Origin of the sequence: Pseudomonas atagonensis (assembly GCF_011369485.1) — a bacterium.
Taxonomy (GTDB): domain Bacteria; phylum Pseudomonadota; class Gammaproteobacteria; order Pseudomonadales; family Pseudomonadaceae; genus Aquipseudomonas; species Aquipseudomonas atagonensis.
In genome coordinates this window covers 56,618-171,960 of the sequence record NZ_VXCA01000017.1, presented here as the reverse complement: position 1 = coordinate 171,960, position 115,343 = coordinate 56,618, and the positions used below count along the sequence as shown (strand labels likewise).

The window sequence follows — 115,343 nt, the reverse complement described above, 5'->3', positions numbered from 1 at the left end:
TGCTCAAACTTTGGCCGTTCATGACCCGCGTGGTGCAACTGGCCGGCGTGGCGTTTCTGCTGTTCATGGCCTGGAAACTGGCCAGTGATGACGGGCAATTGAATACCGGCGGAACCGGCCGTGCGCCCTCGATGTTGTACGGCGCGGTCATGCAGTGGCTCAACCCCAAAGCCTGGCTGGCCTGCGTGGCGGGGATGGGCGCATTTGTCGCCGATGGCGAGGCGCGACTGGTCTGGCAGTTTGCGGCGGTGTATCTGGTGATCTGTTATCTGTCGGTGGGTTGCTGGGTGTATGCCGGGACGTTCTTGCGCGGTTATCTCGGCAATCCGGCGGGGATGCGATGGTTCAACCGGATGATGGCGTTGTTGCTGGCGATGAGTGCGGGGTATCTGTTGCTGCCGTAAGCGTGGCGAGCCATGGGTTTAAAGGTGATTAAGGATGCTTCCGACAATCCACAATACCTTGCGCCATTGCCTACGCATCCACCAGAATCCGCCGTTTCCGGCTCGATGATAAATAAGCGACCGGTCTCGCAGCCCGCAATCTCTGGACGCACAACATACTCAAGTTTTATAGCGGCTGTACGTGGGAGACCTTCGGGTCTGCCGGTTCTAGAGCGCGTATAGCGGGCACCTCTTCGTATCGCAGAGCTGGCGGTGAATCGGGCGCTGGACAAGCTGGAGGTGGCGGCTGAGCCCCGTGTCTGATTGATAAAACCGAAACGGCCCCATTCCGGGGCCGTTTTTGTGTCTGCTGGAAAAATGTTCGTCGACGACCATTCGTCTGTAAACCACGCTCACCTGTCAGATCTGACAGGTGACGACGTTCTCCTTTCGCGGTGTCATGAACCTCGCCCCGAAGATGGCTTCTCACCGTACGCCAGGAGAGCAACATGAGCATCAACGTCAATTCGACACAAATCAACGCCTTGCTCCAGCTATATCCGATGGCCATTCCCGGCGCAGAAGAAAACCTGCAACCGCCAGGGGCCTACCATCTCGGCATTCCCGAAAGCATTCATTCGCCATCCACCAAACTCTTTATGGTGATCGACCCGATCACGTTGTTTTCCACTCTTTTTGCAGCAGGTGACTCCGTAAGGCTGTGGGTCAACGGCCAGGCGACATCCGTGATCAAGCCGATCAAGCCAGGCGAAGAGAACGACCGCATTTTTATGGAGTTACCTTGGGGAGGGTTGAAGGATGGTCGCAATACGCTGTACTACGAAGTCACCCGGGTCAGCGGTAGTAAAGATAAATCCGATCCGATACTGAACGTGCTGTTCAACAACCCGGCCTCCGGTATCACGGTCAGCCATCCGGCCAGCATCGGCCCGGGGCAGCCGGCCACGATCACCCTCACGCGCAGCTATCCACGCGAATATGACGTGGTAAAGCTGACCGTGGGGACGTGGAGTAAAACCATTGCCTACGTCCATCCTGCCAACCCGATCACCTACACCCTGACGACTGCAGACCTTCAGCAGATCGGTGACGGCACCCATCCGGTGAGCGCCACGGTGGTCGATCAGCTGAGCAACCGCAAATTGTCGCCGACGACTTCAATCTCCATCACCGCCAATCAGAAAGTGTATAACCCGCCAATCATCGTACAGGGGGAACCGGACAAAATTCTCGACGTGACAGCACTGAACGGCAAAAACGCCACGATTCACGGCCAGATATGGACGGGAATCGAGGTGGGGCAGCAGGTGTGGCTGAAACTGACCGGGCAGAAACCAGACGGCTCAACCGTCACCTTGCGGATCTGGAATGGCGGTGCCAGTCAGGTCAATGCGACCTGGGTCCGCCAGGGCTTCTGGCCAAAACCGCTGCCGGCCAGTTTCCTGTCCCAATTGGCCGATGGCTTCGGTTTGTTGATGGAGTTCTGGGTATCGGAAGACAAGAGCAACAACTTTGCGACGGCGACCAAGTTTGCGGATCAGGTGTACATGATCAAGGCTGTGCAACAGGTGTTGAATCCCCCGATCATCCTAGAGGCCGAGGCAAACAAAAAAGTGCTGGACGTAACGCTGCTGAATGGCAAAAACGCAACACTGCATGCACTGACCTGGAGTGGCATGGTGGATGGCCAACCATGCTGGCTGAAGTTGCTGGGGTTCAAGGTTGACGGTAGCGCGCATGACCTGCAACTCTGGAACGGTTTGCCAGCGAGAACCAATCCGACGTGGATCAGCTCCGGCAAATATGTGCAGAACGTGCTCAACAGCTATCTGGCGCAACTGGCTGACGGTAAGTCGTTGACGGTGCAGTTCTGGGTGTCGATGGACAAGAGCAACGACTTTGCGACGGCGACGAAGTTTCCGGATCAGGTGTATACCGTCAGCCGGCGGGTGCTCCACCGGCCCATTATTCTGGACGCAGAGGCCAATGGCGGGGTGCTGGACGTCGCAGCATTGGCAGGAAAAGACGCAACGCTTCATGCGCTGACCTGGAGCGGCATGGTAGCTGGCCAGCCATGTTGGCTGAAATTGCTGGGGTTCAAGACCGACGGCAGCGCGCATGACCTGCAACTCTGGAACGGCCTGCCGGCGCAGACTAATCCGACCTGGATCAGTCAGGGCAAATATGTGCAGAACGTGCTTAATAGCTATCTGGCGCAACTGGGTGACCGTAAGTCGTTGACGGTGCAATTCTGGGTGTCGGAGGACAAGAGCAACAACTTTGCGACAGCGACGAAGTTTCCGGATCAGGTGTACACGGTCAAGGCTGTGGCGCTCATCGCGCCGACCATCGGCAGCGTGAACGAGAACACCGCCACCGGTAAGCTTGTTGCGAAAGGAGGGTCGACCACGGCGAACACGCTGGTGATCAGCGGCAAGCTGAGCCCTGACCAGCGGGGTGAGTTGTACGATGGCAGCGGCGCGACCGCGAAGCCGTTGGGTAAGGTGACCGCCAACGCGGCGGGCAACTATTCGATCACCATCACGGTCGCGAAGGGCGCCCACCGGTTCTACATTCAGTCGCTGTATCACCCCGGGACTGTGTACTCCAATGTCTGGACCCTGACCGTTGTTGCTCGATTGGTGATCGATCAAACACTGATGGTGTTGAATGCCGTGAAGTTTATCCAGAGATACGGCTGGTCCTCTAAGGAAGTACCAGGCAATACAGCTGCACGAACGCCGACGGAAGGAATCCCTCCATACTTCTATCAATCCGACAATTCAGCAGTGGCTTCGGTTACATCGGGTGGAAAGGTGAGTGGCCTTAAGTCGGGATCGGCCAATATTCAGGTTAGCGACCAATCAGGTGAAAAGGTTTCATATCCCGTGCAGGTATCCAATGTGTTCGAGCTTATCCAGACCCGTCCTGTTTTCCCAGGAAAAGAAGGTAATGTTGCGGCACAAGAATGGGTAAAAAACCAGGGAGGGGTTACTCCTGCCGTTAACATACTGACTCTTCCAAACCTTGAAGCCAACTTCACCCATGTTTTGCGAGACGTGTTTGGGAATATTGACGTTGAAAATGGAGGCATATATATGGTCAGCTACGGAATCCCGATCACGCTTGGGTTTGGCTGGCAAATAGGCTTCTACTCATTAATCGACGATTTATATAGCTCTTTAGGATGGTCAAATCAATTCACTCTCGGTGCGATCGCAGTGGTGCCCAAATGACTTTATCCGCAGCAATGCGGGCCGTTTTTCTTCACCCCCGATACTGGCCCGGTGTTGCCGCCAGATGCTGTTTGAATGCCCGCTGAAAATGCGCCTGATCGGCAAACCCTGCCTCCAGCGCCACATCCGCAATCAACTGGCCGCCCCTTAACCGTTCGCGGGCGAACTGAATGCGCTGGTTGACCAAAAACGCATGGGGCGTCATGCCGAAGTGTTGTTTGAACGCGCGAATCAGGTAGGACGGTGACAGCTCGGCAGCCGCGCAGATGTCGTCGAGGCTGAGCAGGTCGGTACATTGCTGACGGATGAAGTCGGCGGCGCGTTCGAGTTTGAAGTTCGGTTCGCGCAGCGGAGGTTCGATTGGGTTCAGGCGCAGTTGCAGGTCGCTGAAAAACTCCACCGCTGCACTTTGTTTGCGCAGCACGTCTTGCTGATCGTCGACCAGTACGGCGTACAACGTATTCAAGTCGCGAAACAGGCGAGCATCCTTCAAGTGCGTATCGGAAAACCGCCGAAACTCAAGTTCCGCACTGAACCCCAACTGATGCTGCAAATCCGTCAGCCACGGCGTTTCCACATACAACATCAAATACGACCACGGCTGATCATCGATCGGGTTGCACGCGTGCACGTCCCCCGGATTCATCAGCACCACCGTGCCGGCCGCCACTTCGAACGAGGATTGTTCATGCACATAAGTGCTGCGCCCGGCGGTAATCGCTCCAATGGAAAAATGCGCGTGGGAATGCCGCGAGTAGCAGACCTCACGCCCATCGGCGATGGCCCGCGCTTCGATAAAGGGCAGGGCGTCGTCGCGCCAGAAGCGCGGAGCTTGTTCGGGGTTCTTGGCGGCAGCGTGTTTCATTGTTGTGGTTCTCGGCAGGCCAGAGCCCGAGTGTATTAGCTCTGCCCGGCAAACGCCCGCTCCAGTTCGGCAATGTCGAGTTTTTTCATCCCGAACATGGCCTGCATCGCCCGTTGCGCCTTGGTCTGGTCAGGGTCGGTCATCATGTGCATGAACGCCACCGGTACGATCTGCCACGATACGCCGAACTTGTCCTTGAGCCAGCCGCACTGTTGCGCCTCGACCGGGCCACCGGCCGAGAGGTTGCCCCAGAAGTGGTCGACCTCTTCCTGGTTCTGGCAATTGACCTGAAATGAAATGGCTTCGCTGAACTTGAACATCGGCCCGCCATTGAGGCCGGTGAAGGTCTGGCCGTCGAGTTCGAAGCTGACGGTCATGACCGCACCTTCCGGCTTACCGTGAAATTCCTGACCGACCTTGCTGTAGTGGGTCAGGCCGGTGATTTTCGAGTGATCGAAGATCGTGCAGTAAAACTTCGCGGCCGCTTCCGCTTGATCGTCGAACCACAGGCAGGGTGTGAGTTTCTGAAAGCGTTGCATGACAGTTGTCCTCGGCAGGTTAGACAGTCTGGAATAACAGCGTAGTCAGTCCTTGGTCGTCTGGCGGAGCCGTAGATCGACAAGTGGCTGCCAATCAGAAATCCCAGCGCGTGGTCAGCTGCAGGCTGCGCGGTTCGCCATAGAAACCGGTGCCGAAGTTGCCCAGCCCGGTGTAGTAGGTCTTGTCGAGCAGGTTTTTGATGTTGAGCGTGCTGCTCACATGCTCGTTGAAGCGATAACGCGCCATCGCGTCGACCAGGTAGTAACTGTCCTGAGTGATGCGCACGTTCTGCCCGGCCGCGGGTTGAAAGACGTCGCCAAAAAACGCGCTCTGCCAACTGACGCCGCCGCCCAGCGTCAGGTTTTCCCAGGAACCGGGCAGACGATAGGTGGTGAACAGGCGGATCAATTGCTCCGGTGCGGTGGTTTTCAGGATCGAGGCGTAGACCGGATCGCCCTTGGCGTCGCGGGTGTGGTTGTAGGCGTAGCCGGCAGAGAGGTTCCAGCCTTCGGCGACTTCGCCGGCCAGTTCGAACTCGAACCCTTTGGTGGTCGCACCTTGCACGGCGCGGTACACCGCTTGATTGTCGAAACCGCTGACTTGCTCGGCGACGTTGTCCTGCTCGATGCGAAACACGGCAAAACCGGCGTTGAGCCGACCGTCGAAGTACTCGGCCTTGATCCCCGCTTCATAACTGTCGCCCTGCACCGGGTCGAGTACCTGACGCGTGGCGTCCTTGCTCAACTGCGGTTGGTAAATACGCGTGTAACTGCTGTACAGAGAGTAGCTGTCGTTGAGGTCGTAGACGATGCCCGCGTACGGCGTGACCACGCCGGTCTGGCGATAGCCGTCGCGAACATCGGCGGTGCCCGGGTCGTTGTAGTCGAGGTGATCGCTGGCGGTGAACTGGCTGACTCGCCCACCAAGAATCAACGCCAGATCGTCGCTGGCCTTCAGGCGCGTCGAGACGTACGCGCCCGTCTGCCTTTGGCGGATAGCATCGTGGCCGACTGGCGGGATATCGGGTTTGGCGAACTCGCCGCGCCAGTCGAAAATGCTGCCGGCCAATGGCGGGTAGACCGAACCGTAGACCGGGTTGTCCTGCCGGGTGTTCATCGACATGAAACCGGCCATCAACTGGTGCTCGCGCCCGAACAGATTGAACGGGCCATTGAGGTGCAGATCGAGGTTGTCTTGCACCTCGTCACCCTTGAATTTGCCCATGTACAGAAACATTCCGTCGCCCGTCAGCGGATCCGGATTGCCGCCGCTGGCGGAGCCGAGCAGGGTGTCGTGCTCGCGGTGTTTGCGGTCGTAGCTGAGTTTCAGCGTCCAGTCATTTGGCAATTGCCGGGCGAGGGCGACGAACAGCGTCTGGTTGCTGAAGTCGCGGCGACTCCAGTCCGTGGCCGGGTTGAACGAGCGGGAAAAACTGGTCCGTGAGCCGTCGCTGTAAAACATCGGGAAACCGGTCCAGCTCGCGCCGCGCGAGCGGGTGTTCTGCTGGTCGAAACCGAGGGTCAGCAACGTCTGCGGCGTCAGGTCGGCTTCGACGATGACGTAGGCGATGTCTTTGCTGTTCAGGTAGTGATCGGCGTGGGCGCTGCGCTGTTGATGAACGCCGACGAAGCGTGCGCGCAGATTGCCGCTCGCGGTCAGCGGCCCGGCGACGTCTGCTTCGCTGCGGTAGTTGTCCCACGAACCGACGCCAGCGCTGAGCGCAGCCTGAAAGGCTGGCGTCGGGCGTTTGCGGATCAGGTTGACGGTGGCGGACGGATCGCCGGAGCCGGTCATCAGGCCGCTGGCGCCTTTGATGATTTCGATGCGGTCGAACGTGGCCATGTCGGTGCTGGTGGTGCCGTAATCGTAGACACCGTCGTAATCGGTGTTGACCCCGTCGTACTGGAAATTGGTGATCGGCGCGCCGCGACTGGAAAACTCCCAGCGTTCACTGTCGTAGTTCTGCACGCTGATGCCGGGCGCACGGCGCAGGATATCGGCGATCCCGGTGGCGCCCTGATCGTCGAGTTGCTGGCGGGTGATCACGGTCACCGATTGCGGGGTTTCGCGCAGGGACAGCGGCAGGCCGGTGGCCGAAGATGTCTGGCCGGTGGTGTAGGCGTGAGTGTCTTCGGTAATGGCGCCGAGGGTTTTGCCGGAGATGGTGGTGGCGTCCAGTTGCAGCGAACCGGCACTGTTGGCGCTGCGCAGGACATAACCGCCGCCGCTTTGCGGTTGGGCTTGCAGGCCGCTGTCCTTGAGCAGGATCTGCAGCGCTTGTCCGGGGGTGTAATTGCCCCTCAGGCCTGGGCTGCGCTTGTCGGCGGCGAGGTCGTTGTGGCCGGCGAGGAATACGCCACTCTGTTCGGCAAAACGGTTGAGCACCTCGACCAATGAACCGGGCGCGAGCGAATAGGCGTGCGTTTGTGCATTCACTGCATCCGCCCGCGCAACCGGTGCGCACAGCCCCGGCAAGGCAGACGCCAGAGCCAGGGCAAAACGGGTACAGGCGAGGGTGGAGCGCAACATGGAGTTCCCGGAGGCGGTCAACGAAGTGAGGGCGGCTTAGGGTTAACCGAATGAACAAAGCAAAAGGGAACCGTGAGGCGAAATAAATCAGCCACGCGGGCCGACGCTGACCCACCAGTCGAAGGTCTTGTCGACGCGGATCGGCAGCGCCGCTTCCAGCAGGCGCAGCGCCTGATCGGTGTCCCTGAGCGGGAACGAACCCATGACCGGCACTTGCGCCACCTCTGGATCGCAATGCAGGTGCCCCGGGCGGTAGCGGCCGAGTTCTTCAATCAGCTCGCCCAGAGGCAGGTTGTCCGCCAGCAACAGGCCCTGACGCCAGGCCTCACGCGATGGGCTGGCGGCGGTCGCGATGCCCAATCGACTGCCACTGAAAGCCAGTTGCTGCCCGGCCTGCACCACTTGGGTCTGGCCCTGCAGGTTGCGCACTTCGACCGCGCCCTGATAGACATTCAACAAGGTGTTGCGGTCGTTCTGGCACACGCTGAAGCGCGTGCCCAACGCGCGCATCTGGCCCTGTTCGGTGGCCACGACAAAACGGCGCGTGGCGTCTTTGGCGGTGTCGATCAACACTTCGCCGGCGCGCAATTGCAGCAACCGTTGCGTGGCGTCAAAACGCACGTTCAGGGCGCTGAGCGCGTTGAGCCAGATCCGGCTGCCGTCGCTGAGGGTGGTTTCGCGGGTTTCCCCGGTGCCGGTCGACAGGTCGGCGCTGAGGCGTTTGACCAGGGGCGAGCCGCGCCACACTGCCAGACCGCTCAGCCCGGTCGCCGCGAGAATCAGCAAGCCTTTGAGCGACTGTCGACGACTGAACGACGCGCGCGCCGTGTTGCGCAGGGTGTGGCTGATGGCGTGGCTTTCGTTATCGTTCTGCAGTGGCGCGAAGCGTTGGCCGACCCGTTCGACATAACGCCACGCGTCCTGATGTTCGGGACTTTGTGCCAGCCATGCCTGCCAACTCAGGCGTTCGTGCTCGGCGACCTGTTCGTCGTGCAGTTGCACATACCATTGCGCGGCTTGTTCGAGACTGGCGTGGCTGAGGCTGTGGGCAGGCTTATTCAATCAGCAGGCCATCGAGTTCAGCTTCAAGGATCGCGCAATGCATCAAGGCCTGCGCCAGGTACTTTTTGACCATTCGCTCGCTGACACCCAGTTCTTCGGCGATCAGTCTGTAAGGCATACCGTGCAACTGCGCGAGGATGAACGCATCGCTGACCCGCTGCGGCAGACGCTGCAACATCGCATCTACTTCGTGCAGGGTTTCGATGATGATCGCCTGTTGTTCCAGCGACGGTTGCGCGGCCGGTGGACGGCTGGCGAGGGTTTCCAGCCAGGTCTGCTCAAGTTGCCGGCGTCGCCAGTGATCAACGCACAAGCCCCGGGCAATGGTCGCCAGATACGAGCGCTCATGGACTTCGCCGTTGAACGTCTGCGGCCGTTTCAGCACGCGGATGAAGGTGTCGTGTGCGAGGTCGGCGGCATCCATTGCGTTACTCAGCCGCCGGCGCAATAGCTCGTGCAGCCAGCGGTGATGGCTGAGGTAGAGATTTTGCACGAGAGAGGCGTCGGCGACCGTCATCAGAGCAAGCGTCCAGAGCGACCGTTACGGGTCTAAATAAGAATGGGTCGCGATTAAACCAAAAGGCACGAAGGTGCGCAAATGATATTGGTTTGCTTTTAGGGGTGAGGTGTCGCTGGGCTGCTGAACATTCAGCCCTGCGGCGCTAACGTCGCTCGGCGATCATCAGCAAAGATTGCGGCACGGCGCTTTGCGGGTGTTGCGGCTCCTGCAGGCTGGTCAGCCGAAACCCGGCCATGTCCAGCGCATTCAACCAGCTCGACAAGGTGCGGAAATACCACGGCATCGGCTGCCACTGGCCGGCGATTCCGGCGAAGGTTTCTTCGCGCCAGCCATCCTGATAATCGCCGGCCGCCACCGCCCAAGGGTGCAGCGTCTGAATCACCAGCGCACCGCCTGGGGCCAGCAAGGCGTTCATCGCCGCCATCAGCGGAATGATGTCCTGATGCAGCAGCGAGAAATTGGCGCAGATCAGCGCGTAGTCGCGACCGATGTCCACCTGCGCTTCGGCCAGCGCCGCATAACTCGCCACGTGCACCTGTGAAGTGCCAGCGGTTCGCGCGGCGTCGATCAGCGTCGCGTCGCCATCGACGCCCACTGCCTCAATACCCCGCTCGGCCAACGCCCTCAGCAACCAGCCTTCGCCACAGCCGAGGTCGAGCACGCGTTCAGGTTGACGGCCCATAATCGCCAGCAGAATGGCCTGATCGGTAACTTGTCGACGGCTTTCGATGGCGCCGCTGCGGATCGCTTCGATCCACGCCTGGGCGTTGTCGTGCCAGCTCTGCAACAGCGTTGATTCGGGGGCGCTCATGGTGATTCCGCTGCGATGAAGGAAGGGCAAGGCAAGCATAGCGCTTCAATCACCGGGGTCGCGACTAGCGGGGCTGCACCGCTTGATCTTCGGCAACCGCCGGCACGATGACGCGAATCCGGTCGCGGCCGCCCCGTTTGGACTCGTACAACGCTGCGTCGCCTTGCTCGATCAACGCGGTCAGATTAGCCGGCGCCTGCTCGAACAGCGTGGCGCCGATGCTCAATGTCACCGCCGCCGGGGTGACGAAAGTGCGCGCGGCGTACTGGTGAAACTGCTCGCGCAACGTGCTGCCCAACTCGACGACCCGCTCGTGCGAAGCATTGCCCAGCAGAACCACGAACTCATCACCCCCCAGTCGGGCGGCCAGCGCACCTTGCGGCAGCTCGGCGCGAATCATTTCACTCAAGGCGATCAGCAAGCGGTCGCCGGCAGTGTGGCCATGAAGGTCGTTGACCAGTTTGAAGTTGTCGATGTCGATCAGCAGCAGGGCGCCGGGGCGGGCACTGGAAACGTCGATAAACAAACGCGGCGCACGTACTTCCAGAGCGCGGCGATTGTACAGCGCCGTCAGCGGGTCGCGGGCGGCCAGTCGGGCGATCTGCTGTTCGCGGCGGTAGCGTTCGGTGCCGGTCATCGACAACGCGATCAACATGATCGCCATCGCGCCCTCGACCAGCGAAATCTGAATGATTTCGCCACGCAGCGCCGCCAGATCGATCAATGTGCCCGGAACCACCGCAGTCATGGCCTTGGCGAAATAGAACAGCCCATGGATCAGCAACACGTAACGCAACTGCACGGCGCCCACGCTCAGTGATTTGCCGTGCGGTCGCAGCAACAGACTGGCGCGCAGCATCAGCAACGCCACCAGCAGCGAGTTGGCCATCAGCATGATCTTCGACCAGGACGGGTCTTCCGGAAGCAACAACAGCGCCAGCCAGATCATGAAAATCAGGTACCAGCCACGCGACAGGCGGGTTTGCGTGAAGCGAGCGACCCCCAGCAGAAACAACCAGTGTGCGACCACCAGCAAACCGTTGGCGAACCAGATACCGATCAACGGAAAACCCTGTGCGCGCAACAAGGCCAGCGTCGAGCCGACGGTGATCGTCGCGAAACCGGCACTCCAGAACAGCAGTGAAGGCTCTCGAATGCTGCGCCACTCCACCGCCAGATAAAGCGCGGCTGCAGCGGCGAGGGCGACCGAAAGGGTCAGCAGGGTCAAAGGGTCGAGCGCCATGAAACGAACTAGCCTGTTAATTAACGGAAATGGCCGCGATTGTAAGCGTTCGGCGCAGCGGCTGCTATTTTCACTCAGCGGATTTTCATGGGATGCGGAGGTGTGACGTGGACGAGAAATACAGCGGCGGTTGCCTGTGCGGCGACGTGCGCATCGAGGCAACGGGGCGGCCGTACCGCATCGGCCTGTGCCATTGCATGGATTGCCGCAAACACCATGGCGCGCTGTTTCACGGCTCGGCAATATTTCCCGAAAACGCCGTCAAGGTCAGCGGCACAACCGGCGAGTACAACGGACGACACTTTTGCCCACGCTGCGGCTCACCGGTATTCGCCCGCAGCGGTGACGAAGTCGAAGTGAATCTGGGCTCGCTGGATGCGCCGGACCAGCTAAAACCCACATACGAACTCTGGACCGTGCGCCGCGAATCGTGGCTGCCGGCGTTTGAATCGCTGCGCCGCTTCGAGCGTGACCGTGACAAGAGCGGGCGTTCCGAGGATTAGCGGAAGGAAACGCCCGCCGTTTTCACCCGCGAATAAACGCCAGCAAGTCAGCATTGATCGTCGGTGCTTCCGTCGTCGGCATCCCGTGGGGGAAGCCCGGATACGACTTCAACGTGCCATTGGGCAGTAACTTCGCCGACAGTGGCCCCGAGTTTGCGTACGGCACAATCTGGTCATCTTCGCCGTGCATCACCAGCACCGGCACGGTGACTTTTTTCAGGTCTTCGGTGAAATCGGTCTGGGAAAACGCCACGATCCCGTCGTAATGCGCCTTGGCCCCGCCGATCATGCCCTGGCGCCACCAGTTGGCGATGATGCCTTCCGAAGGCTTGGCGCCGGGCCGGTTGTAGCCATAGAACGGGCCGGTCGGGATGTCGCGGTAAAACTGGGCGCGATTCGCCGCCAGTTGCGCCTGAAAATCATCGAACACCGACTTTGGCAAGCCACCGGGATTGCTTGCGGTCTGGACCATCAGTGGCGGCACGGCGCTGATCAATACGCCTTTGGCTACGTTGCCCTGACCGTGGCGGGCGATGTAATGAATGACTTCACCGCCGCCGGTGGAGTGGCCGACATGCACGACGTTTTTCACCCCGAGGTGCTTGACCACGGCCAGCACGTCGTCGGCGTAGTGATCCATGTCGTGCCCGTCCCCGACCTGGCTCGAGCGCCCGTGCCCGCGGCGGTCATGGGCAATCACGCGAAAACCGTTGGCGAGGAAGAACAGCATCTGCGCGTCCCAGTCGTCCGAGCTGAGCGGCCAGCCGTGGTGAAAGTGGATCACCGGGGCGTCTTTCGGCCCCCAGTCCTTGTAGAAAATCTCGACGCCGTCCTGGGTGGTGACAAATCCCATGTTCGCTACTCCTGACCAATAGGGTGGATAACCCGCGAAGGCGTTCGCGGAGCGGTTTCGCTTATGACGAGTGCGCGCGGCTCGCAGGCTTGCGAGCCGTTATCAACTGTAGGATTAAAGTCGACATCTGCATGACCGGTGGTCGCAACGTCTGGCCCCGGGCGCAAATTACGCTTAGCTGAAAGGGATAAGCCGAGGCGCGCGCAGGCTTGTATGGCCGCAGTGACGCCCCTTCAGAACACCGTGAGTCTGAGGAAATCCCCGATGCTGACCTTGAACATCAATGGCAAGGATCAGGAGCTCGATGTCCCGGCGGACATGCCGTTGCTCTGGGTCCTGCGCGACGTCGCGCATTTGACCGGTACCAAATTCGGCTGCGGCATGGCCCAGTGCGGCGCCTGCACCGTGCATGTCGATGGCGCGCCGTTACGCGCCTGTATCACCCCGGCCACGGCGGTGGCTCACGGGCAGAAAATACTCACCATCGAAGGCCTCTCCAGCGACGGCTCGCACCCGGTGCAGCAGGCCTGGGCCGAACTCGACGTGGTGCAGTGCGGTTACTGCCAGTCCGGGCAGATCATGTCGGCCGCTGCCTTGTTGGCGAAAATCCCCAAACCCACCGACAGCGATATCGATCAGGCGCTCTCCGGCAACATCTGCCGCTGCGGCACTTATCCAAGAATCCGCGCAGCGGTCAAACGCGCGGCCGAGATCGGTTAAGCCCGACGGGAGAGAGACCATGAACAGTCCGGTATCGCGTCGCGGGTTTCTCAAGGGCAGCGCCGTGTTTGGCGGCGGTCTGGTGGTGGCGTTTGTGGTGCCCGGTGCCCACCGCTTTGCACTGGCGGCGGACAATGAAGGCAAGGTCTTTGCGCCGAATGCGTTTTTACGGATTGCGGCGGACAACAGCGTCACCGTGCTCCTCGGCCATTCCGAAATGGGGCAGGGCATCTGGACCGGCCTGACCATGCTGATCGCCGAAGAACTCGACGCCGACTGGTCGAAAATCCGCGTCGAACACTCGCCGGCTTCGGCCACCGATTACGGCATGCCGGCCTTCGGCGGGATGCAGATCACTGGCGGCTCGACCTCGACGTGGATGGAGTTCGACCGCTATCGACTGGCGGGTGCGACCGCGCGACAAATGCTGATCGAGGCGGCGGCCAAGCGATTCGACGTGGCGCCGTCGGCGATTCGCACGGAATCCGGCGTGGTCATCGCCGGCGATAAACGCGCGACCTACGGCGAACTGGCGGACGCCGCCGGGCAATTGCCGGTGCCGGATCCCAAGTCGATCAGCTTCAAGCAAGCCAAAGACTGGAAAATCATTGGTAAGCCGACCAGACGCCTCGATACCCCGGAGAAAATCACCGGCCGCGCCAAATTCGGCATGGACGTGCAGTTCGACGGCTTGATGACCGCAATGGTCGCGCGCGCGCCAGTGTTCGGCGCCAGCGTCAAATCCTTCGAGGGTGCTGAGGCGCTGGCGGTGCCCGGCGTGCACAAGGTGCTGCAGGTGCCGACGGGTGTGGCAGTGATTGCCGAACATTACTGGGCGGCGAAACTGGGACGGGATGCGCTGAAGGTCGATTGGGATCTGGGCCCGCATGCCGATCTGAGCAGCGAAAAACTGCTGGAAAGTTTCCGCAAACTGGCGGCGACGCCGGGTACGTCCGCCACGCAGGCCGGGGATGCCAAGGGCAATTTCGGCAAAGCGGCGAAGAAGATCGACGTCGAATACAGCGTGCCGTATCTGGCTCACGCGCCGATGGAACCGCTCAACTGCACGGTGAAAATCAGCGCAGAGAAGTGCGAAATCTGGACCGGCACGCAGTTTCAGACACTGGATCAAATGGTCGCCGGCAAGATCACCGGTCTGAAACCGGAACAGGTCGAGATTCACACCGAATTTCTCGGCGGTGGTTTTGGCCGCCGCGCCAACCCGACGTCGGACTTTGTCGCCGAAGCGGTGCAAGTGGCGAAAGCCGCGGGCATGCCGGTGAAAACCGTGTGGTCGCGGGAGGATGACATCCGTGGCGGCTATTACCGCTCGATGTTCCTGCATCAGGCGCGGATTGGCCTCGGTGCCGATGGCTTGCCGTCGAGCTGGCAGCATGTGCTGGTGGGGCAGTCGATCATGGCCGGCACCATGCTTGAGGCGACGATGGTCAAGAACGGCATCGACGCGACCTCGGTCGAGGGCGTGGCCGACAGCCCTTACGTTAAAGGCCTGGCGCATCATCAGGTCGACCTGCATTCGCCGCAGACCGGCATCAACGTGCTGTGGCTGCGCTCGGTGGGGCACAGCCACACCGCGTTTGTCATGGAGTCGCTGATCGATGAAATGGCCATGGCGGCGGGCAAGGATCCGGTGGAATACCGACGAACGCTGCTCAAGGATCATGCGCGGCATCTCGGCGTCCTCAATCTGGCGGTGGAGAAGGCCAACTGGACAGCGCCGCTGCCGGACGGTCATGCGCTGGGCGTGGCCGTGCACGAATCGTTCGGCAGTTATGTGGCGCAGGTCGCCGAGGTGTCCCAGGACAATCTGGCGATTCGCGTGCATCGGGTAGTATGCGCGGTGGACTGCGGAATTGCGGTCAACCCGCAGAGCATCGCGGCGCAGATGGAATCGTGCATCACCTTCGGTCTGGGCATGGCGTTGCACAGCAAACTGACGCTCAAGGACGGGCATGTCGTGCAGTCCAATTACCACGATTATCAGGTGTTGCGGCTCAACGAAATGCCGCTGGTTGAAGTGCATATCGTGCCGAGCAGCGACAAACCCGGCGGCATCGGCGAGGCCGGTGTGCCGCCGACCGCGCCGGCGGTGGCCAACGCGGTGTTTGCCCTGACCGGGCAACGCCTGCGTGAGTTGCCGCTGCAATTGTCGGGGGTGTGAGATGAAACGACATCTGCTGTTGGGGACGGTGATTCTGCTTGGGCTAGGCGGCTATGCCTCGGACCTGTTTGCCGATGATCAGGAAGCCTTGAAGGCCTTCGGCACGATTCAAAAAGTCTTTCAAAGCCCGCGCTGTCAGAACTGCCATATTCCCGGGGATTCGCCGCTGCAGTTTGACGCCGGCATCCCTCACGCGATGAACGTGGTGCGCGGCATGGACGGCAAAGGTGCCGCCGGTTTGCCGTGCGCCACCTGCCACGCCGAAAGCAATCCGCCGGCCAGTTACGGCCCTCATGCGCCACCGGGGGCGCCGCACTGGAGCCTGCCGCCCGCCGCGCACAAAATGGCCTGGATCGGCCTGCCGCCGGACAAACTCTGCGCGATGATCAAGGATCGTTCGAGCAACGGTGACCGCGACTTCGCCGCGCTGATCAAACACGTCAGCGACGACAAACTGGTGCTGTGGGGCTGGAACCCCGGGGCAGGGCGCGCGCCGGTACCGGTTCCGCACGATATATTTGTCGCGCAATTCAAACTCTGGGCCGATGCCGGTGGGCCGTGCCCGGTGACTGGCGGTTGAGAACATGAAGCATCACCAAATCGGGTCTACGCTAAGGTTCATTGCTGCCAATGGAGTGTGCGAATGCTGGTGCCAGGAAAACCCGCCAATGAAACTGTGCGAATACAAGTGCTGCAGGGTCTTGACCTCCTCGATTCAGCCCCCGAAGAGCGTTTCGACCGACTGACGCGTCTGGCCAAACGCCTGTTCAATGTGCCGATCGCGCTGGTGACGCTGGTCGACAAGGATCGACAGTGGTTCAAGTCTTGCGTGGGCCTGGACGCTACTGAAACTCCGCGAGACGTGTCCTTCTGCGGCCACGCGATACTTCAAGACGAACTGTTGCTGGTGCGTGATGCCCGCGAGGACGAACGCTTTCACGACAATCCCTTGGTGACCGGCGCCCCGAACATTCGCTTCTACGCCGGTTATCCGCTGACCGTGCCCAACGGCAACAAAATGGGCACGTTATGCCTGATCGACACAAAACCCCGCGATCTTGACGAAGAAGAGCGCGCACTCTTGCGTGATCTCGCGGAAATGGCCGAGCAAGAGTTGACAGCGGTGCAAATGGCGAGCATGGACGAGCTGACGCTGCTGTCCAACCGTCGCGGCTTCAAGCAACTGGCCCAGCACGCACTGGACGCCTGTGCGCGACTGGAGAAACCGGCGACGCTGCTGTTTTTCGACCTCAACGACTTCAAGCAGATCAACGACCTCTACGGCCATGCCGAAGGCGACAGTGCGCTGAAAACCTTTGCTGATGTGCTGCGCATCGCCTTTCGCGAGAGCGATGTGGTCGGGCGCCTGGGCGGTGATGAGTTTGTCGCGCTGCTGACCGGGTCGAGCCACATCGAAACCACGGCGATCATGGCGCGGCTCAAGGAAATTCTCGAAGAACGCAATGCCACGTTGCACCGGGGCTATGCGATTCGATTCAGCGTCGGCCAGATTGAATACGATTCGAAACGCCATGAGACCGTAGATCGCCTGCTGGCGGATGCGGACGGGGCGATGTATGCGCATAAGCAGGAATTGAAGCGCTGTCAGTGAGAGCCTCTTTGCTGGCATATCCAAATGTCGGGTTTACCACCAATCTCTGTGGGAGCGGGCTTGCTCGCGAAGGCGTCCGGTCTGACAGCCTCAATGTTGAATGTGCCGGCCTATTCGCGAGCAAGCCCGCTCCCACAGAAACAGTGGGCAATAAAAAACCCGCCAATTGGCGGGTTTTTTATCGGCTAAGCGAAGATCACTCTTCGATGTTGCCCATGGCGGTGGTGTTGAAACCGCCGTCCACGTACATGATTTCACCGCTGATGCCCGACGCCAGGTCGGAGCACAGGAAGGCGCCGGCGTTGCCGACTTCGTCGATGGTGACGTTGCGACGCAGCGGAGTTTGCGCTTCGTTGGCGGCCAGCATCTTGCGGAAGTTCTTGATGCCCGAGGCTGCCAGAGTGCGGATCGGGCCAGCCGATACGCAGTTGACGCGGGTGCCGTCCGGGCCCAGGGAGCCGGCCAGGTAACGCACGCCAGCTTCCAGCGAAGCCTTGGCCATGCCCATGACGTTGTAGTTAGGCATGGTGCGCTCGGCGCCCAGGTACGACAGGGTCAGCAGGCTGCCGTTGCGGCCTTTCATCATTTCGCGGCCGGCTTTGGCCAGGGCCACGAAGCTGTAGGCGCTGATGTCGTGAGCGATGCGGAAACCGTCACGGGTGGTGGCTTCGGTGAAGTCGCCGTCCAGTTGGTCGCCCGGGGCGAAACCAACGGAGTGGACGATGCAGTCCAGGCCGTCCCACTTCTTGCTCAGCGCTTCGAAGACCTTGGCGATTTCTTCATCGCTGGCCACGTCGCACGGGAAGCACAGCTCAGGGCTCGAACCCCAGCCTTGGGCGAATTCTTCAACACGACCTTTCAGTTTGTCGTTCTGATAAGTGAAGGCAAGCTCAGCGCCCTCGCGATGCATGGCGGCAGCGATGCCGGATGCGATGGACAGCTTGCTGGCGACACCGACGATCAGTACGCGCTTACCGGCGAGAAAACCCATGTGTTGCTCCTCTTTCAGGTTATTGCGCAGTGGCTGGTGCCAAAAAAGCGGCTTCCAGCAACTGCTGTGTATACGGATGTTTAGGGGCGGCAAAGATTTCTTGCGCGTCTCCCTGTTCGACCACTTGGCCATGCTTGACCACCATCAACTGGTGGCTCAGCGCTTTAACAACAGCCAAATCATGGCTGATGAACAAATACGTCAGGTTGTACTTGGCTTGCAGTGAACGCAACAGCTCCACCACTTGCCGCTGCACCGTGCGGTCGAGCGCCGACGTCGGCTCGTCCAGCAGGATCAGCGCCGGTTTCAGCACCAAAGCCCGGGCAATGGCGATTCGTTGCCGTTGCCCACCGGAAAATTCGTGGGGGTAGCGGTGCCGGGTTTCCGGATCCAGACCTACCTCCTTCAATGCCGCAATAATCGCCGCTTCCTGTTCGGCCGCGGTGCCCATCTTGTGAATCCGCAGGCCTTCGCCAACGATATCGCTGACGCACATGCGCGGGCTCAGGCTGCCAAACGGATCCTGAAACACCACCTGCATCTCCCGACGCAACGGGCGAACCTCGTTCTGCGTCAGGCAGTCTAGCTGCTTGCCTTCAAAGCGGATCGCGCCTTTGCTGCCGATCAGCCGCAAAATCGCCAGACCCAGCGTGGATTTACCGGAACCGCTTTCCCCCACAATCCCCAGAGTCTGACCCTGAGGCAGGCTGAAATTGATGCCGTCCACTGCCTTGACGTGATCCACCGTGCGTTTGAGCAGGCCTTTCTTGATCGGGAACCAGACTTTCAGGTTCTCGACTTCGAGCAGCGGCGCCCCGATTTTATTGGTCGCCGGGCCTCCGCTGGGCTCCGCGCCGAGCAATTCCCGAGTGTACGGATGCTGCGGCGAACGGAACAGCTCTGCGCACGATGCCTGTTCGACGATGCAACCGCGCTGCATGACACATACGCGATGCGCAATTCTTCGCACCAGGTTCAAATCGTGACTGATCAGTAACAGCGACATGCCCAATCTGGCCTGCAATTCCTTGAGCAAATCGAGGATTTTCAGCTGAACGGTCACATCCAGAGCGGTGGTTGGCTCGTCGGCAATCAACAGTTCCGGCTCGTTGGCCAGGGCCATGGCGATCATCACCCGCTGACGCTGGCCGCCGGACAATTCGTGGGGCAGGGCCTTGAGGCGCTTGTGCGGCTCGGGGATGCCGACCATCTCCAGCAGCTCCAGCGTGCGTTTGGTCGCGACTTTGCCGGTCAGGCCTTTGTGGATGCCGAGGACTTCGTTGATCTGCTTCTCGATCGAGTGCAGCGGATTAAGCGAGGTCATCGGCTCCTGAAAAATCATCGCGATGCGGTTGCCGCGAATATGGCGAATGGTTTTTTCGCTCAGCCCCAGCAGGTTCTGCCCGGCGTAATTGATGATGCCGGCCGGGTGACGGGCCATCGGGTAAGGCAGCAGGCGCAGGATCGAGTGCGCCGTCACCGATTTGCCCGAGCCGGATTCGCCGACCAGCGCCAGGGTTTCGCCACGCTTGATGTCGAAACTCACGCCTTCCACGACCCGGTGCACGCGCTCGCCGAAACCGAACTCGACGGCGAGGTCGCGCACTTCGATCAGATTGTCCTGATTCATTTCACTTCCTCGGGTCGAAGGCATCGCGAGCGGACTCGCCGATAAACACCAGCAAACTCAACATCAGCGCCAGCACGGCAAACGCGCTCATGCCCAGCCACGGCGCTTGCAGGTTGGATTTGCCCTGGGCGACCAGTTCACCCAGCGACGGACTGCCGGCCGGCAAGCCGAAACCGAGGAAGTCCAGCGCGGTGAGGGTGCCGATGGCGCCGGTGAGGATGAACGGCATGAAGGTCATGGTCGAGACCATCGCGTTGGGCAAGATATGGCGGAACATGATCGCGCCGTTCTGCATGCCCAGCGCCCTTGCTGCGCGCACGTATTCAAGGTTGCGGCCACGCAGGAACTCGGCGCGCACCACGTCGACCAGGCTCATCCACGAGAACAGCAGCATGATCCCCAGCAGCCACCAGAAATTCGGCTGAACAAAACTGGCGAGAATGATCAGCAGGTAAAGCACCGGCAAACCCGACCAGATCTCCAGAAAACGCTGCCCGGCCAGATCGACCCAGCCGCCATAGAAACCCTGCAGCGCGCCGGCAATCACGCCGATGATTGAACTCAGCACGGTCAGCGTCAGTGCGAACAACACCGAGATGCGGAAGCCATAAATCACCCGCGCCAGCACATCGCGGCCCTGATCGTCGGTACCCAGCAAGTTGTCCGCAGAAGGCGGTGCAGGGGCCGGGACTTTCAGGTCGTAGTTGATGCTCTGGTAGCTGTAGGGAATCGGTGCCCACAACACCCACGCATCCTTGGCCTTGAGCAGTTCGCGGATGTACGGGCTCTTGTAGTTGGCCTCCAGCGGGAATTCGCCGCCGAACGTGGTTTCCGGGTAACGCTTGATCGCCGGGAAGTACCAGTTGTTGTCGTAGTGCACCACCAGCGGCTTGTCGTTGGCGATCAGTTCGGCGCCAAGGCTTGCGCCGAACAGGATCAGAAACAGCCACAGCGACCACCAGCCACGCTTGTTGGCCTTGAACAGTTCGAAGCGGCGGCGGTTGAGAGGGGACAGGTTCATCTCAATGCTCCCGGCTTTCGAAGTCGATACGCGGATCGACCAGGGTGTAGGTGAGGTCGCCGATCAGTTTCACCACCAGCCCCAACAGCGTGAAGATAAACAGGGTGCCGAACACCACCGGGTAATCGCGGTTGATCGCCGCTTCGAAACTCATCAGGCCGAGGCCGTCGAGGGAGAAGATCACCTCCACCAGCAACGAGCCGGTGAAGAAGATCCCGATAAACGCCGACGGGAACCCGGCGATCACCAGCAGCATGGCGTTGCGGAACACATGACCATAGAGCACGCGGTGACGGGTCAGACCCTTGGCCTTGGCGGTGACCACGTACTGCTTGTTGATCTCGTCGAGGAAGCTGTTTTTGGTCAGCAAAGTCATGGTCGCGAAGTTGCCGATCACCAGCGCTGTCACCGGTAGCGCCAGGTGCCAGAAGTAATCGAGAATCTTGCCGCCCAGGCTCAACTCATCGAAGTTGTTCGACGTCAGCCCGCGTAGAGGAAACCAGTCCAGATAACTGCCGCCGGCAAACACCACGATCAGCAGGATTGCAAAGAGGAACGCCGGGATCGCGTAACCGACGATGATCGCCGAACTGGTCCAGACGTCGAAGTGGCTGCCGTGGCGCGTAGCCTTGGCGATCCCCAGCGGGATCGACACCAGGTACATGATCAACGTGCTCCACAGCCCCAGCGAGATCGACACCGGCATCTTTTCCTTGATCAGGTCGATGACCTTGGCGTCACGGAAAAAGCTGTCACCAAAATCCAGCGTGGCGTAGTTCTTGACCATGATCCACAGGCGTTCCGGGGCCGACTTGTCGAACCCGTACATGTGCTCGATTTCCTTGATCAGCGCCGGGTCGAGGCCTTGCGCACCGCGATAGGCGGAACCGGCCACCGAGACCTCGGCACCGCCACCGGCGATGCGGCTGGTGGCGCCTTCGAAGCCTTCGAGCTTGGCGATCATCTGCTCCACCGGGCCGCCGGGCGCGGCTTGAATGATCACGAAGTTGATCAGCAAAATGCCGAACAGGGTCGGAATGATCAGCAACAGTCGTCGAAAAATGTACGCCAGCATCTGATTACTCCGTGCCCGCAGGGTCGGCTTGCAGTTGGGTTTCGACTTCTACCGCCGGTTTCGCATCGGGTTTGACCCACCAGGTGTTAATGCCGATGTCGTACTTGGGGGAGACTTTCGGGTGGCCGATGTGGTTCCAGTACGCCACGCGCCAGGTCTTGATGTGCCAGTTGGGGATCACGTAATAACCCCATTGCAGCACACGATCCAGCGCACGGGCGTGGGCCACCAGACTTTTGCGCGAGTCGGCGTTGATCAGGTTCTCGACCAGTTGATCGACGGTCGCATCCTTCAGACCCATGGTGTTGCGACTGCTCGGCTTGTCGGCGGCGGCGCTCATCCAGTATTCGCGTTGTTCGTTACCCGGCGAGTTGGACTGCGGGAAACTGCCGACCACCATGTCGAAGTCCCGCGACCGCACACGGTTGATGTACTGCGAGACGTCGACGCGACGGATCACCAGATCGATACCGAGGTCGCTGAGGTTGCGCTTGAACGGCAGCAGCACGCGTTCGAATTCGGTCTGTGCCAGCAGGAATTCGATGACCACCGGTTTGCCGCTGGCATCGGCCATTTTGTCGTCGACGATCTTCCAGCCGGCCTCTTGCAGCAACTGATAGGCCTCGCGCTGCTGCGTGCGGATCATCCCGCTGGCATCGGTTTTCGGGTTCTCGAACGCTTCGCTGAACACCTGCGCCGGCAGCTTGCTGCGGAACGGGTCGAGGATCGCCACTTGATCGGCATCCGGCAGGCCGGTGGCGGCCATTTCCGAGTTTTCGAAGTAACTGCGGGTGCGCGCATAAGCGCCGTTGAACAGTTGCTTGTTGGTCCATTCGAAGTCGAACAACAGGCCGAGAGCCTGCCGTACGCGCACGTCCTGGAACACTGGGCGGCGCAGGTTGAAGACGAAGCCCTGCATGCCGGTCGGGTTGCTGTTGGCGATCTGTTCCTTGATCAGCCGGCCTTCGGTCACGGCGGGCACGTTGTAAGCGTTGGCCCAGTTCTTCGCGGCCATCTCCAGCCAGTAATCGAACTGCCCGGCCTTCAGCGCTTCGAGGGCGACGGTGTTGTCGCGGTAATAATCGGTGGTCATCACGTCGAAGTTGTAAAAGCCGCGATTGACCGGCAGATCCTTGCCCCAGTAGTCCTTGACCCGCTCGTAACGCACCGAACGGCCGGCCTTGACTTCGGCGACCTTGTACGGGCCACTGCCGAGCGGGATTTCCAGATTGCCCTTGGCAAAATCGCGATCGGCCCACCAGTGTTTCGGCAGCACCGGCAACTGGCCGAGGATCAGCGGCAGCTCGCGGTTATTGGTGTGCTTGAACTTGAACAGCACCTTGAGCGGGTCTTCAGCGATGACTTCGGCGACATCGCTGTAGTAGCCGCGAAACAGTGGCGAGCCTTCTTTGGTCAGGGTGTTGAAACTGAACACCACGTCGTCGGCGCGCACCGGGTGACCATCGTGGAAACGCGCTTCGGGGCGCAGGTAGAAACGCACCCAGCTGTTGTCCGGGGCTTTTTCGATCTGGCGGGCGATCAGTCCGTATTCGGTAAACGGCTCGTCGAGGCTGTGCTTGGTCAGGGTGTCGTAGATCTGACCGATGTCCTCGGCCGGCACGCCTTTGCTGATGAACGGGTTGAGGCTGTCGAAACCGCCGAAACCGGCCTGACGGAACACGCCGCCCTTGGGCGCGTCGGGGTTCACGTAATCGAATTGCTTGAAATCGGCCGGGTATTTCGGTGGCTCGTTGTACAGGGTCACGGCGTGTTGCGGGGCGGCGCAGGCCAGCCCGGCGAACAGCAGACCGCTGGCCTGCACGAGCAGGGCGCGGATGGGGCTCATTGATCTTTCTCCGAAGATTTCAGCCACCACGCGCTCAGGCCCAATGTGTAGGGCGGCGTGGTGACGAAGGCCAACCGGTTGCGGTAGGCCAGACGGTGATAATTGAGGTACCAGTTGGGAATGCTGTAGTGCTGCCAGAGCAGCACGCGGTCGAGCGCCTTGCCGGCGGCGACCTGTTCATCGCGGGTTCTCGCGGCGAGCAATTGTTCGAGCAGGTGGTCAACCACCGGGTTGGCGATGCCCGCGTAATTCTTGCTGCCCTTGACCCCGACCTGACTGGAATGGAAGTACTGCCACTGCTCAAGGCCCGGGCTGAGGGTCTGGTTGAGCGTCATCAGGATCATGTCGAAGTCGAACTGATCGAGGCGCTGTTTGTATTGCGCGCGATCCACCGTGCGCAGGCGCGCATCGATGCCGATGCTGTTGAGGTTCTCGATGTACGGCTGGAGGATGCGCTCAAGGTTCGGATTAACCAGCAGCAGTTCGAAACTCAGCGGCTGCCCATTGGCGTTTTGCAGGCGTTGGCCGTTGAGCTTCCAGCCCGCTTCGGCGAGCAGCGCCAGGGCCTTGCGCATGGTGTCCCGAGGAATGCCGCGACCATCGGTTTGCGGCAGGGTGAACGGCTCGGTGAACAGCTTGGCCGCAAGCTGATCCTTGTACGGTTTGAGCATCAGCCATTCATGCCCGACCGGCAGCCCCGTCGCGGAAAACTCGCTGTTGGGATAATAACTGGTGGTGCGCTTGTAAGCGTCGCTGAACAGTGCGCGGTTGGTCCATTCGAAGTCGAACATCAGGCCCAGCGCTTCGCGGGTTTTCACGTCGGCAAACGTCGCGCGGCGAGTGTTCATGAACAGACCCTGGCTCTGGGTCGGGATCTGGTGCGGTATCTGTGCCTTGATCACGTCGCCACGGCGCACCGCCGGGAAGTTGTAGCCGTTGGCCCAGTTCTTCGCCTGATGCTCGATGTAGATGTCGAACTCGCCGGCCTTGAACGCTTCGAAGGCGACGTCGCTGTCGCGGTAGAACTCGACCTCCATGCGATCAAAGTTGTACTTGCCGCGATTGACCGGCAAGTCCTTGCCCCAGTAATCCTTGACCCGCTCGAAAATCAACTGCCGCCCCGGCGTCACCGAGGTAATGCGGTACGGCCCGCTGCCCAGCGGCGGTTCGAAGGTAGTGGCCTTGAAGTCGCGGTCTTTCCAGTAATGCTGCGGCAGCACCGGCAACTCACCGAGGCGCAGGATCAACAGCGGATTGCCTGAGCGCTTCATGACGAAGCGAATCCGCTGTTTGTTGAGAATGTCGACCCGCAGCACTTCCTGAAGGGCGGTGCGATATAGCGGATGGCCTTCCTTGAGCAGCAGCCGATAGGAGAACGCCACGTCGTAGGCGGTAATCGGCGTGCCGTCGTGAAAACGTGCCTCCGGGCGCAGGTTGAACACCACCCAGCTGCGATCTTCGCTGTATTCCACCGATTGCGCGATCAATCCGTAGCTCGACGCCGGCTCATCGCCCGACGGCGAGTACTGCCCGGTACCGACCATCAGCGGCTCGTTCAGCTCGTTGATGCCGTACTGGAGGAAATTCGGTGTGGTGACCGGGCTGGTGCCCTTGAACGTGTAAGGGTTGACCGTATCGAAGGTGCCAAATGCCATCACCCGCAACGTACCGCCCTTGGGCGCTTGCGGGTTGACCCAGTCGAAGTGGGTAAATCTGGCCGGGTACTTGAGCGTGCCGAACTGCGCATAACCGTGACTCTCGGTAATCGTCGCGCTTGCGGTTGAGCTCAAGGCCAGGCTGATCAGGAGCAGGAGGAGGGGACGCTTCAAGTCAGATCCGATCCAGGCGGCTTGGGCTTAGTGGGCCGTACAGTAACAGCTTGTCTGGACAGGAAAAAGATCGGGGGTTAATGCGCTGTTAATCGTTACTCGGTGCTTAGCTGATTTGCTTCCGTGGCGAGGGTATTTATCCCCGTTGGACTGCGTAGCAGTCCCTTCTTGGCCGAGAAGCGGGGCCGCTGCGCGCCCCAACGGGGATAAATCCCCTCGCCACAGGGTTGCGCCAGGCACAAAACAACCGGCAATAAAAAAGCCCCTGAAATTCAGGGGCTCTTCTGTCAGTGCGGCTGATAAACCGTGAGCATCTGCCCAGGCTTGAGTGCCTTGCCCGCACCCGGGTTCCAGCGCTTGAGATGTTGCATCTCGACGTTGAAACGCTTGGCCACCACGTAAAGGGTGTCGCCACGCTTGACCTTGTACTGGGTCTGCTGTTTTTCCTCGCTCTTGCCTTTGCTCTTGCTGTTGGCCGCGATCACGGTGTTGACCCGACCGCTACTGCGCGAAGGCGAACGCTTGGCGGTGTCTTGCATCACCAGGGTCTGGCCGACCTTGAGGTTCTTGCCGGTCAGCTTGTTCCAGCGTTGCAGATCCTTCACTTCGACCTTGTTGGCCTTGGCGATGGAGCCGAGGTTGTCGCCGCGCTTCACGCGGTAAGCTCGCTTGAGCTGCGCCACCTCGCTCGGGTTGGCGCCTTCGAACACCGGTTTCAGGGAGCGCGGGCTGATCAGTTCTTCCGGGCGCATGGTCTGCAGACTGGCCGTCAGCAGTTGCGCCTTCGACGTCGGCACCAGCAAATGCTGAGGGCCGTCGATGGTGGTGCGTTGCTTGAACGCCGGATTGAGCTGGAACAGTTCGTCTTCGTCGATGTTGGCCACCGCCGCCACCTTGGAAAGGTCCATGCGCTGGTTGATTTCGACGACCTGGAAGTACGGTTCGTTGGCGATCGGGTTGAGGTTCACACCGTAGGCTTCCGGCGCGAGTACCACTTGCGAGAGTGCCAGCAGCTTCGGCACGTACGCCTGGGTTTCCGCCGGCAGCGGCAGGTTCCAGTAATCGGTCGGCAGGCCAAGCTTTTCGTTGCGCTCGATGGCGCGGCTGACCGTGCCTTCGCCAGCGTTGTACGCCGCCAGAGCGAGCAGCCAGTCGCCGTTGAACATGTCATGCAGGCGAGTCAGGTAATCCATCGCTGCAGTGGTCGAGGCGGTGATGTCGCGACGGCCATCGTAGAAGCGGGTCTGGCGCAGATTGAAGTAACGCCCGGTGGAAGGAATGAATTGCCAGAGACCCACTGCGTCGGCCCGGGAATAGGCCATCGGGTTGTAGGCGCTTTCAATCACTGGCAGCAGGGCCAGTTCCAGCGGCATGTTGCGTTCTTCGAGGCGTTCGACGATGTAATGAATGTAGAGACTGCCGCGTTCACCGGCGTTCTCGAGGAAAGAGGGATTGCTGGCGAACCACAGGCGCTGTTGCTCGATGCGCGGGTTGACGCCGAGGCCTTCCTGCAGCTGGAAGCCCTGGCGCATGCGTTCCCAGATATCCTGGGGAACCTGTGGGCTGGGCTTCTCGGTCAGCCAGATCGGCTTCTGCTTGGCTCGCGCAGCAATGTTCGGCGTATGGGTCGCTTCAGTCTGCGGAGCATGGCTGGAACAGCCCGCCAGCGTGGCGGACACAGCCACCGCGATGGCTTGCGCCAGGCGGGTCAATGCGTCTGAATTGACGGACTTACGTATGGATGACGACATTGGCTGGAAGTAAGTTCCGGGCAAAAATGTCGGGCGATTCTAGAAAGCGCACCCCCTGCGGTCAACCATTCAGAATTTTTGTACCAGACAGTGAGTCACTTAGAACTTATCTTTCCAGGCCCGCAGGGCTGCAAAAACCTCACTCGGCGCCCGGTTTTGAGCGCCTGCCCGTTCGTCCACTTTTTGTTTAACTAATGTTTCACCCGTGCGCAAAAACGGATTGGTGAGCTTTTCCAGGGCCAATGTCGAGGGCAGGGTCATCACACCTCGTTCGCGTTTCTCGGTGACGTCTTTTAGACGGGCGGCGACATCCGGATTAGTCGGCTCGACCGCCGCGGCAAACTTCAGATTGCTCAGGGTGTATTCATGGGTGCAGTAGACCAGCGTGTCTTCCGGTAGCGCGGCGAGTCGGCTCAGCGAATGGTGCATTTGCTCCGGCGTACCTTCGAACAAACGCCCGCATCCGGCGGCGAACAGAGTGTCGCCGCAGAACAGCAAGCCATGATGGTAATAGGCAATGTGTCCCAGGGTGTGACCGGGCACCGCATAGACATCGAAGTCCCAGCCGAGCACGCTGACGTTGTCGTTGTCCTTGAGGGCCACGTCCCGCGCCGGGATGTTTTCGCTGGCGGGGCCATAGACTGTCGCACCGCTCGCGGCCTTCAAGCGTTCGACGCCGCCGACGTGGTCATGGTGGTGATGGGTGATCAGGATATCGCTCAACACCCACCCCGGGTGGGCAGCGAGCCACGCCTGCACGGGTGCGGCATCGCCCGGATCAACCACCGCGCAGCGCTGGGTACGGTGATCCTGTAACAACCAGATGTAGTTGTCGGTGAACGCGGGCAGGGCACTGATCTGTATCATCGTCGGAATTCGCCAAGCGGAAAACATTGGCGCATCTTAGTAGTTCCTGGCGCGTTGGAGAATGACATGACCGATAAAGCGTTCGCTCAGGCCGATCCTGACTGGCTGGCGTTGATCAGCGCCGCCCGTGAGTGGCTGTCGGGACCGCTCGGGCAGTTTCTGCTCGACGAAGAGCGGCGCATGCTCGAAGACGAGCTGGGCCGGTTCTTTGGCGGTTATTTGGTGCATTACGGACCCTCCGCCGAAACCCCGCCGGCGGCGCCGCAAGTGCAGCGTAATGTGCGCCTCGGTGCGCCGTTGCCCGGCGTCGAGATTGTCTGCGAAGAGCAGGCCTGGCCATTGAGCGAACACGCCGCCGACGTCGTGGTGATGCAGCACGGTCTGGATTTCTGCCTGTCGCCCCACGGTCTGCTGCGTGAAGCCGCGAGCAGCGTACGCCCCGGCGGGCATCTGCTGATTATCGGAATCAATCCCTGGAGCACCTGGGGGCTGCGCCATGTTTTCGCCCACGATGCCTTGCGTCAGGCCCGCTGTATCTCGCCGTCGCGGGTCGCCGACTGGCTCAACCTGCTGGGCTTTGCGCTGGAGAAACGCCGCTTCGGGTGCTATCGTCCGCCGCTCGCGTCGATCAAGTGGCAGGCTCGTCTGGCCGGTTGGGAACGCAAGGCCGGCGACTGGCAACTTTCAGGCGGCGGCTTCTATTTATTGGTGGCACGCAAGATTGTGGTCGGGCTGCGACCCTTGCGTCAGGAACGTCGCGAGCCGATGGGCAAGCTGATTCCGCTGCCGATGGCCAAGGTCAATCGCCGCCGCATCGAACCGTAAACCTTTTTTTATAGTGGCCGGACTTGCTCCGGCTGCGGCCATCGTCGATTCCGGATTGACGAGGCAACGCACATTTTCTGGATAGATTGGCATGAGCGAAAGCGTCGATAGCGTAGAACTGTTCACTGACGGCGCCTGCAAGGGCAACCCCGGCCCGGGCGGCTGGGGCGCCTTGCTGGTGTGCAAGGGCGTCGAAAAGGAACTGTGGGGCGGCGAGGCCAATACCACCAACAACCGCATGGAACTGCTCGGCGCCATCCGTGGCCTCGAAGCCTTGAAGCGCCCCTGCGAAGTGTTGCTGGTAACCGACTCGCAATACGTGATGAAGGGCATCAACGAGTGGATGGCCAACTGGAAAAAGCGCGGCTGGAAAACCGCCGCGAAGGAGCCGGTTAAAAACGCCGATCTGTGGAAAGAGCTGGATGAACAGGTCAACCGCCACAAGGTCACCTGGAAATGGGTACGCGGGCACATAGGCCACCACGGCAACGAGCGGGCTGACCAGTTGGCCAACCGTGGGGTGGATGAAGTGCGCGGTTACAAGCAGTCCTGATTTTTTCTGATGTATCGCGGTGCGGCCATTCGCGAGCAAGCCCGCTCCCACAGGAGATCTGCGTCATCCATAAATCCTGTGGGGCTTGCTCGCGAAGCATGATGGCGCGGACTCACAGAATCAAAATAGCCTCAGCCAACTGCTGATCACTGTAAGCACGATCCCCCAGCACTTGGCGAATCCGCAAAAAAGCCGCCTCCATTCGCACCCCGCGAATCTCCCCGCCACTCGCCACAAACGCCGCTGCATCATCCTTCGCCGCCAGCACAATCTTGTCGTCCTTGAACGATCCGCTCGTGCCTTTGCTCGAGCTGAGCGTCAGGCTCAGGGTGATATCGGTGCTGATGACGAAGCTTGTGGCACTTGCTTCAGTCGCCAGCAGAACAGTGGCTAGCATTAAAATCCGGGCAGTCTTCATGACGTGCTGTAGTCCGTGAGAAACAAGCCGCGCACGCTATCAACCTGGCCGTCGGCAAACTTTATGAAGATTGCTAATGATTGTTAAAAACTGCATGAGCGCCGATCACTCGGCGGTGCGCGCCGGTAGCTGCGAGCGTGTTAACATCCGCGTTTTTGCACGATTGACCCGTTGAGAGCTGAGCACTGATGGCCACCAGATCCGTTGTACTCGATACCGAAACCACCGGCATGCCGGTGACCGATGGTCACCGGATTATCGAAATCGGTTGTGTCGAACTGATCGGTCGGCGCCTGACTGGCCGGCACTTCCACGTTTATCTGCAACCGGATCGCGAGAGTGATGAAGGCGCCATCGGCGTCCACGGCATCACCAACGAATTCCTCGTCGGCAAACCGCGTTTTGCCGAAGTGGCCGATGAGTTCTTCGAATTCATCAAAGGCGCACAGCTGATCATCCATAACGCGGCGTTCGACGTTGGCTTCATCAACAACGAATTCGCCCTGATGGGCCAGCAGGATCGCGCCGACATCACGCAGCACTGCTCGATCCTCGACACCCTGATGATGGCCCGGGAACGTCACCCGGGGCAGCGCAACAGCCTCGATGCCTTGTGCAAACGTTATGGCGTCGACAACTCCGGCCGTGAACTGCACGGCGCCTTGCTCGACTCGGAGATTCTCGCCGACGTTTACTTGACCATGACTGGCGGCCAGACCAGCCTGTCGCTGGCGGGCAACGCTTCCGACGGTAATGGCACGGGCGAGGGCGCAGATAACTCGGCTACCGAAATCCGTCGTCTGCCGGCGGATCGCCAGCCTGCGCGAATCATTCGTGCCACCGAAGAAGAGCTGGCGGCGCATCAGGTACGCCTGGAAATCATCGCCAAGTCCGCCGGCGGCCCGGCACTGTGGACGCAGATTGCTGAAGCCGACGCTCAGGCTTGAGAGATTCCTCCCCACCAAATCAGTACACCCACGCGTGAAGCCAAGTGGCCACCCTCGCGCCTTTCGCTGCAACCCTCTACCCTGAGAGCATTGGCGGATGCGAATCCGCCGCCTCAGGACACTGAGCCCCATGTACAAAGATTTGAAGTTTCCGGTGTTGATCGTCCATCGCGACATCAAGGCCGACACGGTCGCCGGTGACCGTATCCGTGGCATCGCCCGGGAGTTGGAGCAGGAAGGTTTCAGTATCGTGTCGGCCACCGACTACGCCGAAGGGCGGTTGGTGGCATCGACCCATCATGGCCTCGCGTGCATGCTGATTGCCGCCGAGGACGCCAGCACGAATTCGCATCTGTTGCAGAACATGGCCGAACTGATCGGCCTGGCACGGGTGCGTGCGCCGGACTTGCCGATCTTTGCGCTGGGCGAGCAGGTCACACTGGAAAATGCTCCGGCGGATGCCATGGCCGAGCTTAATCAGTTGCGCGGCATTCTTTATCTGTTCGAAGACACCGTGCCGTTTCTTGCCCGGCAAGTGGCACGGGCGGCGCGCAAGTACCTGGATGGTTTGTTGCCACCGTTCTTCAAGGCACTGGTGCAACACACCGCCGACTCCAACTATTCCTGGCACACCCCCGGTCATGGCGGCGGTGTGGCCTATCACAAAAGCCCGGTGGGGCAGGCGTTTCACCAGTTCTTCGGGGAAAACACCCTGCGCTCGGACTTGTCGGTGTCGGTACCTGAACTCGGCTCGTTGCTCGATCACACCGGCCCCCTCGCCGAAGCCGAGGCGCGGGCCGCGCGCAACTTTGGCGCCGATCACACGTTCTTCGTAATCAATGGCACCTCGACCGCCAACAAGATCGTCTGGCATTCGATGGTCGCTCGCGATGATCTGGTGCTGGTGGATCGCAATTGCCACAAGTCGGTGTTGCACGCGATCATCATGACCGGCGCGATTCCGCTGTACCTGTGTCCGGAGCGTAATGAGCTGGGGATCATCGGCCCGATTCCGCTCAGCGAATTCAGCCGCGAGTCGATTCAGGCCAAGATCGATGCCAGTCCGTTGACCAAGGGCCGCGCTGCGAAAGTGAAACTCGCGGTAGTGACCAACTCGACCTACGACGGCCTCTGCTACAACGCCGAACTGATCAAGCAGAATCTCGGCAACAGCGTCGAGGTGCTGCATTTCGATGAGGCCTGGTACGCCTACGCGGCGTTCCATGAGTTTTTCGCCGGGCGCTACGGCATGGCCACTTCGCGCAGTGCCGACAGTCCGCTGGTGTTCACCACCCATTCCACGCACAAACTGCTCGCCGCGTTCAGTCAGGCCTCGATGATTCACGTGCAGGACGGCGGCGCGCGGCAGCTGGATCGTGACCGTTTCAACGAAGCGTTCATGATGCATATCTCGACGTCGCCGCAGTACAGCATCATCGCTTCGCTGGACGTCGCTTCGGCGATGATGGAAGGCCCGGCCGGGCGCTCGCTGTTGCAGGAAACCTTTGACGAAGCCCTGAGTTTCCGACGGGCGCTGGCCAATCTGCGCCAGCACATTGCGGCGGATGACTGGTGGTTCTCGATCTGGCAGCCGCCGGGTGTTGAAGGCATCGACCGCGTGCAGACCGAAGACTGGTTGTTGCAACCGGATGCCGACTGGCACGGTTTTGCCGATGTCGGCGATGACTATGTGCTGCTCGATCCGATCAAGGTCACGCTGGTGATGCCGGGGTTGAATGCCGGCGGCGCGCTGAGCGAGAAGGGCATCCCGGCCGCCGTGGTCAGCAAGTTCCTTTGGGAGCGCGGGCTGGTGGTGGAGAAAACCGGTCTGTATTCGTTTCTGGTGTTGTTTTCGATGGGCATCACCAAAGGCAAGTGGAGTACGCTGCTCACCGAGTTGCTGGAGTTCAAGCGCAGTTACGACGCCAACGTCAGTCTGGCGACGTGCCTGCCGTGTGTCGCGCAGGAGGACACCGCGCGTTATCGCAGCATGGGCCTGCGCGATCTGTGCGATCAATTGCATGCCTGTTACCGCAGCAATGCCACCGCCAAACACCTCAAACGCATGTACACCGTGCTGCCGGAAATCGCCATGAAACCCGCCCATGCCTACGATCATCTGGTGCGTGGCGAGGTCGAGGCGGTGCCCATTGATGAGCTGGAAGGCAGGATTGCCGCGGTGATGCTGGTGCCGTATCCGCCGGGAATTCCATTGATCATGCCCGGTGAGCGTTTTACCGAATCGACTCGTTCGATCATCGATTACCTGAAATTTGCCCGCACGTTCGATAGCAGCTTTCCCGGTTTTGTCGCCGATGTGCATGGACTGCAACATGAAGATGAAGGCAATGGACGGCTGTACACCGTCGATTGTGTCAAGGAATGAGGACTTTCCCGAGTATGCAACCGGTCATGAATCCGAAATACCCAGGGCTGTCGGTGCGTGTCGCCGACGATGGCTTTGCCGCTTATATCTGGGGCAGCGACTTCAGTTTCGAGGTCGCCGCGTATGGCGCCGCCATCATCGGCCAGCCGGTCGAGCAGTGGCGGGTGACGCCGATTGTGCCGTATCGCAAATGTTACGGGATCGATCCTGAAGAGTTCAGCAGCTTCCGCGATGCGCCGGACAGTGCGATTTTCATGGCGTACCTCGACGACGAACCCGTCGGCCATCTGGTGATCAGCACCAACTGGAACGGCTTTGCCCACATCGACGAACTGGCCGTGCACGCCCCCGCGCGGCGCCATGGCGTGGCCAAGTCGTTGCTGGATGTCGCGCAGTTCTGGAGCCGCAAGAAAAAATTGCCGGGCATCATGCTGGAAACCCAGAACAACAACCTCGGCGCCTGCCGGTTGTATGAGCGCTGCGGCTATGTCATTGGCGGCGTCGACCACATGCGCTATCGCGGCATTGATCCGAACACGGCTGAAGTGGCGCTGTTCTGGTATCGCGTGTTCGATAATCCGCTGGAAAACCCGGTTAGTTCGCCAGCATCGCCTCGGCTTGTTCCGTGATGATGCCCAGCAGTGTCTGAATCGCCGATGACGGCGCGGCGTGTTTGTAAGTCAAGGCGTAGAGGCTGATCGGCACCGCGGGTGACAGCGGGCACACGTCGAGACCGGCTGCGCGGGCACCGAGGGCGGTGAAGGGGTCGACGATGGCCAGACCTTCACCGGCCTCGACCATGCTGCGCATCATCTGATGGGTTTGCACGCGGGTCTGGATGCTTGGCGCGGGGCGCAGAGCCTGCAGCTTGTTTTCCAGCGCCGGGCTGAGCGGGTCATGACCTTCGAGGCCGACCATGGCCTGACCGGCGAGGTCTTGCAGGGAAATGTATTTCTGCTTCGGTTGCAGCCAGCCGTGCGGCGCTAGCAGTTGCAGCTTGCCCTGGGCCAGTGGCTGGCAGGTGATGTCGGGGTGTTCGGGATCGTGCAGGCTCAGGCCCAGATCACTCTCGCGCAGCAGCAGGCTGCGGACGATGTCCGGAGTCGGTAAACCGAGCAGGCGGCAAGGTGCGTCGGGCAGGCGTCGACGTAGCAGCGCGATGCTGTGGGGCAACAGGTGTTGTGCCAGCGGCGGGGTGCCGATGATGCGCAGGGGCGGGGCAAGGTATTGCTTGAGGCTGCTGGCCAGACGCTGCACCGGCTCCAGTGCTTCATAGACGTGAGCGATTTCGGCCTGCAAGGCGCGTGCTTCCGGCGTGGCCTGCAGACGCCCGCGAACGCTGGCGAACAGCATGAACCCCCACTGGCTTTCGGCTTCGCGCAAACGCTCTTCGACCTCGGCCACCGGCAACTGCAGCCATTCGGCGGCGGTGCCCAGGTGACCGGTCTGCAAAAGCGCCTGAATCACTTCGATATGACGTAAACGCATGCGTGAAGTCCATGTTCAGCAGGTGGGGTCAGTGGCTGAATCCTACCCCAAGTCTGCGCATATGACTTCTGCTCATAACGCAGGGTTATGAAGCAACGGTTGGCTCGGGTTCGCGAACCAGAGTAATGCCCGACTGAACCAGCAAAAACTCGTTGTCGCTGACCTTGTTGACGCGATCGCCAATGGCCAGTTTGTAGGTGGTGACAGGCTCCATGCCGGTGAGACCGTCTGCCGACGGGTTGGATTCCTGGAACTCATGCACGGAATAAACGCGGCCTTCCGCATCTCTTGCATGGAACTGACCGACGAGTACTGCTGCCATCTGCTTAGAACCTCTGGAGATAAAACGCTTGATTTGCGGCTTGGTAGACCTTCATCAGGCGCGGTAAGTTTTCCTACGGGAAAAAAATAATCAGGACGCGGGAAATTCCCTTGTCCGCTGGTGGAACGTTCGCCGGATCGTCTATAACTTCTGACTTCTCCCACGCACAGTCGAGAGTCTTCCCATGAGCAATGTCTACAACGTCGCTGTAGTCGTCGGCAGCCTGCGCAAAGCATCGATCAACCGTAAGGTCGCCCTGGCGCTGGCTGAGCTGGCACCGGCGAATCTCAAACTGAAGATTGTCGAAATTGGCGATCTGGCGCTTTATAACGAAGACATCGACGGTGATTCACCGCCGGCAGCCTACAGCACTTTCCGTCAAGACGTGGGCTCATCCGACGCGGTGCTGTTCGTCACGCCGGAATACAACCGGTCCGTGCCTGCGCCATTGAAGAATGCCATCGACGTTGGCTCGCGGCCTTATGGCAAAAGTGTCTGGAGCGGCAAACCGGGGGCGGTGATCAGTGTTTCGCCCGGCGCCATTGGCGGCTTCGGCGCCAACCAGCATTTGCGTCAGTCATTTGTATTTCTCAATGTGCCGTGCATGCAACAGCCTGAAGCTTATCTGGGCGGCGCGGGCTCGGCGTTTGATGAGGCGGGCAGACTGAGTGAAACGGTGAAACCTTTTCTGCAAAGTTTTATCAATGCTTACGGACAGTTCGTAGAGCAACACAAAAAATAATGTCTGACTGAAAAACCTTGTGGCGAGGGGATTTATCCCCGTCGGGTGGCGAAGCGACCCCCTGCGATCGACAGTCGTACCTGGACACAGGTCTGACGACTGCTGCGCAGCCGAGCGGGGATAAATCCCCTCGCCACAGGTAAGCTGCGTTTCCCTGAAAGTCTTCTTGAACAAGGTTGTTGTGAATGCTTGCTGCGTCACTGATTTTCCTGCTGACCATCACCCTTGTCATCTGGCAACCCAAAGGCCTCGGCGTTGGCTGGAGTGCAACGCTGGGCGCTGTGCTCGCGCTGATTTTCGGCGTGGTGCACTGGAGCGATATTCCGCTGGTCTGGCAGATCATCTGGAACGCGACGGGCACCTTCGTTGCGCTGATCATCATCAGTCTGCTGCTCGACGAAGCCGGGTTCTTCAACTGGGCCGCATTGCACGTCGCGCGGTGGGGGCGCGGTAGCGGGCGCAAGCTGTTTGCCTTCATGGTGCTGCTGGGGGCGCTGGTGTCGGCGCTGTTCGCCAATGATGGTGCGGCGTTGATCCTCACGCCGATTGTCATTTCGATGTTGCTGGCGCTGCGTTTCTCGCCCGCCGCGACGCTCGCGTTTGTCATGGGCGCAGGCTTTATTGCCGACACCGCGAGCCTGCCGCTGGTGGTGTCGAACCTGGTCAACATTGTCTCGGCGGACTTCTTTCACATTGGCTTCAATCGCTACGCAGCGGTGATGGTGCCGGTGAACTTCGTCAGTGTTGCGGCGACGCTGGGCATGTTGCTGTGGTTTTTTCGTCGTGATATTCCGGCTTCATACGATCCTGAGCAACTGGAGGATCCAGCAACCGCGATTCACGACACCGCCACGTTTTATGCCGGGTGGGCCGTGCTGGCGATTTTGTTGGTTGGCTGCTTTGCGCTGGAGCCGCTGGGGATTCCGATCAGTGCGATTTCCGCGGTGTGCGCGGCGCTGCTTCTGGGGATTGCCGCCCGGGGTCACAAGATTTCCACGCGCAAGGTGATGAAGGAAGCACCGTGGCAGATTGTGATTTTCTCGTTGGGTATGTATCTGGTGGTTTATGGCCTGCGCAATGCCGGGTTGACCGGGTATCTGGCGGGGTGGCTGGATGTGTTTGCCGGGTACGGCGTGTGGGGCGCGGCGTTCGGGACCGGGGTGCTGACGGCGTTGTTGTCGTCGATCATGAATAATTTGCCGACGGTGTTGATTGGTCTGCTGTCGATTGATGCGAGTCAGGCGAGCGGGGTGGTCAAGGAGGCGATGATCTATGCCAATGTGATCGGCAGCGACCTGGGACCGAAGATTACCCCGATTGGCAGTCTGGCGACCTTGCTGTGGCTGCATGTGCTGGAGCGCAAGGGGATAAGGATTGGCTGGGGGTACTACTTCAAGGTCGGGATTGTTTTGACCGTGCCGGTTTTGTTGGTGACGTTGGCGGGGTTGGCTTTGCGGTTGGGTCTTTAGCCGTTTCGCCTGGCGGCGACTTACTTTGGCAAACGCCGGAATGCCGGCCCAGCCCAAAGTAAGCAAAGGTCTTCACCCTGACGTACGGCCCTCGCCTGGGCTCGGGTTCCTTCGGTTGTGCTCCGTCCCCCTGTGGGAGGGGGCTTGCTCCCGAAGGCGTCGGTTCAGGCGCTTCGAACCTCAGGATTGCCCCGGTACATTCGGCCAAAAATCCGACACCAGGAACAAGCGCTCCGCTTCTTCCCATTCGCCCCTGGCATTTTCGATCAATCTCACCATCAGTTGCGCCGGCGCCAGCGGTTCCAGATCCTGCAGCCACTTCTGTAAATGTTCCGGCGTCCAGGTCTGATCCCCCGGGTATTGCGCGGGCGCTAGCCAGGCGTGGCGGGGCAGGGGTTGCCAGCGGCCGGCGGGACGTTGGGGCATGAAGGCTGGCCAGTCTTTCTGATGCAGCCAACTGCCGCGCAGGTGCTGCGGATGGGCGCCTGTCGGCGAGGCGGAACGGCCGGGCCATGGGTACAGCAGGTAGCCGCCCAGCCACAGGTGCGCATTGAAGGCTTCGATGTCCAGCGTTGCCAGCACGTCGCGGCTTTCCGGGCGGGCCGAGATCGGCAGTTGATGCTCGGCCAGGTGCGCCAGTTTTCGGTCCAGTCGATCGTGGCAGCCCGGACCCAGCCACTGCGCCGGATCGTGGCCATCGCCGTTCTGTGGGCCGAGGTAGAGTTTGATTGCCAGTTCCAGGTGGTGCACGCCGTCGCGGTCGCGCAGCAGCATGTCCAGTTCACCGAGGGTATGGCCTTCGCGGCGGATCGGCAGGTTCGCCGCGATCAGTTCGATGCCCGGCGCGTGCTCCACGACAAACTGCCACAGTCGCTCGTAATACAGACCCAGACGCCGGGTGCGCGCCTGGGAGAGCCAGTGCAGCAAGCCGTAACTGTCGCGGTCGAGTTGGCGCAGCCAGTGTTCCAGGCGCTCGGGATCATGCACCCAGTCGCTGCCGGCCAGCGGGTGGCGTTGCGGCCACGGGGTGCTGGCGAGCATCGGTGGGGCGAGGATCACCCACGCCAGATCGCGCACTTCGGGATGGCGTAACTGGTGGGGCAACTGCAGCAGGTCGGGAAATAGGATCATCTTGCGAGCATAGCCTTAAACACGAGCGCGCCCTTGAGGCTGAAAGGATTTTGTCTATCGCAGGCTTTCGCCCATAATCGTGCTTTTCGCGTTTTCGATTGTCCGCAGAGGTCCCATGGAGCAATTTCGTAATATCGGCATCATCGGTCGCCTGGGCAGTTCCCAGGTGCTGGATACCGTCCGCCGACTGAAACGGTTTCTGCTCGATCGTCACCTGCATGTGATCCTCGAAGACACCATTGCCGAAGTCCTTCCGGGCCACGGCCTGCAAACCTCGTCGCGCAAGATGCTCGGCGAAGTCTGCGACATGGTCATCGTCGTTGGCGGTGACGGCAGCCTGCTCGGTGCTGCCCGGGCGCTGGCCAAGCACAATATTCCGGTGCTGGGGATCAACCGGGGCAGCCTCGGTTTCCTCACTGACATTCGTCCGGATGAGCTGGAAGTCGAAGTCGCCAAGGTGCTCGACGGCCATTATCTGGTGGAAAACCGCTTCCTGTTGCAGGCTGAAGTTCGCCGCCACGGTGAAGCCATCGGCCAGGGCGATGCACTCAACGACGTCGTGCTGCACCCCGGCAAATCGACGCGGATGATCGAGTTCGAGCTGTACATCGACGGCCAGTTCGTCTGCAGTCAGAAGGCCGACGGCCTGATCGTTGCGACGCCGACCGGTTCCACCGCGTACGCGTTGTCGGCGGGCGGGCCGATCATGCATCCCAAGCTCGATGCCATTGTGATCGTGCCGATGTACCCCCATATGTTGTCCAGCAGGCCAATTGTGGTCGATGGCAACAGTGAGCTGAAAATCGTCGTGTCCAAAGATATGCAGATTTACCCGCAAGTCTCCTGCGACGGGCAGAACCACTTCACCTGCGCGCCGGGCGACACCATCACCGTCAGCAAGAAAGCACAGAAGCTGCGGCTGATTCACCCGCTCGACCACAACTACTACGAAGTCTGCCGGACCAAGCTCGGCTGGGGCAGCAAGTTGGGTGGTGGAGGCGACTGATGCTCGATCCCGCGCGCAGTTATGACTTGATTGGTGACGTGCACGGATGCGCCCTGACCCTGGAGCACTTGCTTGACCGGCTCGGTTATCACAAGCAGGGCGGGGTCTGGCGGCACCCATCGCGCATGGCCGTGTTTGTCGGCGACATCATCGACCGTGGCCCGCGGATTCGCGAGGCGCTGCACATCGTCCACGACATGGTCGAGGCCGGCCAGGCCTTGTGCATCATGGGCAACCACGAATTCAACGCCTTGGGCTGGAGCACGCCGGCGCTACCGGGCAGCGGCAAGCAGTTCGTCCGCGAACACACGCCGCGCCACGCGCGTCTGCTGCACGAAACCCTGACCCAGTTCGAAGACCATCCCGGCGACTGGCACGACTTCCAGCGCTGGTTCTACGACCTTCCACTGTTTGTCGATGCCGGACGTTTCCGGGTCGTGCATGCCTGCTGGGATGCCGGTCTGATCGAGCCGTTGCGTGCGCTGTTTCCGAATGGCTGTATCGACGAGCACTTCCTGCAATCGTCCGCCGTCCCGGGCAGTTTTGCCTGCACGGTGTTTGACCGCTTGCTGCGCGGCACCGACATGCGCCTGCCGGATGGTTTGACCATGACCAGCGGCGACGGTCTGGTGCGTTCGTTCTTCCGCACCAAGTTCTGGGAAGATGATCCGCAGACCTACGGCGACATCGTCTTTCAGCCCGATGCCTTGCCTGAGCCGGTGGCGCAAAAACCACTGACCTCCAGTGAGAAAAACAACCTGCTGCGCTACGGCGTCGACGAGCCTTTGCTGTTCGTCGGCCACTACTGGCGCAGCGGCAAACCGGCGCCGATCCGTCCGAACCTCGCGTGTCTGGATTACAGCGCGGTGCTCTACGGCAAACTGGTGGCCTATCGTCTGGATCAGGAAACGCGTCTGGATCCGCATAAATTTGTCTGGGTCGATGTCGAGCGGCCGGAGGTACTGCAATGAGTTCGGTCGCGGTTTTGCGTCTGCCGCTGGCGGCGGATCTGAGCGGTTTCGTCAAACTGCTGCAACGCATGCAAGTGCCACATCGCGTCAGCGAAGAGGCCGGTGAACAGGTGTTGTGGGTGCCCTCGGAGATCAGCGACGACGTGCGCTCGCTGTACGAGCGCTTTCCCGCCGGTGATCCCGATCAGCAACTGGACATACCGGTCGCGCAGCCCCTAAAGCGCCCGAGTTTCGCCGAACAGCTGAAATACGCCAAAGCCACCGGGTTTATTCTATTGCTGTGCCTGATCGTCGCCGGCCTGACCTTTCTCGGCGACAACCTCGAAACCCTGCGCTGGCTGACCTTTCTCGACTTCCGGGTGATCGGCGACTACATCCACTTCACGCCGCTGGAAGACAGCCTTGCGGCAGGGCAGTGGTGGCGGCTGGTCACGCCGATGCTGATCCACTTTGGCATCCTGCACCTGGCCATGAACGGCATGTGGTACTGGGAACTGGGGCGGCGCATCGAGTCGCGTCAGGGCAGTATCAATCTGATCGGTCTGACCTTGCTGTTCAGCCTCGTTTCCAACTACGCACAGTTCGCCTGGAGCGGCCCGACCCTGTTTGGCGGCTTGTCCGGCGTGCTTTACGGTCTGCTTGGGCACTGCTGGATATTCCAGTTGCTGGCGCCAAACCCGGCTTATCGCCTGCCGCGTGGCGTGCTGGTGATGATGCTGGTGTGGTTGCTGGTGTGCATGTCCGGCCTGATCTCGATGATCGGTTTCGGCCAGATCGCCAACGCCGCCCACGTCGGCGGGTTACTCATCGGATGCTTCACCGGTTTGTTGGGTGGTTTGTATAACCGCCGTAAACTGGCCGCCTAAAATTTTCAGTGAATAAAGAGCACGGAGACCCTGATGTCCTCTTTTAACGAAATGATCAAGAACATCACCCCGGACATCTACGAGAGCCTGAAACTGGCCGTGGAAATCGGCAAATGGTCCGACGGTGGCAAACTCACCGCCGAGCAGCGTGAATTGTCGTTGCAGGCGATGATCGCCTGGGAAATCCAGAACCTGCCTGAAGAACAGCGCACCGGTTACATGGGCCCGCAAGAATGTGCGTCGAAGTCGATCGAAGTGCCGAACATCCTGTTCAAGTCGGATGCCATCCATTGATCGAGATTGGCCGCGGTGCAATCAGCAAAATGTCGGCGCACCTGGACGGGCCGAACGTGCAGTACGCGTTTCGTCTGGATGACGTCGAGGTGCCGGTCAATCCATTGATCGGCACCACGGTGCGTCTGGAATACCTGGGGGCGATTCACTGCACCCATTGCGGGCGTAAGACCAAAACCAGTTTCAGCCAGGGTTATTGCTACCCGTGCATGACCAAACTGGCGCAGTGCGATATCTGCATCATGAGCCCGGAACGCTGCCACTTTGAGGCCGGAACCTGCCGGGATCCGGTGTGGGGCGAGCAGTTCTGCATGACCGACCACGTGGTTTACCTGGCCAACTCGTCGGGGATCAAGGTTGGCATCACCCGTGCTACGCAATTGCCGACTCGCTGGCTCGATCAGGGCGCGAGTCAGGCGTTGCCGATCATGCGCGTTTCGACACGGCAGCAGTCGGGCTTCGTTGAAGACCTGTTCCGCAGTCAGGTGGCCGACAAGACCAACTGGCGTGCACTGCTTAAGGGCGATGCGGTGGCCGTCGATCTGGCGCAGGTGCGCGATCAGTTGTTTGAAAGCTGCGCCGAAGGCCTGCAGGGCTTGCAACAGCGATTTGGCCTACAGGCAATTCAGACAATTCGCGACGTGGAACCGCTGGAAATCCGCTATCCCGTCGAGCAATACCCGGCCAAAATCGTCAGTTTCAATCTGGACAAAAACCCGATTGCCGAAGGCACGCTGCTGGGGATCAAGGGCCAATATCTGATCTTCGACACCGGCGTGATCAACATTCGCAAGTACACGGCTTATCAGCTCGCCGTGCATCAATAAGGACTCCAGCATGCGTACCGAACAACCGAAGATGATTTACCTGAAGGACTATCAGGCGCCCGAGTACCTGATCGACGAAACACACCTGACCTTCGAGTTGTTCGAGGATCACAGCCTGGTGCACGCGCAGTTGGTGATGCGCCGCAACCCGTCCCGTGGCCCGGGCCTGCCGCCGCTGGTGCTCGACGGCCAGCAGCTGGAATTGCTCTCCGTGACCCTGGCAGACCAGGAACTGAGCGCCGACGATTACCAACTGACCGAGAATCACCTGACCCTGCAACCGGCCAGCGAAACCTTCACGGTCGACACCAGCGTCAGGATCCATCCGGAAACCAACACCGCGCTGGAAGGCCTGTACAAGTCCGGCACGATGTTTTGCACCCAGTGCGAGGCTGAAGGCTTTCGCAAGATCACCTATTACCTTGACCGTCCGGACGTGATGAGCAAGTTCACCACCACCGTGGTCGCCGAACAGCACAGCTACCCGGTGCTGCTCTCCAACGGCAACCCGATCGCTAGCGGCCCGGGTGAAGACGGTCGGCACTGGGCGACCTGGGAAGACCCGTTCATGAAACCGGCGTACCTGTTCGCGCTGGTGGCCGGTGACTTGTGGTGCGTTGAAGACAGCTTCACCACCATGACCAACCGCAACGTCGCGCTGCGCATTTACGTCGAGCCGGAAAACATCGACAAGTGCCAGCACGCAATGAACAGCCTGAAGAAGTCGATGCGCTGGGACGAAGAGGTCTACGGTCGCGAGTACGATCTGGACATCTTCATGATCGTCGCCGTCAACGACTTCAACATGGGCGCGATGGAGAACAAGGGCCTCAACATCTTCAACTCCAGCGCCGTACTGGCCCGCGCCGAAACCGCCACCGACGCCGCGCATCAACGCGTTGAAGCGATCGTCGCTCACGAATACTTCCACAACTGGTCGGGCAACCGCGTGACCTGCCGTGACTGGTTCCAGTTGTCGCTGAAAGAAGGCTTCACGGTGTTCCGCGACGCCGGGTTCTCCTCGGACATGAACTCGGCCACGGTCAAGCGCATTCAGGACGTGGCGTACCTGCGTACCCACCAGTTCGCCGAAGATGCCGGTCCCATGGCCCACGCGGTGCGCCCGGACAGCTTCATCGAAATTTCCAACTTCTACACCCTGACCGTCTACGAAAAGGGTTCGGAAGTGGTCGGTATGATCCACACCTTGCTGGGCGCCGAAGGCTTCCGCAAGGGCAGCGACCTTTACTTCGAACGCCACGATGGTCAGGCAGTGACCTGTGACGATTTCATCAAGGCGATGGAAGATGCCAACGGCGTTGACTTGACCCAGTTCAAGCGCTGGTACAGCCAGGCCGGCACGCCACGTCTGGCGGTGAGCGAGTCTTACGACGCTGAGGCGAAAACCTACAGCCTGACCTTCCGCCAGAGCTGCCCGGAAACCCCGGACAAAGTTGAAAAGTTGCCGTTCGTGATCCCGGTCGAACTGGGCCTGCTGGACAGCAACGGCAACGAAATTGCCCTGCGCCTGGCCGGTGAGGCCTCGGCTCAAGGCAATACCCGCGTCATCTCGGTGACTGAAGCCGAGCAGACTTTCACTTTCGTGGATGTCACAGAGCAGCCGCTGCCTTCACTACTGCGCGGCTTCTCGGCACCGGTAAAACTGAGCTTCCCGTACAACCGCGATCAACTGATGTTCCTGATGCAGCACGACAGCGACGGCTTCAACCGCTGGGATGCCGGTCAGCAACTGTCGGTGCAGGTGCTGCAAGAACTGATCGCCCAGCAGCAGAAGGGCGAGAGTCTGGTGCTCGATCCGCGGCTGATTTCGGCGCTGAAAACAGTGCTGTCCGATGAGTCGCTGGATCAGGCCATGGTTGCCGAAATGCTGTCGCTGCCGGGCGAGGCGTACCTCACCGAAATCAGTGAAGTGGCGGACGTCGACGCCATCCATATCGCTCGCGAGTTCGCCCGCAAACAGTTGGCGGATAACCTGTTCGAAGCGCTGTGGCTGCGTTATCAGGCCAACCGCGACCTGTCGAAGCAGACCCCGTACGTGGCCGAAGCCGAACATTTCGCCCGTCGTGCGCTGCAAAACATTGCGCTCTCGTACCTGATGCTCAGTGGCAAGCCGCAAGTGTTGGCGGCGGCACTGGAGCAATTCGAGACGGCCGACAACATGACTGAACGCCTGACCGCACTGGCGGTGTTGGTCAACTCGCCGTTCGAAGAGCAGAAAGCACTGGCGCTGGCGAGTTTCGCCGAGCACTTCAAGGACAATCCGCTGGTCATGGATCAGTGGTTCAGCGTCCAGGCCGGCAGCACCTTGCCGGGCGGTCTGGCACGGGTGAAGGCGCTGATGCAGCACCCGGCGTTCAACATCAAGAACCCGAACAAGGTGCGTGCGCTGGTCGGTGCGTTTGCCGGGCAGAACCTGATCAACTTCCACGCGGCGGATGGCTCCGGCTATCGCTTCCTCGCGGATCTGGTGATCGAACTGAACGGCTTCAACCCGCAAATCGCTTCGCGCCAATTGGCGCCGCTGACGCGCTGGCGCAAATACGACGACGCTCGTCAGGCGTTGATGAAAGGCGAGCTGGAGCGGATTCTGGCGTCGGGGCAGTTGTCCAGCGATGTGTATGAAGTCGTTAGCAAGAGCCTGGCTTGACGCATAACTGAATGTGGGAGCGGGCTTGCTCGCGAAGGCGGTATATCAGACACAGAGAAGTCGACTGATACACCGCCTTCGCGAGCAAGCCCGCTCCCACAGTTGTTTTGCGTTACTTCAAATCAAACCGATCAAGGTTCATCACTTTCGTCCACGCCGCCACGAAATCCTTAACGAACTGCTCCTTGGCATCCGAACTGGCATACACCTCAGCCAGCGCCCGCAGTATGGCGTTGGAACCGAACACCAGATCAACCCGGGTCGCCGTCCATTTCACGTTGCCGCTCTTGCGGTCCCGTCCCTCGAACTCATCGGCATCCCGATTGGTGGGTTTCCACTCCACGCCCATGTCCAACAGGTTGGTGAAGAAGTCGTTGGTCAGCGCTTCAGTCTGCGACGTAAACACGCCGTGGCGACTTTGCCCGACGTTTGCGCCAAGTACGCGCAGGCCACCCAGCAACACGGTCATTTCCGGCGCGGAGAGGGTGAGCAGTTGCGCCTTGTCGATCAACAGCGCCTCGGCCGAAACGGTGTATTTGCCTTTGCTGTAGTTTCGGAAGCCATCGGCAATCGGTTCGAGGAAGCCGAACGAGTCAACGTCAGTCTGCTCTTGCGTAGCATCGGTGCGGCCCGCAGAGAAGGGGACGGAGACCGAATGACCGGCGTTTTTCGCCGCTTGCTCGACCCCGGCATTACCCGCCAGCACGATCAGATCCGCCAGCGAAACCTTCTTGCCAGATGCACCGTCATTGAACTCGCTCTGAATGTCTTCCAGGGTTTTCAGTACGCTGGCCAACTGTTCAGGTTGATTGGCCGGCCACGATTTTTGCGGCTCCAGACGCAGACGACCACCGTTGGCGCCGCCGCGTTTATCCGAACCACGGAACGTCGAGGCCGCCGCCCAAGCGGTCGAGACCAGTTGCGACACCGAAAGACCCGACGCGATGATTTTGCTCTTCAACGCAGCAGCGTCGCTGTCGTCGATCAGCGGGTGGTTGGCCTCAGGAATCGGATCTTGCCAGAGCAATTCTTCATTCGGCAGTTCCGGGCCGAGATAGCGGGAGAGTGGCCCCATGTCGCGGTGGATCAGTTTGTACCAGGCGCGGGCGAAGGCATCGGCCAACTGCTCGGGATTGGCCAGAAAGCGCCGAGAGATTTGTTCATAGGCGGGGTCGAAACGCAGCGCCAGGTCAGACGTCAGCATGGTCGGGTCGATGCGTTTGTTCGGATCGTGAGCGTGGGGAATGGTGCCGGCACCGGCGCCGTTTTTCGGTTTCCACTGGTGTGCACCGGCGGGGCTTTTGCTCAATTCCCACTCGAAGCCGAACAGGTTCTCCAGATAGTTGTTGCTCCACCGGGTGGGAGTGGTCGTCCAGGTGACTTCCAGACCACTGGTGATGGTGTCGCCGCCCTTGCCGGTACCGAATGCGTTGCGCCAGCCGAGACCTTGTTCTTCGAGGCCGGCGGCTTCTGGCTCAGGGCCGACATTGTCGGCGGGACCGGCACCGTGGGTTTTGCCGAAGGCGTGGCCACCGGCAATCAGTGCGACGGTTTCTTCGTCGTTCATGGCCATGCGGCCGAAGGTTTCGCGGATATCCAGGGCCGACTTCACGGGGTCCGGATTGCCTTCCGGGCCTTCCGGGTTCACGTAAATCAAGCCCATTTGCACAGCGGCCAGCGGATTTTCCAGATTGCGCTCGCCCTGATCGGTGCGGCTTTCCTCTTTACCGTGCAAGTCAGGCTCGGCTACCAGCGTGCCGTCGCCGGGTTCCTGCATGGCCGACTTGTCTTTGCCGTAACGGCTGTCGCCGCCCAGCCATTCGTGTTCCGAACCCCAATACACGTCTTCGTCCGGCTCCCACACATCGGGACGTCCGCCGGAGAAACCGAAGGTCTTGAAGCCCATGGATTCCAGCGCGACGTTACCGGTGAGCACGATCAGGTCGGCCCAGGAAATATTGCGACCATATTTTTGCTTGATCGGCCACAGCAACCGCCGCGCCTTGTCGAGGCTGACGTTGTCCGGCCAACTGTTGAGCGGGGCGAAACGCTGCTGACCCGAGCCGGCGCCACCGCGGCCATCCGCCGTGCGATAAGTCCCGGCACTGTGCCAGGCCATGCGGATAAAGAGCGGGCCGTAGTGGCCGAAGTCGGCAGGCCACCAGTCCTGAGAGTCAGTCATCAGCGCGTTGAGGTCTTGTTTCAGCGCCTGGAAATCCAGGCTCTTGAACCCTTTGGCGTAGTCGAAGTCCTTGCCCAGCGGATCGGACTTGGGCGAGTGCTGACTCAGGATTTTCAGGTTGAGTTGATTCGGCCACCAGTCACGGTTCGTCGTACCACCACCGGCGGCGTGGTTGAACGGGCATTTCGATTCGTTTGCCATGTTCGGGTCCTTATCAGGTCTGCTACGGCCGGCTCGTGCCGACTTCGGACTAGTAAGGCTAGACCCGACTTGGAGAGTCGGCTAATAGGCCGACTATTGGTGGGTCATAGGCAAAGTCTTTCAAACAGACTCAACTCGACTGTGCCGTTTCATCCTCCACAATGTCGTCGAGCAAATCCTCCTGCCCCGGTACTTCAGTAATCACACTGAAGTCCGTCACTTCCACTGCCCCCAAGCCATACCCCAACAAGTGAAACGAAAACGCCTTGCGCTGTTGCGGGTTGTCGAAACTGAAATCCATTTCCAGCGGTTGATCCGCCGTGGCGACCATCTCGGTGGGCAACCCGAGTTGCACGTCCTGCTCAAACTCCTTGGCCTTGAGCTGGATGTACGCCGCCTGTTGCGGATCGACCGAGCGCACGGTCAGGCGCACGCGGGTGTGCGAGCCTTTGGGCATTTCCAGGTATTGCGCGCCGATCAGGTTGTCGGCCCAGTCATCCTTGATCTGCGCTTGCAGCGGGATGACGTTGGTGCTGCCGAACTGATAACGCTGATTGAGCGGCGTGCGCAGCAGTGACAGGTCCAGGGCATTGGCGCGGGCGGCAATCTGGCGGGCGCGCTGGCCGCTGTAGTTGCCCTTGTAGGTGGCACTTTCGGCGATGAAACCGGCGCTTTCGTAGTAGCGGCAACGGCGCGGCATGTCGCATTCGGAGAAGATTCCGCGCCCGTCGTGGTAGCGCAGTTTGCCGTTGGTGTACGACATGATTTCCCGGCCGCTATCGTAGTCACGAAACAGCGAACGCCCGCTCAGCGCGCTGGGCACCGGCAGGTCGAAGTAGTCGAGGATCGACGTGCTCAGGTCAACATGCCCGTAAACCCCGGCGTTGAGTCGCGGCAGTTGCTCATGCTCCGGCGCAAGGGTCAGGTTGAATCCCCAGGATGACGCCAGACGCACGCCATCAATGCCGTGGGATTCGTCGGACGTGATCACCACCAGCGTGTCTTTCAGTACGCCTTGGCGTTCCAGGCCGATGAGGAATTCTTCCAGCGCGTCATCCAGATAACCGACGGCTGCCTGTTTCGGTGTTTCGTAACGCTGCAGATAGTCTTCCGGCGCGGAGTAGGGCTGATGCGTGCCGACCGTCAACAAGGTCAGCATCCACGGTTGTTTGTGTTTCTTCAGTTGGCCGACATAGTCCAGCGCACCTTCGAAAAACGCCTTGTCATCCTTGCCCCACGGGAACTCCAGATAGTTGGCATTACTGAACCATTCCAGACCGTGGGTCGCATCGAAACCAATGTGCGGCATGATCTTGTCTTTGGCCATGAAGCGCAGGCCGGCACCCTGCAAGTAGTGAGTGCTGAAACCGTGCTCACGCAGTTGCGCCGGCAGACACGCCTGGTTGCGCTCCTTCTGGGTGAGCATTTCCACGCCCTTTGGCGTGCCGTTGTTGAGCTTGTCGTAATCGCCGCAAAGCATCGCGTACAGACCGCGAATGGTCTGGTGCGTGTGCAGCACGTAGTCCGGAGTGTTCATGCCGCGCTCGGCCCAGCGGCTGAGGTTGGGCATCAGGTCTTCCTGATAATGACTGCCGATGGCCTCGCGGTTGGCGCGGATGTACGCACCGGGAATGCCTTCCAGCGCGATGATCAACACATTGCGCGCCTGACCGGGGCCGGCCAGCAGCTTGTGGCCGTTGAGATCGACATCGGTCAACCCGGCCATGGCCGGCGCGACTTCCTCGAAGTCACCGTCCAGCCATTCTTCGACCTGGATCTGCACGTCGGCCACCTCGGTGGCCAGCAATTGATGCGGCAGGTTGTACACGCGCCATGGATCGGCTTCGTCGGGCCAGAGATTCTGCGTGCCCCAATGCGCGGCGAACAACACCAGCGGTGCGCTCCAGGCCGCGCGGGGCAGGGCTGGGCGGGCGATGCCTCGAGCAGTGAACTGCGTGAGCAGCCACACCATCATGGCCAGCAGTAAGGTGATGCCCAACGCCGGATGCGCGAGACCACCACCGGTAGAGTTCTCGACGAATTGCGGGTCGATCAGGTAATGCAGATCGGAAGGATTCGGCAGACGCCCGACGGCGCTGACCAGTTCTGCCGTCGCCACAGTCAACAATCCCCAGAACAGCAGCACCGGCAATGCCAGCCACCACGCCCGACGATGTAACAGCACCACCAGCAGGCTGCCGATGGCCAGGTCCGAGACATAACCCAAGGCTGTCGACCAGCCGAGTGCCGCACGCAGGCACACCGGCACAATCAGCACCAGAAAAATAAGGGACAGGAGGCGAGCCCGCGGGTGCCGCAAGCCGTTCAGAAGAGCGCTCACAAAAAAAGACCTTCCAGTCATCAAAACGTCAAAAAAGTGTGGGCGATGATACCAAGGGCGCGCTGTCTGATCGCCTTTTTAAACGCGCAGGTGATTGGCTGGCCGGTAGCGTTTGCACAGACGAGAAATCCTTGAGCGCGTGACTGGCGTGGGTGTCGGGCGACACAAGCCGACAGCACAGGGTTTCCGTGGCGGCGGATTTATTGTTTCAGGCTGTTTAACAAGCCTTTGATCTGTTTGCCTGCGCATCTGCGAAGTCGGGATTTCAACGTCGACTTCTCGTCAACATTATCGCGCCCGAAAAAACGGGGCGGCATGATTTTTGATCATGCCGCCCCGCAGGTCTTTCAGTCCGTCAGATCAGTGCATTTTGCTGTGATCATGACCTTCCATGTTGGTCAGCGAGCGCACTGGCGCTTTCACTTCGATGGTTTCTTTCTCGCCCTTGGCGTTTGCGACGGTCAGGGTCAAAGGAACGATTTCGCCTTCCTTGAGCTGAGCAGTGAGGCCCATGAGCATGACGTGGTATCCGTTCGGATCAAACTTGACCGCTTTGCCGGCCGGCAGGTCGACCGACTGCACCGGGCCCATTTTCATCACATCGTCCTTCATGGACATTTCGTGAATCTGCACGTCTTTGGACACGGGCGAGGCAACGCTGAGCAATTTGCTGTCGCTGTCGGCGGTGATGGTCATGAACGCGCCGCTGGCGGACTGGCTTGGCACGGTGGCACGTACCCAGGCGTCGTCGACTTGGGTCTGCGCCGAAGCCTGGAACGCCAGACCCAGCAGGGACAGGGTCAGTGCGGCGCGTTTGATGTTGTTCAGAACGGGGTGCATCAGCAAACCTCCATAACGGTAAGCAAGTCTTCCGTGCATTCTTCTGCCGAAAGCGATGTGGACAGCCCCATGCGCAAGCCGCCACGGGAGTCGTAAACGTAACTGGTCGATGTATGCGAGATGGTATAGGTGTCGCCCGCCGGGACTTTCTCGTAGAACACGTCGAATTCCTTGGCCGTGGCCTTGGTTTCCTCAACGGTGCCGTACAGCGCAACGAAGCTGGGGTCGAAGGCTTTCATGTAGGCGTCGAGGATTTCTGGCGTATCGCGCTCAGGGTCCAGGGTGATGAAGATCACCTGCAGGCGGTCGCCATCCTTGCCCATCAGTTTCTTGATTTTCGCCGCGCGGGCGAGGGTGGTGGGGCAGACCGCCGGGCACTGGGTGAAGCCGAAGAAAATCATCGGCATCATGCCGCGAAAGCTCGACAGCGACATGGTTTCGCCATCGGTGTTCTTCAGTTTGAAGGTGCGTCCGAGGATCTTGTCGCTCAGATCCTTGCCGTACTTGTACGACAGTTCGCCGCGGGTGTCGCAGCCGGCGAGCAGGCCGAGCCCGAGCACGCCCATTCCCGCAAGCACCTTGCGGCGAGTCAACAAAACCGTCATCTGATACCGCCTTTTGCAGCCCGTCAGTCAACAGGACTGGCGGGGTGGGTTAACCGTAAAAGCGGCGCATGATACCAAACTGAAGGCAAAGACCGGCCGCGGATCGCCGTACAGCGTGGGATCTGGCGACAAAAGGTGTAAGAAAAAGTGACGCGTATTCACTGCGGGCTGGATACATCGAGCGGCCAGCCACCGCCCAGCGCGGTGTACAGATTCACTTCGGCGACCAGTTGCGCGAGGCGATCGGTGATCAGCCCTTGCTGCGAACTGAACAGCGAACGCTGGGCATCGAGGAACACCAGACTGCTGTCGACGCCGTTCTGATAGCGGTGCTGCGCCAAAGTGTAGTAATCCTGCGTGGCTTGCACCAGATCACTCTGCGCCTGCAGTTGTTGCTGATAAGTACTGCGCGCCGCCAGCCCGTCAGCGACTTCCTGAAACGCGGTCTGGATCGATTTTTCGTATTCGGCCACCGCCACGTCTTTCTGCAGTTTCGAATAATCCAGACTCGCCCGCAGACTGCCGGCGTTGAAGATCGGCAGGCTGATCTGTGGCTGAAAGGTCCAGGCGCCGGAACCCGCGTTGAACAACCTCGACAGGTCGCGGCTGGAGGTGCCGGCGCTGGCGGTCAGGCTGACGCTGGGGAAAAACGCCGCCCGGGCTGCGCCGATGTTGGCGTTGGCCGCTTTGAGAGTGTATTCCGCCTGCAGGATGTCCGGGCGCCGTTGCAGCAAGTCCGATGGCAGACCGGCCGGCAACTGTTGCACCAGATCACTGGTCAACGGACGCGCGGGCAGCGTGTCCGGCACCGGCGCGCCGACCAGCAATGTCAGGCTGTTGAGATCCTGCGCGACCTGCCGCTGATAGCGCGCCAGATTGGCCCGTGAACTGTCGACGCTGGTCTTCGCCTGAGCCTGCTCCAGCGCCGAAGACTTGCCGGCGTCGCGGTTGCGGGTGGTCAGGCGCAGGCTTTGTTCATCGGCAGCGAGGGTCTGGCGGGTCAGCTCAAGCAGCTCCTGATCGGCACGCCACGTCAGGTAGGCGTTGGCGACGTTGGCCACCAGACTCAACTCGGCGCTGCGCCTTGCCTGTTCGGTCGCCAGCCAGGTTTGCAAGGCCTGCTCACTGAGGCTGCGCACCCGGCCGAAGAAATCCAGTTCATAGGCACTGACGCCCAGATTGACTGCGTAGGTCGAATTGATCATCGACTTGCTGCGGGTCACGCTGGGTGGCATGCGCTGGCGCGATTCGCTGGCATTGGCCGACACCGCCGGCAGCAGGTCGGCGCGTTGAATGCGGTATTGCGCCTGGAAGGCTTCGACATTTAGCGCGGCCACACGCAGGTCGCGGTTGTTGAGCAGGGCCGAATCGATGAGTTGCGGCAAGGCCGGGTCGTTGAACAGCGTGCGCCAGTCTTCAGTGCTGGCTGCGGTTTGTGTGGGCGTCGGGTATTGCGCGGCAACCGGTGATGCGGGCCGCTGGTAGTCGGGAATCAGCGAACAGCCGGCCATCAGCATGGCGATGGACACCAGGGAAAGACGTAAGGACATCAAACAGCCTCGAATTCTTGCGGGGGAATAAACCTTTGAGTCAATGGCAGGCTTTTCTGAAGGGGCGCTCAAGCCCCGGCCATCCACTTCGCCAGACCATGCCGGCCACTGACCCCGAGTTTCGCGGTCGCCCGCTTCAGGTAGGTTTCGACCGAGCTGTTCTTGACCCGCAGTCTGTCCGCCATTTGCGGCACGGTACCGCCGGTCAACAGCCCCAGACAGACTTCTTTTTCGCGCGCCGACAAGACAATCCCGCACAGCCCCAGTCGCTCGTCGAACACCTGCGCCAGCGGCGCCTGATCCAGTTCGGCCAGGGGCTGACGCGGCTGTCTGGCGAGGAGTTGCCGGCTGATCTGCGCATGGCGCTCGATCAGCGGCAGCAGGGTGTCGGACAGGCGTTTGAGAAACGACAGCTCCGGCAGGGAAAACACCCGTTGCGTGTGCGGTCGATAAAACGAGATGACGCAGCGGCGGTTGGACGTACGCGAAACCAGATTGCACTGGTGGGCGTTGTGTTGCGGATGGCGTGGCTGCAATGAAGCCTTTAGTTGAATCAGTAACGAGTCATTCATCTCGATCATTTTCTCCAGCAACGGATGCGCATCCGGATGCTGCAGCGGATCGGGCGGCGGCACGTTCTGTACGAGGCCTGCGCTGCCCAGCGGGGTGATCTCGACCACGCTGGCCTGACGTTCATCAAGGGTCCACTCGCTCAGATCGACCCGGTTGACCGGCACCAGTGTGTCGACCAGCTGGAACATGTTGCTGGCGAAATGATCATCGCCGGTGCTCGCAATCAGCTCTCCCAGTTGCCAGTAAAAATGCGGGTTTTCCATGTTGCGAATACTGCCGGTCAGATTCATATCCTTGTCATCCCTGGTTCAGAGCCATCACTGAATCGTCTGCCGTCTGTATAAAAGCCGCCCACGCAGTCATTTCTCCATGAACATGATCTGGAGCGGGATTTAAGCCTATGGATTTGTCCTACGTCTGTAGGGGAAAACAGGGACACAAAGTGCCACTATTTCTGAATGTTGGCGCCGGGGTTCTGGCGGCGACGATGGCTGGCGCGTCCGCGTGAGTGACTGTTCAGTCACCCCAAGCCCTTTGAAACCGGGAACCAGTCATTCCTGATCGACAACGCGCGGGCCAATGGCGGCGTTGGCATATGGTTCTTTTCCTACAAGCTTTTCAGTATTTCCTCTCCGAACTTTTAGATTGATCTGCGCAGTCGGGCCAGCAATTGCACTCAGGCGTGCATCGGGGGGGCGGTTGTCCGGGTTTCGGGTGTCATGTAGGCAGCAGGGGCAATGCTTGAATACGGGCAAAATCACATGAGAAGGATCTTATGCAGCCTATTTCTGCCAACGCGGCGGACGATCTGTCCGCGCCCGTAGGAACGTTTGCCCTGACCGCCGCCCAACGGGATATCTGGCTGGACCAGCAAAGGATGGGCGATTCACCCCTGTACAACATCGGGGCATACGTTGATCTGAATGAAGCGGTGGAGCCACGGCTGATGCAAACGGCGCTGGAAAGCGTGGTGGCCGCCAACGATGCCCTGCGCACAATTCTGTTGTCGGGCGCTGGTGCGGGCGGGCTGCCATTGCAGCGTTTTGTTGAAACGGTTCCGGTGGCGATGCCAATCCACGATCTGTCCGCAGATCCTGACCCGCAGTTGGCCGCTCAAAGTCTGCTGGAACAGCAGATGCAAGAAATTTATGCGTTGGATGGCCAGCCACTCTTGCGTTTTTGCCTGATCAAGTTGAGCCCGCATCGATATTGGTTCAGTGCCCAGACCCATCACCTGATCCTTGATGGCTGGGGTTATGGGCTGCTGTTCAAGTCAGTGGGTGAGCATTACAGCGCACTGCTTGAGGGGCAGCAGCCAGCACTGACGGCACCGTCCTATGCGGACTTTATTGCTGAAGATGCGCAGTATCGTGGCTCGACACGGTATGTGAATGACCAGGCCTACTGGCTGGATAAGTACCGCAGCGTGCCCGAGCCGTTGTTGTATCCGCGTTATCACGAATCTGCCGGGCAGAGCGCGACACCGGCTTGTGCTTACGTCCGGGCATTTCCTGAATTACTGCATGAACGGATGAAAGATACCGCCATGCAACGCGGTGCTTCGGCTTTTCATGTGTTGTTGGCGGCATTGCATGTGTATTTCAGTCGCACCACGCAGCGTGACGAATGGGTTGTGGGGTTACCGATCCTCAATCGCTCCGGTGCACGCTTCAAGTCCACAATCGGTCTGTTCACGCAGGTCAGTGCGATGCGCATGCGCTTCGGCCGTGATTTGTCGTTCGGCGGTCTGGTCAAGGCGATCGGCGAAGATCTCAAGCAGGACTTTCGTCATCAGCGGTTTTCCCTGAGTGAATTGAACCGCGCGTTGGGCATGTTGGGGGAGGGGCGTTCACAGTTGTTTGAAGTGTCGGTTTCGTATGAGCTGGACAACCACGACTATCGATACGGTGAAGCGTCGGGCTTCGAGGTGATGGTTTCCAACCATCACGAATCGATGCCGTTGTCCCTGCATTTACGCGGCAATCGACACAGTGACAAGACCTGGCTGCACCTGGTCTACGGGACAGCGTACTTCGAGGAACATGAGATTCAGGCGTTGGCCGAGCGTTTGTTGTTGATCCTGGAACAGGGGTTGGAAAACCTCGATCTGTTGGTCACCGATTTCAACTTGAGTACTCCGACGGAGACGCGGTTGTTGCAGGCGTGGAATGCAACCGGCGTCGATTATCCGCAAGGGCTGACGACGCATCAGCGTATTGAGGCCCAGGCACGTGAACGACCGCAGGCGGTGGCGGCAGTCTGTCAGGGGCAACGGCTGACTTATGCCGAACTGAACCGGCAGGCCAATGCCCTGGCTCATCACCTGATCGGCCTTGGTGTTCGCCCTGATGATCGGGTGGCCATCGTCGCCCGGCGCGGGCTCGACACGCTGGTCGGGCTGGTGGCGATCCTCAAGGCCGGCGCGGGTTATGTACCGATTGATCCGGCACATCCCGTCGAACGCCTGAGCTATCTGCTCGGTGACAGTGAGCCAGTGGTGGTGCTCACGCAAACTGATCTGCGCAGCCAGTTGCCGACGCTGCCAGTACCGGTGATCGAACTCGATCAGCGCGCCTGGCCGGTGGCCGATTTCAGCGATCCATTCGTGCCTGGGCTGACACCTGCGAACCTCGCTTATGTGATTTACACCTCGGGTTCCACCGGTTTGCCCAAAGGGGTCATGGTCGAGCACCGCACGTTAGGCAACTTGATCGATTGGCATTGTGACGCCTTTGGCCTCAGCGCTGGCCAGCACACCTCAAGCCTGGCCGGTTTCGGTTTCGATGCGATGGCGTGGGAGGTCTGGCCGGCGCTGTGTGTGGGTGCGGTCGTGCATTTGCCAGCCGCCAGTCAAGGCAATGAGGACCTCGACGCGTTACTCGACTGGTGGCAAGCGCAACCGCTGGACGTGAGTTTTCTACCGACGCCGATTGCCGAGTACGCCTTTGGCAAGAACCTTCAACATCCGACGTTGCGCACGTTGTTGATCGGTGGTGATCGACTGCGCCAGTTCAACCGCGCGCAATCCTTCGAGGTGATCAACAACTACGGCCCGACCGAGGCCACGGTGGTCGCCACGTCCGGGAGAATCGAAGCGGGACAGCTGCTGCACATCGGCAAACCGGTGAGCAACGCCACGGTGTATTTGCTCGATGAGCAACAACGACCAGTGCCTCCAGGCGTTACTGGCGAGTTGTACGTCGGTGGGGCCGGTGTTGCCCGGGGTTACCTCAATCGTCCGGAGCTGACCGCCGAGCGTTTTTTACGCGATCCATTCAGCGCTGAACTGGATGCTCGCCTGTATCGCACGGGTGACCTCGCGCGTTGGCGTACCGACGGCAATCTCGAATATCTGGGGCGCAACGACGATCAAGTGAAAATCCGTGGTGTGCGCATCGAACCGGGCGAGGTCGAAGCCGCGCTCGCTAGCCATGACGCCGTGCAGGACGTCGTAGTGATGGTGCGCGACGGGCAACTGCTGGCGTGGTTCACCGAGCGTGAACCAGTGGAAATCAGCGATCTGCATGCGCACCTGAAAACCCGTCTGGCCAGCGCCATGCTGCCGGCGGCCTATGTACGCTTGGCAACTTTGCCCCTGACTGCCAATGGCAAGCTTGACCGCCAGTCGTTGCCGGCGCCGGGGCCGGACGCGTTGATCCGGCGTGAATACGAAGCACCGCAAGGTGCCGTCGAAATCGCTCTGGCGCAGATCTGGGCCGAAGTCTTGCAGGTTGAACGAGTAGGGCGCCACGACCATTTCTTCGAGCTGGGCGGCCATTCGTTGATGGCCGTGATCCTCATTGAACGGATGCGTCAGATCGGCATGAGCAGCGATGTCCGTGTGTTGTTCAGCCAACCGACGCTCGCGGCGTTGGCGGCGGCGGAAGGCAGTGGTCGCGAAGTGGCGGTACCGGCTAACCGCATTCCTGTCGATTGCACGCACATCACCCCCGATCTTTTGCCGCTGGTGCAACTGGATCAGGCGATGATCGAGCGCATCGTCGCTACGGTACCGGGCGGTGCCGCCAATGTGCAGGACATTTACCCGCTTGCGCCGTTGCAGGAAGGCATCCTCTATCACCACATCACCGCTGCGCAGGGCGATCCGTATCTGCTGCAATCGCAGCTGGCGTTCGACAGCATCGAGCGAGTCGAGGCCTTCGCCGTTGCGCTACGTCAAGTCATGGCGAGGCACGACATCCTGCGCACGGCCGTGGTCTGGGAGGGGCTGACATCACCGGTGCAGGTGGTCTGGCGCGAGGCGATCCTGCCGCTTCAGGAGATCGAATTCGATCCGGCACATGGGGAGATCATCGATCAGTTGCACCAACGCTTCGACGCCCGGCGTTATCGCCTCGATGTCAGTCAGGCGCCGTTGCTGCGCCTGATGTACGCTCGCGATCCGGCACATGACCGAGTGGTCGGCATCCTGTTGTTCCATCACCTGGTCATGGATCACATCGCGCTGGAGGCGATGCGCGAAGAAATCCACGCCAGCCTTTCGGGGCACACGCAACCGCTGGCAACACCGGTGCCGTATCGAAACTATGTGGCGCAGACGCGATTGGGTGTCAGCGAGCAGGAACACGAGGCGTTCTTCCGCGAGATGCTCGCCGGCATCGACGAGCCGACCTTACCGTTCGCCTTGCAGAACGTGCAGGGCGACGGCAGCGATATCGAGGAGGCCGAGCAGACGCTGGCGACCGGTCTCTACCAGCGCGTGCAGCAGCAGGCACGTCAGTCCGGCGTCAGTGTGGCCAGCCTGATCCATCTCGCCTGGGCGCAAGTGCTGGCGGCGACTTGCGGCCAGCAAAGTGTTGTGTTCGGCACGGTGCTTATGGGCCGCATGCAGGGCGGCGCAGGGGCCGACCGGGCGTTGGGCGTGTTCATCAACACCTTGCCGCTGCGAGTCGATGTCGGCGTGGGCGCCCGAGCGGGCGTGAAGTCCACCCATGCACGGCTGACGGCACTGCTCGGCCATGAACACGCGTCACTGGCGCTGGCCCAGCGTTGCAGTGGGGTTGCCGCGCCGTCACCGTTGTTCAGTGCCTTGCTCAACTATCGGCACAGCGACGACGTCGAACAAAAAGGTTCGCGGCAAACCTGGCAAGGTATCGAAACCCTGGCCAACGAGGAACGCACCAATTACCCGTTCACCTTGAGCGTCGATGATTTCGGCACGAGTTTTCGCTTGACCGCAAGAACCGTAGCGAGCGTTGGCGCACAACGTATTTGCGCCTATGTGCAATTGGCATTGGAAGGCTTGGTAGAGGCGTTGGAGGACACTCCGCAACTGCCGCTGAATCGCCTGCCGATCTTGCCGCGAGAAGAACTGCAACGGCTGCTGATCGAGTTCAACGCGACAGCCGTTGATTGCCCGATGGACCAGCCGATTCACACACTGTTCGAGCAACAGGCACAGCGCAAGCCAGAGGCGATCGCCGTGCAATTTGCCGAGCAGCGTCTGACTTTTCGCCAGTTGAACGAGCAAGCCAATCGCTTGGCGCATCACCTGCGTGGTTTGGGTGTACGGCCGGATTCGCGGGTGGCGATCTGCGTCGAGCGAGGGCCTGAACTGGTTATCGGTCTGCTGGGTATTCTCAAGGCGGGCGGTGCTTACGTGCCGCTTGACCCTGATTATCCGTTGCAACGCCTCAGCTATATGTTGCAGGACAGCGCCCCGGTGGCGTTGCTGGTGCATGCCGCGACGCGCGATCTGCTCGGCGAGCCCGGGGTGACGCTGGTCGATCTCGACGACGGCGCGTGGCAGGACCATCCGCAGGCTAATCCACAGGTGGCAGGTCTCGGCGCCGAGAATCTGGCCTACATGATCTACACCTCCGGCTCTACTGGCACGCCGAAAGGCGTGATGCTGGAGCATCGTGGCCTGTGCAATCTGGTGCATTGGGGCTCGCTGATCTGCCCGCCGACCCCGGGCGCCGCGTTGTTGCAGAAAGCACCGTTCAGTTTCGACGGGTCGGTGTGGGAGTTCTTCTGGCCGCTGGCTGCCGGCGTGCGTCTGGTGCTGGCACGGCCGGGTGGCCACCGTGAACCGGCGTATCTGGCGCAAGTGATTCGTCAGCAACGCATCACTGTGGTCCAGTTCGTGCCGGCACTGTTGCAGCAGTTCCTGGAACTGGAGGACATCAGGGAGTGCAGCAGTCTCACTGATATTTTCTGTGGGGGTGGCGAACTCACGGCGGCATTGGCCCGCGATGTGCGCCGACACCTGCCGTGGGTGCGTCTGCACAACGTTTATGGTCCGACTGAAGCCACCGTCGACAGCACGGCATGGACACTCGAACCGGACATGCCGGTGCCGCATATCGAATTGCCGATCGGCAAGGCTATCTGCAATACCCGCCTGTATGTGCTCGATGCGCACGACCAACCGGTGCCAATCGGTGTCAGCGGGCAATTGCACATTGGCGGTATTGGTGTGGCGCGGGGTTACATGGGGCTGCCGCAGATGCAGGCCGAGCGCTTTATCGATAGCCCGTTCGTGGCCGGGGATCGCTTGTATCGCACTGGCGATCTGGTGCGTTACGGCAATGACGGCAATTTGCAGTTCCTCGGTCGCAATGACTTTCAGGTCAAGCTACGCGGAGTGCGGCTTGAGCCGGGTGAGATTGAAGCGCGGCTGCTCGAATACCCGGCCATTCGCGAAGCGGTGGTGCTGGTGCGCGATGAGCGTCTGGTGGCTTATTACAGCGTGCGCGCCGGGGCGGCTGCGCCGAGTCTTGAAACATTGCGCGCGCATGTGCTGGAGCGTCTGCCGGAGTTCATGGTGCCTGGCGCTTACGTGCTGCTGGCGGCACTGCCGTTGACGCCAAACGACAAAATCGATCGCAAGGCATTGCCCGAACCTGGGGTTGAAGCGCTGCTCAACCGTCCTTATGAGGCGCCCGAGGGCGAAGTTGAACGCGCGGTGGCGCAGATCTGGGCGCTGGTACTCAAGGTCGAGCAGGTTGGGCGCCATGACAACTTCTTTGAGCTGGGTGGGCATTCGTTGCTGGCGGTGAGCCTGGTGGCACGTATGCGTCAGGCCGGGTTGCATGTCGATGCGCGGACGCTGTTCAGCCAGCCGACGCTGGCGGCACTGGCGGCCAACACCCGCAGCCAGGCTGAGCAATTGGATATCCCGCAGACCACCATCCCTAGCCTCAACCGCAAACGCCGGCTCTGAGAATCCAGCCTGCGGCAGCTCCTACAGGGGATTCAAAGCGTTGCAGCCCATGGGGAGTGCGGATTGTCCCCGCTTCCCATGTCAGCTTCCCAAGCCCCGATGTTTTAGTTTTTCCAGGCTGCGCGCCGCGTGCACGGACTCGCTGCTGCGCGCTCCTTTTCTTGAATTTACAGCAGGTTACCTCATGCATTTCAGTGAACTGATGGCTGTTATTTCCACCCATGCGATCCGCCTTCAACAGGAAGATGAAGACCTGGTCATTCTGGGCAGCGACGACGCGCTGGACGACGCGTTGTGGGATAGCCTCACCGTGCACAAGGCACAACTGCTGGAACTGGTCGCCCAACACGGCGGTGACTGGCTGAGTCCGGCATACCGCATCACTCCGGACATGCTGCCGCTGGTGCAACTGAGTCAGGAGGCCGTCGACCGCATCGTCGCCACGGTGCCGGGCGGCGCCGCGAATGTGCAGGATATTTATCCGCTGTCCGCGTTGCAGGAGGGCATGCTTTATCACCATCTCTCGGCCGCTGCCGGCGACCCCTACATCTCCCAGGCGCGCTTTGTGTTTGACAGCCAGGAGCGGCTGGATAGCTTCGCCGATGCACTGCGCTGGGTAGTCAAGCGTCATGACATTTTGCGCACCTCGTTCGTCTGGGAATACCTCGATGAAGCGGTGCAAGTGGTCTGGCGCGACGCGTCTCTGGTGTGTCAGGAAATCACCATCGATAGCGGCGCCGACGTGCTTGCACAACTGCTCGAACGCCACGACCCGCAGCACTTTCGTCTCGACATGCAGCGAGCGCCGTTGCTGCGTATGGTGTATGCGCAGGATCCTGCCCAGGGCCGCGTGGTGGCGCTACTGCTGTTTCATCACATGATCATGGACCACGTTGCGCTGGATGTGATGCGCCGGGAAATTCAGGCATTCCTGCTCGGGCAGACCGCACAGGTGGCAGCCGCCGTGCCCTACCGCGACCATTTGGCCTTGGCGCGCAGTAAGGGCAATGAGCAGGCTCAGGAAGCGTTTTTCCGCGACATGCTCGCCGATATCGACGAGCCGACGCTGCCGTGTGGCTTGCAAGATGTGCAGGGCGATGGTCACGCCATCGAAGAAGCCACGTTGCTGCTCGACAGCCGTTTGAGCCGGCAGTTGCGCGAGCAGGCGCGGCAGCTTGGCGTGAGCGTAGCGAGCCTGACGCATCTGGCGCTGGCACGGGTACTCGGCCAGTTGTCCGGGCGCACGGCGGTGGTGTTCGGCACCGTGCTGCTGGGGCGGATGGACGCGGGTGAGGGCGGCGAGCAGGCATTGGGGATGTTCATCAATACCTTGCCGCTGCGAGTCGACGTCGGCGCTGAAAGCGTACGTGCGGGCGTGCTTGCCACACATCGTCGACTGACCGCGCTGTTGGCGCATGAACAAGCTTCGCTGGCTTTGGCCCAACGCTGCAGCGCGGTCGCGGTGCCGACGCCGCTGTTCAGCGCGATCCTCAACTATCGGCACAGCAGCGTCGAAGAAGTTGCCGAAGTGGTCGATATTGCCCCCGGTGTGCAAGTGCTCGGTGCCCGTGAACGCACCAACTATCCGCTGACGATAAACATCGATGACCTCGGCCTCGACTTGCGTATCACCGCGCTGGCCGATGCCGCTCTGGGTGCCGAGCGCATGGCCGCTTACCTGAGCACGGCGCTGGAGAGTCTGGCCGAGGCGCTGCAGGCCACCCCCGATGTGGCTCTGCACGATCTGAAAATTCTTCCGTCCAGCGAACGTGAGCACCTGCTGCGCGGCGTCAATTCAGCGCTGGCACAGTTCCCCGACGCACCGTTGATCCACCGGCAATTCGAAGTTTTTGCTCAGTCCCGACCTGACGCCACAGCGCTGATTTTCGACGGACAGACACTCAGCTACGGCGAGCTCAATCGTCGCGCCAATCAGGTCGCGCACCATTTGCTGGCGCTGAATATCTGCCCTGACGACCGCGTTGCCATCTGCGTCGAGCGTGGCCCGCAAATGATCATCGGCTTGCTCGGCGTGCTCAAGGCTGGCGCCTGTTATGTGCCCATCGATCCGGCATATCCACTCGACAGAATCCGCTTCACGTTAACGGACAGCGCACCGGTGGCTCTGCTCACGCATGTGGCAACGCAAGACTGTGTGGCCGGTCTCGACCTGCCGCAGATCGATCTCGACAGCGCCGCCATCAACGTCGAACTCGACAGCAATCCGCAGATCGCCGAGCTGACGGCGGCGCATCTGGCGTACGTAATCTACACCTCCGGTTCCACCGGGTTACCCAAAGGCGTGATGGTCGAACACCGCAATGTTGCGCGTCTGTTCCGCGCCACGCACGACTGGTTTCAGTTCAACCAGCAAGACATCTGGGCGCTGTTCCATTCCTTCGCGTTCGACTTTTCGGTGTGGGAAATCTGGGGCGCGCTAGCGTTTGGCGGGCAGTTGTTGCTGGTGCCGCAAGCCGTCAGTCGTTCGCCGGATGACTGCTATGCGTTGCTGTGCAAAACCGGTGTGACCGTGCTCAACCAGACGCCGAGCGCGTTCCGCCAACTGATCGCCGCCCAGGCGCGCAGCCCGTTGCAGCACTCGTTGCGTGAAGTGATTTTCGGTGGTGAAGCGCTGGAGCCGGGAATGCTTAAACCCTGGTACGCACGGGTTGGCAACGCCGGTACGCGGCTGGTGAACATGTACGGCATTACCGAAACCACCGTGCACGTGACCTATCGACCGCTGCAAGCCGCCGATGCGCATCGGGTCGGCGTCAGTCCGATTGGCGTACGCATCCCCGACCTGCAGTTGTACGTGCTCGATGCGCAGCGCGAGCCGGTGCCGGTCGGTGTGATTGGTGAGTTGTACGTCGGCGGTGCCGGGGTGGCGCGCGGTTATCTGAATCGCGAAGCGCTGACCGCCGAACGCTTTATCGCCGATCCGTTCAACCCGCACTCCGAGGCGCGCCTGTACAAGACCGGCGACCTTGCGCGCTGGGCCGCAGACGGCAGCCTCGACTATCTGGGGCGCAACGACGATCAAGTGAAAATTCGCGGTTTCCGTATCGAGCTGGGCGAAATCGAAGCACGTTTGTGTGCCTGCGAAGGCGTGCGCGAAGCGCTGGTCATCGCTCGCGAAGACATCCCCGGTGATCAGCGTCTGGTTGCCTACTGGCTGGCTGACGAAAGCGCCGCGCCGGATGTGGCGCAATTGCGTGATCACCTGCTGGCTTCGCTGGCCGACTACATGGTGCCGAGCGCTTTCGTGCGTCTGGACGCTTTCCCGCTGACCACTAACGGCAAACTCGACCGCAAAGCCTTGCCGCTACCGGGCAGCGAGGCTTTTGCCCAACGTGGTTTCGAAGCGCCGGTCGGTGCCGTGGAAACCCTGATCGCCGGGATCTGGCAGCGCTTGCTCGGGGTCGAGCAGGTTGGCCGGCATGACAATTTTTTCGAACTCGGCGGTCATTCGCTGCTGGCGGTAAAGCTGATCGAGCGCATGCGTCAGGAGGGTTTGCAGTGTGATGTGCGGGTGCTGTTCGGCCAGCCGAGCGTGGCGGCACTCGCGGCTACTCTGGGCCATGCCCCGGCGATCGTGGTTCCGGACAATCTCATCGAGCCCGGCTGTACACGCATCACGCCGGCCATGTTGCCGCTGGCCAATCTTGATCAGGCCGCTATCGATCGGGTCATCGCCAGCGTGCCCGGCGGCATTGCCAATGTGCAGGACATTTATGGTCTGGCGCCGTTGCAGGCGGGGATTCTCTATCACCATCTGGCGACCCACGCCGGCGATCCGTATGTGTTGCAGGCGCAATTCGCCTTCGACGGTCTGGCGCAGATCAAAACCTTCGTGCGTGCCCTGAACAGCGTCATCGAACGCCACGACATCTTGCGCACCGGGGTGGTCTGGGAAGGGCTGGAAGAGGCGGTGCAAGTGGTCTGGCGCGAGGCGCCGCTGGCGCTGGAACGCGTCGATGCCGATGAGCTCGACGGCGATGTACTGGCGCAGATGCAGGCGCGCTTCGACCCACGGCACTATCGTCTGAACCTCAATCGCGCACCGCTGATGCGTTTTGCCTACACCGAAGATCGGTCGCACAACCGTTGGATCGGCATGCTCCTGATGCACCATATCGTCCTCGATCACACCGCGTTGCAAGTGCTGGTCGCGGAAATGAATGACGTCATGCACGGCACCCCCATTGATTTGCTGGCACCGGTGCAATACCGCAATTATGTGGCGCAGGCGCGGCTCGGCGCGGATGAACAAGCGCACGAGGCGTTTTTCCGCGAGATGCTTGCCGACATCCATGAGCCGACCGTGGCGTTCGGTGTGCACGACGCTCACGGCGATGGCAGCGAGATTGTCGACAGCCACGCCGCCGTGGACGCCGATCTTGGCCTGCGCCTGCGCGCGCAATCGCGTCGACTCGGCATCAGCGTTGCCAGTCTGGTGCATCAGGCGTGGGCTCAGGTGCTGGCGCGGGTTTGCGGTCAGCAGGAGGTGGTGTTCGGCACCGTACTGCTCGGGCGCATGCAGGGCGGTGAAGGCGCTGACCGCGCGCTGGGGATGTTCATCAATACCTTGCCGCTGCGCGTCAGCGTCGGTGAAGGTTCGGTACAGGACGGCGTACTGGCCACGCATGCGCGCCTGGCGCAATTGCTCGGCCATGAGCAGGCTTCGCTGGCTCTGGCCCAGCGTTGCAGCGGTGTCGCGGGTTCACAGGCGTTGTTCAGCACGTTGCTCAACTACCGCCACAGCGCCCCGCAGCCGGATGCAGAAATGTGGCAGGGCGTGCAGGTTCTCAGCTCTCGCGAGCGCAGCAATTATCCGTTGGTGGTCAGTGTCGACGACTTCGGTTCGGGTTTGCGCCTGAGCGTGCAAGCCGTGCCGCAAATCGACGGCGTGCGGGTCTGCGATTACCTGCAGACGGCGCTGAGCAGTCTGGTCGCGGCGCTGGAATCCAGCCCGGCAATGCCGTTGCAGCAACTGTCGATTGTCTCTGCGGCTGAACGCCAGCGGGTGCTGGTCGGCTTGAACATCAGCGGTCGTGAATTTCCGGCTGCGCAAACGGTGCATCGCCTGTTCGAAGCGCAAGTGGCCGCGCGACCCGAGGCGCTGGCAACGGTGCAGGGCGAGCAACAACTGAGCTACGGCGAGTTGAATCAACAGGCCAATCGCCTGGCCCATCACCTGATCGGCCTCGGTGTGCAAGTCGACGACCGTGTGGCGGTGTGCCTGCGGCGCGGCCCGAACCTGCTTGTCGCGCTGTTGGCGATTCTCAAGGCGGGCGCCGGGTACGTGCCGATCGATCCGGATTATCCGGCAGAGCGCATCGCTTACCTGGTGCAGGACAGCGATCCGATTGCCGTACTCGCCCAGGCATCGACGCGCCATCTGCTCGGCGCCGTACCGGTGATCGAACTGGATACCATCGACTGGCAGCACTTGCCGGACAGCAACCCGCGATTGTCGAGACTGACCCCGGACAGTCTGGCCTACGTGATTTACACCTCAGGTTCTACCGGCCAGCCCAAAGGCGTGATGGTTGAACACCGGACGCTGGAAAACCTCGTGCACTGGCACGCCGAAGCGTTCGATCTGCACGCCGGCAGCCACACCGCCAGCGTCGCCGGCTGCGGTTTCGATGCGATGGCGTGGGAAGTCTGGCCGGCACTGTGTGTCGGCGCGACCGTGCACCTGCCGCCGCCCTCGATCGGCAACGAACACCTCGATGAATTGCTCGAGTGGTGGCGCGCGCAGCCGTTGCAGGTGAGTTTCCTGCCGACCCCGGTGGCCGAATACGCGTTCAGCCGTGGGTTGGGACATCCGACCCTGCGCACGCTGTTGATCGGTGGCGACAAGCTGCGGCAATTCCCCCGCGAGCAGACGTTCGCCGTGATTAACAACTACGGCCCGACCGAAGCCACGGTCGTCGCCACTTCCGGACGAGTCGAGCCCGGACAGGTTCTGCACATCGGCCGGCCCATCGCCAATGCCAAAGTCTATTTGCTTGATCGCCAGCAACAGCCCGTACCGGTGGGCGTGCAAGGCGAGCTATATGTCGGTGGCGCCGGCGTGGCACGCGGTTATCTGAATCGCCCGGAACTGACTGCCGAACACTTTCTCGACGACCCGTTCAGCGACCAGCCCCACGCGCGGATGTACCGCACCGGCGACCTTGCGCGCTGGCTCGCCGACGGCAACATCGAGTACCTGGGACGCAACGACGATCAGGTCAAACTGCGTGGCGTGCGCATTGAACCCGGTGAAATCGAAGCAGCCCTGCGCGCGCACGACGCGGTGCAGGATTGCGTGGTGCTGGTGCGTGACGGGCGCCTCGTCGCCTGGTTCACCGAAACCCGCGCCAGCGAAATCGCCGATTTGCACCGTCACCTGCAACACTGCCTGCCGGACACGCTGGTGCCGGCCGCTTACGTTCGACTGGACGATTTGCCGCTGACCGCCCACGGCAAACTTGATCGCAAGGCCTTGCCCGATCCGGATCAGCACGCGTGGCTCAGTCGTGAATACGCAGCGCCACAGGGCGCCGTCGAGATCGCCCTGGCGCAGATCTGGGCCGATGTACTGAAAGTCGAGCAGATCGGTCGTCACGATAATTTCTTCGAACTGGGCGGGCATTCGCTGTTGGCGGTCAGCCTGATCGAGCGCATGCGTCAGGTCGGTTTGAGCGCCGATGTGCGCGTGCTGTTCAACCAGCCAAGCCTGGCGGCACTGGCCCGCGCCTTGGGCGGTGGGCGGGAAATCGATGTGCCGGCCAATCTGATTCCGGCCGATTGCACCTACATCACGCCCGACATGCTGACCCTGACCTCACTGGATCAGGCCAGCATCGAACGCATTGTTGCCACGGTGCCGGGTGGCGCCGCCAATGTGCAGGATATTTATCCGTTGGCACCGCTGCAGGAAGGCATTCTTTATCACCACTTGAGCGCTGAACAGGGCGATCCGTATTTGCTGCAATCGCGTCTGGCGTTCGACAGTCTCGAACGCTTGCAGACCTTCGCCGAACACTTGCAGCAGGTCATCGGCCGTCACGACGTTCTGCGCACCAGCGTGGTCTGGGAAGGCTTGCCCAGCCCGCAGCAAGTGGTCTGGCGCGAGGCGCAGATGGTCGTGCAAAACGTGGCGCTGGCGGTTCAGGACGGCGACATTCTCGAACAGTTGCACGGCCGTTTCGATGCGCGACATTACCGCCTCGACCTCACTCAGGCGCCGTTGATTCGCATGGTTTACGCCGAAGATCCGTCGCAGCAGCAAGTGCTCGCAATGGTGCTGTTCCATCACTCGATTCTCGATCACACCGCGATGGACGTGATCGGTCGGGAAATGCACGCGATGATGTTCGACCAAGTGGATACGCTGACGCCGCCGATGCCTTACCGCAACTACGTGGCGCAGGCACGTCTGGGCGCCAATGAGCAGGAACATGAAGCGTTCTTCCGCGAGATGCTCGGCGATATCGACGAGCCGACACTACCCTTCGGTTTGCACGACGTGCAGGGCGACGGGCGCGGCGTCGAAGAAGCGCTGCACCCGGTCGATGCCGGCCTCAATCTGCGCCTGCGTGAACAGGCGCGGCAGGTGGGTGTCAGCCCGGCGAGCCTGATGCACCTGGCCTGGGCACAAGTGTTGGGCGTGTTGTCCGGGCGTCGCGACGTGGTCTTCGGCACCGTGCTGATGGGGCGGATGCAGGGCGGCGCGGGCGCCGACCGTACGCTGGGTGTGTTCATCAACACCTTGCCGTTGCGCGTTGATCTGAGTGAAAGCGTGCGCGCCGGGGTGAAAGCCACCCACGCGCGGCTGACGGCGCTGCTCGGCCATGAGCACGCGTCGCTGGCGCTGGCCCAGCGTTGCAGCGCCATGGCCGGCTCCGCGCCACTGTTCAGTGCCTTGCTCAATTACCGGCACAGTGCCGCCGAACAGCAGCCGCATGACGGCCAGGGTATCTGGCAGGGCGTGCGCATGCTCGGTGGCGAAGAGCGCAGCAATTATCCGCTGACGCTATCCGTGGATGATCTGGGCGAAGGTTTTGCCCTCGACGTGCTGGCGGTTGCGGAGATCGGTGCGCAACGGATTTGCAGCTACATGCACACCGCGCTCGAACATTTGGTGTCGGCGCTGGAGCAGGCGCCGCAACGCCCGCTCAACCGTTTGCCGATTCTCTCGGTGGCGGAATACGAGCGCTTGCTGGTTGGCTTTAACCAGTATTCAGCCGCTTATCCGCGTGGCGCGATGATTCATCGGTTGGTGGAGGCTCAGGCCGAGCAGCAGCCGGATGCTGTGGCGGTGGTGCAGGGCGCGCAGCAGTTGACTTACGGTCAACTCAATCAGCGCGCCAATCGCCTGGCTCATCACTTGATCGGGCTTGGCGTGTTGCCGGATGACCGGGTTGCCGTGTGCCTGCGCCGCAGCCCGGACATGCTCGTGGCGTTGCTGGCGATCCTCAAGGCCGGTGCCGGTTATGTACCGGTCGACCCGGCGTATCCGCAGGAGCGCATTGCCTATCTGTTGCAGGACAGCAGCCCGATGGCAATGCTGGTGCAGGCCTCGACCCGAGACCTTCTTGGCAGCGGGCCGGTGATTGATCTGGACAACGCCACCTGGCAACACCTGTCCGAAGCCAATCCGCAACTGCCGACGCTGACGCCGGCGCATCTGGCCTATGTGATCTACACCTCCGGCTCCACTGGTGAGCCGAAAGGCGTGATGGTCGAGCACGCGACGCTGGAAAACCTCGTGCACTGGCACTGTGAGGCCTTCGATCTGCAGGCTGGGAGCCACACGGCGAGCGTCGCCGGTTTCGGTTTCGATGCCATGGCGTGGGAGGTATGGCCGGCGCTTTGCGTGGGCGCGACCCTGCACCTGCCGCCGCAATCGGTGAGCAACGAACACCTCGACGACTTGCTCGACTGGTGGCGCGCGCAGCCGTTGCAGGTGAGTTTCCTGCCGACACCGGTGGCCGAATATGCCTTCAGTCGCGACCTTGGGCACCCGACCTTGCGCACGCTGTTGATTGGTGGCGACACGTTGCGGCAATTCCCCCGGAAGCAGACCTTTGCGGTGATCAACAACTATGGCCCGACCGAGGCCACGGTGGTCGCAACGTCTGGCGCGATCGAGGCGGGTCGGCCGCTGCATATCGGTCGGCCGATGGCCAACGCCAAGGTGTATTTGCTCGACGAACAACAACGGCCGGTGCCGGTGGGCGTCACGGGTGAGTTGTTTGTCGGCGGCGCCGGCGTAGCTCGCGGTTACCTGAACCGGCCCGAGCTGAGTGCCGAGCGCTTCCTCGACGATCCTTTCAGCGACGAGCCGCAGGCGCGCATGTACCGTACCGGCGACCTCGCACGCTGGCTGGCCGACGGCACGATTGAGTATCTGGGGCGTAACGACGATCAGGTCAAACTGCGTGGCGTGCGTATCGAACTGGGTGAAATCGAAGCGGCATTGAGCCGCCACGCGGCCGTTCAGGATTGCGTGGTACTGGTGCGCGACGGGCAGTTGCTGGCGTGGTTTACCGAACGGCAGAGCGTCGAGATCGAGGATTTACGCAGTCACCTGCAAGCACAGTTGCCGCCAACGCTGATTCCGGCAGCCTACGTGCGACTGGACAGCCTGCCGCTGACCGCCAACGGCAAACTCGACCGCAAGGCTTTGCCCGAGCCGGATCAAAGCGCTTGGCTGAGCCGCGAGTACGAAGCACCAAAAGGCGCTGTCGAGATGACGTTGGCGCAGCTTTGGGCCGAGGTGCTGCAGGTCGAGCGGGTCGGCCGTCACGACAATTTCTTCGAACTGGGCGGGCATTCGTTGCTGGCGGTGACGCTGATCGAGCGCATGCGTCAGGCCGACTTGAGCACGGATGTGCGCGTGCTGTTCAGCCAGCCAACCCTGGCCGCGCTGGCCGCCGCTGTGGGCAGCGGTCGCGAAGTCGACGTGCCGGCCAATCTGATTCCGGCCGATTGCACGCACATCACCCCGGATCTGTTGCCGCTGGTGCAACTGGATCAGGCCAGCATCGAGCGTATCGTCGCCACAGTGCCGGGTGGCGCAGCCAACGTGCAGGACATTTATCCGCTGGCGCCGTTGCAGGAAGGGATTCTTTATCACCACCTCAGCGCTGCGCAGGGCGATCCGTATTTGCTGCAGTCGTGCCTGGCGTTCGACAGCCTCGAGCGCCTGCAGGCGTTTGCGGCGGCGCTGCGTCAGGTCATGACGCGACACGACATCCTGCGCACATCCGTTGTCTGGCAAGGGCTTGTGGCGCCGGTGCAAGTGGTGTGGCGGTATGCCCAACTGCCGGTTCAAGCCGTGGCGCTGGAACCTGCGCAGGGTGACGCCATCGATCAGCTGCGTGCGCGCTTCGATGCGCGGCACTGGCGTCTGGAGCTTGATCAGGCACCACTGATGCGTCTGGTGTACGCCCTCGATCCGGCTAATGAGCGCGTGGTCGCCATGCTGTTGTTCCACCACATCGCCATGGATCACACCGCGCTGTCGGTGGTCAGCGATGAAATGCAGGCGATCCTGCAGGGCGATGAGCGGTTGCCGCTGGCCGCCGTGCCGTACCGCAATTATGTGGCGCAGACTCGCCTTGGCGTCAGCGAGCAAGCGCACGAAGTGTTTTTCCGCGAGATGCTTGGCGACATCGACGAACCGACGCTGCCGTTCGGTTTGCAGGATGTGCACGGTGACGGCAATGGCATCGAGGAAGTCTGTCAGCCGCTGCCTGCATCGGTGGCGCAACGTCTGCGTAGTCAGGCACGGTTGCTCGGTGTCAGCGTCGCCAGTCTGTTCCATCTCGCCTGGGCACAGGTGCTGGCAGCCACGTCGAGCCAGGAACGGGTAGTGTTCGGCACGGTGCTGCTTGGCCGCATGCAGGGCGGGGCGGGCGCGGATCGCGGACTGGGCATGTTCATCAATACCTTGCCATTTCGCGTGGATATCGATGAAACCGACGTTCGTGCCGGGGTCAAGGCGACGCATGCGCGGCTCAGTGCGCTGTTGGCCCACGAACATGCTTCGCTGGCACTGGCTCAACGTTGCAGCGGTGTCGCGGCGCCGTCGCCGCTGTTCAGCGCGATGCTCAATTACCGGCATAGCGACAGTGAAGCCCGATCAGAAGCCAGACGGCAGGCCTGGCAAGGCATCGAATCCCTTGCCGGCGAGGAGCGCACCAACTACCCGTTGACCCTCAACGTTGATGATCTGGGCAGCGGCTTCCAGCTGACCGTGATGACCCCGGCGCGCATTGGTGCGACACGCATCAGCCAGTTCATGCAGAACGCGCTGGTCGCATTGGTCGACGCGTTGCAGCTAACACCCCGGCAAGCGTTGAACCGCCTGACGGTGTTGCAGGATGAGGAACGGCAGGCGTTGCTGTTCGGCCTCAACGACACCGGTATCGATTACGACTTGCAGCAGACAATCCACGGTATGTTCGAGGCGCAGGTACTGCGTACGCCACAGGCGTTGGCTGTCGTCGCCGGTGAACAGTCATTGACCTACGCGCAACTGAATGAGCACGCCAATCGCTTGGCCCGACACTTGATCAGGTTCGGCGTGCAGCCGGATTCGCGGGTGGCAATCTGCGTCGAACGCAGTCTGGAAATGGTCATCGGCCTGCTCGCCATCAACAAGGCCGGCGGCGGCTATGTCCCGCTGGATCCGGCGTATCCACTGGAACGCCTCGCCTGCATGCTTGAGGACAGCGGGCCGGTGGCGGTGCTGGTGCAGGGTTCGACTCGCGAGTTACTGGGCGACATCGCTGTGCCGGTGGTCAATCTCGACCAGAACCTCTGGCAATCGTTGCCTGCCGATAATCTGCAAATACCGGCGCTGACCCCACAACACACCGCGTACGTGATCTACACCTCCGGTTCCACCGGCCAGCCCAAAGGCGTGGTCAACGAGCACGCCGCCGTGGTCAACCGTTTGCTGTGGATGCAGGACGCTTATCAACTGAGCGCGGCCGATTCGGTGCTGCAGAAAACCCCATTCAGCTTCGACGTCTCGGTGTGGGAGTTCTTCTGGCCGTTGATGACCGGGGCGCGACTGGTCATGGCGCGTCCCGGCGGGCACAAGGATCCGCAATACCTTGGCGAAGTGATCGAGGCCGAGAACATCACCACGCTGCACTTTGTGCCGTCGATGCTCGAGGTGTTCCTCGCCAACAGCGACACCGACCGCAGTAGCGGTCTGCGGCGGGTGATGTGCAGCGGTGAGGCGTTGCCGGGCAGTCTGGTGCGGCGTTTCAAACTGCAATTGCCGGACAGCGAGTTGCATAACCTGTACGGCCCGACCGAAGCGGCCGTCGACGTGACCGCGTGGAATTGCGCCGGGCCCATCGAGCACACCCCGGACAACATCCCGATCGGCAAACCGATCGCCAATACCCGAATGTACATCCTCGATGCGCAACAACAGCCGGTGCCGCAAGGCGTGGTCGGCGAGTTGTACATCGGCGGGGTGCAGGTCGCCCGTGGTTACCTGAACCGGCCGCAGCTGACGGCCGAGCGCTTCCTCGAGGATCCGTTTCAGCCGGACGGGCGGATGTACCGCACCGGCGACGTCGCCCGGTATCGCCCGGACGGCAACATCGAGTACCTGGGCCGTAACGATGATCAGGTGAAGATCCGTGGTTTGCGCATCGAACCGGGTGAGATTCAGGCGCGTATGACCGGGATCGCTGGCGTGCAGGAAGCCGCCGTGCTGGCCCGTGAAGATCAGCCCGGGGACAAGCGCCTGGTCGCGTATTACACCGGCGAGCGTCTGGAATTCGACGTGCTGCGCAGTCATCTGCTTGAACATTTGCCGGATTACATGGTGCCAGCGGTGTTCGTGCATCTGCCCGCATTGCCGCTGAGCCCCAACGGCAAACTCGACCGCAAGGCCTTGCCGGCACCGGATCAGAGTGCGCTGAAAACCCGTGAATACGAAGCCCCGGTCGGCGAAGTCGAAATCACCCTTGCACGCCTCTGGGCTGACCTGCTCAACGTTGAACGGGTAGGGCGCCACGACCATTTCTTTGAACTGGGTGGTCACTCATTACTGGCGGTCAGCCTGATCGGCCGGTTACGTCAGGAAGGCATGGATGCCGACGTCAGGGCGTTGTTCGAACAACCGACCCTGGCCGGTTACGCCGCAATTACGGAAAGAATGGAGATCGTCCTGTGAATGTGCTCGAACTGTTGGCAGTCCTGAAGACCAAAGACATTCAATTGGCGGTGACCGATGAGCAATTACGCGTCAATGGCAACAAGCAGGCGTTGAGCGATCCGGCCCTGTTGGCTGCGCTGCGTGAACACAAACCGGCGCTGATCGAACTGATCAAGGCCGGGCAATACTCGGCGAGCAAGGCCGGCCAGATCGAGGTGCCGGCCAACGGCATTCGCCCCGGCACCACGCGCATCACATCTGAAATGTTGACCCTCGCCAAAGTCGATCAAGCGACCATTGACCGCTTGATCGCCGACATCCCCGGCGGCGCCGCCAATGTGCAGGACATCTATCCGCTGGCGCCGTTGCAGGAAGGCATTCTCTATCACCACGCGAGCAACGAGCAGGGCGATCCGTACGTCATGCAGTCGTATTTCGCCTTCAGCAGCCGTGAGCGTCTGCATGCCTTCATTCAGGCGTTGCAAACGGTGATCGATCGCCACGACATTCTGCGCACAGCGGTGCACTGGGAGGGGCTGGATACGCCGCTGCAAGTGGTCTGGCGTCAGGTGCAACTGCCCGTGGAAGACGTGCAGCTCGACAGCGAGGGCGATGTCTTGCAGCAACTGCACGAACGCTTTGACGCACGGCATTTCCGTCTCGACGTCACCCGTGCACCGCTGATGCGGCTGGCCTACGCCTGGGATCAGGCCGGTCAGCGAGTGGTCGCGACGTTGCTGTTCCATCACATGGCGCTGGACCACTCGGCGCTCGACGTGGTGCGCCACGAGTTGCACGCCTGTCTGACCGGCCAGCAGCAAGCGCTGGGTCGACCGGTGCCGTTCCGCAATTACGTGGCGCAAGCGCGGCTGGGCATCAGCGAGGCGGAACACGAGGCGTTTTTCCGCGACATGCTCGGTGATATCAGCGAGCCGACGCTGCCCTACGGTTTGCAGGATGTCCAGGGTGACGGCCTCGGCATTGCCGAGCTGAGCCTGCCGATCGATCCGCTGCTGGGCCAGCGTCTGCGGGCGCAAGCGAGGCAGCTCGGCGTGAGTGCCGCGAGTCTGTTCCATCTCGGTTGGGCGCAGGTACTGGCCGCATTGACCGGCAAGCCCAACGTAGTGTTTGGCACCGTGCTGATGGGCCGTATGCAAGGCGCCGAAGCCACCGAGCGCGCACTAGGGATTTTCATCAACACTTTGCCGCTGCGGGTCGATGTCGATGCGCAGGGCGTGCGGGCGGCGGTGGAGGCGACGCACAAACGTCTGACCACGCTGATGCGCCACGAACACGCACCGCTGGCGCTGGCGCAACGTTGCAGCGGCGTGGTTGCACCCACGCCGCTGTTCAGTGCCTTGCTCAATTACCGTCACAGCCATACGTCGGCAACGGCGAGTGCCGAGACTCTTGCCGCCTGGGAAGGCATCAGCACGATCAGTTCCGAAGAACGCACCAACTATCCGCTGACCCTGAGCGTCGATGATTTTGCCGATGCGTTCAGCCTGACGCTGCTGGCCACCACCGACGTCGAACCGCAGCGCATCTGCGAGTACATGCATTGCGCCCTGGAACATCTGGTGCTGGCGCTGGAGCAGGCGCCGGACACCGCGCTCAACCAATTGCCGGTTCTGCCGGCAGCGGAGCGCGAGCAACTGCTGGTCGCGTTCAATGCCACTCAAGCCGACTTCCCGGCAACGCTGACTATTGCGCAAAGTTTCGAGGCGCAAGTGGCGCTGCGCCCCGAGGCCGTGGCGGCGGTATTTGCGGGTGAGCCATTGAGCTACGCCGAGCTCAACGGCCATGCCAATGCGTTGGCCCATCAGTTGATCGAATCGGGTGTGAAGCCCGACGACCGTGTGGCCATCGTCGCCCGCCGAGGCCTCGATACGCTGGTCGGGCTGGTGGCGATTCTCAAGGCCGGGGCAGCTTATGTGCCGGTCGATCCGGCGCATCCGGCAGATCGTCTGCGCTATCTGCTCAGTGACAGCGCGCCGGTCGTTGTCCTCACTCAACACAATCTGCGGGAGCGCTTGCCCGCGCTGAATGTGCCGGTGATCGATCTCGACCGGCATGCCCGGCCGGCAGATATCCTCGATCCGCAAGTGCCGGGGCTGACCGTCGAGCACCTGGCCTACGTTATTTACACCTCCGGTTCAACCGGCCTGCCCAAAGGCGTGATGGTCGAACACCTCACGTTGTCGAATCTGGTCGACTGGCACTGCACTGCGTTCGATCTGTGCGCCGGTCGCCACACCTCCAGCCTCGCCGGGTTCGGGTTTGACGCCATGGCCTGGGAGGTCTGGCCGGCGTTGTGTGCCGGCGCGACCTTGCATCTGGCACCGGTTCACGAAGGCAGCGAAGACATCGACGCGTTGCTCGACTGGTGGTGTGCGCAGCCGCTGGACGTGAGTTTCCTGCCGACACCCGTGGCCGAATATGCCTTCAGCCAGCACCTCGAACACCCGACCTTGCGCACGCTGCTGATCGGTGGCGACCGCTTGCGGCAGTTCAACCGCAATCAGCAATTCGACGTGATCAACAACTACGGCCCGACCGAAGCCACGGTGGTCGCGACCTCTGGACGGATCGAGGCGGGCGACGCGCTGCACATCGGCAAACCGGTGACCAACGCTACGGTGTACGTGCTGGATGAGCAGCAGCGCCCGGTGCCGATTGGGGTCATGGGCGAGCTGTACGTCGGTGGCGCCGGTGTCGCGCGAGGCTATCTGAACCGCGCCGATCTGACGGCCGAGCGTTTCCTCGACGATCCATTCAGCCGCGCGGCGAATCCGCGCATGTACCGCACCGGCGACCTTGTACGCTGGCGTGCCGACGGCACGCTGGAATATGTGGGACGTAACGACGATCAGGTGAAGATCCGTGGCGTACGGATCGAACTCGGCGAAATCGAAACCCGCCTCAACCAGTTGCCCGGCATTCAGGAAGCGGTACTGCTGGCTCGCGAAGACGAACCCGGGCAACCGCGACTGGTGGCTTATTTCACCGAGCAAGCGCAGGTCGAGCCGCTGGCCGTGGCTGAATTGCGCGCCCACCTGCTGACGCAATTGCCGGATTACATGGTGCCGGTGGCGTTCGTCAGACTCGACGCGCTGCCACTGACCGCCAATGGCAAGGTCGACCGCAAGGCGCTGCCCAAGCCTGATCGCGCGGCATTGTTTACCCGCGAATACGAGGCGCCGCACAACGAACTGGAGACTGCGCTGGCGCAGATCTGGGCGCAAGTGCTGCAGGTTGAGCGCGTCGGGCGTCAGGATCACTTCTTCGAACTCGGCGGCCATTCGCTGCTGGCGATGCGCATGGTCTCGCAGGTTCGCCAACGTCTCGGGGTCGAGCTGGCGTTGGCCGACCTGTTCGCCAATGCTGAGCTTGCAGCGGTCGCCGAGGCGGTGGCGCAAGCCGGACGCTGTACGCAACCGGAGATTGTGCCGGTGGCCCGCGACGGCGCCTTGCCGCTGTCGTTTGCCCAACAACGTTTGTGGTTTCTGGCGCAAATGGAAGGCGCCAACACTGCGTACAACATTCCCATCGGCCTGCGCCTGCGTGGCCGTCTGAACGAAGAGGCGCTGCAACAGGCGCTGGCGCGCATCGTCGCCCGCCACGAAACCCTGCGCAGCCGGTTCGCCCAGTTCAACGACGAAGCACAGGTATTGATTGCCCCGGTCGACAGCGGCCTGCTGCTGCGCGTCGAAGATCTGCGGCAGCACCCGCAACCTGACGAAACCTTGCAAGCACTGATTCAGGGCGAAGCTTCCGGGCCATTCGACTTGCAGGACGACCCGCTGATTCGTGGACGTCTCGTGCGTCTGGCCGACGATCACCATGTGCTGTTGCTGACCCTGCATCACATCATTTCCGATGGCTGGTCGATGGGTGTGCTGACCCGCGAACTGATGGCGTTGTATCAGGCATTCAGCCACGGCCAGCCCGATCCGTTGCCGCCGCTGGCGCTGCAATACACCGACTACGCGGTGTGGCAGCGACGCTGGCTCAGTGGCGAGGTGCTGCAACGTCAGAGCGAATACTGGCGGCAGACGCTGGCCGGTGCTCCGGCGCTGCTGATGCTGCCGACGGATCGACCGCGCCCGGCAGAACAGGATTTCGCTGGCAGCACCGTCGAAGTGGCGCTCGACGAGCGTTTGAGTGCCGGGCTCAAAGCCCTGTCTCAACGCCACGGCGTGACGATGTACATGCTGATGATCAGCGCCTGGGCGAGCCTGTTGAGTCGTTTGTCCGGCCAGCCCGAAGTGGTCATCGGTTCGCCAGTGGCCAACCGCACCCGCGCCGAGATCGAAGGCCTGATCGGCATGTTCGTCAACACCCTGGCATTGCGCCTCGACACCTCTGGGGCGTTGAGCACCGAAGCGCTGCTGGCGCGGGTCAAGGCACAAACCCTGGCGGCGCAGGCCCACCAGGATCTGCCGTTCGAGCAAGTGGTGGAAATCACCAAACCTTTGCGCAGCATGGCCCACAGTCCTTTGTTTCAGACGATGTTCAGTTGGGACAGTGGTCAGGATTCAAGCCTGAGCCTGGGCGACCTGGTGCTGGAAAGCGTTGCCGAGCCCAGCCATTTCGCCAAGTTCGATCTGTCGTTGACGCTGGCGGACGCACCGGGCGGGATTCGTGGTTCGCTGGAATACGCCATCGCCTTGTTCGATGAGGCGACGATCCAGCGGTATGTCGGTTACTTGCAGAAACTGCTGCAGGCGATGGTCAGCAACGATCAAGCGGTACTGGAGCACGTGGCATTGCTGGCGGACGAGGAGCGTCAGCATTTGCTGTTTGATCTGAACGCAACCGCCGTCCCGCACGATCTCGACCAGACCGTTCAGGCTCGCTTCGAGGCGCAAGTGATGCGCACGCCAGACGCCGATGCCGTGGTGACTGCGGAACAGCACTTGAGTTACGCCGAGTTGAACCGTCGCGCCAATCGCCTTGCCCATCACCTGCGCCAGTCAGGTGTGGGCGTCGATTGCCGGGTGGCCATCTGCGTCGAACGCGGGCCGGAGCTGCTCGTGGGGTTGCTGGGCATTCTCAAGGCTGGCGGCGCGTATGTGCCGCTGGATCCGGGGTATCCCGCCGAACGTCTGGCCTACATGCTTGAGGACAGCGCGCCGGTGGCGGTGTTGGTGCAGGCGGCAACGCGTTCGCTGATCGGTGAGACCGCCGCCACGCTGATCGACTTCGATCATTGCACCTGGCAAGAGCTGCCGGAGAGCAATCCGCAGGTTCCAGGCCTGAGCGCTGCGAATCTGGCCTATGTCATTTACACTTCTGGCTCCACCGGCATGCCGAAAGGGGTGATGGTCGAGCACCGCAACCTCTGCAATCTGCTGCACTGGAGCGCCAGCCTGTGTCCGTTGTCGACCGGTGCTGCGTTGTTGCAGAAAACCCCGTTCAGTTTTGATGCCTCGGTGTGGGAGCTGTTCTGGCCGCTGACCAGCGGGATGCGCCTGGTTCTTGCCAGCCCTGACGGGCATCGCGATCCCGCCGCTCTGGTGCAGCTCGTTCGAGAGCAGCAGGTCAACGTCATTCAGTTTGTGCCGGCGCTGTTGCAGCAGTTTCTCGAACAGGACTACGTGGATCAATGTTGCAGCCTCACCGATGTGTTCTGTGGCGGTGGCGAGCTGACGACTACGTTGGTGCGTAGTGTGCGTGAACGTCTGCCGCATGTTCGCCTGCATAATGTTTATGGCCCGACCGAAGCGACGGTCGACAGCACCGTGTGGACGCTGGCGCCGGATGCACCGGTACCGGACAGCGCGCCGCCGATTGGCAAACCGCTTTGCAATACCCGCGTGTACATCCTTGATGCTCACCAGCAACCGGTCCCCATCGGTGTCGTCGGTGAGTTGTATCTCGGCGGCGTGCAAGTGGCGCGGGGTTACCTGAACCGGCCCGAACTGACGGCTGAACGCTTCCTCGACGACCCGTTCAGTGAGCAGACCGGAGCGAGCCTGTACCGCACCGGCGACATTGCGCGATATCTCGCCGATGGCAATATCGAATACCTGGGGCGCAATGACGACCAGGTCAAGATCCGTGGTTTGCGTATCGAACCCGGCGAGATACAGGCGCATCTGGCGCAGGTCGATGGTGTGCGCGAAGCCGCCGTGCTGGCCCGTGAAGACGTGCCGGGAGACCAGCGTCTGGTGGCGTATTACAGCGGCGAGCCACTGCCAATCGATCAGTTGCGTAGCCAATTGCTCAAGCACCTGCCGGACTACATGGTGCCCGCCGTGTTCGTGCATCTGGACGCCTTGCCGCTCAGTCCCAACGGCAAACTGGATCGCAAGGCCTTGCCCGCACCGGACCAGACCGCGCTGTTGAGCCGCGAGTATGAAGCCCCGGTTGGCGAAGTCGAAACTGCCATTGCCGCTATCTGGGCTGAATTGCTCAAGGTCGAGCGGATAGGGCGCTTTGATCACTTCTTCGAACTGGGCGGCCATTCGTTGATGGCGGTCAATCTGGTGGCACGCATGCGCCGCGTCGGCCTGTCAGCGGATATCCGCGTGCTGTTCGGCCAACCGACGCTGGCCGCGCTGGCGGCGGCGGTGGGTGGCGAGCCTGAAGTTGCCGTTGCGGCCAATCTGATCCCGCCAGGCTGCACGCGCATTACCCCGGAATTGTTGCCGCTGGTCACGCTGGATCAAGCAGCCATCGACAGAGTCGTCGCGAGTGTCCCCGGTGGTGCCCTGAATATTCAGGACATTTATCCGCTGGCGCCCTTGCAGACCGGGATTTTGTTCCATCATCTGTCAGCGGCGCAGGGTGATCCGTATGTGCTGCAGGCGCAATTCGCGTTTGCCGATGAGCAGCGTTTGCAGGCCTTCACCGATGCCCTGCAACGCGTGATCGAACGCCACGACATCTTGCGCACCTCGTTGTTCTGGGAGGGGCTGGAAGAGCCGGTGCAAGTGGTCTGGCGGCAAGCGTCATTACGTTGCGAGGCGCTGACACTGGACGATTCCGGCGATGCGCTGAGCCAGTTGCGTGCCCGGTTCGCCGTCGACACCTTCCGCATGAACATCACCGAGGCACCGCTGATGCGTGTCGTGCATGCCCGGGATTCGGTGAATCAACGCGTGGTGGCGTTGCTGCTGTTCCATCATCTGGTGATGGATCACGTGGCGCTTGAGGTGCTGCAACACGACATGCAGGCGTTCCTGCTCGGCACGGCTCAGCGGTTGAGCGAGCCGGTGCCGTACCGCAATTACGTGGCGCACACCCGTTACGGTTTGAGCGAGCAGGCGCACGAACGCTTCTTCCGCGACATGCTCGGCCATATCGACGAGCCGACCGTGCCCTACGGTCAGCCTCTGGCGGACGAGAGGCCGGCGCAACACGCGCAACTGACGCTTGATCGCGACCTGAGCCGCAGCGTGCGTCTGCAATCGCGGCGTCTGGGTGTCAGCGCAGCAAGCCTGATGCACCTCGCCTGGGCGCAAGTGCTGGGGCAATTGTCCGGGCGCGACGCCGTGGTGTTCGGCACGGTATTGCTCGGCAGATTGCAGGGCGGCGAAGGGGCGGAGCGGGCGCTCGGGGTGTTCATCAACACCTTGCCGCTGTGCATCGAGCTGAACGCACACAGCGTGAAAGGCGCGGCACTGGCGACCCATGAGCGCTTGAGCCAGTTGCTCGCCCACGAACACGCGCAGTTGGCGCAAGTGCAGCAATGCAGCGCGATGCCGTCGGGCACGCCGCTGTTCAGCACACTGCTCAACTATCGCCACAGCGCCCCCGTCGGGCCTATATCCGCCGAGATGCAAGCCGCGTGGCATGGCATGCAGTTGCTGGCGGCCGAGGAGCACACCAACTATCGCCTGACCCTCAGCGTTGACGATCTCGGCGAAGATTTCAGCCTGAAGGCGCTGGCTGCAGCGGGCATCGATGCGCAGCGCATCTGCGCGTACATGCAGGTTGCGTTAGGCGTATTGGTCGATGCACTGGAGCATACGCCTCATGCAGGTTTTGATCGCTTGTCCGTTGTGCCTGCCGCAGAACGTCATCAGTTGCTGGTCGAGTTCAATGCAACTGAACGTGAATACCCGCATTCGCTGACGATCCATGGCCTGTTCGAGCGGCAAGCCGTCGCGCAAGCACAAGCCGTGGCCGCGGTGCAGGGTGAGCAATCGCTGACTTACCTTGAGCTGAACGCCCGGGCTAACCAGTTGGCCCATCACCTGATTGCCCACGGCGTGCAACCGGGCGATCACGTGGCGATCCTGTTGCCGCGCTCGCTGCAACTGCTGGTCGCGCAACTGGCGATTGCCAAGTGCGCGGCAGCCTACGTGCCGCTGGATATCAATGCGCCGAGCGAGCGTCAGGCGTTCATGGTTGAGGACTGTCAGGCCGTGGCGCTGTTGACCTTGAGCGGCGAAGTGATCGACTACGCCGCGCCACGCATCGATCTCGACAGGCTGACCCTCAACGGGCAACCGACGCATAACCCGAACCTGCTGCAATCGTCGGAATCGCTGGCGTACATCATGTACACCTCCGGCTCCACCGGTACGCCGAAAGGCGTGATGATCCCGCACCGTGGCATTGGCCGTCTGGTGATCAACAACGGCTATGCCGATTTCAATGCGCAGGATCGCGTGGTCTTTGCCTCGAACCCGGCATTCGACGCCAGCACCATGGACATCTGGGGGCCATTGCTCAATGGCGGTCGCGTCGTGGTGATCGACCACCAGACGCTGCTTGATCCGAACGCTTTCGGTCGTGCGTTGAGCGCGAGCGGGGCGACTGTGCTGTTCGTCACCACGGCGCTGTTCAACCAGTACGTGCAACTGATTCCGCAGGCGCTCAAAGGCCTGCGCATTCTGTTGTGCGGCGGCGAGCGTGGCGACCCGGCGGCGTTCAGCCGACTGCTGGCCGAGGCGCCAGAACTGCGCATCGTGCACTGCTACGGCCCGACCGAAACCACCACCTACGCGACAACCTTCGAAGTACACGAAGTGGCGGAAAGCGCCGAGAGCGTGCCGATTGGCGGGCCGATTTCCAACACTCAGGTGTACGTGCTCGATGCTCATCAACAACCGGTGCCGATGGGTGTGACCGGTGAGTTGTACATCGGCGGGCAGGGTGTTGCCCTCGGTTACCTGAACCGTGCAGATCTGAACGCCGAGAAATTTCTCCCCGACCCGTTCAGCAGCAAACCCGGCGCCTTGTTGTATCGCACCGGTGATCTGGCGCGGTGGCTGGCGCCGGGGCAACTTGACTGCGTCGGGCGCAATGACGATCAGGTGAAAATCCGTGGTTTCCGCATCGAGCTGGGCGAAATCGAAAACCGCCTGCTCAAATGTCCGGGCATCAAGGAAGCGGTGGTGCTGGCGCGCCGCGACGACGAGGAAAACCCACGTCTGGTGGCGTATTACACGGTGACGGGCGCCAGTCTGGGCAGCACCGGTCTGCACGCCCGATTGCAGGCACAGCTACCGGATTACATGATGCCGACAGCGTGGGTGCAGCTTGACGCTTTGCCGTTGAACAACAATGGCAAGGTTGACCGTAAAGCCTTGCCCAAGCCTGACGAAGCAGCGTTACTGATTCGTGAATACGCTGCACCGCAAGGCGAGCTGGAAAACGTTCTGGCACAAATCTGGATTGAAGTGCTACAGGTCGAGCAAGTTGGCCGTCACGATCACTTCTTTGAACTGGGCGGCCATTCGTTGCTGGCAATGCGCATGGTTTCGCTGGTGCGTCAGCGCCTCGGTGTAGAGTTGGCGCTGAGCGATCTGTTTGCCGACGCGCAACTGCACGCCGTGGCCGAGGCGCTGAATCGTGCCGGACGCAGCACATTGCCGCAGATCCTCCCGGCTGCGCGTGATGGAGCGTTGCCCATGTCCTTCGCCCAGCAACGCCTGTGGTTCCTGGCGCAAATGGCGGGGGGCAACTCGGCCTACAACATTCCGATAGGCCTGCGCTTGCGCGGCCGTCTCGACGTCGATGCCCTGCAACAGGCGCTGATGCGGATCGTTGCCCGCCACGAAACCCTGCGCAGCCGTTTCAGCCCCCTCGACGACACCGCGCAGGTTTGCATTGCTCCGGTCGACAGCGGCCTGTTGCTGGCATTTGAAGACCTGCGCCGACAGCCGCGGGCCGAACAGACCTTGCAGACCTTGATGGCGCAGGAAGCGTCGACGGCATTCGATCTGCAAAACGATTCGCTGATTCGCGGTCGCCTGGTGTGTCTGGCCGACGATCACCACGTGCTGTTGCTGACGGTGCATCACATCGTTGCCGACGGCTGGTCAATGGGTGTGCTGACCCGCGAGCTGATGGCGTTGTATCAGGCGTTCAGCCATGGCGGGCAAGATCCGTTGCCAGCGCTGGCGTTGCAGTACGGCGATTACGCGGTGTGGCAACGGCGCTGGCTCAGCGGTGAAGTGCTGCAGCGCCAGAGCGATTACTGGCAGCAAACCCTCGACGGCGCGCCGACGCTGCTGACCCTGCCCACCGACCGTGCGCGCCCGGTGCGTCAGGACTACGCCGGCAGCAACGTCGAAGTGCGCCTGGGCGAGCGCTTGAGTGCGGCGCTCAAGGCCTTGAGTCAACGACATGGCGTGACTCTGTTCATGACCATGACCAGCGCCTGGGCCCTGTTGATGAGTCGACTGTCCGGGCAATCCGATGTGCTGATCGGCTCGCCGGTGGCCAACCGCACCCGCGCCGAAACCGAAGGGTTGATCGGCATGTTCGTCAACACGTTGGCATTGCGTATCGACACCTCGGGCGAACCGAACGTCGAAACGCTGCTGGCGCGGGTCAAGGCGCGGACCCTGGACGCTCAGTCGCACCAGGATCTGCCGTTCGAGCAAGTGGTGGAAATTGCCAAACCGGCGCGCAGCCTGGCGAACAGCCCGTTGTTCCAGACCTCACTGAGCTGGGACAGCAGCGTCGGGCCGCAATTGGCCCTCGGCGATCTGACGCTGGAAGGGGTGGCCGCCACGGCGCAGGTGGCCAAGTTTGACCTGACCCTGACGCTGGGGGACGTCAACGGGGTGATTCGCGGCTCGTTGAACTACGCCACGGCGCTGTTCGACGCTTCGACGATCCAGCGTTACACCGGCTACTTCGAGCGGCTGCTGGAAGCGATGATCGGCGACGATCGCACGGTATTGGAACAAGTACCGTTGCTGGCAGCGGATGAGCGCCGACGCGTGTTGGCGGACTTCAACTCCACCGCCCGTGACTACCCGCAGACGCTGACCGCCCACGGAATTTTCCAGCAACAAGCGGCGGCGCATCCCAAGGCTATTGCCGCGGTGCACGGCGAACAATCGCTGAGCTACTTCGAACTCAATGCCCAGGCCAATCGCCTGGCTCATCATCTGATTGCCCACGGCGTGCAACCGGGCGACCACGTGGCGCTCCTGTTGCCGCGCTCGCTGCAACTGCTGGTGGCGCAACTGGCGATTGCCAAGTGCGCGGCAGCCTACGTGCCGCTGGACATCCATGCACCGAGCGAGCGTCAGGCATTCATGGTCGAGGACTGTCAGGCCGTGGCGCTGTTGACCTTGAGCGGCGAAGTGATCGACTACGCCGCGCCACGCATCGATCTCGACAGGCTGACCCTCAACGGGCAACCGACGCACAACCCGAACCTGCTGCAATCATCGGAATCACTGGCGTACATCATGTACACCTCCGGCTCCACCGGTACGCCGAAAGGCGTAATGATCCCGCACCGTGGCATCGGTCGTCTGGTGATCAACAACGGTTACGCCGATTTCAATGCGCAGGATCGCGTGGTATTTGCCTCGAACCCGGCGTTCGACGCCAGCACCATGGACATCTGGGGGCCATTGCTCAATGGCGGTCGCGTCGTGGTGATCGACCACCAGACGCTGCTTGATCCGAACGCTTTCGGTCGTGCGTTGAGCGCGAGCGGGGCGACTGTGCTGTTCGTCACCACGGCGCTGTTCAACCAGTACGTGCAACTGATTCCGCAGGCGCTCAAAGGCCTGCGCATTCTGTTGTGCGGCGGCGAGCGCGGCGACCCGGCAGCGTTCCGCCGACTGCTGACCGAAGCGCCAGAACTGCGCATCGTGCACTGCTACGGCCCGACCGAAACCACCACCTACGCGACAACCTTCGAAGTACACGAAGTGGCGGAAAGCGCCGAGAGCGTGCCGATTGGCGGGCCGATTTCCAACACTCAGGTGTACGTGCTCGATGCTCATCAACAACCGGTGCCGATGGGTGTGACCGGTGAGTTGTACATCGGCGGGCAGGGTGTTGCCCTCGGTTACCTGAACCGTGCAGATCTGAACGCCGAGAAATTTCTCCCCGACCCGTTCAGCAGTAAACCCGGCGCCTTGTTGTACCGTACCGGTGATCTGGCGCGGTGGCTGGCGCCGGGGCAACTTGACTGCATCGGGCGCAACGACGATCAGGTGAAAATCCGTGGTTTCCGCATTGAGCTGGGCGAAATCGAAAACCGCCTGCTCAACTGCCCGGGCATCAAGGAAGCGGTGGTGCTGGCGCGCCGCGATGCTCAGGAAATCACACGTCTGGTGGCGTACTACACCGTCGCAGGCGAGCCACTGGAGAGCGCCAGTCTGCACGCCCAATTGCAGGCGCGGCTGCCGGAATACATGCTGCCGAGCGCGTGGGTGCAACTCGATGCCTTGCCGCTGAACAACAATGGCAAGGTTGATCGCAAGGCACTGCCGGCGCCGACGCAAGACGCGTTGCTCAGCCGGGTTTACGAGACCCCGGCCAATACGCTGGAAGCGAGTCTGGCGCTCGTCTGGGCCGAGGTGTTGCAGGTTGAGCGGGTCGGGCGCCACGACAACTTTTTCGAACTGGGCGGCCATTCGTTGCTGGCGATGCGCATGCTCTCCCAGGTGCGTCAGCAGATGGGCGTCGAACTGGCGTTAACCGATCTGTTCGCCAACCCAGAGCTGGCGGCTGTGGCGCAGGTCTTGAGTCAGGCCGAGCAGAGCACATTGCCGCCGATTCTGTCGGCGCAGCGAGATCAGGCGCTGCCATTGTCTTTTGCCCAGCAACGCCTGTGGTTCCTCGCACAGATGGATGGCGGCAACACGGCTTACAACATTCCGCTGGGTCTGCACCTGCGTGGCCGACTGGACGAGGCGGCCCTGCAGCGAGCATTGGTGCGAATCGTCGCCCGTCACGAAACCCTGCGCAGCCGTTTCGCGCAGTTCAACGATGACGCGCAGGTGCTGATTGCCCCGGTCGACAGCGGTCTGGCGCTGATTTTCGAGGATTTGCGCCAACAACCGCAGGCCGACCCAGCGTTGCGCAGGTTGATCGAAGCTGAAGCGCGCGGGCCGTTCAACTTGCAGGACGATGCATTGATCCGGGGACGTCTGGTGTGCCTGGCCGACGATCATCATGTCCTGCTTCTGACGATGCATCACATCATCGCCGATGGCTGGTCGATGGGGGTTCTGACCCGCGAGCTGATGGCGCTGTATCAGGCGTTCAGCCAGGGCGAGGACGATCCGCTGCCGCCGCTGGCCCTGCAATACACCGACTACGCGGTGTGGCAACGGCGCTGGCTCAGCGGCGAGGTGTTGCAGCGCCAGAGCGATTACTGGCAACGGACTCTGGCCGACAGCCCGGCGTTGCTGGCGTTGCCGACCGACCGTCCGCGTCCCGCGCAACAGGATCACCATGGCGCCAGTGTCGACGTGCGGTTGAGTGCACCGCTGAGTGATGGCCTGAAAACACTCTGCCAGCGTCACGGGGTGACGCCGTACATGGTGACGTTGAGCGTGTGGGCCATGCTGCTCGGGCGCCTGTCCGGGCAAACCGATGTGGTGATCGGTTCGCCGGTTGCCAACCGTACCCGCGCGGAAATCGAAGGGCTGATCGGCATGTTCGTCAACACCCTCGCGTTGCGCATCGATACTGGCGGCGCATTGACGGGCGAGGCGCTGTTGGCGCGGGTCAAGGCGCAGACTCTGGCGGCGCAGGCGCATCAGGATCTGCCGTTCGAACACGTGGTGGAAATCACCCGTCCGGTACGCAGCCTGTCGCATACGCCGCTGTTCCAGACCCTGGTGAGCTGGGACAGCAGCGTGGCGCCGGCACTGACGCTGGGCGGGCTGATGCTGGAAGGTGTGGTCGGGGACAATCAGTTTGTGAAGTTCGACCTGTCGCTGAGTCTGGGCGAAACACCGGAAGGGATTCGCGGCTCGCTGCGCTACGCCACGGCGTTGTTTGACGAATCGACGGTGCGGCGGTTTGTCGGTTACTTCCAGTGCTTGCTGGAGGCACTGGTCAACGATGATCAGGCCGTCATGGCGCAGGTCGACCTGCTCGCTGCGGATGAACGCCAGCGATTGCTCACCGAGTTCAACGCGACCGCTGTCGACTATCCGCTCGAGCAGCCGATCCACAGCCTGTTCGAGGCACAGGTGCGCCGCCGACCGGAAGCGATTGCCGTGCAGAGCGGGGAGCACAGCCTGACTTACCGCGAACTGAATGCCCGTGCCAACCGTCTCGCCCATCACTTGCGGCAGCAGGGCGTTGGAGCGGATTCGCGGGTGGCGCTGTGTGTCGAGCGTGGGCTCGATCTGGTGGTGGGTATGCTGGGCATTCTCAAGGCCGGTGGCGCCTACGTGCCGCTGGATCCGGCCTACCCGACGGAGCGTCTGGTCTACATGCTCAAGGACAGCGCGCCGGTGGCCGTGCTGGTGCAAACGGCCACGCGGTCACTGTTTGCCGGAACCGATGCCGTGCTGATCGATGTTGATCGCTGCAATTGGCACGACGAGCCGGACAGCGATCTGCAGATTGCCGGCCTGAATCCTTCGAACCTGGCATACATGATCTACACCTCCGGTTCGACCGGCACGCCGAAAGGCGTGATGCTGGAGCACCGGGGTTTGTGCAATCTGGTGCATTGGGGCTCGCGGATCTGCCCGCCGAACCCGCAAGCGGCGTTATTGCAGAAAGCCCCTTTCAGTTTCGACGGTTCGGTGTGGGAGTTTTTCTGGCCGCTGAGCGCCGGTGTCCGGCTGGTGCTGGCGCGTCCCGGAGGGCACCGCGAACCTGCTTATCTCGCGCAAGTGATTCGTGAGCAACACGTCACGGTGGTCAAGTTCGTACCGGCACTGTTGCAGCAGTTTCTGGAACAGCCAGACGTCAGTCAGTGCACCAGCCTCGCCGATGTCTTCTGCGGTGGCGGTGAACTCACTGCGGCACTGGCCGAAAAGGTGCGTCAGCACCTGCCGTGGGTGCGTTTGCACAACGTGTACGGCCCGACCGAAGCGACCGTCGACAGCACGGCCTGGACGCTGGAACCGCACATGCCGGTGCCGACATCCGAGTTGCCGATCGGCAAGGCCATCTGCAACACGCGGCTGTACGTGCTCGATGAATACGATCAGCCGGTGCCGCTTGGCGTCAGTGGTCAGTTGCATATTGGCGGCGTCGGCGTGGCTCGTGGCTACAAGGGGTTGTCGCAAATGCAGGCCGAGCGTTTCATTGACAGCCCTTTCGTGGCCGGCGACCGGCTGTATCGCACTGGCGATCTGGTGCGTTACCGCGCGGACGGCAACCTTGAGTTCCTCGGGCGCAACGACTTCCAGGTCAAGCTGCACGGCCTGCGCCTGGAACTCGGCGAAATCGAAGCACGCCTGATCCAGCACCCGGACGTGCACGAAGGGGTGGTGTTGATGCGCGACGAACGTCTGGTCGGCTACTACACCCTGCGCGACGGTGCCGACGTACCCGGCATCGACGCGTTGCGCACGTTCATTCTTGAGCAGTTGCCCGAGTACATGGTGCCGGGGGCGTTTGTCCGGCTGCAGGCCTTGCCCTTGAGTCCAAATGGCAAGGTCGACCGTCAGGCTTTGCCGGCACCGGGCCTCGACGCGTTACTCAGCCGCCACTATGAAGCGCCTGAAGGTGAAATCGAAACCTTGCTGGCCCGAATCTGGGGGGAGGTGCTGAAGGTGGAGCAGATCGGGCGCCACGACAATTTCTTCGAGCTGGGCGGGCATTCGTTGCTCGCGATTCGTCTGGTCAACCTGATGCAGCGGGCGGGGCAACAGGTGACGTTGGCCGAGTTGTTCCAGCGCCCGAGCGTCGAGTCGATGGCGGCGCTGCTCAGCCAGCGCAACGCGGAGCCGGAACAGCCGGAAGGACTGGTCGTCGTGCGTCCTGGCGAGGGCGGCACGCCGCTGTTCCTCGTGCATGAGTTCAGCGGGCGGGACGTGTACTTTCCCGCGCTGGGCCTGCACCTCGAGGGCCAGTTCCCGATTTATGGTTTGCCCGGCGTGCCGCTCGCTCAGGCGCAATTGCCCACCCTTGAGTGCATGGCCTCGCGGATGGTCGGGATCATTCGATCTGTGCAGTCGCACGGCCCGTATCGTCTGGCAGGCTGGTCGTTTGGTGGTTTGCTGGCGTACGAAATCGCCCAGCAACTGCTCGGGCTGGATGAGCCGGTGGCCTTTGTCGGGCTGCTTGATACCTACGCGCCGCACCCGGCCAGCCAGGACAAGACTCGCTGGTGCGGTGAGCATCGGGACAAGCGGCAATTGCTGGAACACTGCCGCGCCCGTTCGCAGATGCGTGGCGCAGAAGGGCAGCAAGCGTTGGCGGAAGTCGAACGACTGGACGCTGAAGTCGAGCACATCGCCTTCAACCCGTTGTTCCAGCGCTGCTGCCAACTGCAATTGCCCGATCCGGAACTGGCAGCGCTGACGCCTGCAGAGGCGTGGGGCTACTTTGATCGTGAAGCGGCCCATGGTCTGGCGCTGGCGAATTACCGCGTCAGCCCGGCCAGCCAGGCGCTGCACTTGTTTCGTGCGCAGGCGCTGATGCCGGGGCAGTCGCAGCCCAGTCCGACGCGGGGTTGGGATGCCCATGTCGCGGCAGGATTGCTGCATTGCATCGACGTGCCGGGCGATCACCGCAGCATGATGAAACTGCCGGATATCCAGACACTCGGCCAGGCGCTGAGTCAAGCGCTGGAGGCGGCACAGGCTCCGGCACCACAAGTTCATCAGCCGCTTTTGACCATCCAGAGCGGGCAGATAGGGCACGCGCCGATCTTCTGTGTGCCGGGGGCGGGCGACAGTGTCATCGGGTTTATTCACCTGACCGAGGCGATTGGTCCGGAGTGGCCGATTTTCGGTCTGCAACCGCGTGGGCTCGATGGCAACGGTGTGCCGCACAGTCAGGTTGAAGCCGCGGCGGCGTGTTATCTGCAAGCGGTCGAGCAGTTGTATCCCCAGGGGCCGGTGCACCTGATCGGTCATTCGTTTGGCGGTTGGGTCGCGCACGCCATGGCGGCGAGGTTGCAGGCGAGCGGGCGCGAGGTGGCTTCGCTGACGTTGATCGACAGCGAAGCTCCCGGCGGTGACGGCACGGCGGGCAAACCGTACACGACGACTGCCGCAATGGAGCGCTTGATCGAAACGTTGCAACTGTCCAGCGGCAAGTCATTGGGCATCGACCCCATGACGTTTGCCGAGGCCGATCACGCCTTGCAAATGCGCCTGTTACACCAAGGCATGGTGCGCGCCGGCGTGTTGTCCGCGCGTTCATCCGAGCAGGCCATGCACGGCCCGGTGCGGACCTTCGCCACTGCATTGCGCACGGTCTATCAACCGACACTCGCTTATCACGGGCCGGTCAGGCTGGCGCTGGTCGACGACCCGACGCTCGACGCCTGGGGCAACCAACGTGAGCAGGCGGCGATCCTTGAAGGCTGGCAGCGACAGGTCAAGGATCTGGCGGTGTGGTACGGGCCGGGCAACCACTTCACGATTCTCAAGGCGCCCAACGTCTTCAGTCTCGCGGCGTGGTGGCACGACGGGCTGAAAGTACCTGCCGGCGAAGTCTGGTCGTAATGTGAATGGCAACGGCAGCCCGGCGTCGAGCCGGGCTCATCCCTGAACGGACTTGTGGGCATTTATGGAAAAGTTGAAGTTGCGCAGAGCCGCCATGGGAATAGCGTTGGCGGCGGTGGCCGGTCTGGTGTTCTACACGGTGCAGGCGCCAGCCGAAGCACCGCAATACCTGACGGCCACGGTCGAACGCAGTGATATCGAGAACACGGTGCTGGCCACCGGGTTGCTCGAAGGCATCAAGCAGGTGGATGTCGGTGCGCAGGTTTCCGGTCAGTTGAAGTCGCTGAAGGTCAAGGTCGGCGACAAGGTAAAGAAGGGCCAATGGCTGGCGGAAATCGATCCGCTGGTGTTGCAGAACACCCTGCGTCAGGCCCAGGTCGATGAGGAAAATCTGCAGGCGCAAAAGCGCGCGACACAGGCCCAGCTTAAGCAGACCAAGGCGATCTACGAGCGTTATCAGAACCTGCAGGAGGATGCCTCGATCTCGCGTCAGGATTTCGAAACCGCGCAATCGAACTACGAAGTGCAGCAGGCCAACCTGTTGTCGCTGGATGCACAGATCAAAAGTGCACACATCCAGATCGACACCGCCAAGGTCAATCTGGCCTACACGCGGATCGTCGCGCCCATCGACGGCGACGTGGTCGGCATCGTTACTCAGGAAGGCCAGACGGTGATCGCCAGTCAACTGGCGCCGGTCCTGCTGAAACTGGCGGATCTGGACACCATGACCGTTAAGGCCCAGGTCTCGGAGGCGGACGTGATTCATATTGCCCCGGGGCAGGCGGTGTACTTCACCATTCTCGGCGAAGACAAACGCTATTACGGCAAGCTGCGCGGCACCGAGCCTGCGCCACAGAATTTCCTCGAAGCCCCGCCCGCCGGGACGCCGAAGCAAAGCAGCGCCGTGTTTTACAACGCGTTGTTCGAGGTGCCGAACCCCGATCACCGCTTGCGCATTTCGATGACCGCGCAAGTGCGCGTGGTGCTGGACACGGCGCAATCCGTTCTGACCATTCCCGTGGCGGCGCTGGGGCCGCGCAACAGCGACGGCAGTTTTCCGGTGCGGGTGCTCGATGCCAAGGGCCAGGCGCAGGCGCGCAATGTGCAGACCGGGATCAACAATAACGTCAAAGTGCAGATCAATGACGGTCTTGCCGAAGGTGACCGGGTGGTGATTGGCGATCCGGTTTCGACGGTGGCGGGGTCATGACGATGACCGAACCCCTGTTGCAACTCAGCGGCATCACCCGCAGTTTCACCGGTGGCGACCGCGAATTTCTGGCGCTGAAGAACATCAACCTGACGATCAACGCCGGCGAGATGGTCGCGATCATCGGTGCCTCGGGTTCCGGCAAGTCGACGCTGATGAACATCCTCGGTTGCCTCGATTACGCCACGGCCGGCAGCTACAAAATCAATGGCCGGGAAACCCGCGATCTGGACAATCAGGCGCTGGCCGAACTGCGTCGCGACTATTTCGGCTTCATCTTCCAGCGCTACCACTTGCTGCCGCACCTGAGCGCGATGCACAACGTCGAGATACCGGCGATATACGCCGGCACGCCACAGCTTCAGCGGCATGCCCGCGCGCGTGAGCTGCTGGCGCGACTGGGGCTGGAAGGGCACCTGAGCCATCGGCCGAGCCAGCTCTCCGGCGGTCAGCAGCAGCGCGTGAGTATCGCCCGGGCCTTGATGAACGGCGGGGAAGTGATCCTCGCCGACGAACCGACCGGCGCCCTCGATACCGCCAGCGGCAAGGAAGTGATGCGCATCCTGCTGGAACTGCACGCCGCCGGGCACACGGTGATTCTGGTGACCCACGACCCGAAAGTCGCGGCCAACGCCGAGCGCATTATCGAGGTCAGCGACGGCGAAATCCTCAGCGACCGCCGCAATGTACGTGACACCTCGCAACTGCCGGATGACCACGCGGTGACGCCCAAAGCCACGGCGGCACGGCGTCTGGTGGCCAGCCTCGGGTTGTTCAAAGAAGCGTTCAGCATGGCGTGGGTGGCGCTGGTTTCCCATCGCATGCGCACGTTGCTGACCATGCTCGGCATCGTCATCGGCATCACTTCGGTGGTGTCGATCTCGGCGGTGGGTGAGGGCGCCAAACGCTACGTGCTCAAGGACATCGCGGCGATCGGCAGCAACACCATCGACATCTATCCCGGCAGCAGCTTCGGTGACAAGCGTGCGGCGACCATCGAAACCCTGGTGCCCGCCGACGTCACGGCGCTCAATCAGCTGTATTACGTCGACAGCGCCACGCCAATGATCGGCCGCAGCCTGTTGCTGCGATATCGCAACATCGATCTCGACGCTCAGGTCAACGGCGTCAGCGACCAGTATTTCCAGGTGCGCGGGATCAAAATGGCCGAAGGCATCCCCTTCAGCGAGAGCGACGCGCGGCGTCAGGCGCAAGTGGTGGTCATCGATCACAACACTCGCCAGCGCCTGTTCGGGGCGGGCGTCGACCCGTTGGGCCAGGTGATTCTGATTGGCAACCTGCCCTGTACGGTGATCGGGGTGGCGGCGGAAAACAAAAACCTCTTCGCCTCGGGCAAGACCCTCAACGTCTGGGTGCCCTATGAAACAGCGGCCGGGCGCGTGTTGGGCCAGCGTTTTCTGGACAGCATCAGCGTGCGCATGAAGGACGGTCAGCCGAGCAAAGTGGTGGAAGAGCACGTTACGCAGTTATTGCTGCAACGCCACGGCAGCAAGGACTTCTTCACCAACAACCTCGACAGCGTCTTGCAGACGGTGCAGAAAACCAGTCGCTCGCTGGCCTTGTTGCTGTCGCTGATCGCGGTGATTTCGCTGGTGGTCGGCGGCATTGGCGTGATGAACATCATGCTGGTGTCAGTCACCGAGCGAACGCGGGAGATCGGCATTCGCATGGCGGTAGGGGCGCGCCAGTCTGACATTCGTCAGCAATTTCTGGTGGAGGCGGTGATGGTGTGCCTGTTGGGCGGGGCGATTGGCATTTCGCTGTCGTATGCCATCGGGCAGCTGTTTTCGCTGTTTATCAAGGAATGGGAGATGGTGTTTTCACTGGCGTCGGTACTGACAGCGGTGGTTTGTTCGACGTTGATCGGTATCGTCTTCGGTTTTGTGCCGGCGCGAAACGCCTCGCGGCTTGATCCGATCGAGGCGTTGGCCAGAGATTGATCAACGGTTGACCCTGCAGAAACGTCTGCAGGGTCAGCAGCGCCATCAAGCAGCGGTCGATGCCGAGGTGTCGGGCGGCGAATACATCCAGCGCATCAACGAATGCCGTCCGCTGATGCCCAGTTTGATCGCCGCACGCTTGAGATAGCTCTCCACGGTGTTGACCTTTAGTTGCAACTGCGCGGCCACTTCCGGCGCGGTGCGCCCGGCGAGCAATCCGATGCACACTTCGCTTTCCCGGTTCGACAGGCTCAGGCCCAGTTGCTGCAAGCGCTCGTTGAAACGCAGGCGCAGGGATTCCAGTCCGTTGCCTTCGGTATTTTCGGCAAGGCTTTGCGGATCAGGATTGGCCGGTTGCAGGGCGTGAATGTGTTTTTCCACCATCGGCAACAGCACGGGCGAGATGTCCTGTAACAGGCTGCGCTCCTGCGCGGAGAAATGCTGCGCCTGGCCGTTGCGGTACACCGAAATCACGTAGCGGTAATTGTCCTTGCGCCGTGTCAGGTGCAGTTGCGAGGCATCGGCGCTGGTCGATGGCGACGGATTCGGCAAGTCGTTGGCGGTTGCAGCGTTGTGTTCGGAGAACACCGTTTCTGCCAGCAGCGCCGATTCCTTGATCAGCTCGGGATGGCGGCTTGAGGCCCGGCCCACCTGTTCGACGCGCATCTGCCGGATGTGCGTGGCGTCCACCGCCAGTTGGGTGAGGATCAAGTCATGCAGCATGCGCGGAAAATGGCGGCTACCGGTGCTGGCGATGACTTTGCCGATGTGAGGAAACAGCTGTGAGTTCATATGCGTCGTCCATGAAATACCAGGTAAAACCGCTTCGGCGAGGCCCCGTCGACATCTCCTTGGACGACGGAAAACCTCGGGAATTGGATCCTATCCTAGTACAACGTTTCAGCGACCGCTTAATGAAGGCGCAATTAGCGCATAACCCGAATCATTGCTTGTGCATCGCGACCCATGACTTGCCCAGATCGGCGGCCCAGCCATCGAGCACGACCTTCACGTCATCGGCGCTGAGCACCTGTTTGTCATTCTCCAGCGGCACACCGGTGCCTTTGCGAACCACCTCGGCTACGACTTCGCCAGTCGAGCCGTCTTCAAAAGACACTTCGGTGGCAATCTCGCTGTCCTGATCGCGGATGCCCGTTGCCGTACTCACACCGGCAGCGACCAGCGTGACCGGCAGCCATTCATAAAAGCGCAAACCCTGAGTGCTGGCGGCGACTCGGGTGATCGCCGGGCGCACGATCAGCGTGCCGGGACCTTGAGTGGTGACGATGCGCGTGACTTTACTCAGTTCCTTGCGCAGGGCCGCGTCGTAATAATCGGTCACGCCGGACAGCGTGCTCAGCGGAATTCGCTCGGTCGGCTCGGCGCTGGGGTAGAACTGGCTTGGTGCCAGATAGACCTGCGTGTAACGGCCCCGGGCCAGGGCCGGGCTGATCCAGCTCAACACTGCCTGACCTGAGGGTGACTGGCGTTCGCTGAGAACGCTGTAGTCATGCAGAAATCCCGTGTACTGCTTCGGTTCGATGGTTTTATTGCTGCAGGCCGACAGGCCCAGAGTGGCTACCACCATCAGCGACAGTGCGCGTTTGCTGATCATCAACGATTTTCCTTGTGAAACGGCGGGGTGTCGTCCGAGCACTCGATGTGCATTTGCCCGTGGGCCATGATCCAGTGCACGAGGTCGGCCACCGGCACGCTGTGCACGTATTCCACCCACTGGGCGTGGCTCGGACTGAATTGTTCGAAATAGCGGCGCAGCACGATCCGGTCCTGAGTACCGGTGAGGCCAAGGCACGACTCCTGAAACAGAATCGGCGTATCGTCGCCGGGGGCCGAGGTGCGCTGGCTGAGGATCAACGGACGATGGTGGCTGAGTCCTTCGGCGGTGTACCTGTGATTGATGTCCTTCATGGGAGTCCCCGGCAGTGGAAGGCCTGCAGGTTGCCTCAGGAGGATTGCCCGACGATGTCCGCTTGATGTCGCTGTGGCAGGAATGTTGCGCGATTGAAATAAATGACCCGGACGTCGAAATGGTTTTAGATGCGTCTTTTTTGGCCTCTGGATCCTGTGCCTGTGAGCAGATTGCTGATCGTCGATGACGACGTGGAAATCCTGTCGCTGCTGAAGAAATTCTTTATGCAGCACGCCTACGAGGTGGACGTGGCGCCCGATGGCGAGGCGATGTGGGCGGCGATTGCGCAGAACCGCCCGGACACCCTGATTCTCGACGTGATGCTGCCCGGCGAAGGCGGCCTGAGCCTGTGCCAGAAAGTGCGTGCGCAAATGGGCATTCCGATCATCATGCTCACCGCAATGGCCGAACTCAGCGACCGCATCGTCGGCCTCGAACTGGGTGCCGACGATTACCTGACCAAACCCTTCGCCCCCCGGGAACTGCTCGCGCGCGTGCGCGCCCTGCAGCGCCGTGTCAGTGAGCAGCCAAGTCCCGTCAGCGAGCGTGCACGACCGGTTATCGCGTTTGCCGGTTGGCACCTGGATATCACCTGCCGTGAATTGCGCTCGCCGGAAAACGTGATGATTCCGTTGTCTGGCGGCGAGTTCGATCTGTTGGTGGTGTTCCTCGATCATCCGCAACGCATTCTTACCCGCGAACAGTTGATCGACCTGACTCGGGGCGAAGGTCACGACGCCTTTGATCGCAGCATTGATGTCCAGGTCAGCCGCTTGCGGCGCAAGATCGAGCCGGACAACAAACGCCCGGACCTGATCCGCACCGTTCGCAATGGAGGCTACATGTTTACCGCCAAGGTCAGCCGTTCGTGATCCGCCGACTGTTGCGCCGTGACACCCTCAGCCGGCGTATCGCCCTGACCATCCTCGCGGCGATGGTGACCTCGCTGGCGCTCAACGCCTTGTTCGTTCAGGTCGCCGGTATCTGGGCGCGGCCGCCGATTGATCGCACCGGCCTGCTGGAGCAGATCGCCGTGACTACCCGCGTGGTCGAGGCTGCGCCAGCGGCGTTGCGCGCGCAACTGGCCGGGGCCGCAAGCAGTTCGATGCTGGACGTGGTGTGGCATGCCCGGCGCGCCGACTTCGATCTGCCCGGCGGCGGCACTCAACTGGAAGCAGGGCGGATCCCGGTCATGCAGAAACTGTTGGGCGCTGATCGCGAAATCGAAGTGTTCAATCCCGATGACTGGCCGAGCAACAGTCCGCGCGCGCATTACGTCGCGCTGGTGCAGCTCGTCGATGGCAGCTGGATGTCGTTCACACCGCCGGAACGCAGTTGGGGCGTGGACGTCGGCACCCGAATCGCAGTCATCATCGCCCTCGGCTTGATCGCCACCTTGTTGGTCGCGTGGATTGCCACCCGCCAACTGGCCAAGCCCTTGCAGCGCTTCGCCAGCGCCGCCCGGCGTTTTGGCAGCGACCTGCGGGCGCCGCCGATCCGCATCGAAGGCCCCGAGGAGATTCGTCAGGCGATCATTGCCTTCAACACCATGCAGGCGCAGATTCAGCATTTCATTGCCGAACGTACGCACATGCTCGCGGCGATTTCCCACGATCTGCGTGCGCCGTTGACCCGCATGCGCTTGCGCAGCGAGTTCATGGAAGACCTCGACCATCAGCACAAACTGATCCGCGACGTCGAAGAAATGCAGTCGATGATCAACGCCGCCCTGGCGTTTTTCCGCGAAGACACGCACCGCGAACAAAGCACCGCGTTCGACCTCTCCGAATTGCTGCAAACCATCGTCGATGATTACCGCGACCAGCACATCGCCGTCGACTTCAACGGCCCCGCGCATCTGGTGTATGTCGGCCGTCCCCTTGGGATCAAGCGAGTGATCGTCAATCTGCTGGAAAACGCCATCAAGTACGCGCAGCAGCCGGGCATCGCCTTGAGTGGCGATGCGCAACGGATCTGCATCGAGGTAAGCGACACCGGGCCGGGTATACCGGAAGCGGCGCTGCAACGTGTGTTCGATCCGTTCTTTCGCCTCGAAGCCTCGCGCAACCGCGATACCGGTGGCGTCGGCCTCGGGCTGTCGGCGGCGCAGACTATCGTGCGCGAGCAGGGCGGAGAACTGAGCTTGAGCAATCGAAGCGGCGGTGGCCTGGTGGCACGGGTGGAGCTACCGCGCGACCTGTTTGAGTAAGGCTTGTTTTGAAAAAAAAAGATTGTCCCTTTTGAGTTGACGGTGAAACACATTTCAACCGATTTATCCCTTTTCGGTGAATCAGTAACCTGTGTCCAACTTGAACGCAACCACACACTCAACAACGAAAAGGGACGCACACATGAACACTCCAACCTACAACCGCCTCAACAAAGACGACGCCATCGTGTTGCTGGTCGATCACCAGACCGGTCTGATTTCGCTGGTGCAGGACTTCTCGCCGAACGAGTTCAAGAACAACGTGCTGGCGCTGGCGGATCTGGCGAAGTTCTTCGAACTGCCGACCATCCTCACCACCAGTTTCGAACAAGGCCCGAACGGCCCGCTGGTGCCGGAACTGAAAGAGATGTTCCCGGATGCGCCGTACATCGCTCGCCCAGGCCAGATCAACGCCTGGGACAACGAAGACTTCGTCAAGGCGATCAAGGCCACCGGCCGCAAACAGATCATCATCGCCGGCGTGGTCACCGATGTCTGTGTCGCGTTCCCGACCTTGTCGGCACTGGCGGAAGGGTTTGACGTGTTCGTCGTCACCGATGCCTCCGGCACCTTCAACACCACCGTGCAGCAGGCCGCGTGGAGCCGCATGACCCAGGCCGGCGCACAAATGATGAACTGGTTCTCGGTGGCCTGTGAGCTGCACCGCGACTGGCGCAACGACATCGAAGGGCTGGGCAACCTGCTGTCGCAGCGGATCCCGAACTACCGCAACCTGATGAACAGCTACTCGGCACTGACTGCCCAGCAAAAGTGAGTTGATGCTGCAAAACGAAAAGCCTGCTTTTTCAAGCAGGCTTTTGTTTTTTCTGCGATCCAGATTTGAATCAGTCGGCCAGCGTGGCGTTGTCGATCACAAAACGATATTTCACGTCACCCTTGAGCATGCGCTCGTAGGCGTCGTTGATCTGGTCGGCGCGGATCAGTTCGATGTCGGAGACGATGCCGTGTTCGGCGCAGAAATCCAGCATCTCCTGGGTCTCGGCAATGCCGCCGATCATCGAACCGGCAATCGTGCGGCGCTTCATGATCAGGTTGAACACGTTCGGCGACGGATGCGAGGTGGCCGGCGCGCCAACCAGCGTCAGTGCGCCATCTCGCTTGAGCAGCACGAGGAAGGCGTCGAGGTCGTGTGGCGCTGCGACGGTGTTGAGGATCAGGTCGAAGCTCTTGGCGTGCGCGGCCATTTCTTCGGCATTGCGTGACACCACCACTTCATTGGCGCCCAACGCTTTCGCCGCCTCGCGCTTGGATTCGGACGTGGTGAAGGCCACTACGTGCGCGCCCAAGGCGTGGGCCAGTTTGATGCCCATGTGGCCCAGACCGCCGATGCCGACGACGCCGACTTTCTTGCCCGGCCCCGCGTTCCAGTGGCGCAGCGGCGAGTAAGTGGTGATTCCCGCGCACAGCAGCGGCGCGACCGCCGCCAGTTGCGTTTCGGGATGGCGGATGCGCAACACGTAACGCTCATGCACGACGATGTTTTGCGAATAGCCGCCCAGCGTCCAGCCCGGTGCGTCCGGGGTCGGAAAGTTGTAGGTGCCGATCATGCCGTCGCAGTAGTTTTCCAGACCGGTTTCGCAGTCATCGCAGTGTTTGCAGCTGTCGACAATGCAACCGACGCCGACCAGATCACCGACTTTGAAATCCGTGACATGCGCACCGACTGCCGCCACCCGACCGACAATCTCGTGCCCCGGCACGCAAGGGAACTGCGTGCCGGCCCATTCGGCGCGTACCTGGTGCAGGTCCGAATGGCAGATGCCGCAGAACGCGATATCGATCTGCACGTCATGGGCCGCCGGGGCGCGACGGTTGATCTGCATCGGCTCAAGGGGTTTGTCGCCAGCGTGGGCGCCGTAGGCCTGTACAAGCATGGGAACATCCTCAATCGGTTTATCGTGGGGACATTCTTCCCGTTCTGCCGCGCCGCGCAGTAGTGCATTCCTGTGCAATGCTTGCCTGATCCTGCGCGTCCTTGTGACGTTGTGCAGACAGACGCTGGCGATGATTGCGGTTAATCTGCCGGCTCGCTGACAAAAACAGACAGCTGACCAATCAAAACAAAAAGCGGAGTCATTGATGCAACCAATCCGTCTCGGCCTGGTGGGTTACGGCAAGATTGCCCAGGATCAACACGTTCCGGCGATCAACGCCAACCCAGGATTTCAGTTGGTGTCGGTCGCTACCCAAGGCAAGCCTTGCGCAGGCGTCGACAATTTTCAGTCCCTGAGCGAACTGCTGGAGAACGGCCCGCACGTCGATGCGATAGCTTTCTGCACGCCACCCCAAGGGCGATTCGCGCTGGTGCAAGAGGCGCTGGCCGCCGGCAAACATGTGCTGGTCGAAAAGCCACCGTGTGCAACGTTGGGTGAAGCCATGGCGTTGGTGGATCAGGCGAGCGAGCAGGGCGTCAGCGCGTTGTTCGCCTGGCATTCGCGCTACGCACCCGGCATAGAAATCGCCCGTGACTGGCTTGCCACGTGCACCCTGCAAAGCGTACAGATCGACTGGAAGGAAGACGTGCGCAAATGGCACCCCGGCCAGACATGGATCTGGCAACCGGGCGGTCTGGGCGTGTTCGATCCGGGCATCAACGCGTTGTCGATCGTCACCCATCTGCTGGCGCTGCCACTGTTCGTCGAATCCGCCGAACTGCGTGTGCCGGACAACTGCCAGTCGCCAATTGCCGCTTCAATCAAAATGGCCGATGCGCGTCAGCTCGATGTGCGGGCGGAGTTTGATTTCGACCATGGACACGATGAGCTGTGGAGCATCGAAGTGCGTTGCGCCGAAGGGGTGTTGCGACTGGACAACGGTGGTGCGTTGTTGAGCATTGACGGTGTGCGCCAGGTGGTGTCGCAAGAGGGTGAATATGCGGCGGTGTATCGGCACTTTCAGCAGTTGATCGCCGATAAGGGCAGTGATGTGGATGTGCAGCCGTTACGGTTGGTGGCGGACAGCTTTTTCGTGGGGAGCCGGATTGCGGTTGCGCCGTTTTACGACTAGCCGAGGGCTGTCATGTCGTGCTGTTTTCATGCCGTGTGCCAGCGGAATTGTGCCGCAACAAAAACTGCTAAACAGCGCTTCACATCCCTGCTTGGCTGGACAACAATGCGCCCTCTGCTCCGGGGTAGTTCAGCGGTAGAACACTCGGCTCTGGACCGGGTGGGCGCTGGTTCGAATCCAGCCCCCGGACCCATCACATCGTAGGGTCACAAGGAAGTATGTCCAGGCACGACGGCGAATTCGACGAGCACAGTGGAGTCAATGCCGGTTATGCGGTGTTTCAACTGTCTCGAGCGTTGACCGCTTATCAAAACGACGCTGGCCCGCAGGCACGCATTCGGATCGAGCGCTGGCAGCGGGTCGTCGAGCATTTGTTGCAGGGCAGCGCACAATACGGCTCACGCATGCCGTTCGCAGATTTGCCCGAATGGGTCACTCTGGAGGTGGCTACGGGCGGTTTCGCCACCGGGCAACTCCTGGCCGGTGGCGTTTTGTCCGCCTGTGAACGTCAGCTGGTCGCGTCGATCCCTGGCATTCGTCCAGGTCATGAACGGCTCGATCTCAATGCCTGGCATCTTTCGGACGCGGGTGTCGCCGCGCTGCAAGAGCGATTGACGAAAGGCAACTATCAAATCGATGTTCCGGAAGAAGCGGCACTGCTGACGGTGTCATGGCTTCTGCGGCATCAGCGCACTGAAGAAGCGCGAACACTGATCGAGCAGATTGTGCCTTTCTTCGACCGGCTGCGTTTCTTTCCGACAGTCGTTCACGAGCCGCCGATTTCCACCGCCGAGGTGCATGTCTTTGATACTGCCAGTGTCAGGCAACGGCTCACCGGGCAGTTGGCTCAACCGCGTCTGGCCGTGCAAAAGCATGTCGTTGAAAATCGTCTGCCTCTCTACGATGCTGCGATCTCACTCATTCTTTTGACGTATCAGGAGGGCTGGCCTTGCAGGCACTATCCTGAAGGTTGGTTCGAGCGAGCGACGGAGCTGTGCACGCAGATTGCCAAGACCTGTGACGCAGAACCTCAAAGCGATGGTTCCTTCAAGAACCGGGCTACGGAACTCTTTGCGTTACTCGGTCAATGTTCCCGAGAGCCCGAATCCCTGACGGGGCGTCAGGTCGGTCGCATCCGGCGAATTGTCGATGACTTTGTCAGCAAACACGGCCATCCCGAATCCGCCGCACATTCCATCAAACGGGCAGAGCAGTGCAGTCACGTGGCGGCCCCCGGGCATCATTTGATCGCTCACGCGGTCTCGGCGCGTCTGACTGATTATCCGGGTTCAGATGGTATCAGTGACTTTTCACCACTGCTGACACCGATCACCGATAAAGAGGCGAAGCGTTACGCGCTGGTTGCTGGAACGACTATGCCGCCCGCTGTTCGCCGACGCCTTGAACGCTCCCGCAAGGGCACAATCGTCGAGTTGATTGAGCATGGCTTGATCTCATCCGCAGACACTGTGGCGAAAGTTCTGCCAGCGATGACAGCTGAAATCTGTAGCGCCGGGTACCGAGACCGGACGCTGCAAGCGTTGACGGGTGCAACGTATCGTGCTTTCCGTCGGCGGCGATCCTTGTTACTGCTCAACCTGCAGAGTCAGGTAAAAATCACAGAGCTGCCTTGGATCGCGGTGCTGGAAAGTGAGCGTGAGGCAAGCGCCATTTCCGTTAACGGCGCCCGACAGGCGTTGATCGAAGCGTCTGCATTGACCCTTTCTGCCTTTCCTCAGGCAATTGTTCCAAACAAGCTGTTGCAGGAATTTGTTTCACTGGCTGAGACGGCGAAGCTGGATCTTCCTTTCGTTGAAGAGGTGGCGGCCGACATTTTCATGGGCGCTTTCTCCAACAAATTCACCCGAGCGGCCCGGCATTCGGCCCGCCTGATAGCCGGAACGCTTTATGCCCGCTATTACGATATCGATACGGATGGGCTGGCGGGCCTTCCCGATCAGCGCCGATCACGGCCAAGTGACCAATGGCGTCGATCAAACAACCGTGATGCGTTGGCGACGCTCTGCGCGAAACGTGCAAACGCCACCCTCGGGACTTGGCAACCAGCGGTCAACGGCACGATCCTGGAGCAGCAACAGATTTTGACAACGCAAAACCTCGCGCTCCTGTTTGGCGAGTTAAGTCTGAAAACACTGTTGCACCACCGTTTGAGCGCGCTGGCCCTGACGTGTTTTGAGTGGATTTGCAGGCAACAGCAGATGCAAATCAAGCATTACCATACCCGTCTGGTGATGTTGAAAAACACCGCTTATGCCTGGCGCCAAATGGTTTTTTACCTGTCGATGCTCGAAGACGAGCTGTTGCGTTCTGCGCTCGACAGTATCGAGTCGCATTTTGCAGCGCAATCCAGTGAGTTCCGGGAGAGATTTCTACCCGCAATGATCGGATTGCGCGTTGCCGCCACCGGGCATCAGTTGACAGTGGATCGCCAGGCGCTTGAGGGAGCGAAGGTTTTTCTGGGGTGGACCACCGAGCAGCACTGGTTGATGCCTTCGTAACATATGAGTCATTCGGTTGCCGCGTTCCCCAAGTCTGCACTTGCAAGCAGGCTGGGGGAACGAACCAAACTATTCAGAAACGATTCAACCGGTACGGCTGGAGACTCGGCGTATCACTGTCCTTGTTCGGCATCACCATCCCCACAACCCTCTCCGCCGTCACCGCCGCCTGTGTCAAACCCAGATGCTGATGCCCGAACGCAAGCAGCACTTTGCCTTCGCACACCTGATCAATTACCGGTAACGAGTCCGGCAGCGACGGGCGAAAGCCCATCCAGGGGGTGGCCGCTTCGGCGTTCAGATCCTTGCGGAACAAGCCCTGACTCAACCGATGCAACTGCCAGGCGCGCTGCATGTTTGCGGGCTTCTCAAGTCCGGCGAATTCGACGGTGCCCGCCAGTCGCAAGCCTTCGGTCATCGGCGTCATGATGAATTTGCGTTCCAGCGAGGTAACGGGGAAGGGCAGGCGATCCTGTTCGTGCGGCAGCATCAGGTGATAACCACGTTCGGTGTCCAGCGGTACGTGCTTGCCGGTGAGTGCACGAGTCAGTTTCGCCGAGTGCGCGCCGCAGGCGATCAGCACGCGACTGGCGGTCAATGCGCCGGCGCCGGTGATCAGCGATACACCGTTCTCCTGCACATAGCCGCCCTGCACCTGTTGCTGCACAAAACTCACGCCGCAAGCTTTGGCTGCTTCGACCAATTCACAGACCACGCGATAGGGATCGATGAAGTGCCCGGTACGCGGAAAGAACAAACCGCCCTGAATCTGCGTACTGAGTTGGGGTGCGGTTTGCTGAATGGCGTTGGCCGGCCAGTAATCGACCGGTACTTCCTGCTGGCGCAATCGTGTTTGCAAGGCGTCGATGGCCTGACGGGATTCGGGGCGTTCAAATACCAGCAAAGAACCGTCGACCTTGAGCAGATCAGGCCGGGCGATGTCGGCGAGCAATCGATGCCACGCCTCAAGGCTGCCTTCATTCAGCGCGCGTAATCCTTCCACGGTTTTGCGATAAGGTTGCGCACGCAGATTGAGCAGCAGCCGCGTGAACCACGGCAAGGCGCGGGGCAAGTATGTCCAGTCCAGGCGCAAAGGCCCCATCGGGTCCATGAGCATGGCCGGCAGGCGTTTGAGGATCGACGCGTCGGCAATCGGGAACACTTGCTCGGTCGCCAGATGCCCGGCATTGCCGAACGACGCACCGTGGCCCGGCAACTGCTGATCAATGACGACCACGCGCAAGCCTCTGCGCGCAAGTCGTAAGGCGCAGGCGACGCCGATGATGCCGGCGCCGACCACGGCGATGTCATGGGAAACGTTATTCGCCATGTTTTGGCACTTCCCGTTGCCCGTCGACCAGTCGGCTCACGTGCAGCGGATTGGCCTGTCGCAGCGCGCCGGGCAGCAGACTGTCCGGGAAGTCCTGGTAACACACCGGACGCAGGAAACGCAGGATCGCCGCCGTGCCCACCGAGGTGGTGCGCGCATCGGAGGTGGCCGGAAACGGGCCGCCATGCACCATCGCATCGCAAACTTCCACGCCGGTTGGCCAGCCATTGACCAGCAGGCGGCCGGCCTTGCGCTCCAGTATTGGCACCAATAAGCGCGCGCGTTCCAGGTCTTCGTCATCAAGGTGCAGCGTGGCCGTCAGTTGGCCTTCCAGATGCTCGATCACCTGACGGACTTCATCGTCACTGGCGCACTGCACAATCAACGAGGCGGCACCAAACACTTCGGCTTGCAGCCCATGATCGGCGAGAAAATCGCCCGCGTCGGTGACAAACACATGAGCCTGACACTGGTTCGTGCCGTTGCCGATCTGGCCGATGGCGGCAATTCTGGCGCGGGCGTTTTCCGCCAGTGCATTCAGACCTGCCTCGTAAGCACCGCAGATGCCCGGGGTGAGCATGGTCTGCGCCGGGCTCTGCTGGAGGAGGTCGGCAACCGTGTCGACGAATGACTGCAGCGCCGGCCCTCGGCGAGCAATCAGCAATCCCGGATTGGTACAGAACTGCCCGGCACCCAGGGTCAGCGAAGTGACAAAGCCTGCGGCCAGTGCCTGCGTGCGGTTCTGCAGTGCCGCCGGAAACAGCAGCACCGGGTTGATCGAACTCATTTCCGCATATACAGGTATCGGCTCGGGCCTGGCCTGCGCGGCTTGCATCAGGGCCAGACCGCCGCTGCGCGAACCGGTGAACCCCACGGCTTTGATGCGCGGATCGCTGACCAGAGCAATGCCCACTTCGCGCCCGGAACCGTACAGCAACGAAAATACCCCCTCCGGCAAACCACAGGTTTTCACCGCCCGCGCCACGGCATGGCCAACCAGTTCGCTGGTGCCGGGATGGGCACCGTGTGCCTTGACGATCACCGGACAACCGGCCGCCAGCGCCGACGCGGTGTCACCGCCGGCCACGGAGAACGCCAGGGGAAAATTGCTCGCACCAAACACCGCCACGGGGCCCAGGGCAATCTGCCGTTGGCGCAAATCCGCACGCGGCATCGGTTGGCGTTGCGGCTGCGCGTTATCGACGCGCACATCCAACCATTCGCCGGCACGCACGGTGCGCGCGAACAGTCGTAATTGCTGGCAGGTACGCCCGCGCTCACCCAACAGCCGCGGGCGCGGCAGGCCGGTTTCGGCCACGGCGCGGTCGATCAGTTCATCGCCGAGGGCTTCGATTTCCTCGGCAATGCGTTGAAGAAATCCGGCACGGACGCTCAGTGTGGTTTCGCGATAGCGGTCCAGCGCCGCCCACGCCAGTTCGCACGCCTGCGCAACATGCTCCGCCGAACCCCCGGCGTACGCCGGTTGCAGTGCGGCATCCGTGGCCGGGTTGATCCCCCGAATGGCTTCGCGCGTGCCCGCGACTGTGTGCTGTCCGATCAGCAGGTGGCCCGTCAGAGTCATGGTGTATTCCTGATGAAGAAGGTGGTGCCTGCCGCCAATCACGCTGATTCACGGCAGGTAAAGGGGGAGGCGATCAGGCGAAGTTCTGCTCGGCCGACCAGTTCTCGTACCAGTGACGGAACAGCGAATACTGCTTCTCGGCATAACGACGCTGGGAATCGCTCAACGCATCGGTTTCGTTGAAGTGCAGGGTGTATTCCTTGTCGCCGTTGAGCACCATCAGATGCTTGTAATACAGCACCAGATCGCAGCCTTCATCGAACGACGACAGCACCGCCAGCGCCGACTCCAGCTCCCGCGCCTGACGCCGTGCCCTGGCGTCACCCTTGGCCGCCTGTTTGCTCAGGGCCACCAGTTGCAGCACTTCGCGGGGCAGGGCGTTGCCGATGCCGGTAATCGCGCCGGTGGCGTTGCAATTGACGAAGCCATGCACCACTTGTGTGTCGACGCCGACCATCAGGGTCACGTCGTCATCCTTGGAGGTGATGTTTTCAGCGGCATAACGCAGGTCGGCACCGCCGCCGAATTCCTTGAAACCGATCAGGTTCGGGTACTCGCGGCGCAGTTCGAAGAACAGATCGGCGCGGGTGGCGAAGCCGTAGTAAGGGCTGTTGTAGATCACGGCCGGCAAGTCGGGCGCGGCTTGCAGTATCGCCGCGAAGTGGGCCTTTTGCGCGGCAGCCGAGGCGCCACGGGACAGCACGCGCGGAATCACCATCAAACCTTGCGCGCCGACTTTGGCAGCGTGCGCTGCATGGGCAACCGCTTCGCGGGTGTTCACCGCGCCGGTGCCGACAATCGTTGGGATTCCGGCGGCGACCAGACGTGCCACGCCTTCCTGACGCTCGGCTTCGGTAAGCAGCGGCCAGTCGCCCATCGAACCGCAATAAACCACGGCGCTCATGCCGATATCGATCAGCTCGCGACCCTTGGCCACCAGGGCATCGAAGTCGGGTTTGCGCTGGGCGGTGCACGGGGTCATCAGGGCCGGCATGCAACCGGTGAAGATGTTGTCGCTCATTGTTTTAACTCCTTGGCACATCATTCAAATTGCGGTGAAAAGTCTGCGCGGTAGCTCAGATGCCCCACGCGAACGGGTCTGTTTCGTCGATCAGCAACGTGCTGTCGGCGGTCATGTAGGCGCGACCGGTGATGAAAGGACGGATGCGTTCGCCTTGCCATTCAAAACGTCCTTCGAAGGTGCTGCCGGTGATGCTCGCTTGCACCCAACGTGAGCCGGGTTGCAGCTTGTCGTCGGCGGCCAGGCAGGCGAGTTTGGCGCTGGTACCGGTGCCGCACGGGGAGCGGTCGTAGGCCTTGCCCGGGCACATGACGAAGTTGCGGCTGTCGGCCACGTCGTCGTCAGCGAACAGTTCGATGTGGTCGATGATGGCGCCGTCTTCGCCGAAAATGCCTTGCTCCTCCAGCGCCTTGAGCATCGCCCAGGTGTACGCCGTGAGGTGTTCGACGCTTTCCATGTTCAGCGTCTGACCGTGCTCGGAGACAAGGAAAAACCAGTTGCCGCCGTAGGCGATGTCGCCAAGGACGCGGCCGAATCCGGGCACGTCCACTGGCACTTGTTTGCGGTGCCGGTAGGCGGCCACGTTGCCCAAGGTCACGGTTCCGTCGTCGTGCAGCGTGGCGCTGACCGGGCCGACAGGTGTGTCGATCTTGTGCACACCCGGCGCGATGTGGCCAAGGTACTGCAACGAATTGATCAGGCCGATGGTGCCGTGGCCGCACATGCCCAGATAGCCGGCGTTGTTGAAGAAAATCACCCCGCAGGTCGCGTCTGCCGACACCGCTTCGCAATACAGCGCACCGACCAGCACATCGTTGCCGCGCGGTTCGAGCAAACAGGCGCGGCGCCATTGGTCGTGCTGATTGCGCAGTGCATCGCGTTTTTCGACCATGGTGTTGCCGGGCAGATCGGGGAAACCGCTCATCACCAGGCGGGTAGGTTCGCCGCCGGTGTGGGAATCAATGACGTGTACTCGTTTCATGAATATGTCCCGTTGGGTGATGTCAGTAGGCGCCGGCAGGGCGCGCCGTCACGGACGTGGCAGGTGAGGCGACTTCGCTTTCCTCGTCATCCTCTTCAAGACGCAGCAGATGCGCCGGTACCCCGGTCGCGGCGCCCCAGTAATAAATGCCGGTGGCGCAAGCGGCGACGACGATCGTGTCGAACGGATGGGCGAGAATGCCCAGACCACCAAAAGTGCCAAGTTTCGACAGCACGATGGTCACTGCGTAGAACGCGATCAGCCACGCTGACGAGCGAACCTGACGGCCCAGATTGAGGTGAGCGGTCGGCACGAAGCGGCCGCAGAGCAGGTACACGACAAACATCAGAATCTGCAGGCCGAGCAGCCACGACACGGTGTTCCAGCCCGACCAGTAGACGATCAGCGCGGCGATGATGAACGACACCGGCCCGAGCACGCCCATGCACTTGACCCGGAACGGACGCGGCATGTCTGGCGCGCTGCGGCGCAGGGCCGCCACCGACACCGGGGCCACGGCGTAGCTCAACACCAGCGCGGCGGAAACCACGTTGATCAGCGCTTCCCACGACGGGAACGGCAGCGTCCAGAACACCGACAGAGCGAAGGTCAGCCACAACGCCGGACGCGGGATGCCGGACTTCTCGTCGATGTGGGTGAAGACTTTGAAGAAGGTGCCGGTCTGCGCCCAGCCATAGATAACGCGCGGGGTCGCATTCATGTAGATGTTGCCGCAGCCGCTGGGCGAGATCACCGCATCGGCGACCACCAGATATGCCAGCCAGCCGACACCCAATGCCAGTGCGATGTCGCGATACGGCAGGGCAAATTCCTTGCTGATGCCGGCCCAGCCGTTGGCGAGCATTTCTGTCGGGATGCTGCCGAGAAACGCCATCTGCAGCAGCACGTAAATCAGCGTCGACAGCAGCACCGAGAGGATCAGCGCGATGGGAATGGTGCGCTGCGGATTCTTCACTTCACTGGCCACCGAGATGATCGGCGTCAGTCCCAGGTACGCGAAGATGATGCCGCCCGCCGAGACCGCCATTTCCACACCGGACAGACCGAACGGGGCAAATCCCTGCACCTGGAAGTTGGCCGGTTTGAAGAACGTGAACAGCACGCCGATCACCAGCAGCGGCACGATGAACTTGAACACGCTGACCAGGTTGTTGGCCTTGGCGAAGGTCTTCACGCTGCGGTAGTTCAGCAGGAAGAACACGCACAACAGACCGAATTGCACCATCCAGCCGAGGATCGTCGGATCACCGCTGCCCGCCTTGGTCAGACCGGGAAACCACGCCGCTGCGTATTGGCGCGAAGCAACCACTTCGATTGCCACCAGACTGGAAAATGCGATCAGGGTGATGAAGCCCATCAGATAGCCGAGCAGCGGCCCGTGGGAGTAAACCGGGTAACGCACCACGCCGCCGGCACGTGGCAGTGCCGCACCCAGTTCGCAGTAGACGATGCCCAGCAACAACACGGCGAAGCCGCCCAGCAACCAGGAAAAAATCCCCGCCGGCCCGGCAATCGCGGACACGTGACTGGCCGCGAACAACCAGCCGGAACCGAAGATGGCCCCGAGCCCGATAAATGTGAGGTCGATCAGTGAAAGCTGTTTTTTGAACTTGCCTTGGCCTGACATGGCATCGCCTTCTTGTGAGTTATTGGATAGGCAGTTGTGGTGTCACCGAGGCCAGACTTTGAACTCATCACGATGGCGGCGATTGATGTTTTGCCGCGAGAACAATGACGAAATCAGCACAGTTACGCAGAAGAAACGCGGCTCTCGACAGCCTTTGATTGATGCTGCAATCTGCACGCGAACGCCACCCGGCAGGCACGTGGCCTGACCATCAGCAAGGGAGAGAACCTTGATCCAGAGCGCGTTTTCGATGCTGTCTCAAGGTGTTGAAGGTCTTCGTCCGCAGACCCTTGAACAGTTGGTGGCAGGCGCGGCGTTGCTGTTGCCGATGCTCGACGTGATCCCCAATGCGGCGATTTTCATCAAGGATCTGCAGGCCCGTTACGTGCTCGCCAACCGCACGCTGGTGCAACGCTGTGGCCTGAAAGACTTGCGTCCGTTGCTCGGTAAGACCAGTGCGCAGGTGTTCCCGGCGCAATTGGGCCCCGGCTACACCGAGCAGGATCGCAAAGTGCTGGAGGAGGGGTTTGTGCTGGAAGATCAGCTCGAACTGCACCTGTACGGCAGTCGCGAACCGGGCTGGTGCCTGACGCACAAGCAGCCGCTGTACAACCGTGACGGCGCGATCATCGGCCTGGCCGGCATTTCGGTGGACCTGCAATCAGCCAGTGAAACCCATCCGGCCTTTCAGCGGCTGGCGACGGTCGATGAGCACATTCGCGCGCACTTCAATCGCCGGGTCACGCTGGGTGAATTGACGCGCATCGCCGGCATTTCCGTGGCGCAACTGGAGCGCTACTGCAAGCGCGTGTTCCACCTGACGCCACGGCAGATGATCCAGAAAGTGCGGCTGGAACACGCCCACCGTCTGCTGCACAGCGATTTGCCGATCACCGAGGTTGCCCTGCAATGTGGCTACACCGACCACAGCGCCTTCACACGTCAGTTCAAAGCCTCGACCGGGTTTACGCCACGCCAGTATCGGCAGGCGACGGGCAGCGAGTGAGGGTGATTCATGGCGGCTAGACTCATCGCCACACCCTTTGCATCGGGAGCCACGCGATGATCGGAACACTGCAACGCCGAGACTCGCGGTGGCTTCTGCCCATGCTCATCGTTTTCAGCCTGACGCTGAACGCAGGCTGCTCGAACAAAAAACACTACCCGCCCTCGGGCGTCGGCGACAGTTGCTACGCCAAAGCGCTGCCGACGGTCGGCGAGGGCGGTCTGGCGTGGGGATCGAGCCTGAACATGGCCCGGCAAAAATCCATGGCCAATTGCATGCGTTATGCCGGACGTTCCGGTGGGACGCCGAACACCTGTCAGGTGGTTCTGGCCAAGTGCAAATAGAGTGCGAAACAGCAAATGCATCGGTAACCGACTGGTTGACGAGTGCCTGAGATTTACACGTCAGATGGCTATAAGATGACGCTGTGCACCACCAGTGACTTCACTTTTTCATGCCGGTTGTGCCGCCGTGATCACATCTGGCTTCAAGCGTCGATGGCCGTAAAGGGCAATGCCAAGCACCGTCATGCCTGCCACCAGCGCAATCACGGCTCCCTGACGCGCACCCAGTTCATCCACCACCTGGCCTGTCGCCGCGGCACCCAAGGCGACACCGACACCCAGTCCGGAAATCAGCCAGGTCAGTGCTTCGGTCAGCCGTTCTGGCGCGACCATCTGTTCGGCCAGCGTCATCGCCACGATCAGGGTCGGGGCGAAAAATATGCCCGCCACCAGCACTGCCAGCGTCAAGCCGAGTACATTGCTCGCCAGCAACAACGGTAAGGTAGTCACGGCAGTCGCCACACCGCAGCAGAGAAACAGACGTGCCAACGGCACTTGCAGTTTCATTGCACCGAATGCCAGGCCGGCGACACAGGAACCCAAGGCATACGCCGACAACACAATGCTCGCGGCGACCGGTTGGCCTTGAGATTGGGCAAATGCCACGGCGACCACGTCGATCGTGCCGACGATCATGCCCATCGCCACCATCAACAACGCGAGAATGCGAATACCGCTCAGGCGAATCATTGACAACTGTCGTGCGCCGGACAGCGCTTGTACCGGAGGTTCGGTGCTTCGCTGGAGGACGAAGGCGTACACGCCGATGGCCAGCAACAAAGCTGTCACCAACGGGCCAGCCTGGGGAAATAACGCCACACTGAGGCCAACCGCCAACGGGGGGCCGACGATAAAGGTGACTTCGTCCAGTACCGATTCCAGTGCATAAGCGGTGTTGAGTTTTGGTGTGCCGCGGTAGATCAGTGTCCAGCGTGCCCGTGACATTGCGGACATGCTGGGCATGAAACCCGACATCACGGCACCGATAAACAGGCTCCAGTCCGGCAATTGCCAGTAGGCGCAGGTCGGCAGAGCAACCAGCCCGGCGCAACTGACGGCAGCGGCGCCGGGAAGTACCTTGCGTTGGCCAAAACGGTCTACCATCCGCGAGATTTGTGGTGCCAGCACGGCGAGTGTCAGGGCAAAGGTCGCCGCCACGGCGCCGGCCAGCGCGTAGTTGTCGCGCATCATCGCCAGCATGGTGATGATGCCGATACCGGCCATGGCCAGTGGAAAGCGGGCAATCAGACCGGCCAGAGCAAAACCGTGAGTGCCGGGGCGGGTGAACAGTTCACCGTACGGATTAACCATCTGCGCTCGCTCTCCTGAGCTGATTACTTGCCTGCCATTGCGTGAGCGTCGAAAATGCATACGCCGCGTATGCGAAGGGAATTTATTGACGTACGCCGCGTATGTCAAATCATTTGAGGAGTGCTCCGTGGTTCGTCGAAACCGTGCCGAGATGGTCGAAGATACCCGCGCCAGATTGCTTTGCGCAGGCCGTGAGGCCTTTACGCGCCTGGGCTACGCTCAGGCTTCGATGGATGATTTCACGGCCGGAGCGGGCTTGACCCGAGGCGCGCTCTATCACCATTTCGGTGACAAAAAGGGGCTGCTGGCAGCGGTGGTCGAACAAATTGATGCCGAGATGGAGGCACGCCTGTCGGCAATTTCCGATGCGAGACCGGATGAGTGGGAGGGGTTTTGGGGTCGCTGCCGCGCTTTTCTGGAAATGGCCCAGGAAAAAGATATCCAGCGCATCGTATTGCAGGAAGCCCCTGCGGTACTCGGCGCGGTTTCGGTCGAGGAGCAGCAGCACTGCATCGCTTCGATGCGAGACATTCTGCAACATCTGCAGGTCGTGGGCGTGGTGCGGGCGATCGATGCAGAAGCGCTGGCGCGATTGGTCTACGGGGCGCTGACCGAAGCATCGCTGTGGATTGCACGTTCGGACGATGGCGCTGAACGTCTGACCCAATCGCTGCAAACCCTAGAGCTGATGCTGATGGGAGTCCGGGTTGATCCTTAGTGTTGAAGATCGAGTGCCGTCCGAACGTTCAGGGTGACCGCCGGATTCACGCTACGGTCATTGCCAAGCCTTCCTGCCATGCCGCTATTCAAGCGGCATTTTTTTTTCGAAAAGTACTGGAAGCGTTACTGTCGACGAAGTAGTAACGCGCGCGGACATTATTTGGCGAATAACAAAAACAAATTTAGTTACATGTTAGAAATAAGTTGAAATATTTGTTTTCAGGCAGGATTTATATTCTGTGCTTAGAGGTACTGAAATAATTTGAAATAACTACATATTGGACAAGTGATCGCTCTCGCCAGTAACTTCGCCGCGGCTTCCAAGTTCGCTAAGTTGCATAAAAAATGTGGGAATAAGGACATCGCTGTCGAAGATTTATTAATTGTTCATGTACCGGTTAGTTAAACTAACTGCTTCGTTATTCGGACGATTTTTGTATGGCGAATGCCGATACTCGGTCTGTTTTTTTAAAGGTCGAGATGACAATTTAGTTGCGCTATTAGTCTTTGATGTCGAACTTTGATAAGGAATATCAGGCATGACGAAAGCTCCCATCCAAGGTGTCCTCCCGGTCGCCATTCTCCCTTACAACACTGACCTTTCTCTGGATACTTCAGCCTTGCGTCTGCAGATCGAGCACATCTTGCACACGGGCTGCGACGGCGTGGTCATCGGGCAGATTTCCGAGGTGTCGCGCCTGACTGCCAGCGAGCGTTTTCGACTCGCGGAATTGATCGCCGAGCAAACCGGCGACAAGGGCCTGGCGATCATGAGTACGGGTGGCGAAAGCATTGCTCAGGCGGTGGAATACTCCAGACAGGCTGAGCAGGCCGGTTGCGACGCGCTGTTGGTCATGCACCCGTCGATGTGGGCGCTCGATGACGAGCAGATGTATGTGTATTTCGCCAATGTGATCGAAAGCGTGCGGATCCCGGTGCTGGTACATCACGCCAAATCCTTGGCCAAACGCCCGATGTCGATCGCGGTACAAGCGCGTTTGCTTGAGGCATTCGGGCC

General features: G+C 61.1%; 70 protein-coding genes and 1 tRNA gene (2 of these 71 running past the window's edge). 35 read left to right on the top strand and 36 right to left on the bottom strand.

Features of this window, described 5'->3' with window-relative positions; translation table 11 throughout:
- Together F2P67_RS12520 and F2P67_RS12515 are read left to right on the top strand one after the other, a co-directional pair.
- Window positions 1-404: the 3' portion of a LysE family translocator gene (locus tag F2P67_RS12520; protein ID WP_166220766.1), read on the top strand. The gene continues 184 nt to the left of window position 1, outside the view; only the last 404 of its 588 coding nucleotides appear in the window; the start codon falls outside the window, past its left edge; it ends in the stop codon at window positions 402-404.
- 488 nt (window positions 405-892) lie between these two features.
- Window positions 893-3,640, top strand: a complete 2,748-nt coding sequence (locus tag F2P67_RS12515) for an Ig-like domain-containing protein (protein ID WP_166220764.1) — start codon at window positions 893-895, stop codon at window positions 3,638-3,640.
- Window positions 3,641-3,671: 31 nt separating this feature from the next.
- On the opposite strand, the gene F2P67_RS12510 is transcribed toward F2P67_RS12515, so the two are convergent.
- The 7 genes from F2P67_RS12510 to F2P67_RS12480 form a co-directional block, all read right to left on the bottom strand.
- Window positions 3,672-4,505, bottom strand: a complete 834-nt coding sequence (locus tag F2P67_RS12510; RefSeq protein ID WP_166220762.1) for an AraC family transcriptional regulator — start codon at window positions 4,503-4,505, stop codon at window positions 3,672-3,674.
- A gap of 35 nt (window positions 4,506-4,540) precedes the next feature.
- The gene (locus F2P67_RS12505; protein ID WP_166220760.1) at window positions 4,541-5,044 is read right to left on the bottom strand and encodes a VOC family protein; all 504 of its coding nucleotides are present in this window, start codon (window positions 5,042-5,044) and stop codon (window positions 4,541-4,543) included.
- Between the two features lie 94 nt (window positions 5,045-5,138).
- Complete coding sequence (locus F2P67_RS12500) at window positions 5,139-7,574, bottom strand: TonB-dependent siderophore receptor (RefSeq protein ID WP_166220758.1); 2,436 nt, start codon at window positions 7,572-7,574, stop codon at window positions 5,139-5,141.
- A gap of 87 nt (window positions 7,575-7,661) precedes the next feature.
- Window positions 7,662-8,636: a FecR domain-containing protein gene (locus F2P67_RS12495; protein ID WP_166220756.1), complete on the bottom strand. Its 975-nt coding sequence runs from the start codon at window positions 8,634-8,636 to the stop codon at window positions 7,662-7,664.
- Window positions 8,629-9,153, bottom strand: coding sequence for a sigma-70 family RNA polymerase sigma factor (locus tag F2P67_RS12490; protein WP_166220754.1), 525 nt, complete (start codon window positions 9,151-9,153; stop codon window positions 8,629-8,631). Before F2P67_RS12490 ends, F2P67_RS12495 begins: the two co-directional genes overlap by 8 nt.
- A 145-nt stretch (window positions 9,154-9,298) precedes the next feature.
- Complete coding sequence (locus tag F2P67_RS12485; protein ID WP_166220752.1) at window positions 9,299-9,967, bottom strand: class I SAM-dependent methyltransferase; 669 nt, start codon at window positions 9,965-9,967, stop codon at window positions 9,299-9,301.
- 64 nt (window positions 9,968-10,031) lie between these two features.
- On the bottom strand, window positions 10,032-11,210 hold the full coding sequence (locus F2P67_RS12480; RefSeq protein ID WP_166220750.1) for a GGDEF domain-containing protein: 1,179 nt from the start codon (window positions 11,208-11,210) through the stop codon (window positions 10,032-10,034).
- A gap of 107 nt (window positions 11,211-11,317) precedes the next feature.
- On the opposite strand from F2P67_RS12480, the gene F2P67_RS12475 reads away from it, so the two are divergent.
- The gene (locus tag F2P67_RS12475) at window positions 11,318-11,713 is read left to right on the top strand and encodes a GFA family protein (protein WP_343045152.1); all 396 of its coding nucleotides are present in this window, start codon (window positions 11,318-11,320) and stop codon (window positions 11,711-11,713) included.
- Between the two features lie 22 nt (window positions 11,714-11,735).
- On the opposite strand, the gene F2P67_RS12470 is transcribed toward F2P67_RS12475, so the two are convergent.
- The gene (locus F2P67_RS12470) at window positions 11,736-12,566 is read right to left on the bottom strand and encodes an alpha/beta fold hydrolase (protein ID WP_166220746.1); all 831 of its coding nucleotides are present in this window, start codon (window positions 12,564-12,566) and stop codon (window positions 11,736-11,738) included.
- Window positions 12,567-12,830: 264 nt separating this feature from the next.
- On the opposite strand from F2P67_RS12470, the gene F2P67_RS12465 reads away from it, so the two are divergent.
- The 4 genes from F2P67_RS12465 (at window position 12,831) to F2P67_RS12450 (ending at window position 17,080) form a co-directional block, all read left to right on the top strand.
- Entirely contained in the window at window positions 12,831-13,286 is a 456-nt protein-coding gene (locus tag F2P67_RS12465) for a (2Fe-2S)-binding protein (protein ID WP_166220744.1), read from the top strand.
- Window positions 13,287-13,305: 19 nt separating this feature from the next.
- Entirely contained in the window at window positions 13,306-15,468 is a 2,163-nt protein-coding gene (locus F2P67_RS12460) for a xanthine dehydrogenase family protein molybdopterin-binding subunit (RefSeq protein WP_166220742.1), read from the top strand.
- Window position 15,469: 1 nt separating this feature from the next.
- A complete protein-coding gene (locus tag F2P67_RS12455) occupies window positions 15,470-16,048 on the top strand; it encodes a hypothetical protein (RefSeq protein WP_166220740.1) in 579 nt (192 codons plus the stop codon).
- Window positions 16,049-16,111: 63 nt separating this feature from the next.
- Window positions 16,112-17,080 carry a GGDEF domain-containing protein gene (locus tag F2P67_RS12450; RefSeq protein WP_166220738.1) on the top strand — a complete coding sequence of 323 codons (969 nt, stop codon included), beginning with the start codon at window positions 16,112-16,114 and terminating at the stop codon, window positions 17,078-17,080.
- A gap of 196 nt (window positions 17,081-17,276) precedes the next feature.
- Here F2P67_RS12450 and fabI read toward each other — a convergent pair whose 3' ends face one another.
- The 8 genes from fabI to gloB all read right to left on the bottom strand — a co-directional run bounded on the left by fabI (window position 17,277) and on the right by gloB (window position 28,090).
- Entirely contained in the window at window positions 17,277-18,071 is a 795-nt protein-coding gene (gene fabI / locus F2P67_RS12445) for an enoyl-ACP reductase FabI (protein WP_007910591.1), read from the bottom strand.
- A gap of 19 nt (window positions 18,072-18,090) precedes the next feature.
- A complete protein-coding gene (locus F2P67_RS12440; protein WP_166220736.1) occupies window positions 18,091-19,701 on the bottom strand; it encodes an ABC transporter ATP-binding protein in 1,611 nt (536 codons plus the stop codon).
- Window position 19,702: 1 nt separating this feature from the next.
- Window positions 19,703-20,722, bottom strand: coding sequence for an ABC transporter permease (locus tag F2P67_RS12435; protein WP_038366044.1), 1,020 nt, complete (start codon window positions 20,720-20,722; stop codon window positions 19,703-19,705).
- Between the two features lies 1 nt (window position 20,723).
- Entirely contained in the window at window positions 20,724-21,797 is a 1,074-nt protein-coding gene (locus F2P67_RS12430; protein ID WP_166220734.1) for a microcin C ABC transporter permease YejB, read from the bottom strand.
- Between the two features lie 4 nt (window positions 21,798-21,801).
- Complete coding sequence (locus F2P67_RS12425) at window positions 21,802-23,643, bottom strand: extracellular solute-binding protein (protein WP_166220731.1); 1,842 nt, start codon at window positions 23,641-23,643, stop codon at window positions 21,802-21,804.
- The gene (locus F2P67_RS12420; RefSeq protein ID WP_166220729.1) at window positions 23,640-25,472 is read right to left on the bottom strand and encodes an extracellular solute-binding protein; all 1,833 of its coding nucleotides are present in this window, start codon (window positions 25,470-25,472) and stop codon (window positions 23,640-23,642) included. Before F2P67_RS12420 ends, F2P67_RS12425 begins: the two co-directional genes overlap by 4 nt.
- 287 nt (window positions 25,473-25,759) lie before the next feature.
- Window positions 25,760-27,223: a transglycosylase SLT domain-containing protein gene (locus tag F2P67_RS12415; RefSeq protein ID WP_166220727.1), complete on the bottom strand. Its 1,464-nt coding sequence runs from the start codon at window positions 27,221-27,223 to the stop codon at window positions 25,760-25,762.
- A 99-nt stretch (window positions 27,224-27,322) separates the two neighbouring features.
- Window positions 27,323-28,090, bottom strand: a complete 768-nt coding sequence (gene gloB / locus F2P67_RS12410) for a hydroxyacylglutathione hydrolase (RefSeq protein WP_166220725.1) — start codon at window positions 28,088-28,090, stop codon at window positions 27,323-27,325.
- Between the two features lie 66 nt (window positions 28,091-28,156).
- Between gloB and F2P67_RS12405 the strand changes: the two genes are divergently transcribed.
- Both F2P67_RS12405 and rnhA read left to right on the top strand, forming a co-directional pair.
- Window positions 28,157-28,915: a class I SAM-dependent methyltransferase gene (locus F2P67_RS12405; protein ID WP_166220723.1), complete on the top strand. Its 759-nt coding sequence runs from the start codon at window positions 28,157-28,159 to the stop codon at window positions 28,913-28,915.
- Window positions 28,916-29,006: 91 nt separating this feature from the next.
- Window positions 29,007-29,468, top strand: a complete 462-nt coding sequence (rnhA, locus tag F2P67_RS12400) for a ribonuclease HI (protein WP_003224162.1) — start codon at window positions 29,007-29,009, stop codon at window positions 29,466-29,468.
- 112 nt (window positions 29,469-29,580) lie between these two features.
- Here the strand turns inward: rnhA and F2P67_RS12395 are convergent, their stop codons facing one another.
- Window positions 29,581-29,886: a DUF2388 domain-containing protein gene (locus F2P67_RS12395; protein ID WP_166220721.1), complete on the bottom strand. Its 306-nt coding sequence runs from the start codon at window positions 29,884-29,886 to the stop codon at window positions 29,581-29,583.
- Between the two features lie 188 nt (window positions 29,887-30,074).
- Here F2P67_RS12395 and dnaQ point away from each other — a divergent pair, with 188 nt between their 5' ends.
- The 3 genes from dnaQ to F2P67_RS12380 all read left to right on the top strand — a co-directional run bounded on the left by dnaQ (window position 30,075) and on the right by F2P67_RS12380 (window position 33,848).
- Window positions 30,075-30,833, top strand: a complete 759-nt coding sequence (dnaQ, locus tag F2P67_RS12390; protein WP_166220719.1) for a DNA polymerase III subunit epsilon — start codon at window positions 30,075-30,077, stop codon at window positions 30,831-30,833.
- Window positions 30,834-30,963: 130 nt separating this feature from the next.
- A complete protein-coding gene (locus F2P67_RS12385; RefSeq protein ID WP_166220717.1) occupies window positions 30,964-33,219 on the top strand; it encodes an Orn/Lys/Arg family decarboxylase in 2,256 nt (751 codons plus the stop codon).
- Window positions 33,220-33,233: 14 nt separating this feature from the next.
- Entirely contained in the window at window positions 33,234-33,848 is a 615-nt protein-coding gene (locus F2P67_RS12380; RefSeq protein ID WP_166220715.1) for a GNAT family N-acetyltransferase, read from the top strand.
- On the opposite strand, the gene F2P67_RS12375 is transcribed toward F2P67_RS12380, so the two are convergent.
- Both F2P67_RS12375 and F2P67_RS12370 read right to left on the bottom strand, forming a co-directional pair.
- Window positions 33,814-34,707: a LysR family transcriptional regulator gene (locus F2P67_RS12375; protein ID WP_166220713.1), complete on the bottom strand. Its 894-nt coding sequence runs from the start codon at window positions 34,705-34,707 to the stop codon at window positions 33,814-33,816. The two genes, F2P67_RS12380 and F2P67_RS12375, sit on opposite strands and share 35 nt — an antisense overlap.
- Before the next feature lie 85 nt (window positions 34,708-34,792).
- Window positions 34,793-35,029, bottom strand: coding sequence for a hypothetical protein (locus tag F2P67_RS12370; RefSeq protein WP_166220711.1), 237 nt, complete (start codon window positions 35,027-35,029; stop codon window positions 34,793-34,795).
- A 184-nt stretch (window positions 35,030-35,213) separates the two neighbouring features.
- Between F2P67_RS12370 and F2P67_RS12365 the strand changes: the two genes are divergently transcribed.
- Both F2P67_RS12365 and F2P67_RS12360 read left to right on the top strand, forming a co-directional pair.
- The gene (locus F2P67_RS12365; protein ID WP_166220709.1) at window positions 35,214-35,771 is read left to right on the top strand and encodes an NADPH-dependent FMN reductase; all 558 of its coding nucleotides are present in this window, start codon (window positions 35,214-35,216) and stop codon (window positions 35,769-35,771) included.
- A gap of 185 nt (window positions 35,772-35,956) precedes the next feature.
- Window positions 35,957-37,240: an arsenic transporter gene (locus F2P67_RS12360; protein WP_166220707.1), complete on the top strand. Its 1,284-nt coding sequence runs from the start codon at window positions 35,957-35,959 to the stop codon at window positions 37,238-37,240.
- Window positions 37,241-37,420: 180 nt separating this feature from the next.
- Here the strand turns inward: F2P67_RS12360 and F2P67_RS12355 are convergent, their stop codons facing one another.
- Complete coding sequence (locus F2P67_RS12355; RefSeq protein ID WP_166220705.1) at window positions 37,421-38,371, bottom strand: DUF1853 family protein; 951 nt, start codon at window positions 38,369-38,371, stop codon at window positions 37,421-37,423.
- 115 nt (window positions 38,372-38,486) lie between these two features.
- Between F2P67_RS12355 and F2P67_RS12350 the strand changes: the two genes are divergently transcribed.
- The 6 genes from F2P67_RS12350 to pepN are packed head-to-tail and all read left to right on the top strand — an operon-like array spanning window position 38,487 to window position 45,003.
- Window positions 38,487-39,377, top strand: a complete 891-nt coding sequence (locus F2P67_RS12350) for an NAD(+) kinase (RefSeq protein ID WP_166220703.1) — start codon at window positions 38,487-38,489, stop codon at window positions 39,375-39,377.
- Window positions 39,377-40,348: a metallophosphoesterase gene (locus F2P67_RS12345; protein ID WP_166220701.1), complete on the top strand. Its 972-nt coding sequence runs from the start codon at window positions 39,377-39,379 to the stop codon at window positions 40,346-40,348. The genes F2P67_RS12350 and F2P67_RS12345 overlap by 1 nt, the downstream gene beginning before the upstream one ends.
- Window positions 40,345-41,214 carry a rhomboid family intramembrane serine protease gene (locus F2P67_RS12340; protein WP_166220699.1) on the top strand — a complete coding sequence of 290 codons (870 nt, stop codon included), beginning with the start codon at window positions 40,345-40,347 and terminating at the stop codon, window positions 41,212-41,214. The genes F2P67_RS12345 and F2P67_RS12340 overlap by 4 nt, the downstream gene beginning before the upstream one ends.
- 33 nt (window positions 41,215-41,247) lie before the next feature.
- Window positions 41,248-41,508 carry a YeaC family protein gene (locus F2P67_RS12335; protein WP_093221961.1) on the top strand — a complete coding sequence of 87 codons (261 nt, stop codon included), beginning with the start codon at window positions 41,248-41,250 and terminating at the stop codon, window positions 41,506-41,508.
- Window positions 41,505-42,335 (top strand): DUF2797 domain-containing protein, encoded by an 831-nt coding sequence (locus F2P67_RS12330; protein WP_178120926.1) that lies wholly within the window; start codon window positions 41,505-41,507, stop codon window positions 42,333-42,335. The genes F2P67_RS12335 and F2P67_RS12330 overlap by 4 nt, the downstream gene beginning before the upstream one ends.
- A 10-nt stretch (window positions 42,336-42,345) precedes the next feature.
- Window positions 42,346-45,003: an aminopeptidase N gene (gene pepN, locus F2P67_RS12325; RefSeq protein WP_166220695.1), complete on the top strand. Its 2,658-nt coding sequence runs from the start codon at window positions 42,346-42,348 to the stop codon at window positions 45,001-45,003.
- 112 nt (window positions 45,004-45,115) lie between these two features.
- On the opposite strand, the gene katG is transcribed toward pepN, so the two are convergent.
- The 6 genes from katG to F2P67_RS12295 all read right to left on the bottom strand — a co-directional run bounded on the left by katG (window position 45,116) and on the right by F2P67_RS12295 (window position 53,585).
- On the bottom strand, window positions 45,116-47,386 hold the full coding sequence (katG, locus tag F2P67_RS12320; protein ID WP_166220693.1) for a catalase/peroxidase HPI: 2,271 nt from the start codon (window positions 47,384-47,386) through the stop codon (window positions 45,116-45,118).
- A gap of 130 nt (window positions 47,387-47,516) precedes the next feature.
- Window positions 47,517-49,727, bottom strand: coding sequence for a sulfatase-like hydrolase/transferase (locus tag F2P67_RS12315; RefSeq protein ID WP_166220691.1), 2,211 nt, complete (start codon window positions 49,725-49,727; stop codon window positions 47,517-47,519).
- A gap of 360 nt (window positions 49,728-50,087) precedes the next feature.
- Entirely contained in the window at window positions 50,088-50,567 is a 480-nt protein-coding gene (locus F2P67_RS12310; RefSeq protein WP_166220689.1) for a copper chaperone PCu(A)C, read from the bottom strand.
- On the bottom strand, window positions 50,567-51,172 hold the full coding sequence (locus F2P67_RS12305) for an SCO family protein (protein ID WP_166220687.1): 606 nt from the start codon (window positions 51,170-51,172) through the stop codon (window positions 50,567-50,569). The genes F2P67_RS12310 and F2P67_RS12305 overlap by 1 nt, the downstream gene beginning before the upstream one ends.
- A gap of 158 nt (window positions 51,173-51,330) precedes the next feature.
- The gene (locus tag F2P67_RS12300) at window positions 51,331-52,722 is read right to left on the bottom strand and encodes an efflux transporter outer membrane subunit (protein ID WP_166220685.1); all 1,392 of its coding nucleotides are present in this window, start codon (window positions 52,720-52,722) and stop codon (window positions 51,331-51,333) included.
- Window positions 52,723-52,790: 68 nt separating this feature from the next.
- The gene (locus tag F2P67_RS12295; protein WP_166220683.1) at window positions 52,791-53,585 is read right to left on the bottom strand and encodes a helix-turn-helix transcriptional regulator; all 795 of its coding nucleotides are present in this window, start codon (window positions 53,583-53,585) and stop codon (window positions 52,791-52,793) included.
- A gap of 485 nt (window positions 53,586-54,070) precedes the next feature.
- Between F2P67_RS12295 and F2P67_RS12290 the strand changes: the two genes are divergently transcribed.
- From F2P67_RS12290 to F2P67_RS12270, 5 genes are all read left to right on the top strand, one after another.
- Window positions 54,071-60,481: a non-ribosomal peptide synthetase gene (locus F2P67_RS12290; RefSeq protein WP_166220681.1), complete on the top strand. Its 6,411-nt coding sequence runs from the start codon at window positions 54,071-54,073 to the stop codon at window positions 60,479-60,481.
- A 184-nt stretch (window positions 60,482-60,665) separates the two neighbouring features.
- A complete protein-coding gene (locus F2P67_RS12285) occupies window positions 60,666-73,682 on the top strand; it encodes a non-ribosomal peptide synthetase (protein ID WP_166220679.1) in 13,017 nt (4,338 codons plus the stop codon).
- Window positions 73,679-91,522 (top strand): non-ribosomal peptide synthase/polyketide synthase, encoded by a 17,844-nt coding sequence (locus F2P67_RS12280; protein WP_166220677.1) that lies wholly within the window; start codon window positions 73,679-73,681, stop codon window positions 91,520-91,522. The genes F2P67_RS12285 and F2P67_RS12280 overlap by 4 nt, the downstream gene beginning before the upstream one ends.
- Before the next feature lie 64 nt (window positions 91,523-91,586).
- Entirely contained in the window at window positions 91,587-92,735 is a 1,149-nt protein-coding gene (gene macA, locus F2P67_RS12275) for a macrolide transporter subunit MacA (RefSeq protein WP_166220675.1), read from the top strand.
- A gap of 2 nt (window positions 92,736-92,737) precedes the next feature.
- The gene (locus tag F2P67_RS12270; protein ID WP_166220839.1) at window positions 92,738-94,696 is read left to right on the top strand and encodes a MacB family efflux pump subunit; all 1,959 of its coding nucleotides are present in this window, start codon (window positions 92,738-92,740) and stop codon (window positions 94,694-94,696) included.
- 45 nt (window positions 94,697-94,741) lie between these two features.
- Here the strand turns inward: F2P67_RS12270 and F2P67_RS12265 are convergent, their stop codons facing one another.
- The 3 genes from F2P67_RS12265 to F2P67_RS12255 form a co-directional block, all read right to left on the bottom strand.
- Entirely contained in the window at window positions 94,742-95,488 is a 747-nt protein-coding gene (locus F2P67_RS12265) for a helix-turn-helix transcriptional regulator (protein ID WP_166220673.1), read from the bottom strand.
- Window positions 95,489-95,639: 151 nt separating this feature from the next.
- Window positions 95,640-96,311, bottom strand: coding sequence for a DUF3313 domain-containing protein (locus F2P67_RS12260; RefSeq protein ID WP_166220671.1), 672 nt, complete (start codon window positions 96,309-96,311; stop codon window positions 95,640-95,642).
- The gene (locus F2P67_RS12255) at window positions 96,311-96,625 is read right to left on the bottom strand and encodes a hypothetical protein (protein WP_166220669.1); all 315 of its coding nucleotides are present in this window, start codon (window positions 96,623-96,625) and stop codon (window positions 96,311-96,313) included. The genes F2P67_RS12260 and F2P67_RS12255 overlap by 1 nt, the downstream gene beginning before the upstream one ends.
- Window positions 96,626-96,754: 129 nt before the next feature.
- Between F2P67_RS12255 and F2P67_RS12250 the strand changes: the two genes are divergently transcribed.
- From F2P67_RS12250 to ycaC, 3 genes are all read left to right on the top strand, one after another.
- The gene (locus F2P67_RS12250; protein ID WP_178120925.1) at window positions 96,755-97,498 is read left to right on the top strand and encodes a response regulator; all 744 of its coding nucleotides are present in this window, start codon (window positions 96,755-96,757) and stop codon (window positions 97,496-97,498) included.
- Window positions 97,495-98,835: an ATP-binding protein gene (locus F2P67_RS12245; RefSeq protein ID WP_166220667.1), complete on the top strand. Its 1,341-nt coding sequence runs from the start codon at window positions 97,495-97,497 to the stop codon at window positions 98,833-98,835. Before F2P67_RS12250 ends, F2P67_RS12245 begins: the two co-directional genes overlap by 4 nt.
- A gap of 142 nt (window positions 98,836-98,977) precedes the next feature.
- Window positions 98,978-99,610, top strand: a complete 633-nt coding sequence (ycaC, locus tag F2P67_RS12240) for an isochorismate family cysteine hydrolase YcaC (protein WP_166220665.1) — start codon at window positions 98,978-98,980, stop codon at window positions 99,608-99,610.
- Between the two features lie 70 nt (window positions 99,611-99,680).
- On the opposite strand, the gene F2P67_RS12235 is transcribed toward ycaC, so the two are convergent.
- Window positions 99,681-100,730, bottom strand: a complete 1,050-nt coding sequence (locus tag F2P67_RS12235; protein WP_166220663.1) for an NAD(P)-dependent alcohol dehydrogenase — start codon at window positions 100,728-100,730, stop codon at window positions 99,681-99,683.
- Between the two features lie 205 nt (window positions 100,731-100,935).
- Here F2P67_RS12235 and F2P67_RS12230 point away from each other — a divergent pair, with 205 nt between their 5' ends.
- The 3 genes from F2P67_RS12230 (at window position 100,936) to F2P67_RS12220 (ending at window position 104,381) form a co-directional block, all read left to right on the top strand.
- On the top strand, window positions 100,936-101,862 hold the full coding sequence (locus tag F2P67_RS12230) for a Gfo/Idh/MocA family protein (protein WP_166220661.1): 927 nt from the start codon (window positions 100,936-100,938) through the stop codon (window positions 101,860-101,862).
- A gap of 118 nt (window positions 101,863-101,980) precedes the next feature.
- A tRNA-Gln gene (locus F2P67_RS12225) sits at window positions 101,981-102,055 on the top strand.
- 25 nt (window positions 102,056-102,080) lie between these two features.
- Window positions 102,081-104,381 carry a hypothetical protein gene (locus tag F2P67_RS12220; protein ID WP_166220659.1) on the top strand — a complete coding sequence of 767 codons (2,301 nt, stop codon included), beginning with the start codon at window positions 102,081-102,083 and terminating at the stop codon, window positions 104,379-104,381.
- Between the two features lie 73 nt (window positions 104,382-104,454).
- On the opposite strand, the gene F2P67_RS12215 is transcribed toward F2P67_RS12220, so the two are convergent.
- The 5 genes from F2P67_RS12215 to F2P67_RS12195 form a co-directional block, all read right to left on the bottom strand.
- Window positions 104,455-105,711 (bottom strand): NAD(P)/FAD-dependent oxidoreductase, encoded by a 1,257-nt coding sequence (locus F2P67_RS12215; protein ID WP_166220657.1) that lies wholly within the window; start codon window positions 105,709-105,711, stop codon window positions 104,455-104,457.
- Entirely contained in the window at window positions 105,701-107,293 is a 1,593-nt protein-coding gene (locus tag F2P67_RS12210; RefSeq protein ID WP_166220655.1) for an aldehyde dehydrogenase (NADP(+)), read from the bottom strand. The genes F2P67_RS12215 and F2P67_RS12210 overlap by 11 nt, the downstream gene beginning before the upstream one ends.
- Window positions 107,294-107,366: 73 nt before the next feature.
- Window positions 107,367-108,314, bottom strand: a complete 948-nt coding sequence (locus F2P67_RS12205; RefSeq protein WP_166220653.1) for a dihydrodipicolinate synthase family protein — start codon at window positions 108,312-108,314, stop codon at window positions 107,367-107,369.
- A gap of 55 nt (window positions 108,315-108,369) precedes the next feature.
- Window positions 108,370-109,296 (bottom strand): 4-hydroxyproline epimerase, encoded by a 927-nt coding sequence (locus tag F2P67_RS12200; protein ID WP_166220651.1) that lies wholly within the window; start codon window positions 109,294-109,296, stop codon window positions 108,370-108,372.
- 22 nt (window positions 109,297-109,318) lie between these two features.
- Window positions 109,319-110,944, bottom strand: coding sequence for an APC family permease (locus F2P67_RS12195; RefSeq protein ID WP_166220649.1), 1,626 nt, complete (start codon window positions 110,942-110,944; stop codon window positions 109,319-109,321).
- 229 nt (window positions 110,945-111,173) lie between these two features.
- On the opposite strand from F2P67_RS12195, the gene F2P67_RS12190 reads away from it, so the two are divergent.
- Window positions 111,174-111,950, top strand: a complete 777-nt coding sequence (locus F2P67_RS12190; protein WP_178120924.1) for an AraC family transcriptional regulator — start codon at window positions 111,174-111,176, stop codon at window positions 111,948-111,950.
- Between the two features lie 56 nt (window positions 111,951-112,006).
- Window positions 112,007-112,294, top strand: coding sequence for a hypothetical protein (locus F2P67_RS12185; protein ID WP_166220647.1), 288 nt, complete (start codon window positions 112,007-112,009; stop codon window positions 112,292-112,294).
- A 108-nt stretch (window positions 112,295-112,402) separates the two neighbouring features.
- Here F2P67_RS12185 and F2P67_RS12180 read toward each other — a convergent pair whose 3' ends face one another.
- On the bottom strand, window positions 112,403-113,605 hold the full coding sequence (locus tag F2P67_RS12180) for an MFS transporter (protein ID WP_166220645.1): 1,203 nt from the start codon (window positions 113,603-113,605) through the stop codon (window positions 112,403-112,405).
- Window positions 113,606-113,756: 151 nt separating this feature from the next.
- On the opposite strand from F2P67_RS12180, the gene F2P67_RS12175 reads away from it, so the two are divergent.
- On the top strand, window positions 113,757-114,323 hold the full coding sequence (locus F2P67_RS12175) for a TetR/AcrR family transcriptional regulator (protein ID WP_218583279.1): 567 nt from the start codon (window positions 113,757-113,759) through the stop codon (window positions 114,321-114,323).
- A 541-nt stretch (window positions 114,324-114,864) separates the two neighbouring features.
- Window positions 114,865-115,343, top strand: partial view of a dihydrodipicolinate synthase family protein gene (locus F2P67_RS12170; protein ID WP_166220641.1) — the 5' portion only. 433 nt of this gene lie beyond the right edge of the window; the window shows 479 of its 912 coding nt (coding positions 1-479); its start codon is at window positions 114,865-114,867; its stop codon lies beyond the right edge, outside the window.

Bases quoted from the DNA above. Each gene is read 5' to 3' on its own strand.
- F2P67_RS12515 (WP_166220764.1), top strand. From the start codon at position 893: ATGAGCATCAACGTCAATTCGACACAAATCAACGCCTTGCTCCAGCTA.
- F2P67_RS12510 (WP_166220762.1), bottom strand. From the start codon at position 4,505: ATGAAACACGCTGCCGCCAAGAACCCCGAACAAGCTCCGCGCTTCTGG.
- F2P67_RS12505 (WP_166220760.1), bottom strand. From the start codon at position 5,044: ATGCAACGCTTTCAGAAACTCACACCCTGCCTGTGGTTCGACGATCAA.
- F2P67_RS12500 (WP_166220758.1), bottom strand. From the start codon at position 7,574: ATGTTGCGCTCCACCCTCGCCTGTACCCGTTTTGCCCTGGCTCTGGCG.
- F2P67_RS12490 (WP_166220754.1), bottom strand. From the start codon at position 9,153: ATGACGGTCGCCGACGCCTCTCTCGTGCAAAATCTCTACCTCAGCCAT.
- F2P67_RS12485 (WP_166220752.1), bottom strand. From the start codon at position 9,967: ATGAGCGCCCCCGAATCAACGCTGTTGCAGAGCTGGCACGACAACGCC.
- F2P67_RS12480 (WP_166220750.1), bottom strand. From the start codon at position 11,210: ATGGCGCTCGACCCTTTGACCCTGCTGACCCTTTCGGTCGCCCTCGCC.
- F2P67_RS12470 (WP_166220746.1), bottom strand. From the start codon at position 12,566: ATGGGATTTGTCACCACCCAGGACGGCGTCGAGATTTTCTACAAGGAC.
- F2P67_RS12465 (WP_166220744.1), top strand. From the start codon at position 12,831: ATGCTGACCTTGAACATCAATGGCAAGGATCAGGAGCTCGATGTCCCG.
- F2P67_RS12460 (WP_166220742.1), top strand. From the start codon at position 13,306: ATGAACAGTCCGGTATCGCGTCGCGGGTTTCTCAAGGGCAGCGCCGTG.
- F2P67_RS12455 (WP_166220740.1), top strand. From the start codon at position 15,470: ATGAAACGACATCTGCTGTTGGGGACGGTGATTCTGCTTGGGCTAGGC.
- F2P67_RS12450 (WP_166220738.1), top strand. From the start codon at position 16,112: ATGCTGGTGCCAGGAAAACCCGCCAATGAAACTGTGCGAATACAAGTG.
- fabI (WP_007910591.1), bottom strand. From the start codon at position 18,071: ATGGGTTTTCTCGCCGGTAAGCGCGTACTGATCGTCGGTGTCGCCAGC.
- F2P67_RS12440 (WP_166220736.1), bottom strand. From the start codon at position 19,701: ATGAATCAGGACAATCTGATCGAAGTGCGCGACCTCGCCGTCGAGTTC.
- F2P67_RS12435 (WP_038366044.1), bottom strand. From the start codon at position 20,722: ATGAACCTGTCCCCTCTCAACCGCCGCCGCTTCGAACTGTTCAAGGCC.
- F2P67_RS12430 (WP_166220734.1), bottom strand. From the start codon at position 21,797: ATGCTGGCGTACATTTTTCGACGACTGTTGCTGATCATTCCGACCCTG.
- F2P67_RS12425 (WP_166220731.1), bottom strand. From the start codon at position 23,643: ATGAGCCCCATCCGCGCCCTGCTCGTGCAGGCCAGCGGTCTGCTGTTC.
- F2P67_RS12415 (WP_166220727.1), bottom strand. From the start codon at position 27,223: ATGTCGTCATCCATACGTAAGTCCGTCAATTCAGACGCATTGACCCGC.
- gloB (WP_166220725.1), bottom strand. From the start codon at position 28,090: ATGATACAGATCAGTGCCCTGCCCGCGTTCACCGACAACTACATCTGG.
- F2P67_RS12405 (WP_166220723.1), top strand. From the start codon at position 28,157: ATGACCGATAAAGCGTTCGCTCAGGCCGATCCTGACTGGCTGGCGTTG.
- rnhA (WP_003224162.1), top strand. From the start codon at position 29,007: ATGAGCGAAAGCGTCGATAGCGTAGAACTGTTCACTGACGGCGCCTGC.
- F2P67_RS12395 (WP_166220721.1), bottom strand. From the start codon at position 29,886: ATGAAGACTGCCCGGATTTTAATGCTAGCCACTGTTCTGCTGGCGACT.
- dnaQ (WP_166220719.1), top strand. From the start codon at position 30,075: ATGGCCACCAGATCCGTTGTACTCGATACCGAAACCACCGGCATGCCG.
- F2P67_RS12385 (WP_166220717.1), top strand. From the start codon at position 30,964: ATGTACAAAGATTTGAAGTTTCCGGTGTTGATCGTCCATCGCGACATC.
- F2P67_RS12380 (WP_166220715.1), top strand. From the start codon at position 33,234: ATGCAACCGGTCATGAATCCGAAATACCCAGGGCTGTCGGTGCGTGTC.
- F2P67_RS12375 (WP_166220713.1), bottom strand. From the start codon at position 34,707: ATGCGTTTACGTCATATCGAAGTGATTCAGGCGCTTTTGCAGACCGGT.
- F2P67_RS12370 (WP_166220711.1), bottom strand. From the start codon at position 35,029: ATGGCAGCAGTACTCGTCGGTCAGTTCCATGCAAGAGATGCGGAAGGC.
- F2P67_RS12365 (WP_166220709.1), top strand. From the start codon at position 35,214: ATGAGCAATGTCTACAACGTCGCTGTAGTCGTCGGCAGCCTGCGCAAA.
- F2P67_RS12360 (WP_166220707.1), top strand. From the start codon at position 35,957: ATGCTTGCTGCGTCACTGATTTTCCTGCTGACCATCACCCTTGTCATC.
- F2P67_RS12355 (WP_166220705.1), bottom strand. From the start codon at position 38,371: ATGATCCTATTTCCCGACCTGCTGCAGTTGCCCCACCAGTTACGCCAT.
- F2P67_RS12350 (WP_166220703.1), top strand. From the start codon at position 38,487: ATGGAGCAATTTCGTAATATCGGCATCATCGGTCGCCTGGGCAGTTCC.
- F2P67_RS12345 (WP_166220701.1), top strand. From the start codon at position 39,377: ATGCTCGATCCCGCGCGCAGTTATGACTTGATTGGTGACGTGCACGGA.
- F2P67_RS12340 (WP_166220699.1), top strand. From the start codon at position 40,345: ATGAGTTCGGTCGCGGTTTTGCGTCTGCCGCTGGCGGCGGATCTGAGC.
- F2P67_RS12335 (WP_093221961.1), top strand. From the start codon at position 41,248: ATGTCCTCTTTTAACGAAATGATCAAGAACATCACCCCGGACATCTAC.
- pepN (WP_166220695.1), top strand. From the start codon at position 42,346: ATGCGTACCGAACAACCGAAGATGATTTACCTGAAGGACTATCAGGCG.
- katG (WP_166220693.1), bottom strand. From the start codon at position 47,386: ATGGCAAACGAATCGAAATGCCCGTTCAACCACGCCGCCGGTGGTGGT.
- F2P67_RS12310 (WP_166220689.1), bottom strand. From the start codon at position 50,567: ATGCACCCCGTTCTGAACAACATCAAACGCGCCGCACTGACCCTGTCC.
- F2P67_RS12305 (WP_166220687.1), bottom strand. From the start codon at position 51,172: ATGACGGTTTTGTTGACTCGCCGCAAGGTGCTTGCGGGAATGGGCGTG.
- F2P67_RS12300 (WP_166220685.1), bottom strand. From the start codon at position 52,722: ATGTCCTTACGTCTTTCCCTGGTGTCCATCGCCATGCTGATGGCCGGC.
- F2P67_RS12295 (WP_166220683.1), bottom strand. From the start codon at position 53,585: ATGAATCTGACCGGCAGTATTCGCAACATGGAAAACCCGCATTTTTAC.
- F2P67_RS12290 (WP_166220681.1), top strand. From the start codon at position 54,071: ATGCAGCCTATTTCTGCCAACGCGGCGGACGATCTGTCCGCGCCCGTA.
- F2P67_RS12285 (WP_166220679.1), top strand. From the start codon at position 60,666: ATGCATTTCAGTGAACTGATGGCTGTTATTTCCACCCATGCGATCCGC.
- macA (WP_166220675.1), top strand. From the start codon at position 91,587: ATGGAAAAGTTGAAGTTGCGCAGAGCCGCCATGGGAATAGCGTTGGCG.
- F2P67_RS12270 (WP_166220839.1), top strand. From the start codon at position 92,738: ATGACCGAACCCCTGTTGCAACTCAGCGGCATCACCCGCAGTTTCACC.
- F2P67_RS12265 (WP_166220673.1), bottom strand. From the start codon at position 95,488: ATGAACTCACAGCTGTTTCCTCACATCGGCAAAGTCATCGCCAGCACC.
- F2P67_RS12260 (WP_166220671.1), bottom strand. From the start codon at position 96,311: ATGATCAGCAAACGCGCACTGTCGCTGATGGTGGTAGCCACTCTGGGC.
- F2P67_RS12255 (WP_166220669.1), bottom strand. From the start codon at position 96,625: ATGAAGGACATCAATCACAGGTACACCGCCGAAGGACTCAGCCACCAT.
- F2P67_RS12250 (WP_178120925.1), top strand. From the start codon at position 96,755: ATGCGTCTTTTTTGGCCTCTGGATCCTGTGCCTGTGAGCAGATTGCTG.
- ycaC (WP_166220665.1), top strand. From the start codon at position 98,978: ATGAACACTCCAACCTACAACCGCCTCAACAAAGACGACGCCATCGTG.
- F2P67_RS12235 (WP_166220663.1), bottom strand. From the start codon at position 100,730: ATGCTTGTACAGGCCTACGGCGCCCACGCTGGCGACAAACCCCTTGAG.
- F2P67_RS12230 (WP_166220661.1), top strand. From the start codon at position 100,936: ATGCAACCAATCCGTCTCGGCCTGGTGGGTTACGGCAAGATTGCCCAG.
- F2P67_RS12220 (WP_166220659.1), top strand. From the start codon at position 102,081: ATGTCCAGGCACGACGGCGAATTCGACGAGCACAGTGGAGTCAATGCC.
- F2P67_RS12215 (WP_166220657.1), bottom strand. From the start codon at position 105,711: ATGGCGAATAACGTTTCCCATGACATCGCCGTGGTCGGCGCCGGCATC.
- F2P67_RS12210 (WP_166220655.1), bottom strand. From the start codon at position 107,293: ATGACTCTGACGGGCCACCTGCTGATCGGACAGCACACAGTCGCGGGC.
- F2P67_RS12205 (WP_166220653.1), bottom strand. From the start codon at position 108,314: ATGAGCGACAACATCTTCACCGGTTGCATGCCGGCCCTGATGACCCCG.
- F2P67_RS12200 (WP_166220651.1), bottom strand. From the start codon at position 109,296: ATGAAACGAGTACACGTCATTGATTCCCACACCGGCGGCGAACCTACC.
- F2P67_RS12195 (WP_166220649.1), bottom strand. From the start codon at position 110,944: ATGTCAGGCCAAGGCAAGTTCAAAAAACAGCTTTCACTGATCGACCTC.
- F2P67_RS12185 (WP_166220647.1), top strand. From the start codon at position 112,007: ATGATCGGAACACTGCAACGCCGAGACTCGCGGTGGCTTCTGCCCATG.
- F2P67_RS12180 (WP_166220645.1), bottom strand. From the start codon at position 113,605: ATGGTTAATCCGTACGGTGAACTGTTCACCCGCCCCGGCACTCACGGT.
- F2P67_RS12175 (WP_218583279.1), top strand. From the start codon at position 113,757: ATGGTCGAAGATACCCGCGCCAGATTGCTTTGCGCAGGCCGTGAGGCC.